The sequence below is a fragment of the Zhengella mangrovi genome (assembly GCF_002727065.1).
Classification (GTDB): domain Bacteria; phylum Pseudomonadota; class Alphaproteobacteria; order Rhizobiales; family Rhizobiaceae; genus Zhengella; species Zhengella mangrovi.
Map to the genome: position 1 here is coordinate 344,053 of NZ_PDVP01000003.1, position 115,343 is coordinate 459,395.

Annotated in this window: 97 protein-coding genes (1 of these 97 running past the window's edge); 41 read left to right on the forward strand and 56 right to left on the reverse strand. The window is 65.0% G+C overall.

Annotated features, from left to right (window positions below; translation table 11 throughout):
• Nucleotide 1 precedes the first annotated feature (1 nt).
• On the reverse strand, nucleotides 2-1,417 hold the full coding sequence (locus CSC94_RS08405; protein ID WP_099305826.1) for an MFS transporter: 1,416 nt from the start codon (nucleotides 1,415-1,417) through the stop codon (nucleotides 2-4).
• 256 nt (nucleotides 1,418-1,673) lie between these two features.
• Between CSC94_RS08405 and CSC94_RS08410 the strand changes: the two genes are divergently transcribed.
• The 8 genes from CSC94_RS08410 (at nucleotide 1,674) to CSC94_RS08445 (ending at nucleotide 11,386) form a co-directional block, all read left to right on the forward strand.
• On the forward strand, nucleotides 1,674-2,372 hold the full coding sequence (locus CSC94_RS08410) for a helix-turn-helix domain-containing protein (RefSeq protein WP_099305828.1): 699 nt from the start codon (nucleotides 1,674-1,676) through the stop codon (nucleotides 2,370-2,372).
• Nucleotides 2,373-2,610: 238 nt separating this feature from the next.
• Nucleotides 2,611-4,902 carry a NosR/NirI family protein gene (locus CSC94_RS08415; protein ID WP_099305830.1) on the forward strand — a complete coding sequence of 764 codons (2,292 nt, stop codon included), beginning with the start codon at nucleotides 2,611-2,613 and terminating at the stop codon, nucleotides 4,900-4,902.
• Entirely contained in the window at nucleotides 4,899-6,797 is a 1,899-nt protein-coding gene (gene nosZ, locus CSC94_RS08420; protein WP_099305832.1) for a TAT-dependent nitrous-oxide reductase, read from the forward strand. The genes CSC94_RS08415 and nosZ overlap by 4 nt, the downstream gene beginning before the upstream one ends.
• A gap of 16 nt (nucleotides 6,798-6,813) precedes the next feature.
• The gene (locus CSC94_RS08425; protein ID WP_099305834.1) at nucleotides 6,814-8,097 is read left to right on the forward strand and encodes a nitrous oxide reductase family maturation protein NosD; all 1,284 of its coding nucleotides are present in this window, start codon (nucleotides 6,814-6,816) and stop codon (nucleotides 8,095-8,097) included.
• Nucleotides 8,094-9,020, forward strand: a complete 927-nt coding sequence (locus CSC94_RS08430; RefSeq protein ID WP_205853250.1) for an ABC transporter ATP-binding protein — start codon at nucleotides 8,094-8,096, stop codon at nucleotides 9,018-9,020. The genes CSC94_RS08425 and CSC94_RS08430 overlap by 4 nt, the downstream gene beginning before the upstream one ends.
• A complete protein-coding gene (locus CSC94_RS08435) occupies nucleotides 9,017-9,850 on the forward strand; it encodes an ABC transporter permease (RefSeq protein WP_099305836.1) in 834 nt (277 codons plus the stop codon). Before CSC94_RS08430 ends, CSC94_RS08435 begins: the two co-directional genes overlap by 4 nt.
• Nucleotides 9,847-10,401, forward strand: a complete 555-nt coding sequence (locus CSC94_RS08440; RefSeq protein ID WP_099305838.1) for a nitrous oxide reductase accessory protein NosL — start codon at nucleotides 9,847-9,849, stop codon at nucleotides 10,399-10,401. The genes CSC94_RS08435 and CSC94_RS08440 overlap by 4 nt, the downstream gene beginning before the upstream one ends.
• A gap of 10 nt (nucleotides 10,402-10,411) precedes the next feature.
• Nucleotides 10,412-11,386 carry an FAD:protein FMN transferase gene (locus CSC94_RS08445; protein WP_165784368.1) on the forward strand — a complete coding sequence of 325 codons (975 nt, stop codon included), beginning with the start codon at nucleotides 10,412-10,414 and terminating at the stop codon, nucleotides 11,384-11,386.
• Nucleotides 11,387-11,459: 73 nt separating this feature from the next.
• Here the strand turns inward: CSC94_RS08445 and CSC94_RS08450 are convergent, their stop codons facing one another.
• Complete coding sequence (locus tag CSC94_RS08450) at nucleotides 11,460-11,912, reverse strand: pseudoazurin (RefSeq protein WP_099305842.1); 453 nt, start codon at nucleotides 11,910-11,912, stop codon at nucleotides 11,460-11,462.
• A gap of 233 nt (nucleotides 11,913-12,145) precedes the next feature.
• Here CSC94_RS08450 and CSC94_RS08455 point away from each other — a divergent pair, with 233 nt between their 5' ends.
• Nucleotides 12,146-12,370 (forward strand): DUF1858 domain-containing protein, encoded by a 225-nt coding sequence (locus CSC94_RS08455; protein WP_099305844.1) that lies wholly within the window; start codon nucleotides 12,146-12,148, stop codon nucleotides 12,368-12,370.
• A 98-nt stretch (nucleotides 12,371-12,468) separates the two neighbouring features.
• Here the strand turns inward: CSC94_RS08455 and CSC94_RS08460 are convergent, their stop codons facing one another.
• Nucleotides 12,469-13,170 (reverse strand): Crp/Fnr family transcriptional regulator, encoded by a 702-nt coding sequence (locus tag CSC94_RS08460; protein ID WP_099305988.1) that lies wholly within the window; start codon nucleotides 13,168-13,170, stop codon nucleotides 12,469-12,471.
• Between the two features lie 118 nt (nucleotides 13,171-13,288).
• Between CSC94_RS08460 and CSC94_RS08465 the strand changes: the two genes are divergently transcribed.
• Nucleotides 13,289-14,467, forward strand: coding sequence for an NnrS family protein (locus tag CSC94_RS08465; protein WP_099305846.1), 1,179 nt, complete (start codon nucleotides 13,289-13,291; stop codon nucleotides 14,465-14,467).
• A gap of 11 nt (nucleotides 14,468-14,478) precedes the next feature.
• Here the strand turns inward: CSC94_RS08465 and CSC94_RS08470 are convergent, their stop codons facing one another.
• Genes CSC94_RS08470 through CSC94_RS08485 form a run of 4 tightly spaced genes read right to left on the reverse strand, consistent with a single transcriptional unit; the run spans nucleotide 14,479 to nucleotide 18,351 of the window.
• Nucleotides 14,479-15,258, reverse strand: a complete 780-nt coding sequence (locus tag CSC94_RS08470) for an enoyl-CoA hydratase-related protein (protein WP_245408302.1) — start codon at nucleotides 15,256-15,258, stop codon at nucleotides 14,479-14,481.
• Nucleotides 15,258-16,523 carry a CaiB/BaiF CoA transferase family protein gene (locus CSC94_RS08475; RefSeq protein WP_099305848.1) on the reverse strand — a complete coding sequence of 422 codons (1,266 nt, stop codon included), beginning with the start codon at nucleotides 16,521-16,523 and terminating at the stop codon, nucleotides 15,258-15,260. Before CSC94_RS08475 ends, CSC94_RS08470 begins: the two co-directional genes overlap by 1 nt.
• Nucleotides 16,520-16,990: a MaoC family dehydratase gene (locus tag CSC94_RS08480; protein ID WP_099305990.1), complete on the reverse strand. Its 471-nt coding sequence runs from the start codon at nucleotides 16,988-16,990 to the stop codon at nucleotides 16,520-16,522. The genes CSC94_RS08475 and CSC94_RS08480 overlap by 4 nt, the downstream gene beginning before the upstream one ends.
• Nucleotides 16,991-17,010: 20 nt before the next feature.
• Nucleotides 17,011-18,351 carry a 2-dehydropantoate 2-reductase gene (locus CSC94_RS08485; protein WP_099305850.1) on the reverse strand — a complete coding sequence of 447 codons (1,341 nt, stop codon included), beginning with the start codon at nucleotides 18,349-18,351 and terminating at the stop codon, nucleotides 17,011-17,013.
• Between the two features lie 108 nt (nucleotides 18,352-18,459).
• On the opposite strand from CSC94_RS08485, the gene CSC94_RS08490 reads away from it, so the two are divergent.
• The 4 genes from CSC94_RS08490 to CSC94_RS08510 all read left to right on the forward strand — a co-directional run bounded on the left by CSC94_RS08490 (nucleotide 18,460) and on the right by CSC94_RS08510 (nucleotide 24,384).
• A complete protein-coding gene (locus CSC94_RS08490) occupies nucleotides 18,460-19,392 on the forward strand; it encodes a LysR family transcriptional regulator (RefSeq protein ID WP_099305852.1) in 933 nt (310 codons plus the stop codon).
• A gap of 227 nt (nucleotides 19,393-19,619) precedes the next feature.
• Entirely contained in the window at nucleotides 19,620-20,828 is a 1,209-nt protein-coding gene (locus CSC94_RS08500; protein ID WP_099305856.1) for an acetyl-CoA C-acetyltransferase, read from the forward strand.
• 12 nt (nucleotides 20,829-20,840) lie between these two features.
• On the forward strand, nucleotides 20,841-22,988 hold the full coding sequence (locus CSC94_RS08505; RefSeq protein ID WP_099305858.1) for a 3-hydroxyacyl-CoA dehydrogenase NAD-binding domain-containing protein: 2,148 nt from the start codon (nucleotides 20,841-20,843) through the stop codon (nucleotides 22,986-22,988).
• A 259-nt stretch (nucleotides 22,989-23,247) separates the two neighbouring features.
• Nucleotides 23,248-24,384: an alpha-hydroxy-acid oxidizing protein gene (locus tag CSC94_RS08510; RefSeq protein WP_099305860.1), complete on the forward strand. Its 1,137-nt coding sequence runs from the start codon at nucleotides 23,248-23,250 to the stop codon at nucleotides 24,382-24,384.
• A 268-nt stretch (nucleotides 24,385-24,652) separates the two neighbouring features.
• On the opposite strand, the gene CSC94_RS08520 is transcribed toward CSC94_RS08510, so the two are convergent.
• A complete protein-coding gene (locus CSC94_RS08520; protein WP_099305864.1) occupies nucleotides 24,653-25,927 on the reverse strand; it encodes an ABC transporter substrate-binding protein in 1,275 nt (424 codons plus the stop codon).
• 184 nt (nucleotides 25,928-26,111) lie between these two features.
• Between CSC94_RS08520 and CSC94_RS08525 the strand changes: the two genes are divergently transcribed.
• Together CSC94_RS08525 and CSC94_RS08530 are read left to right on the forward strand one after the other, a co-directional pair.
• A complete protein-coding gene (locus CSC94_RS08525; RefSeq protein ID WP_099305866.1) occupies nucleotides 26,112-26,519 on the forward strand; it encodes an IPT/TIG domain-containing protein in 408 nt (135 codons plus the stop codon).
• A gap of 45 nt (nucleotides 26,520-26,564) precedes the next feature.
• Complete coding sequence (locus tag CSC94_RS08530) at nucleotides 26,565-30,401, forward strand: BACON domain-containing protein (RefSeq protein WP_099305867.1); 3,837 nt, start codon at nucleotides 26,565-26,567, stop codon at nucleotides 30,399-30,401.
• Nucleotides 30,402-30,469: 68 nt separating this feature from the next.
• Here CSC94_RS08530 and CSC94_RS08535 read toward each other — a convergent pair whose 3' ends face one another.
• Together CSC94_RS08535 and CSC94_RS08540 are read right to left on the reverse strand one after the other, a co-directional pair.
• Nucleotides 30,470-32,350, reverse strand: a complete 1,881-nt coding sequence (locus CSC94_RS08535; RefSeq protein WP_099305868.1) for a monovalent cation:proton antiporter-2 (CPA2) family protein — start codon at nucleotides 32,348-32,350, stop codon at nucleotides 30,470-30,472.
• Between the two features lie 75 nt (nucleotides 32,351-32,425).
• On the reverse strand, nucleotides 32,426-33,340 hold the full coding sequence (locus CSC94_RS08540; RefSeq protein ID WP_099305991.1) for an aldo/keto reductase: 915 nt from the start codon (nucleotides 33,338-33,340) through the stop codon (nucleotides 32,426-32,428).
• Nucleotides 33,341-33,503: 163 nt separating this feature from the next.
• On the opposite strand from CSC94_RS08540, the gene CSC94_RS08545 reads away from it, so the two are divergent.
• Both CSC94_RS08545 and CSC94_RS08550 read left to right on the forward strand, forming a co-directional pair.
• Entirely contained in the window at nucleotides 33,504-34,385 is an 882-nt protein-coding gene (locus CSC94_RS08545) for an AraC family transcriptional regulator (RefSeq protein WP_099305869.1), read from the forward strand.
• A 197-nt stretch (nucleotides 34,386-34,582) separates the two neighbouring features.
• Entirely contained in the window at nucleotides 34,583-35,278 is a 696-nt protein-coding gene (locus CSC94_RS08550) for a hypothetical protein (protein ID WP_133122845.1), read from the forward strand.
• Nucleotides 35,279-35,416: 138 nt separating this feature from the next.
• Here CSC94_RS08550 and CSC94_RS08555 read toward each other — a convergent pair whose 3' ends face one another.
• Both CSC94_RS08555 and CSC94_RS08560 read right to left on the reverse strand, forming a co-directional pair.
• A complete protein-coding gene (locus CSC94_RS08555) occupies nucleotides 35,417-37,135 on the reverse strand; it encodes a CapA family protein (RefSeq protein ID WP_099305871.1) in 1,719 nt (572 codons plus the stop codon).
• Between the two features lie 124 nt (nucleotides 37,136-37,259).
• Nucleotides 37,260-38,168, reverse strand: coding sequence for an SGNH/GDSL hydrolase family protein (locus CSC94_RS08560; RefSeq protein ID WP_099305872.1), 909 nt, complete (start codon nucleotides 38,166-38,168; stop codon nucleotides 37,260-37,262).
• 411 nt (nucleotides 38,169-38,579) lie between these two features.
• On the opposite strand from CSC94_RS08560, the gene CSC94_RS08565 reads away from it, so the two are divergent.
• The 3 genes from CSC94_RS08565 to CSC94_RS08575 all read left to right on the forward strand — a co-directional run bounded on the left by CSC94_RS08565 (nucleotide 38,580) and on the right by CSC94_RS08575 (nucleotide 42,102).
• Complete coding sequence (locus CSC94_RS08565) at nucleotides 38,580-40,205, forward strand: GDSL-type esterase/lipase family protein (RefSeq protein ID WP_165784369.1); 1,626 nt, start codon at nucleotides 38,580-38,582, stop codon at nucleotides 40,203-40,205.
• 242 nt (nucleotides 40,206-40,447) lie between these two features.
• Entirely contained in the window at nucleotides 40,448-41,857 is a 1,410-nt protein-coding gene (locus tag CSC94_RS08570) for an MBOAT family O-acyltransferase (protein ID WP_099305992.1), read from the forward strand.
• Between the two features lie 11 nt (nucleotides 41,858-41,868).
• On the forward strand, nucleotides 41,869-42,102 hold the full coding sequence (locus tag CSC94_RS08575; RefSeq protein WP_099305874.1) for a hypothetical protein: 234 nt from the start codon (nucleotides 41,869-41,871) through the stop codon (nucleotides 42,100-42,102).
• 62 nt (nucleotides 42,103-42,164) lie between these two features.
• Here CSC94_RS08575 and CSC94_RS08580 read toward each other — a convergent pair whose 3' ends face one another.
• Nucleotides 42,165-44,021 (reverse strand): feruloyl-CoA synthase, encoded by a 1,857-nt coding sequence (locus CSC94_RS08580; protein WP_099305993.1) that lies wholly within the window; start codon nucleotides 44,019-44,021, stop codon nucleotides 42,165-42,167.
• 408 nt (nucleotides 44,022-44,429) lie between these two features.
• Between CSC94_RS08580 and CSC94_RS08585 the strand changes: the two genes are divergently transcribed.
• From CSC94_RS08585 to hypB, 6 genes are all read left to right on the forward strand, one after another.
• Nucleotides 44,430-46,301: an NAD(P)H-dependent oxidoreductase subunit E gene (locus CSC94_RS08585; protein ID WP_099305875.1), complete on the forward strand. Its 1,872-nt coding sequence runs from the start codon at nucleotides 44,430-44,432 to the stop codon at nucleotides 46,299-46,301.
• On the forward strand, nucleotides 46,298-47,011 hold the full coding sequence (locus tag CSC94_RS08590; RefSeq protein WP_099305876.1) for a 2Fe-2S iron-sulfur cluster-binding protein: 714 nt from the start codon (nucleotides 46,298-46,300) through the stop codon (nucleotides 47,009-47,011). The genes CSC94_RS08585 and CSC94_RS08590 overlap by 4 nt, the downstream gene beginning before the upstream one ends.
• Nucleotides 47,004-47,576: an NADH-quinone oxidoreductase subunit B family protein gene (locus CSC94_RS08595; RefSeq protein ID WP_099305877.1), complete on the forward strand. Its 573-nt coding sequence runs from the start codon at nucleotides 47,004-47,006 to the stop codon at nucleotides 47,574-47,576. Before CSC94_RS08590 ends, CSC94_RS08595 begins: the two co-directional genes overlap by 8 nt.
• A 16-nt stretch (nucleotides 47,577-47,592) precedes the next feature.
• A complete protein-coding gene (locus tag CSC94_RS08600) occupies nucleotides 47,593-49,035 on the forward strand; it encodes a Ni/Fe hydrogenase subunit alpha (RefSeq protein ID WP_099305878.1) in 1,443 nt (480 codons plus the stop codon).
• The gene (locus CSC94_RS08605; protein ID WP_099305879.1) at nucleotides 49,032-49,463 is read left to right on the forward strand and encodes a hydrogenase maturation protease; all 432 of its coding nucleotides are present in this window, start codon (nucleotides 49,032-49,034) and stop codon (nucleotides 49,461-49,463) included. The genes CSC94_RS08600 and CSC94_RS08605 overlap by 4 nt, the downstream gene beginning before the upstream one ends.
• Before the next feature lie 82 nt (nucleotides 49,464-49,545).
• A complete protein-coding gene (hypB, locus tag CSC94_RS08610; protein WP_099305881.1) occupies nucleotides 49,546-50,367 on the forward strand; it encodes a hydrogenase nickel incorporation protein HypB in 822 nt (273 codons plus the stop codon).
• A 101-nt stretch (nucleotides 50,368-50,468) separates the two neighbouring features.
• On the opposite strand, the gene hypE is transcribed toward hypB, so the two are convergent.
• From hypE to hypA, 5 genes are read right to left on the reverse strand one after another with little or no spacing between them, the layout of a single operon-like run.
• Entirely contained in the window at nucleotides 50,469-51,506 is a 1,038-nt protein-coding gene (hypE, locus tag CSC94_RS08615) for a hydrogenase expression/formation protein HypE (protein WP_099305883.1), read from the reverse strand.
• Entirely contained in the window at nucleotides 51,503-52,639 is a 1,137-nt protein-coding gene (gene hypD / locus CSC94_RS08620; protein WP_099305885.1) for a hydrogenase formation protein HypD, read from the reverse strand. The genes hypE and hypD overlap by 4 nt, the downstream gene beginning before the upstream one ends.
• Nucleotides 52,636-52,851: a HypC/HybG/HupF family hydrogenase formation chaperone gene (locus tag CSC94_RS08625; RefSeq protein WP_099305887.1), complete on the reverse strand. Its 216-nt coding sequence runs from the start codon at nucleotides 52,849-52,851 to the stop codon at nucleotides 52,636-52,638. The genes hypD and CSC94_RS08625 overlap by 4 nt, the downstream gene beginning before the upstream one ends.
• 5 nt (nucleotides 52,852-52,856) lie before the next feature.
• Nucleotides 52,857-53,987: a Kae1-like domain-containing protein gene (locus CSC94_RS08630; protein ID WP_205853252.1), complete on the reverse strand. Its 1,131-nt coding sequence runs from the start codon at nucleotides 53,985-53,987 to the stop codon at nucleotides 52,857-52,859.
• Nucleotides 53,987-54,328, reverse strand: coding sequence for a hydrogenase maturation nickel metallochaperone HypA (hypA, locus tag CSC94_RS08635; RefSeq protein WP_099305890.1), 342 nt, complete (start codon nucleotides 54,326-54,328; stop codon nucleotides 53,987-53,989). Before hypA ends, CSC94_RS08630 begins: the two co-directional genes overlap by 1 nt.
• A 118-nt stretch (nucleotides 54,329-54,446) precedes the next feature.
• Here hypA and CSC94_RS08640 point away from each other — a divergent pair, with 118 nt between their 5' ends.
• Nucleotides 54,447-54,701, forward strand: a complete 255-nt coding sequence (locus CSC94_RS08640; protein WP_133122846.1) for a hypothetical protein — start codon at nucleotides 54,447-54,449, stop codon at nucleotides 54,699-54,701.
• Here CSC94_RS08640 and CSC94_RS08645 read toward each other — a convergent pair.
• The 5 genes from CSC94_RS08645 to CSC94_RS08665 form a co-directional block, all read right to left on the reverse strand.
• The gene (locus CSC94_RS08645; RefSeq protein ID WP_099305901.1) at nucleotides 54,698-55,090 is read right to left on the reverse strand and encodes a hypothetical protein; all 393 of its coding nucleotides are present in this window, start codon (nucleotides 55,088-55,090) and stop codon (nucleotides 54,698-54,700) included. The two genes, CSC94_RS08640 and CSC94_RS08645, sit on opposite strands and share 4 nt — an antisense overlap.
• Complete coding sequence (locus tag CSC94_RS08650) at nucleotides 55,087-56,796, reverse strand: secretin and TonB N-terminal domain-containing protein (RefSeq protein ID WP_099305903.1); 1,710 nt, start codon at nucleotides 56,794-56,796, stop codon at nucleotides 55,087-55,089. Before CSC94_RS08650 ends, CSC94_RS08645 begins: the two co-directional genes overlap by 4 nt.
• 60 nt (nucleotides 56,797-56,856) lie before the next feature.
• On the reverse strand, nucleotides 56,857-57,576 hold the full coding sequence (locus CSC94_RS08655) for a hypothetical protein (RefSeq protein WP_099305905.1): 720 nt from the start codon (nucleotides 57,574-57,576) through the stop codon (nucleotides 56,857-56,859).
• A 116-nt stretch (nucleotides 57,577-57,692) separates the two neighbouring features.
• On the reverse strand, nucleotides 57,693-59,402 hold the full coding sequence (locus tag CSC94_RS08660; protein ID WP_133122847.1) for a hypothetical protein: 1,710 nt from the start codon (nucleotides 59,400-59,402) through the stop codon (nucleotides 57,693-57,695).
• A gap of 158 nt (nucleotides 59,403-59,560) precedes the next feature.
• Nucleotides 59,561-60,145: a hypothetical protein gene (locus CSC94_RS08665; RefSeq protein ID WP_099305909.1), complete on the reverse strand. Its 585-nt coding sequence runs from the start codon at nucleotides 60,143-60,145 to the stop codon at nucleotides 59,561-59,563.
• Nucleotides 60,146-60,474: 329 nt separating this feature from the next.
• Here CSC94_RS08665 and CSC94_RS08670 point away from each other — a divergent pair, with 329 nt between their 5' ends.
• On the forward strand, nucleotides 60,475-61,152 hold the full coding sequence (locus CSC94_RS08670; protein WP_099305995.1) for a LuxR C-terminal-related transcriptional regulator: 678 nt from the start codon (nucleotides 60,475-60,477) through the stop codon (nucleotides 61,150-61,152).
• A complete protein-coding gene (locus tag CSC94_RS08675; RefSeq protein ID WP_133122848.1) occupies nucleotides 61,149-62,975 on the forward strand; it encodes a sensor histidine kinase in 1,827 nt (608 codons plus the stop codon). The genes CSC94_RS08670 and CSC94_RS08675 overlap by 4 nt, the downstream gene beginning before the upstream one ends.
• Nucleotides 62,976-63,050: 75 nt before the next feature.
• Here the strand turns inward: CSC94_RS08675 and CSC94_RS25245 are convergent, their stop codons facing one another.
• The 7 genes from CSC94_RS25245 to CSC94_RS08710 form a co-directional block, all read right to left on the reverse strand.
• Nucleotides 63,051-64,079, reverse strand: a complete 1,029-nt coding sequence (locus CSC94_RS25245; protein WP_425356514.1) for a CHAT domain-containing protein — start codon at nucleotides 64,077-64,079, stop codon at nucleotides 63,051-63,053.
• A gap of 1,775 nt (nucleotides 64,080-65,854) precedes the next feature.
• Nucleotides 65,855-66,517 (reverse strand): hypothetical protein, encoded by a 663-nt coding sequence (locus tag CSC94_RS08685; protein WP_099305915.1) that lies wholly within the window; start codon nucleotides 66,515-66,517, stop codon nucleotides 65,855-65,857.
• Between the two features lie 4 nt (nucleotides 66,518-66,521).
• A complete protein-coding gene (locus CSC94_RS08690) occupies nucleotides 66,522-68,297 on the reverse strand; it encodes an alpha/beta hydrolase (RefSeq protein WP_099305917.1) in 1,776 nt (591 codons plus the stop codon).
• A gap of 91 nt (nucleotides 68,298-68,388) precedes the next feature.
• Complete coding sequence (locus CSC94_RS08695) at nucleotides 68,389-70,563, reverse strand: caspase family protein (protein ID WP_099305919.1); 2,175 nt, start codon at nucleotides 70,561-70,563, stop codon at nucleotides 68,389-68,391.
• 187 nt (nucleotides 70,564-70,750) lie between these two features.
• Nucleotides 70,751-71,482 carry a ribonuclease activity regulator RraA gene (locus CSC94_RS08700; RefSeq protein ID WP_099305996.1) on the reverse strand — a complete coding sequence of 244 codons (732 nt, stop codon included), beginning with the start codon at nucleotides 71,480-71,482 and terminating at the stop codon, nucleotides 70,751-70,753.
• A gap of 10 nt (nucleotides 71,483-71,492) precedes the next feature.
• Nucleotides 71,493-73,223, reverse strand: a complete 1,731-nt coding sequence (araD, locus tag CSC94_RS08705) for an L-arabinonate dehydratase (RefSeq protein ID WP_099305921.1) — start codon at nucleotides 73,221-73,223, stop codon at nucleotides 71,493-71,495.
• 260 nt (nucleotides 73,224-73,483) lie between these two features.
• Nucleotides 73,484-74,353: an SMP-30/gluconolactonase/LRE family protein gene (locus tag CSC94_RS08710; protein ID WP_099305922.1), complete on the reverse strand. Its 870-nt coding sequence runs from the start codon at nucleotides 74,351-74,353 to the stop codon at nucleotides 73,484-73,486.
• 146 nt (nucleotides 74,354-74,499) lie between these two features.
• Between CSC94_RS08710 and CSC94_RS08715 the strand changes: the two genes are divergently transcribed.
• The 6 genes from CSC94_RS08715 (at nucleotide 74,500) to CSC94_RS08740 (ending at nucleotide 80,056) form a co-directional block, all read left to right on the forward strand.
• Complete coding sequence (locus tag CSC94_RS08715) at nucleotides 74,500-75,480, forward strand: C4-dicarboxylate TRAP transporter substrate-binding protein (RefSeq protein ID WP_099305923.1); 981 nt, start codon at nucleotides 74,500-74,502, stop codon at nucleotides 75,478-75,480.
• Between the two features lie 45 nt (nucleotides 75,481-75,525).
• On the forward strand, nucleotides 75,526-75,978 hold the full coding sequence (locus tag CSC94_RS08720) for a TRAP transporter small permease (RefSeq protein WP_099305924.1): 453 nt from the start codon (nucleotides 75,526-75,528) through the stop codon (nucleotides 75,976-75,978).
• Entirely contained in the window at nucleotides 75,978-77,261 is a 1,284-nt protein-coding gene (locus CSC94_RS08725) for a TRAP transporter large permease (protein ID WP_099305925.1), read from the forward strand. The genes CSC94_RS08720 and CSC94_RS08725 overlap by 1 nt, the downstream gene beginning before the upstream one ends.
• A 32-nt stretch (nucleotides 77,262-77,293) precedes the next feature.
• The gene (locus CSC94_RS08730; RefSeq protein WP_205853253.1) at nucleotides 77,294-78,022 is read left to right on the forward strand and encodes a GntR family transcriptional regulator; all 729 of its coding nucleotides are present in this window, start codon (nucleotides 77,294-77,296) and stop codon (nucleotides 78,020-78,022) included.
• A gap of 336 nt (nucleotides 78,023-78,358) precedes the next feature.
• Entirely contained in the window at nucleotides 78,359-79,072 is a 714-nt protein-coding gene (locus CSC94_RS08735; protein ID WP_133122849.1) for a hypothetical protein, read from the forward strand.
• 42 nt (nucleotides 79,073-79,114) lie between these two features.
• Entirely contained in the window at nucleotides 79,115-80,056 is a 942-nt protein-coding gene (locus tag CSC94_RS08740) for an aldo/keto reductase family protein (RefSeq protein WP_099305928.1), read from the forward strand.
• A gap of 3 nt (nucleotides 80,057-80,059) precedes the next feature.
• Here CSC94_RS08740 and CSC94_RS08745 read toward each other — a convergent pair whose 3' ends face one another.
• The 5 genes from CSC94_RS08745 to dmdD all read right to left on the reverse strand — a co-directional run bounded on the left by CSC94_RS08745 (nucleotide 80,060) and on the right by dmdD (nucleotide 86,635).
• Nucleotides 80,060-81,247 (reverse strand): GNAT family N-acetyltransferase, encoded by a 1,188-nt coding sequence (locus tag CSC94_RS08745; RefSeq protein ID WP_099305929.1) that lies wholly within the window; start codon nucleotides 81,245-81,247, stop codon nucleotides 80,060-80,062.
• A gap of 361 nt (nucleotides 81,248-81,608) precedes the next feature.
• Complete coding sequence (locus CSC94_RS08750) at nucleotides 81,609-82,823, reverse strand: MFS transporter (protein WP_099305930.1); 1,215 nt, start codon at nucleotides 82,821-82,823, stop codon at nucleotides 81,609-81,611.
• 768 nt (nucleotides 82,824-83,591) lie between these two features.
• On the reverse strand, nucleotides 83,592-83,921 hold the full coding sequence (locus tag CSC94_RS08755; protein ID WP_099305931.1) for a hypothetical protein: 330 nt from the start codon (nucleotides 83,919-83,921) through the stop codon (nucleotides 83,592-83,594).
• Between the two features lie 578 nt (nucleotides 83,922-84,499).
• Nucleotides 84,500-85,603 (reverse strand): dimethylsulfoniopropionate demethylase, encoded by a 1,104-nt coding sequence (locus CSC94_RS08760; RefSeq protein ID WP_099305932.1) that lies wholly within the window; start codon nucleotides 85,601-85,603, stop codon nucleotides 84,500-84,502.
• Between the two features lie 222 nt (nucleotides 85,604-85,825).
• The gene (dmdD, locus tag CSC94_RS08765; RefSeq protein ID WP_099305997.1) at nucleotides 85,826-86,635 is read right to left on the reverse strand and encodes a methylthioacryloyl-CoA hydratase; all 810 of its coding nucleotides are present in this window, start codon (nucleotides 86,633-86,635) and stop codon (nucleotides 85,826-85,828) included.
• A gap of 482 nt (nucleotides 86,636-87,117) precedes the next feature.
• On the opposite strand from dmdD, the gene CSC94_RS08770 reads away from it, so the two are divergent.
• The gene (locus tag CSC94_RS08770; RefSeq protein ID WP_099305998.1) at nucleotides 87,118-88,131 is read left to right on the forward strand and encodes an AraC family transcriptional regulator; all 1,014 of its coding nucleotides are present in this window, start codon (nucleotides 87,118-87,120) and stop codon (nucleotides 88,129-88,131) included.
• 199 nt (nucleotides 88,132-88,330) lie between these two features.
• On the opposite strand, the gene bktB is transcribed toward CSC94_RS08770, so the two are convergent.
• From bktB to CSC94_RS08835, 13 genes are all read right to left on the reverse strand, one after another.
• The gene (gene bktB, locus CSC94_RS08775; protein ID WP_099305999.1) at nucleotides 88,331-89,509 is read right to left on the reverse strand and encodes a beta-ketothiolase BktB; all 1,179 of its coding nucleotides are present in this window, start codon (nucleotides 89,507-89,509) and stop codon (nucleotides 88,331-88,333) included.
• A 99-nt stretch (nucleotides 89,510-89,608) separates the two neighbouring features.
• The gene (locus CSC94_RS08780; RefSeq protein ID WP_099305933.1) at nucleotides 89,609-90,469 is read right to left on the reverse strand and encodes a MaoC/PaaZ C-terminal domain-containing protein; all 861 of its coding nucleotides are present in this window, start codon (nucleotides 90,467-90,469) and stop codon (nucleotides 89,609-89,611) included.
• Complete coding sequence (locus tag CSC94_RS08785) at nucleotides 90,469-91,269, reverse strand: SDR family NAD(P)-dependent oxidoreductase (RefSeq protein WP_099305934.1); 801 nt, start codon at nucleotides 91,267-91,269, stop codon at nucleotides 90,469-90,471. The genes CSC94_RS08780 and CSC94_RS08785 overlap by 1 nt, the downstream gene beginning before the upstream one ends.
• A gap of 2 nt (nucleotides 91,270-91,271) precedes the next feature.
• Entirely contained in the window at nucleotides 91,272-91,988 is a 717-nt protein-coding gene (locus CSC94_RS08790; RefSeq protein WP_099305935.1) for an ABC transporter ATP-binding protein, read from the reverse strand.
• Nucleotides 91,985-92,710, reverse strand: a complete 726-nt coding sequence (locus CSC94_RS08795) for an ABC transporter ATP-binding protein (protein ID WP_099305936.1) — start codon at nucleotides 92,708-92,710, stop codon at nucleotides 91,985-91,987. Before CSC94_RS08795 ends, CSC94_RS08790 begins: the two co-directional genes overlap by 4 nt.
• On the reverse strand, nucleotides 92,707-93,759 hold the full coding sequence (locus CSC94_RS08800; RefSeq protein ID WP_133122850.1) for a branched-chain amino acid ABC transporter permease: 1,053 nt from the start codon (nucleotides 93,757-93,759) through the stop codon (nucleotides 92,707-92,709). The genes CSC94_RS08795 and CSC94_RS08800 overlap by 4 nt, the downstream gene beginning before the upstream one ends.
• Nucleotides 93,746-94,636, reverse strand: a complete 891-nt coding sequence (locus CSC94_RS08805) for a branched-chain amino acid ABC transporter permease (RefSeq protein ID WP_099305938.1) — start codon at nucleotides 94,634-94,636, stop codon at nucleotides 93,746-93,748. Before CSC94_RS08805 ends, CSC94_RS08800 begins: the two co-directional genes overlap by 14 nt.
• A 68-nt stretch (nucleotides 94,637-94,704) precedes the next feature.
• A complete protein-coding gene (locus CSC94_RS08810; RefSeq protein WP_099305939.1) occupies nucleotides 94,705-95,928 on the reverse strand; it encodes an ABC transporter substrate-binding protein in 1,224 nt (407 codons plus the stop codon).
• Between the two features lie 38 nt (nucleotides 95,929-95,966).
• Nucleotides 95,967-96,395: a Zn-ribbon domain-containing OB-fold protein gene (locus CSC94_RS08815; RefSeq protein ID WP_099305940.1), complete on the reverse strand. Its 429-nt coding sequence runs from the start codon at nucleotides 96,393-96,395 to the stop codon at nucleotides 95,967-95,969.
• Entirely contained in the window at nucleotides 96,392-97,516 is a 1,125-nt protein-coding gene (locus tag CSC94_RS08820; protein ID WP_099305941.1) for a thiolase family protein, read from the reverse strand. Before CSC94_RS08820 ends, CSC94_RS08815 begins: the two co-directional genes overlap by 4 nt.
• Nucleotides 97,516-98,715 (reverse strand): CaiB/BaiF CoA transferase family protein, encoded by a 1,200-nt coding sequence (locus CSC94_RS08825; RefSeq protein WP_099305942.1) that lies wholly within the window; start codon nucleotides 98,713-98,715, stop codon nucleotides 97,516-97,518. Before CSC94_RS08825 ends, CSC94_RS08820 begins: the two co-directional genes overlap by 1 nt.
• A gap of 1 nt (nucleotide 98,716) precedes the next feature.
• Complete coding sequence (locus CSC94_RS08830; RefSeq protein ID WP_099305943.1) at nucleotides 98,717-99,490, reverse strand: enoyl-CoA hydratase/isomerase family protein; 774 nt, start codon at nucleotides 99,488-99,490, stop codon at nucleotides 98,717-98,719.
• A 3-nt stretch (nucleotides 99,491-99,493) separates the two neighbouring features.
• Nucleotides 99,494-100,711 (reverse strand): acyl-CoA dehydrogenase family protein, encoded by a 1,218-nt coding sequence (locus CSC94_RS08835; protein ID WP_205853254.1) that lies wholly within the window; start codon nucleotides 100,709-100,711, stop codon nucleotides 99,494-99,496.
• A gap of 259 nt (nucleotides 100,712-100,970) precedes the next feature.
• Here CSC94_RS08835 and CSC94_RS08840 point away from each other — a divergent pair, with 259 nt between their 5' ends.
• Together CSC94_RS08840 and CSC94_RS08845 are read left to right on the forward strand one after the other, a co-directional pair.
• Nucleotides 100,971-102,992, forward strand: coding sequence for a hydantoinase/oxoprolinase family protein (locus CSC94_RS08840; protein ID WP_133122851.1), 2,022 nt, complete (start codon nucleotides 100,971-100,973; stop codon nucleotides 102,990-102,992).
• Nucleotides 102,992-104,743 (forward strand): hydantoinase B/oxoprolinase family protein, encoded by a 1,752-nt coding sequence (locus tag CSC94_RS08845; protein ID WP_099305945.1) that lies wholly within the window; start codon nucleotides 102,992-102,994, stop codon nucleotides 104,741-104,743. The genes CSC94_RS08840 and CSC94_RS08845 overlap by 1 nt, the downstream gene beginning before the upstream one ends.
• A gap of 114 nt (nucleotides 104,744-104,857) precedes the next feature.
• Here CSC94_RS08845 and CSC94_RS08850 read toward each other — a convergent pair whose 3' ends face one another.
• On the reverse strand, nucleotides 104,858-105,274 hold the full coding sequence (locus tag CSC94_RS08850; RefSeq protein WP_245408303.1) for a PaaI family thioesterase: 417 nt from the start codon (nucleotides 105,272-105,274) through the stop codon (nucleotides 104,858-104,860).
• Nucleotides 105,271-106,527, reverse strand: coding sequence for a CaiB/BaiF CoA transferase family protein (locus tag CSC94_RS08855; protein WP_165784370.1), 1,257 nt, complete (start codon nucleotides 106,525-106,527; stop codon nucleotides 105,271-105,273). Before CSC94_RS08855 ends, CSC94_RS08850 begins: the two co-directional genes overlap by 4 nt.
• A 246-nt stretch (nucleotides 106,528-106,773) precedes the next feature.
• Between CSC94_RS08855 and CSC94_RS08860 the strand changes: the two genes are divergently transcribed.
• Entirely contained in the window at nucleotides 106,774-107,526 is a 753-nt protein-coding gene (locus CSC94_RS08860) for a FadR/GntR family transcriptional regulator (RefSeq protein ID WP_205853255.1), read from the forward strand.
• A 64-nt stretch (nucleotides 107,527-107,590) separates the two neighbouring features.
• On the opposite strand, the gene CSC94_RS08865 is transcribed toward CSC94_RS08860, so the two are convergent.
• The 6 genes from CSC94_RS08865 to CSC94_RS08890 form a co-directional block, all read right to left on the reverse strand.
• Nucleotides 107,591-108,610, reverse strand: coding sequence for an NADPH:quinone oxidoreductase family protein (locus CSC94_RS08865; protein ID WP_245408304.1), 1,020 nt, complete (start codon nucleotides 108,608-108,610; stop codon nucleotides 107,591-107,593).
• A gap of 291 nt (nucleotides 108,611-108,901) precedes the next feature.
• Nucleotides 108,902-109,633: a FadR/GntR family transcriptional regulator gene (locus tag CSC94_RS08870; protein ID WP_099305947.1), complete on the reverse strand. Its 732-nt coding sequence runs from the start codon at nucleotides 109,631-109,633 to the stop codon at nucleotides 108,902-108,904.
• A gap of 232 nt (nucleotides 109,634-109,865) precedes the next feature.
• On the reverse strand, nucleotides 109,866-111,449 hold the full coding sequence (locus tag CSC94_RS08875; RefSeq protein ID WP_099305948.1) for a class I adenylate-forming enzyme family protein: 1,584 nt from the start codon (nucleotides 111,447-111,449) through the stop codon (nucleotides 109,866-109,868).
• 87 nt (nucleotides 111,450-111,536) lie between these two features.
• Complete coding sequence (locus CSC94_RS08880) at nucleotides 111,537-112,769, reverse strand: acyl-CoA dehydrogenase family protein (protein WP_099305949.1); 1,233 nt, start codon at nucleotides 112,767-112,769, stop codon at nucleotides 111,537-111,539.
• Nucleotides 112,770-112,797: 28 nt separating this feature from the next.
• Complete coding sequence (locus CSC94_RS08885) at nucleotides 112,798-113,820, reverse strand: phosphotransferase family protein (protein ID WP_205853256.1); 1,023 nt, start codon at nucleotides 113,818-113,820, stop codon at nucleotides 112,798-112,800.
• 145 nt (nucleotides 113,821-113,965) lie between these two features.
• Nucleotides 113,966-114,745 (reverse strand): enoyl-CoA hydratase/isomerase family protein, encoded by a 780-nt coding sequence (locus CSC94_RS08890; RefSeq protein WP_165784371.1) that lies wholly within the window; start codon nucleotides 114,743-114,745, stop codon nucleotides 113,966-113,968.
• A gap of 186 nt (nucleotides 114,746-114,931) precedes the next feature.
• On the opposite strand from CSC94_RS08890, the gene CSC94_RS08895 reads away from it, so the two are divergent.
• Nucleotides 114,932-115,343 carry the start of an enoyl-CoA hydratase-related protein gene (locus CSC94_RS08895; RefSeq protein WP_099305951.1) on the forward strand. The gene runs 425 nt beyond the window's last position, so the window shows 412 of its 837 coding nt (coding positions 1-412); the start codon lies at nucleotides 114,932-114,934; its stop codon lies beyond the right edge, outside the window.

The window sequence follows — 115,343 nt, forward strand, 5'->3', positions numbered from 1 at the left end:
TTCATTCGGCCGCGGGGGCCTTGTTCGTTTTCTGGTGCTCGATGATCGCCAGTCCGGTCTCGAAATCCTTCATGGCCTTGTCGGCGCGGGCACGCAGTGTCTCGATGTTGGCGACCATGAAGTTCGCCTTTTCCTCGGCTTCCTGTTCCGGGCTGAAGCGGACGAAGAAGGCGAGGAAGGAAGCGGCGGTCACCACCATGCCCATGATCAGGAAGGCATCGGGCCAGGTGATCGCGCCCTTGAAGAGGAAGCCTGCCGCGACGGCACCGGCATTGCCACCCGCGCCGACCACGCCGGCCACGGCGCCAAGCGCCTTCTTGTTGATGAACGGGACGACGGAATAGGTCGCGCCTTCGGCCATCTGCGTGAAGAGCGAGAAGACGATCAGCGAGGGCAGCGCCAGGTAGAGGACGTTCATCCGCGAGAACAGCATCAGCGCCAGGCCTTCGCAGAACAGGCAGATGAAGAGCCAAAAGGCGCGACCGCGCAGGCCCCACAGGGCCCCGTAATTGTCGCCGAAGATGCCGCCGAGCGTGCGGGCGAAGATGTTCATGAGGCCGAAGGACGCGGCCACGAGGCCGGCCTCGACGAGACCCAGCTTGAAATAGTCGGCGAAATACAGCGCCGCCGTGTTGTTGACTGTCAGCTCGATGCCGAAGCAGGCGCCGTAGATGATGAAGAGCATCCACACGCGGCTGTCGCCCAGCGCCTTGAGGTAATTGGCATTCACCGTCTTCTTTTCGGGCATCATTCCGCGCGCCCTCAAATCCGCATAATTTCCGTCGGGCGCGTCCTGCGTCCAGAAGTAATAGGCGATACCGGTGCAGAAGATCGCCGCCCCCACGACGACCATCGACAGGCGCCAGCCGATCGCCTCCGAGAATCCGAAGCCGACGACGAAGACGGAGAAGATCAGGGGCATGACGAACTGGGTCACGCCGCCGCCGAGGTTGCCCCAGCCCGCCGAGGTGGCATTGGCCTGGCCGACCACGTTGGGAGCGAACATGACCGAGGTGTGATACTGCGTGATGACGAAGGAAGCGCCGATGGCGCCGATCATCAGGCGGAAGATCAGGAACGTCTGGAAGTCATGCGCCAGGCCGATGCCCATCACCGGCAAAGCCCCCAGTGTCAGCAGGCCGGTATAGGTCAGCCGCGGACCGATCCGGTCGCACAGCCATCCGATGAGCAGCCGGGCGAACACCGTGGCCGCGACCGATGCGATGATCGTCCAGCCGACCTGCTCCTTCGTCAGTGCCAGTTCGTCGCGAACGACTTTCATCAGCGGCGCGATGCCGAACCAAGCAAAGAAGCAAAGAAAGAAAGCGAACCACGTCATGTGGAACGTGCGGATCTGCACCATCGTCACCTTGAAGAAGTTTCCCCAAAGGCTGGTGGCCTTGTTCTGGAGTTCCATCGAAAGTCCCCGACTTCAGTTGATTGCGGCCACGCCGGCGCGGCGGTGCCTCTTGTCGCTTCAATGGAATGATCGATCAGAAGGGGCGTTGGGCTTGACCTAGGTCAACCACAGATGCTCTCGATAGCGAAACAAGGACTGTGCCGGAAGGCGTCGTGCCTCACGCGGAAAACGATCAAGGATCGAGGTCGCCTTGCCCAGCCGGCAAACCTCAGCTAATCAAGTCAAGGCTTGATAATTATCAAGGAGCAAGCCGTTGCGGACATCGGACATCCCCGAAATCAGGTCTCTCCGCCTGTTCGAGAGCATGTCGGAGTCCGCGTTCGATTCGCTGATGCAGGCGGCCTACCTGCAGACCTTCCCGGCGCAACTGGAACTGATCCGCGAAGGGGACCCGGCGGATTTCCTCTATGTTCTCACCGATGGCTGCGTCGAGATGTTCGCGCGCACGAACCAGCGCGAAACGACCATGGGAATGGTGCACCCGGTCGGCACCTTCATTCTTGCCGCCGTCCTGAAGGATGCCGTCAACCTGATGTCGGCCCGCACCGTGCAGAAATCGAAACTCCTGCTGATCCCCTCGGCCAACGTGCGCGCGGCCTTCGAAAGGGACGAAGCCTTCGCCCGCGCCATCGTCGAGGAACTGGCGGGCTGTTATCGCGGCGTCGTCAAGGACCAGAAGAACCTCAAGCTGCGCTCTTCGGTCGAACGCCTCGCCAACCGGCTGCTGCGGTTTCACCAGGACCAGGGCGCAAGCGGCAGCCTGGATCTGCCCTATGACAAGCGGACCCTGGCATCGCTCCTCGGCATGACGCCGGAGAACCTGTCCCGGGCGTTCAACACGCTGAAGCCCTACGGCGTCGAGGTGGACGGCGCCACCGTTCACCTGTCCGACGTGGACAGCCTGGCCAGGCTGGCAAAGCCGGACGCGCTGATCGACGAACTGGCCACCTGATCGTCAGGGCAATCTGAAAAGACGCGGCAACCGGCTTCGCGCCGGGCATCGGACGGCCTGTCCGGCGCGCCGGCAACGCATCGTATTGCGGTCCGGTCCGTCCATCTGGCAACGCCCGGCATTGCCTTCGGATATCCGAAATTTCTTCATCAGCATTTTGTTTGCGAAACTGCAAAGTCCGCCGCAGGGGGATCACTAGGGTCTGGTTCGACCTCGAAACACCGAACCGGAGCCGGGTATGTCCCGTCCAAGCCTTTCGCACCTCTTTCCCTGCCGGACAGTCCTGGCCGCCCTCCTCGCCGTGATCGGCGCCGGGCTGGTCAGCCTCTTCCTGTCGGCCCAGCACGTTCAGGCCGCGCCCCTGCTCGGCAAGTTCCTCGACCACGCGCAACCGGGCGAACTCGTCCCCGGTGCCGATGCCTACGGGCCGGTGCGCAGCGACATTCCGGTCGCCCCCGCCCTCAAGGCCGGCAAGACGATCGGCTGGGTGTTCCTGACGTCAGACTTCGTGCCGACGGCCGGCTATTCCGGCAAGCCGATCCACATCCTGGGCGGTCTATCGACGGATGCCGTCATCACCGGCGTCCGGCTGGTCAAGCACTCCGAGCCGATCGTGCTGGTCGGGATTCCCGAAAAGCGCATCAAGGCCGTCACCGAAAACTATGCCGGGCTGGACCTGAAGAAGGCAGCAGCGGGCGAAACCGACCATGACCTCGACATCGTGTCGGGCGCAACCGTCACCATCATGATCATCGACGATTCGATCCTGCGCGCCAGTCTCAAGGTGGCCAAGGCCCTGTCGCTCGGCGGTCTCAAGCCCGACGACGACGGCGCCAGGGCAACCCGTGAGCTCGACCGGTCCATCGACGCGGTGGAAGACTGGCAGACGCTGACCGGCGACGGATCGGTGCGCCATTTCACCCTGGACGTCGCCGGGATCAATGCCGATTTCGCAGCACTGGGCGACAAGCGTTCCGACAGCCACGCGGAAAAGGGGACGGAAGCCGATCCCTATATCAACGTCTGGACGGCACTGGTCAGCCAGCCCTCGATCGGGCGCAGCCTGCTGGGCGACAGCGAGTATGCAAACCTGGAGAAGCTCCTGAAGGATGGCGAGGAAGCCATCCTGGTCGCCGGCAACGGGCGCTGGTCCTTCAAGGGATCCGGCTACGTGCGTGGCGGCATCTTCGACCGCATCCAGGTCATCCAGGGCGAGAATTCCGTGCGCTTCCGTGATCGCCAGCACAAGCGTCTGGGCCGGATCGCCGCCGGCGGCGCGCCCGAGATGACCGAAACCGACATCTTCGTGATCCCTGCCGGCGCCGGGTTCAACCCGGCCGAGCCGTGGCGGCTTCAGATGCTCGTGCAGCGCCCGGTCGGCGCTATCGAGAAACTGTTCCTGAACTACGAGCTTGGCTATTCGCTGCCCGCGCGCTTCGTGAAGACCGTTCCCGCGCCGGGCACCGCCGCGACGCAGGCCGAGACCGGGCACGAGGCCGCTGCGATCCGCGACGCGCTCTGGGCCAAGATCTGGCAGGCGAAACGGTCGCAGCTGGTCATTCTGGCGCTCGGACTGGCGGTCCTGACGGGTATCTTCTTCTTCCAGAATTTCGCCACCCGCAACGATCGCGTGTTCGCCATCGTCCGCAATTCCTTCCTGGTGTTCACGCTGGTCTTTATCGGCTGGTATGCCAATGCCCAGCTCTCGGTGGTCAATGTGCTCGCCGTCTTCTCGGCGCTCGTCAGCGACTTCCGCTGGGAAACCTTCCTGATGGACCCGCTGATCTTCGTGCTGTGGTTCGCCGTGGCCGCCGCCCTGATCTTCTGGGCCCGCGGCGCCTATTGCGGCTGGCTGTGCCCCTTCGGCGCGCTGCAGGAGCTGTCCAACAAGATCGCCCGCCTGCTGCGCTTCCCCCAGGTCACGCTGCCGTGGGGCCTGCACGAGCGGCTGTGGCCCCTGAAGTACATCCTTTTCCTCGGCCTCTTCGGCATGTCGCTCTACTCGCTGGACATGGCCGAACACTATGCCGAGGTGGAACCCTTCAAGACGGCCATCATCCTGAAGTTCGACCGGCCGTGGCCCTACGTCCTCTTCGCCCTGGCCATGCTGGCTCCGGGACTCTTCATCGAGCGCTTCTACTGCCGCTATGTCTGCCCGCTCGGTGGCGGTCTCGCCATCCCCGCGCGCATGCACATGTTCCGCTGGCTCAAGCGCTACAAGGAATGCGGCAACCCCTGCCAGTTGTGCGCCAAGGACTGCCCGGTGCAGGCCATCCACCCGACCGGCGAGATCAACCCGAACGAGTGCATTTCCTGCCTGAACTGCCAGGTCCTCTACCAGCACAAGACCAGGTGCCCGGTCGTCGTGGCCCGCGTGAAGAAGCGCGAGCGCCTCGAACGCTCCATCGGCATCACCCCTGCCGCCGACAAGGCCGGGAGCAAGGGCAATGGCCAGCCGGGCCTCACCTATACGCCGAAGACACAAACCGGAACTTCCGAACCCACACAACAGAAGGAGACCCTGTCATGAGTTCGAACCTGACCCGCAGAAGCCTGCTCGGCAACACCGCCAGCGGCGCCGCCCTCGCCGGCACGATGATGGCCACCGGAAGCGGCGCACTCTTCGCCGCCTCGCGCCAGGCCGCTGCCGCCGAAGGCGCCTATCGCGAAGTCCACCCCGGCGAACTGGACAGCTATTACGGCTTCTGGTCATCCGGCCAGTCCGGCGAAGTGCGCATTATCGGCATGCCCTCGATGCGCGAGCTGATGCGCATTCCCGTCTTCAACCGCTGCAGCGCGACGGGCTGGGGCATCACCAACGAGAGCCTGAAGATCCTCACCGACGGCCTGCGTCCGGAATCGAAGGAGTTTCTCGCCAAGCGCGGCATGCAGACCTATCACAATGGCGACCTGCACCATCCGCACATGTCCTTCACCGAAGGCACCTATGACGGGCGCTACCTCTTCGCCAACGACAAGGCCAACACCCGCGTTGCCCGCATCCGCTGCGACGTGATGAAGACCGACAAGATCATCGAGATCCCCAACACGTCGGACATTCACGGTCTGCGGCCGCAGAAATATCCGCGCACCGGCTATGTCTTCGCCAATGGCGAGCACCGCATCCCGCTGCCGAACGACGGCATCATTCTCGACGATCCGGAGAAGTACGTCTCGCTGTTCACGGCCATCGACGGCGACACGATGGAAATCAAGTGGCAGGTGATCGTTGACGGCAACCTCGACAATTGCGACGCCGACTACAAGGGCAAGTACGCCTTCTCCACCTGCTACAATTCCGAGAACGGCGTGACCCTGGCCGAGATGACGGCCAACGAGCAGGATTGGGTGGTCATCTTCAACATCGCCCGCATCGAGGAAGCGGTGAAGACCGGCGACTTCAAGGAATACAACGGTGTGCCGGTCATCGACGGGCGCCACGGCTCCCGTTACACGGCCTACGTGCCGGTATCCAACAGCCCGCACGGCTGCAACATGGCGCCGGACAAGAAGCACCTGTGCATCAACGGCAAGCTGTCGCCGACCGTCACGGTCATCGATGTGGACCTGCTCGACAAGGTCTTCAACGGCGCCGAACCGCGTTCGGCCGTCGTTGCCGAGCCGCAGCTGGGCCTCGGACCGTTGCACACCGCCTTCGATGGCAAGGGCAATGCCTTCACCACGCTCTTCCTCGACAGCCAGGTGGCAATGTGGAACATCGACAAGGCCATCCGCGCCTTTGCCGGTGAAGAGGTGGACCCGATCCTCCAGAAGATCGACGTTCACTACCAGCCCGGGCACAACCACACGTCGATGGGCGAGACGCTGGAGGCCGACGGCCAGTTCCTGATCTCGCTCAACAAGTTCTCCAAGGACCGCTTCCTCAACGTCGGCCCGCTGAAGCCGGAGAACGACCAGCTCATCGACATCTCGGGCGGCGACATGAAGCTCGTGCACGATGGCCCGACCTTCGCCGAGCCGCATGACTGCATCATCGTCCGGGCCGACGTGGTCAACCCGGTCTCTGTCTGGGATCGCGCCGACAACACCTGGGAAGATGCCCGCGCCATGGCGGAGAAGGATGGCGTCGATCTCGACTATGCCGCCGACGTCATCCGCGACGGCAACAAGGTGCGCGTCTACATGCACTCCGTTGCCCCGGCTTTCTCGCTCGACAAGTTCGAGGTCAACGAGGGCGACGAGGTGACCATCACGATCACCAACATGGACGAGGTGGATGACCTGACCCACGGCTTCACCCTGGGCAATCACGGCATTGCCATGGAAATCGCCCCGCAGGCCACCGCGTCGGTCACCTTCACGGCCGACCGGCCCGGCGTCCACTGGTACTACTGCCAGTGGTTCTGCCACGCGCTGCACATGGAAATGCGCGGCCGCATGCTCGTCCATCCGAAGTCGGCCTGAGGCGGGGGAACACGCCATGCGAAGCGCTGTCCGCCTCCTCCTGGCCGCGGGTCTTGCCGCCACCGCCCTTCCGGCGGCGGCAGCCGAGATCGACGTGCCCGCCGGACCGGGGGCGCTTCGCCAGGCCATCGCCAGCGCCGCGCCGGGGGATGTCCTCCGGCTCGGCCCCGGCCCCTACGCGGGGCCGGTCACCATCGACAGGCCGCTGACCCTGAGGGGTACCGGCCTGACCATGGTCAGGGGCACCGGAGAGGGTTCGGTCATCACGATCGAGGCCCCCGGCGTCACCCTGTCGGGCCTCACGGTCCAGGGATCCGGCATCAGGCTCGATGCGCTCGATGCCGGCATCACCATCGACAAGACCGCCGGCCACGCCGTCATCGAGGACAACACGGTGATCGGCAACCTGATCGGCGTGAACATCCACGGCGGACAGGACGTGGTGGTACGATCGAACCGGATCATCGGCCGCGAGGACCTGCGCAAGAACGAGCGCGGACCCGGCATCTATGTCTGGAACGCGCCCGGCCTGCTGGTCGAGGACAACGACATCGCCCGTGGACGCGATGGCGTGTTCATCACCACGTCGCACCACGCCGTCTACCGCAACAATCGCATATCCGACCTCCGCTTCGCCTTCCACTCGATGTACGCCAACGACATCGAGGTCACCGGCAACGTCTCCCGCGGCAACGACATGGGCTATGCCTTCATGTTCTCGCGCGGGCTGACCGTGACGGACAACCTGTCGGATGGCGACCGGACGCACGGCATCTTCATGAACTTCGCCAACAAGGCGACGATCCGCCACAACGACGTGCGCAACGGCGGCGACAAGTGCCTGTTCATCTACAATTCCAATGGCAACCGCTTCGAGGCCAACCGTTTCGAGGGCTGTGGCATCGGCGTGCATTTCACCGCCGGATCGGAAGGCAACGCCATGACAGGCAATGCCTTCGTCAACAATCGCATCCAGGTGAAATACGTCGGGACCCGCTGGCTGGAATGGAGCGTGGACGGGCACGGCAACTACTGGTCCGACCACGGCGGCTTCGACGTCAACGGCGACGGGCTGGCCGACAGTCACTACCGCCCGAACGACCTTGTCGACCGCATCACCTGGAGCCAGCCGATGGCGAGGCTGCTGCTCGGCTCGCCCGCGGTCCAGCTCATCCGCTGGTCGCAGTCGCGTTTTCCAGGCCTGCTGCCCGGCGGCGTGATCGACAGCCACCCCCTCATGTCTCCCGATGGCGCGGGCCTGACGCCCGCCGCCGAACCCCGTGAAGGCGGACCGTCATGACCACCCTTTCCAGCGTCCCGCCCCTGCTCTCCATCGAGGGCCTGACCATCGACTTCAGTGCCCTGCGCGCGCTCGACCGTGTATCGCTCACCGTTTCCCCCGGCGAGCGCGTCGCCCTGCTCGGTCACAATGGCGCGGGCAAGTCCACGCTTTTCAAGACCGTGCTCGGCTTCCTTTCCCCGGCCGAGGGATCCGTTTCGGTGGATGGCGCGGCGCCCGGTTCAGACGCGGCGCGGCGCAGCGTCAGTTACCTGCCCGAACAGGTCGCCTTCCCCAAGGCCCTGACCGGCCGGGAGGTGATGGACTATTTCTCGCGGCTCAAGGGCGCCGGTCGCGCCGATATCGCCCGCCTGCTCGATCTGGTCGGGCTCGGCGAAGCGGCTTCGCGCGCCGTCGGCAGCTATTCCAAGGGCATGCGCCAGCGTCTCGGCCTTGCCCAGGCGCTGATCGGCAAGCCCCGCCTGCTGCTGCTCGATGAACCGACGAGCGGCCTCGATCCGGTGTCGCGGCTGGAATTCTACGACATCATCGCCCGCATCGCCGGCGAGGGCGCCGGTGTCCTCCTGTCCTCCCATGCGCTGACCGAGGTGGAAGCGCGCACCGACCGGGTGGCGATCCTGTCGAAGGGCAGGCTGGTGGCCGACGGCACGCTCGCCAGGCTCGCCAGCCAGGCGCAGCTGTCCATGTCGGTACGCATCGAGGCGCGGGCCGGCCGGGCCGACGCGGTCCAGGCGCATCTTGGCGGACGCCGGGTGAACGGCAAGTCCGTGATCATCGAGTGCGACCCCTCCGGCAAGATCGCGCTCTTCGGCCGGATCGGCGGCCTGTCGGAGGACATCGCCGATATCGATGTCTCCATGCCGACACTCGACGACATCTACACCCACTACAGCAGCCTTGCCCGCACGGAGGGCGCATCATGATCCGCATTTCACGCGTCCTGGCCGTCGCTGCCACGGAATTCCGCATGGCGGCCCGCAACCGCTGGGTCTTCCTGTCCACCCTCGTCTTCCTGCTGTTTTCGCTGGCGCTGTCATTTCCGGGCGTCGGCGCGGCGGCGATGAAGGCCGACGTCCTGACCCTGGCCAGCGCCGCGCTGGCGACGCTCGCGGTCTACCTGGTTCCGCTGATCGCCCTGCTGCTCGCCTATGACAGCTTCGCCGGCGAGGTCGAGCGGGGCACGCTGGCGCTGATCCTCGCCACCCCGGTGCGGCGCGGCGAACTGGTCGCCGGCAAGTTCCTCGGCCTGTTCGGCGTCCTCGCGATTGCCCTCGTCACCGGCCTGGCCGTGTCCACGCTGGCAGCCGGCGCCGTTTACGGCTTCGCCCCGGCAGGGCTCGCCGCCATGGCGCGGCTCACGCTGACAGCCCTGATGCTGGGGGCGGTCTTCCTGGCGGCAGGCATCGCCGTTTCGGTCGCGGCGCGGCGTACCGGCACCGCGGCGGCAACCGTCTTTGGCCTGTGGCTCCTCGCGGTCGTGCTCTGGGATCTCGCGCTGCTGGCCGGCGTCGTGGCGGATGCCGACGGGTTCTTCGCCCGCTCGGTCTTCCCCTGGCTGGTCATCGCCAATCCGGGCGACGCCTTCCGCATCTACAATCTCGCCGCTCTCGGCGATGGCGTCCAGATGGCCGGCATCGACAGCGTGGCGCACACCCTTCCCTTCGATCCGGCAGCCGCCCTGGCGGTCCTCGCCGCCTGGTTCGCCATCCTCATCGGCTGCGGACAGATCCTTCTTCGGAGACTGACACCATGACCAAGCGTCTTCTTGCCGCCGTGGCGGGCCTCGCCATGGCCGCTGCCCTCGCCGGATGCACCGGCAACGAGGCCACCACCCGCCCCCTGCCCGTCACGATGAACGAGGAGGCCGTCGGCCACTTCTGCCAGATGTACGTGCTCGACCACGAAGGTCCGAAGGCACAGATCCACCTGGCCGGCTTCGACAAGCCGCTGTGGTTCGCCCAGGTCTCCGACGCGGTGGCCTACCTGAAGGACCAGGAGCGCGACGGCAGCGTGTCCGCCGTTTACGTCAGCGACATGGGCAAGGCCGTGTCCTGGGCCGAACCCGGTGCCGACAACTGGATCGACGGGGAAAACGCCCTCTACGTCATCAACAGCGCGCGGACCGGCGGCATGGGCCAGCCCGAAGCCGTTCCCTTTTCCTCCAAGGAAGCCGCCGATGGCTACATCGCCGCGAAAGGCGGGATCGCCGTTCGGCTGGATGCCATTCCCGATGGATACGTTCACCCCGCGGCGGACCTGACGGCCAGCGTCGGCAATGCCGGCCAATCCGGCTCCGCCGAGTAGGGAGAAGGTCATGAACACGAACGCAGGAAAGACCGTCAACCGCCGCAGGGTGCTGTTCATCGGTGCCGCGCTGGCCGGTGCGGCGCTCGTGCCCCCTGCCATGGCAGGATCCGCCCTTCCCGTTGCCCGCTGGCGCGGCGTGGCGCTGGGCGCGGATGCTCAATTGCACCTCGCCGGCGTGTCAGACGCCGAAGCCCGACCGGTTTTCGCGGCGGTCGAACAGGAAATCGCGCGGCTGGAATCGGTCTTCAGCCTCTACCGGTCCGGCAGCGCCGTCTCGCGGCTGAACGCAACGGGTATGCTGGACAACCCGCCGCCGGAACTGCTCGAACTGCTCGCCACGGCGCGGAGCGTCTGGCACGCGACCGGCGGATTGTTCGATCCGACCGTCCAGCCGCTGTTCCGGGCGCTGGCCGAACATGCCGCCGGTGGCGCGACGCCCGGCCTTCGCATCGAGGACCGCCTGCCCGATGCACTGGCCCTCGTCGGCTTCGACAAGGTGTCCTTCGACACCCGCGCGGTGCGCCTCGCACGCCCCGGCATGGCGCTCACCTTCAACGGCATCGCCCAAGGCTACCTCACCGACCGGGTGAGCGAGCTTCTGCGGGGGCGCGGTTATTCCAACATCCTGGTCGATCTGGGAGAGATCCGGGCGCTCGGGCCCGGGCGGCATGGCGGAGGCTGGCTGGTAGGGCTCGCCGGCCACGGGGCAACCGCCATGCCGCAGCCGATCGCTGTCACGGACCGTGCGGTGGCCACCTCGGCCATGCACGGAACCACCGTGGACGCCAAGGGCACGGCCGGCCACATCCTGCATCCTCTCAAGGGCACGGCGCCGGCCTACCGCGAACAGGTCACGGTCATGGACGCGAGCGCAACGCGGGCCGATGCCCTGTCGACGGCCGCGGTCCTGATGGATGACGCCGCGATCGAGACCCTGCGCCGCCAGGGTTGCGACGTCATCGCGTCTCCCTTCACGGCCTGACCGGGAAACTGCAAGCAGGCATGAAAAAAGCCGGGCAGCAGCCCGGCTTTTTGGGCTTGATCCGTTGGCCGGATCACTGGCCGTCGATCTCGGCGAAGATGGCATCGAACCGTGCCTTGGCCTTCTTTGGCAGCTTCGCCGCCTTGGCGGCATCTTCATTGACGGGTTTGCCGACTTCCACCAGCATGACCATGCCGAGCCCGAAATGCGGCTTGCAGCGGACGCCGTAAACGCCCTCCTTGTCGAGCGTGACGGAAATCTCCTTGCCGATCTTGCCCTTGAAGGCGTCAGCACCATCCGGGATCATGCCCTTGATGGATTCGGCATTGTGGCCCTTGTCGGTCGGAACGAAGCGGATCGTGTCGCCCGGCTCGGCCCGCACCAGCGCCGGCTCGAACACCATGGCGCCGTCCGCGCCCTTGTTGAGCATGTGCACTTCGTGTTCGCCGGCTTGCGCCCCGGTGGCCAGGAAGCCGGCCACGGCGACAGCCCCGAGGGCAACGGCAATGCGGTTGGTCGTTTTCATGGTTTTCATCCTTCTTGTCGTTTCTTGATGCAGCCTTGGCCGCGCCCCCGTCCTAGGCGCGACGGGCCGCCCGGACTTTGCGTTTCGGCAAACTGACGGCCATCGGCCGGGAACGGCGAAATACCGCGGCTTTGTTTGCGCAGGCGCAACGAAACGCCCCTACGGCCGTCCTATCCATGGGTGGAAAATGAAGCATTGCGCCCGGACGCGGGCGGAACCGGACAGAAGACCGCATGGCCAAGACCAGCACCATTTCCATCGACATGACGATCGAGGACGTCATGACCACGTGGCCGGTTACCGTGCAGGTGGTGATGGCTCACGGCATGTTTTGCGTCGGCTGTCCGATCTCCGGGTTCCATACCGTCGCCGACGCCGCCTTCGAGCATGCCGTCGACCTGGAGACCTTCACCAGCGATCTGGCGCGCGCCATTGCCGCCAGCGAGGAGCCTGGCTAGGCCAGGTCGAGGGACAGCTGAAACCGGCCCGGCCTGCGGAACTGGATGAAAACAACCGGACAAGGCATTGCGGCGATTCAGCGAAACGCGAACATGCCCTAGGCGTCTTTCGCCCCCTGGCTGACTAGCATCAGGCGATGCGGATCTGTGACGCTGATCCGCTTGCGCCCGCTGCGCACCATGCCCTGGCTTTCCCAGGCACTGAGAAGGCGGCTGACCGTGTGCAGCGTCGTGCCTGTCATGTCGGCGATATCCTGCCGGGACACGGGGAAGTCGATCTCGATGCCGTCTTCCGTCTTGCGCCCGGTCTGGCGCACCAGCCGGAGCACCGCATTGGCAACGCGCTGCTCCACCTGCGCCAGGGACAGTTCGATCACCCTGTCCTGGGTTTCCTGCAGGCGCTGGCCTACGGTGCGGTAGGCGTTGGCGGCGAAGACCGGGAAGCGCGCCGTCAGATCCGGCCAGGCGCTCATCGGCCAGGACAGCAGGACGCAATCGACGGCGGCGACGGCCGAGGCCGGGTAGGTGTCGCGCCCGATTGCCGGCGCGATGCCGACCAGCGAGCCGGCAGCGATGTAGCGGGCGATGACCTGCTGTCCCTCCCGCGTCGTCTGGACCACACGCAGGGCGCCGTCGAGCAGGAGAAAGAACCGTTCCGCCGCGCCCCCCTGCTCGAAGACGGCCGCATCCTTCGCCACGCGCAGCGCGCTTGCCGGTTCGAGAACCGTGTCGAGATCCTCGTCCTGAAGTCCGTTGAAAATCTCGACATCCGCGATCAGCGAGCGGTTCAGCTTTGCCATGTCGGTTCCGAAATTGCGTTTGCGCAACGTTGCGATCGGGAATGGCCTTACAAGGATTGCCAGCAGTTGCGGCGGATCATCGCCGCGACCGCCCACCGTAGATGGCAGGAGGCGAACCATGTCCATTCCCAGGCTCAGGCAATACAACGGACCGGCGCTGCTGTCATACGGTTTCCGGCCGTTTTTCCTGTTCGGTTCGATTTTCGGCGGATCGGCGGTCCTGTACTGGGTGATCGTCCTTGAGGGGTGGGCAGACCTCGGAACGGCCTTCAGCCCGGTCGACTGGCACATCCACGAAATGCTCTACGGCTTCCTGCCCGCCGTCGTGACCGGCTTCCTCCTGACCGCGGTGCCGAACTGGACCGGCCGCCTGCCCGTCCAGGGAACGGGACTGGGCCTCCTTGCCGCTCTCTGGCTGGCCGGGCGCGGCGCCATCGCCATGTCGGGCTGGACGGGTCCGCTGCTGGCCGGCGCCGTCGATCTCTCGTTTCTCGCCGCGGTGATGGGCGTGATCGCCATCGAGATCGTCTCCGGGCGGAACTGGCGCAACCTGAAAGTCCTGCTGCCGCTGGCGCTGCTTTTTGCCGGCAATGCCGCCTTTCACGCCGAGGTCTACCTGACGGGCACGAGTGACATGTCGCGCCGCATCGGCATGGCGGCCGCCATCCTGCTGATCATGATCATCGGCGGCCGGATCATTCCGAGCTTCACCCGAAACTGGCTGGTGCGCGAGAACCCGGGGCGCCTGCCGGCCGCCTTCGGAACGGCCGACAAGCTGGTCCTGGCCGTCAGCGTGGCGGCGCTGGGCGGATGGATCGCCCTGCCAGACAGCACCGCGTCCGGTGTCCTGCTGGTCGCAGCCGGCATGGCCAATTTCGTCCGGCAGGCGCGCTGGACAGGCGAACGGACGGCGCGCGAACCGCTCGTCCTCGTGCTGCACCTCGCCTATCTCTTCATCCCGCTCGGTTTCGTACTGTGCGGCGCTGCGGCGCTCGCGCCCGGTCTCGTCGGGCCTGCCGCCGGCATGCACGCGTTCGGCGCCGGGGCGGTGGGCGCCATGGTCCTGGCGGTCATGATGCGCGCCACGCTCGGGCACACCGGGCAGGCCCTGGCAATGAGCCCGGCCTCACGCCTGGTCTTCGCCTTGCTGGTGGCCGGCGTCGGGCTCCGCATCCTTGCCGCGCTGGGCCTCGCCGGGTTTGGCTGGGCCATCGCCGCATCGGGCCTGTTCTGGAGCCTGGCATTCCTGGGCTTCGCCGCGATTTACGGAAAGGCGCTCCTGTCGCGCCGCGCCTGACCGGCCCGCCCTCAGCGGCCGGTCCAGTTCGGCCGCCGTTTCTCCAGGAAGGCCCGCGACCCCTCGACCGCATCGTTGCTTTGCAGCATCTCCCGATAGGCCGGATAATCACCGGCAAACGCAGCCGCCAGCGAAGGCGCCTCCAGTCCGCGCGCGATCATCTGCTTCGTCGCCTTTGTGGCGAGCGGCGCACATTCGACGATCTGTGCGGCCAGCTTGCGTGCGTCCTGCAGAACATCGGCTCCCGCCGGCACGACCGCGTTCACCAGGCCGTGGCCTTGCGCCTTCGCGGCATCGAAAAGCTGGCCGGTCAAGGCAATCTCCATTGCCAGTTTGGCCGGCAGGCTGCGCGCCAGTCGATGAAGCCCGCCGGCCGCGACGAGGCCGACCCGGGGTTCGGGAAGACCGAAACGGGCATGCGGCACCGTCAGCGCGAGATCGCAGGCCAGGACGATCTCCAGCCCGCCGCCGATACAATCGCCGTTGATCGCCGCGATGACCGGCTTTTCCAGGTCGAACCGTTCGCACAGGCCGGCAAAGCCGGTCGCCGGCATCCGGTCGCCGCCCGAGGCCAGCCGCGCCTTCAGGTCCGACCCCACGCAGAAGGCGCGATCGCCGGAGCCCGTGATGATCGCCACCCGCAGCCGGTCGTCAGCCGCGAAGGCGTCGAAAATCCCGGCCAGCCTGCGATGGGCCGATGGATCGAGCGCGTTGCGCACCGCCGGGCGATTGATCGTCACTTCCATGATCCCGTCGCCGGTATCGAACGTGATCTCGCCGTCCGTCTCCATCACACCGGCGCCTTTCGCGCATCGTCACCCGCATCCGGCCCGGTCTCCGAGAACAGCACGCCGTCGGCCGTCATTTGCTCGATCTCCCGGTCCGAAAAGCCCAGTTCGCCCGCGATGGCCGCGTTGTGCTGGCCGAGCAGCGGCGCCGCCATGCGCGGCGTGGTGTCGCTATCGGAAAACCGGAATGGCAGATTGGGAAGTTTCACGCGGCCGAGGATCGGGTGGTCCTGCTCGATGATCATGTTGCGCGCGATGATCTGCGGATCGTGGACGACCTCGCCGATATTCTGGACCAGCGCGCCCGGGACGCCGGCATCGTCGAGCGCAGCGAGGCAGTCCCCCGACGAGCGTGACGCCGTCCAGGCCTTCACCAGCGCCAGCGCGGCCTCCCGGTTGTCGTTCCGGTTCTGCTGGCCATGGAAACGGGTATCGGCGGCAAGCGCCTCGCCGCCGATAAGGCGCGCCAGCCTTGTCCAGGCATCGTCGACCTGTGCGGCAATGACGAGGTGCCGGCCGTCCTTCGCCGTGAAGACGCCGTAGACGGTCGATTCCGGCTGGTCGCTGCCGGTCTGCCGCGGCAGCACCGCGCCGTCCGAGAACAGGTATTGCTGGACGGCGTAGTCGTGCATCGAGACCACGCAATCGTAGAGCGCCAGATCGATATGCTGGCCCTTGCCCGTGTTCGCCCGCCCCAGCAGGGCCGCGCAGATCGCGGCAACACCGTGCATACCGGTATACATGTCGGCCAGCGGCATGCGCAGAAGCGGCGGCGCTTCGCCGGGAAAGCCGAGTTGGGCCATGGCGCCGGACTTGGCCTCCGCGATCAGGCCGAAACCCGGCCGCGCGCTGTCCGGCCCGGTGTGGCCATAGGCCGAGACCGAGCAGTAGACCAGCCTGCCGTTTTCCTGCGCCAGGTCGTCATAGCCGAGACCCAGCTTGGTCAGCGCCCCTGGCCGGTAGTTCTCCACGAACACGTCGGCCGAGCGCACGAGCCGCTTCATCAGGTCCAGCCCCCGCGGATCCTTGATGTTGATGCAGAGCCCGCGCTTGCCCATGTTCTGCTGCAGGAAATAGGCGGATTGCCCGTCCTTGAAATAGGGGTGCTGCCGCCCGGCATCGCCGGTTTCCGGGCGTTCCACCTTGATGACGTCGGCCCCCATCGCCGCCAGGCAGCGCGACATGTGCGGACCGGCCAGGAAATGCGAATAGTCGATCACGCGGATGCCGGACAGCGGCAGCGGCTGGCCGTTCGGGGTGGATGTCACAGCACGTCTCCCGTCTGGAATTCCGGGCGCCGCAGGATCATCAGCTTGTGCTCGCCCTTCTGAACGACCTCGCCGTCCTGGTTGATGAGTTCCGATGGCAGGACGACGATGCCCCAACCGGGTTTGCGCACCCGGCGCATCGACCCGACCCGGTACCGGACGTGCAGGCGATCGCCCGCCCGGATGGGCTTGACGAAATCCCAGGTCCAGCCGAGCGAGGCGCCGGGCGGAAACCGCAGCGTCCCCTGTGTCTTCAGGCCGTCCGCAATCGACAGGCCGAACAGGCCGTGCGCGACGATCCCGCCGAAATGCGAGCGTCTGGCGAAATCCTCGTCGACATGCACCGGCGTATGGTCGCCGGCCAGGTCGGCATAGGCGCGGATCATCTCCTTGGTGACGGTCACTTCGGGCGTCGTGCCCTCCACACCGATCGTGACGTCATCGAAGTAGAGCTCTTGGGTGGTCATCGGCAAATCCTCCTGCGGCGTCATTTTCGCGGGTCGAGACGCAGCGCGCTTTCCACGCGCCTGGCGTCGGCGGGGAGCAGTTCCAGCACGATGCCGTCCGGCAGGACGAGCCAGTGCTCCCCCCGCGGATCGCTGTCCACGCCGAAGGCACGCGCGGCCCGGATCGCCGCCCCCGGATCGATCACCGCCATGCCCAGGTGGTTGAGCGTGCCCGCCGGCGCGGCGTGACCGGGCCTGGAGACCAGCTGGACGCCGCCGAGCGTCCATGCCTGGTCCGGCGAGGCTTCATCGCCATGGACCATCGTGACGGTCATCCCCAGCACCTCGCGGAAGAAGCGCAGGTGCCAGGAAACATCCGACACGTTCAGCGCGGCATGCTCCAAGTAGGCCCGCGAAGCCCCGCCCTGCGCCGGGTCCTGCGCGTCTTGCGGCCGCTTCGGATCGAGGCCACGTTCGATGCCCTTGACCATCGCCACCAGCGTTTCGTTCACCGGTGTGGGCACACCAGCCCTCGCCCCGGCCCGGACGACCGAGCCGTTGATGAAGTCCACTTCGGTGACCGACCCTTTCTCGAGGCTTTGCAGCATGGACGCCTTGAACCCGAACGGCAGCCCTGCGGAGGCCTTTTCCCAGGCGCGCCGGGGATCGTCCGACGACAGCGTGATGCCGAGTGCGCGGGCAACCTCGATGGCCTCGCGGACGGCGGCCAGGGCGGTCGCCTCGACTTCCGGCACGTCGTAGAGATTGCCGTAGTCGAGGCCGGTGATCGCGGATGCCGCCCCTGTCGCAACGTTGACGAGAAGCTTGTCCCAGACGGTGGCCATGATGTCGTCGCTGGCGATGGCCTGGAGACCCGCGGCCTCGAAACAGCGCACGATGGCGTGAATGCGCTCCGTTGCCGGGCCGCTGACTTCGCCGATGACCGTTTCCTTGCCGGCGGCTCCGGCGATCACCCGCCCCTTGCCTGCCATCTGGCCGCCGACATAGGTCTTGCCGATGATGACCCGGTCCGGCCCGGCGACCGACGAAAGGATGTCTTCCTGGCCAAGCCCGTTCTGAAGCGTCAGGACGGCAGTCCGGGGGCCAAGCAGGTTCCGGGCCGAACGGATGGCCGCCTCGGTATCCTTCGATTTGACCAGCACGATCACCAGGTCGACCGGTTCGATCCCCCTCGGGGTCGGGGCAGCGGCAACCGGTACGCGCACCTCGACGCCATCGCGCACAAGCAGCAGGCCTTCCGTGTTGATCACGTCGCAGAACCCGGCATTGCGGTTGATCAGCACGACGTCATTGCCGGCCTGGGCGAGATATCCTCCGATCGCCGACCCCAGCGAGCCGGCGCCGAGCACACAAATCCGCACGTCCTCATCCTCCCGAAGCCAACGGCCTGTCTTCGGATGAGACGCTATTGACGGCACCGAAATATGTCTATCCAATGCTATCAATAATTACTATTGGCTTTCTCAATAATGTCCGACCTGTCCCGCATGCTCGACGTGCGCTCCCTGCTGCTGTTCGAGGCCATATTCGCTGAAGGATCGGTTTCCCGGGCGGCCGGAAAGCTTGGCCTCAGCCAGCCGACGGTTTCCATCGGCCTTGCAAGGCTGCGGGAGCATTTCGGCGACGAGCTCTTCGTGCGCGCAGCGGGAGGCGTGGTCGCGACGCCCCTGGCCGAACAGGTGATCTGGCCGGTCCGGGATGCCCTGCGCGCCATCGAGGACGTGTCCGGGCTGCGGTCCACCTTTGATCCGGCAACGGCGCAGCGGACCTTCAGGATCGCCATGACGGATGCGAGCCATATCGCCCTCATGCCGAAAATCTATGGCCAGGTTCACCAGGTCGCGCCCGGCATTCGCCTGGAGGCGACCGGCATTGACCAGACCCTCGCCGGCCGCTTGCAGTCGGGCGAGGCGGACCTGGCGATCGGCCTGGTCCAGGGCCTCGAGACAGGCTTCTACCAGCAGGCGCTCTATGCGCAGGACTGGATCTGCCTGACCGGGGATACGCATCACCTCGGGTCCCAGCCGATGACGCTCGACGATTACCAGGCCGGCGAGCATGTCGCGATCAAGGGAGGCACGGGTCAGGGCCTCCTCGACAGGACCATCGCTTCGGGCGGGATTCGCCGGGCGGTGAAACTCCGGCTGCCCGGTTTCCTCGGGCTTTCGGCGATCCTCAACAGCACCGGGCTGATTGCCACGCTGCCGCGCCATATCGGCGAAACGCTGGCGGAGGCCTCCGGACTGCGGGTGCACGAATGCCCGTTTGAAATCGAGGGCTTCATGGTCCGCCAGCACTGGCATGCCCGCTTTCACGACGACCCGGCCAACCGATGGATCAGAAATGTCTGCACCACCCTCTTTTCCGGCCGTGGCGGCCGGCCGCCCGGACCGCGGGACTGACCGCGAAAGCGATCCCCCCATCGGCATCGTCATCAACTGCGCCCGCAGTTCATGCTTGAGCACCTTGCCGGCCTGCGACAGCGGCAGGGCATCGACGAGGCTGAACGACCGGAACGAAGCCATTGACATCGCGACCGCCGGGATAGATGCCCTGCCCCGCATGGCGGTTTTCGATGTGGCATGACACTATCGATGCGCCGCAAGGCGTTCCAGGGAGGAAGGAATAGATGACCGAGACTGCCTATATCTACGATGCCATCCGCACGCCGCGCTCGAAGGGCAAGGCGGACGGAAGCCTGCACGAAGTCAAGCCGATCCGGCTTGTCACCACCCTGCTGAACGAGATGCAGGCCCGCCACGACCTCGATACCAGCCGCGTCGACGACGTCATGCTCGGCTGCGTGGCGCCCGTGATGGAGCAGGGCTCGGTCCTGCCGAAGATCGCGCTGCAGATGGCTGGCTGGGATGTCTCGGTGCCCGGCGCCCAGGTCAACCGGTTCTGCGCCTCTGGGCTCGACACGTTCAACACCGCCGCCGCCAAGGTGGCCTCCGGCTGGGAGGACGTCGTCTGTGCCGGCGGCTACGAGAGCATGTCGCGCATTCCCATGGGCGCCGATGGCGGCCCGATGGCGGAAGACCCGGAAACCGCGCTCAAGACGGGTTTCGTGCCCCAGGGCATTGGCGCCGACCTGATCGCCACCATGGAAGGCTGGAGCCGCGACGACGTCGATGCCTTCGCGGTGTCGAGCCAGAAGAAAGCGGCGCACGCACGCGATTCCGGCTGGTTCGACCGCTCGGTCGTCCCCGTGCGCGACGACAACGGCCTGGCGATCCTCGAGCGGGACGACTTCATCAAGCCCGACACCGACATGCAGAAGCTGGGCGCCCTCAAGGCTTCCTTCGCTGCGCACGGCGCCATGGGTTTCGACGCGGTGGCACTGGCCCGTTACCCGGAAGTGGAACGCATCGACCATGTTCACACGCCGGGCAATTCGTCCGGAATTGTCGATGGCGCATCGCTGATCCTGCTCGGCAACGAACAGGCCGGCAAGGACCTCGGGCTGGAACCGCGCGGCCGCGTCGTCTCCATCGCCCTCACAGCGACCGACCCGACGATCATGCTGCTCGGTCCCGGACCCGCGTCGAGGAAGGCGCTGGCCAAGGCCGGCCTGACGATCGACGACATCGACCTCGTGGAGATCAACGAGGCCTTTGCCAGCGTGGCCTTGCGCCTCCAGCGCGATCTCGACGTGCCGGACGAGAAGCTCAACGTGGTCGGCGGCGCCATCGCCATGGGCCATCCGCTGGGCGCGACCGGGGGCTGCCTGGTGTCGACCATGCTGGATGAACTGGAACGGCGCAGGCTGAAGCGGGCGCTGATCTGCATGTGCGTCGGTGGCGGCATGGGCATCGCCTCCATCATCGAGCGCGTGTGAGGAGGACGCACCATGACCGATTTCATCTACGAGATGGACGCCGGCGGCATCGTCACCGTGACGATGGACATGCAGGGCCAGTCCGCAAACACCATGAACAAGCGTTTTGAACCCGGCATGCGGGAAATCCTGTCCCGGCTGGAAGCCGAGGAAAAGCTGACGGGGGTCGTCTTCGCCTCGGCCAAGAAGACCTTCTTCGCCGGCGGCGACCTCAACGACATCCTGGCCACCGAAACGGCCGGCCAGGAGACATTCGACTTCATCGAGGACAACAAGGCTGTCTACAGGCGCCTGGAAAAGCTGGCTGTGCCGGTCGTCGCCGCCATCAACGGCGCCGCGCTCGGCGGCGGCTACGAGCTTTGCCTTGCCTGCAATCACCGCGTTGCGGTCGATGACCCGAAGGCCGTTGTCGGCCTGCCGGAAGTCACCCTCGGCCTGCTGCCCGGCGCCGGCGGCGTCGTTCGCCTGACCGCCCTGCTCGGACTGGAAAAGGCCCTGCCCCACTTGCTGGAAGGCAAGCCCGTCAAGCCGCAGGCGGCCCTTGCCGCCGGCATGGTCGATGCCGTCGTGGCCAGGCGGGAAGACCTGTTGCCGGCCGCCCGGGCGTGGATCCTGGAGAACCCGTCGGCAAGCGTCCAGCCATGGGACCGCAAGGGCTTCCGCCATCCCGGCGGCCACGTGACGGATCCGCGCGTCCGCCAGGTCATCGTGGCCTCCTCCGCCATGCTTTTCTCGAAGACGCGCGGCCTGCTGCCCGCCCCGGAAAAGATCCTCGACATCGCCGTCAACTCCATGCGCACCAGCTTCGATGCCGCACTTCGCCAGGAAAGCCGCGGCATCGTCTCCCTGATGGTGACGCCGCAGTGCAAGGCGGCCATCAGTACCTTCTTCTTCGGAATGCAGGCCATCAAGGCCGGCAAGGTCCGGCCGCAGGGCGAGCACTGGAAGGCTGGAAAGGCGGCCGTGCTGGGCGCCGGTATGATGGGCAGCGGCATCGCCTGGGCGCATGCCAGGGCCGGCCTGCCGACCGCGCTGAAGGACACCGACCAGGCAAGGGCCGACAAGGGCAAGGCATATTCCGATACGCTCGCTGACAAGGCCATCCGCCGTGGCCGGATGGACCAGGACGGCAAGGAACGGCTGCTCTCCCTGATCGACCCCGTGGCGGAGAACGCGGCCATCGCCGGCGCCGACATCATCATCGAGGCCGTCTTCGAGGACATCGACCTGAAGGAAAAGGTGATCCCCGAAACCTTCGCGATGCTGTCGGAAACCGGCATCTACGGCTCCAACACCTCGACGCTGCCGATCTCCATCCTTGCCGAGGCCTGCCCCGACCCGTCCCGATTCATCGGCCTCCACTTCTTCAGCCCGGTCGACAAGATGAAGGTCGTCGAGATCATCATGGGCGAGAAGACGAGCCGGGAGACCCTTCGCAAGGCCTACGACTACGTCCAGCAGATCGGCTACATGCCCATCGTCGTCAACGACAGCCGCGGCTTCTTCACCTCGCGCGTCTTCGGCACCTTCATGGACGAGGGCATGGCGCTCCTGCTCGACGGCATGAAGCCGGCCGCCATCGAGCGGGCGGCGTGGCTTGCCGGCATGCCGGTCGGTCCGCTGGCGGTCCATGACGAGGTCTCGCTCGTCCTGTCGCAGAAGGTCCGCAAGACACACGCGGCGCTGGATGCCCGCCTCGGCGTCGACAGCGGCTTCGGCGCCCACAACACCGCCTCGGTCGCGGTCACGGAAGCGATGATCGAACAGGGCCGTGGCGGCCGTCACTATGGCGGCGGCTTTTACGACTACGCCTCGGACGGCAGCAAGACGCTCTGGCCCGGCCTGGCGCAGTTCGCCAGGGGCAACGGCGTCGTTCCGGTGAAGGATGCCATCGACCGGATCCTCTACCGCCAGGCGATCGAGACCCTGCGCTGCCTGCACGAGGGCGTCCTGAACACCGAGGTCGAGGCCAATCTGGGCGGCATATTCGCGATCGGCTTTCCCGCCCACACGGGCGGCGCGATCGAGTTCATCCGCAGGACCGGCATCGATCGCTTCGCCGCCCGCGCGAGGGAACTCGCGGATCTCTACGGGGATCGTTTCGCCGTCGATCCCGCGGCCTTGAAAAGCCTGCGGATCGAGGTGACGCAAGCCGCCTGATCCCGGCCCTGCCGCTTCAGGGAACGAGAACCGCTGGCGCCCCCGGCAATCCGGGGGCGTCAGGTCTCCAGAAAACGAGACGGTCGTCGAATGCGCGTGCGGGCAGGTCCGCCAAGTGCACCGGACCGCCAGACAATGGCTGGCTCCGTGCCGGAAATTGTCCGACAATTGCCGCGGTCGCTCTTGATCGCATGCCAGGCAGGCACGGCTTTCGTTCGGCGCGACGGACCGGAAACCACGCCATCAGACGGGAGGCCGCATGGCCCGTTGTGTAACACTTGACGATTTCCGCCGCCGCGCCCGGGCCAGGCTCCCTCGCATGGTTTTCGACTACCTGGAAGGCGGCGCGGCCGGCGAACGGGGCCTCGCCCGCAATCGCGAAGCCTTCGGCCGCCACCTCTTCGAAGCCCGCCGCCTGACCGATGTCAGCCAGCGGGATCCGTCGGTGACCCTGCTCTGCCGAGACTATCCGCTGCCGCTCGCCATCGCGCCGACCGGGTTGAACGGCGTGATCCATGCAGGCGGAGACCTGATCCTGGCGCGGGCGGCGGCCCGCCATGGCCTGCCCTTCTGCCTGTCGACCGCCTCGACCTCGACAATCGAGGACGTTGCCCGCGCGACCGACGGCGAGAAGTGGTTCCAGCTTTACGTCCTGCACCGGGCGCAGGCGAAACTGTTCGTCCAGCGAGCGCTGAACGCCGGTTTCTCCACGCTGATCCTGACGGTGGACGTCGCGGTGAACGGCCGCCGCGAGCGCGACCTGCGCTCCGGTTTCAAGGTTCCGTTCAAGCTCACGCCGCGGGTCGTGCTGGATGCCGCGGCGCACCCCGCCTGGACCCTGTCGCAGCTTCGCAACGGCCTGCCCAGGCTGGCGAATTTCGAGACCGACCTTGCTGCGGACGTGTCAGCCCAGGCGGCGTTGATGAACCGCCAGATGGACGCCGGTTTCGATTGGGAGGCATTCGCGGAATTGCGCGATTCCTGGCCCCATGCGCTAATCCTGAAGGGGCTGAACTCGGCTGCCGAGGTCGCGCGGGCCAAGAAGGCCGGGGCGGATGCCGTCATCCTTTCAAACCACGGCGCCCGGCAGCTCGAGGATGTCGCGGCGCCACTGGATACCCTGCGCGCCGTGGCGCCCGCCGCGGACATCCCGCTTCTGCTCGATAGCGGCATCCGGTCGGGCGCCGATGTGGTCAAGGGCCTGGCGGCCGGCGCCAGCATGTGCCTCCTCGGCCGTGCCACGCTCTATGGCCTCGCCGCGGCGGGCGAAGCAGGCGTCAACGACGTCATCGACATGATCGCGTCCGAAATCGATACGACGCTGGCCCTGACGGGCTATCCGAGGGCACGCGAAATCGGCCAGCACGCGCTCGTCCCGCTGGCCGGGGCATCGTGAAGGAGCGCAGGGAATCCATGGTGCTCCCGCGCGATGCGGCCAGGGCACTTGGCGGCAGAATGAAGGACATGGGCGGCCATGCCATGAACCATGGCGCCACCCTCGATCCGGCCATGCTGGCCGCCATGCCCGCCGACGGCGTCTTCATGATGATCGGGAAGACCTGCTCGCCCTGCCACGAAAGGGTCCGCCAGAAGATGGACTGGAGGGCCTCCCGCCCCCCGCCCCCGGATGCAGGCCCTGACCGGATGGCGCGATCGCGGGTCGGTCAGGGCTGTTTCACGCTGTCACAGAAGGAGACGTCCTTGTTCAGCGGCCCCAGCTTCAGGTAGGCGTCCCGGTCCGCATTGAGGGCCTGGTCGACGCCGGAGACCGTCTTGAAGTACTTCCGGTACGGCTTCCGGCTGTCCCCCTTGTAGAGCTCCGATATGAGCACGTTGCCGATCGCCTGGCGGTTGCCGTCGAGGCGCACGGTGCCGGTGGGTGTTTCGAGGACCAGCGTGTCGAGCGCGGCCCGGATCGCATTGTGTCCGTCGGACAGGTCCCCGCCCGTCTTGTCCAGCGCGGTGAGAAGCGCGGCCGTGTTGACGTAGTAGTCATAGGCAAACAGGGTCGGTGAAAGATAACCGTTTGGAAACACGTCCAGGTACTGTTTTTCGAAGGCAACCCATTCCGGCTTGTCGAATTCCATTGCCACCGGCCCCGAACTCGGCGTGCCGACCAGGTATTTCTCGCGGTCGCCCCGGGTCTTGTACAGCAGCGGCTGCATGGTAATCGTGCCTGCCACCATCGGGGCCGGGCTGCCGGCCGTCTCGTATTCCGTCAGGAAAACCCGCGCCGCCCAGCCTCCCATCGGCACGAAGACGGCATCGACATCCTTCGGGATCTGGCGGGCGATCTCGGCGAACCCCGCGTTTTCCGTCCCCGGTGGCGCCCAGTAGCTGGCGACGAGCTTTCCGCCGGCACGGCAGTAGTCGAACAGGAAACCGCGAACCTGCGCCCAGCCGAACTGATAGTCCTCGGCGACCGTGGCGATGGTCTTGTATCCCTTTTCCTCGAACGCGTATTTGCCCAGTCCGCCCATCCACTGCGCGGAATCCATGTTGAACCGGTAGTAGTTGACGGCGGGATCGCGCAGGGTCTGGTCCGGATGTGCCGAGGACCCGTTGAGAAACGTGATGTTCGGCACGGTCCGGGCGTAGTCCCGCAGGGCAAGGCCCGCCATCGCCGTCATCGGTCCGACGATGAAATCGACCTTGTCTTCTTCGACGAGCTTGCGCGCGGCAGCGACAGCCGTTTCGGGGCTCTCCCCCGAGGATGCCTTGATCCACTCGATGTCATGTCCGCCGGCCTTCCACGTCCATTTGCGGAACGCGAGTTCCACGCCGCGCATGGATTCAAGCCCGAAACTGGCGAATTCGCCATCGAGCGGCGCAAGTGTGCCGATGCGGATTGCATCGGCCGCCGTCGCATCGCTGGCAGTCGTGAAAGAACCGGCGGCCAGTCCAAGCAGGACTCCGGCAAACCCGTTGACGATACGCATCGCGGCTACTCCAGGACAGGCATCTTGCGTCGGCAGCGGCTTGCGTTGGGTGAGCCCGTTGACCTCTACGCTGGAGGCTTGCGCATGCTGACTTCCGCATTGTGCTTCATTGGGACATAGTTTATGGTTAAGTTATAAAGAGTATTGGAAATTGCCAAATTGAGCAAATCTTAAAGGCGAGCCAATGCCGGTCATAGAAAATATTGTTTCCTTGCTTTCAGCACTGGGCATGGCGACGGCCTGTATGCTTGGCAGCGCCCCGGTGACGTCGGCAGGTCAACAGGTTGCGGGAGGCGCAGCCCCGGTCATCCGGTCGATCAATCCGTCGTCCGGCCCCGCCGGCGTTGCCTATCCGACGAAAGTGACGCTGACCGGAACCGGCTTTACCGCCAGCGGCAATACGGTGCTGTTCGGCGGCATCGAGTTACCTGACCTGCCGTCGGAGGCAGGAAAGATCGTCTTCGTGGCACCAAAGGAACGCTCTTCGGGCGGCGAGGTCCCGCCGATGGTGATGCCGCGGGGCGTGTACCCGGTATCCGTCGTCAACAGGAACGGGCGAAGCAATAGCGTCGACTTCATGTTGACGGACTGAAAGCATTGAACTTCTGGGGCGGGTATATAAGGCAGGGAGTGCAGCATGGAACAGCATTTGCGGGCACGGATTGCGGAAGCAATCCGCCATTTTCTAGTCGTTGCGGTTCTGACGCTGGCCGGAGCCCTTGGTCTTCACCTGACGGCGATCGCCCAGGAAGCCGGGCACGAAGTTGACGAGCTGACACAAGAACCGGAAGGCACGCCGGCAGAACGGCTCCTGTGGTTCTACCTGCCCCGCGCCTTCCCGTTCGACCGGGTTCCGCCGGGAAGCTTCCAGGCGGCAAGGAGGGAATACGAACAGCGGTTCGGCCCCGATTCCGGCTATGAGCAGCCGGCTTCCCCCACCGGCACCGTTCCATCCATCAATGTCGGCAACTGGTCTGCGATCGGCCCCACGCCCATCCAGAGCGGGTCGAACCAGTTTTCAGGCCGGATCAGTTCGGTCGCCGTGCACCCCACCAACGGCAACATCGTCTATATCGGCGGCGCCCAGGGCGGCATCTGGAAATCCTCCGATGGCGGCAGCACGTGGATAGCGACGTCCGACCAGGCATGTTCGCTGGCCATGGGCGATATCGAGATCGACCCGGTCAATCCGAACATCGTCTACGCCGGCACGGGTGAACTGCACAATTCGGCCGACAGCTACTACGGCTGCGGTGTCCTGCGCTCGACCAACGGCGGCACATCCTGGCAGCAGATGGGAGCCAGTGTTTTCGATACCACCAGCGGCGGTGCGCGCATTGCGCGGATCAAGGTGCGCCCGAGCACGGCCGGTTCGACGACGGCCACGACCGTCTTCGCTGCATCCGACTTCGGCCTCTACCGCTCGACCGACAGCGGCCAGAACTGGACACGCGTCCTCACTGGCGTCGTTTCCGACGTCGCGATCAGCGACAACAACCAGAATATCGTGATTGCGGCCATCGGCAGCGCATTCGGCGGTTCGACGAACGGAATCTACCGCTCGACCGACGGGGGAGCCACCTGGGCTCAGGTCACCAGCGGCCTGCCGACATCCAGCATCGGCCGCATCAACATCGACATGCGCGGCCAGTACGCCTACGCTGTCATGCAGAACTCGTCCACGTTCCAGATGCTCGGAATCTGGCGGACGACGGACGACGGCGCCAACTGGACCCAGCGCACCGCGACAGGCGCATCGTGCGGCAGCCAGTGCTGGTACGACATGCACATCAAGATCGCGCCGAACAGCCTTGAAACCGTCTACATGGGCGGCGTTTCCCTCTACAAATCCACTGACGGCGCCAGTTCATTCTCCAATATCACCAACGGGATCCACGTCGACCAGCACGACCTTGCCTTCCACCCGGTGGTCGCCGATACGGTCTACGCGGCGAACGACGGCGGACTGTTCCGGTCGCTGGATGGCGGAGCAACCTGGACGCAGCGCAACAGCGGCCTGAACATCTCGCAGTTCTACGGCGGCCTTTCGGTGGCCCCGACGGGCAGCCAGCCGATATCGGGCGGCACCCAGGACAACCACACGGTGCTGTATACCGGATCGACCGTGTGGACGGACGTGAACTTCAGCGGCGTTGGCGGCTGCGATGGCGCCTTCACGCTGATCAATCCGTCCAACACCAACATCCGCTACGGCATGTGCCAATGGCAGCAGAATGCCTCCTACTCTGGGCCGAGGCGCAACGACACAGGGAACGGCGGCACCTACTTCCTCAAGAAGACCGGCATCAACGCCGGTGATCGCGGCCAGTTCATCCCGCCGCTGCGGATGAGCCCGACGACCCCCACCCGGGTCTATTTCGGCACCTACCGGCTCTACCGGTCGACCAACCAGGGCGACGCGTGGACAGCCGTTTCCAACGACCTGACCAGTGGCGGCAGCCGCAGCGCAATCTCGATGATGGCGGAGGCGAAGACCAATTCCAACGCCATGTATGTCGTGACCAATGACGGCAAGGCCTGGTATTCGAGCAATGCCCAGAGCGGCTCGCCCACATGGACGGACCGCAGTTCCGGCCTGCCGACACGCGCCATGTCCTATGTCGCGGTCGATCCGACCAACGCCGACAACGCGATCGTCACGGCCCAGGGCTTCGGCACCGGTCACGTCTATCGCACGACCAACGCCGGCGCGACCTGGACCAACATCTCGGGCAACCTAATCGACGTTCCGGTCAACACGGTTGTCATCGACCCTGGCGAACCGACCACCCACTTCTGGATCGGCACCGACCTGGGCGTCTACCGCACCACCGACGGCGGCACCACCTGGACGCCGTTCAACACCAACCTGCCCCTGCTGGCGGTGTTCGACCTGGTGTTCCAGGAAAGCACCGGCGATCTCTATGCGGCCACCCATGGCCGCGGGGCCTGGAAGGCTGCCTCATCGTCCGGCAGCCCGAGCATGACAGTCACCCCGACCACGGCGTTCAATTCCACGGGCGCCCAGGGAGGACCGTTCCTGCCCAACTCCCAGACCTATACCGTCACCAACAACGGCACGGGGTCGGTCAACTGGACCGCTAGCGACTCGGCGGCCTGGACGACCATATCGCCCGCATCGGGAACAATCGTGCAGGGCGCGTCTACCGCTGTCATCGTGTCCATCAACACCACGGCCAACACGCTGGCACCGAACACCTACAATTCAACGGTGAATTTCACCAACACCACCAACGGCACCGGCAACACGTCGCGGGCCGTGGCGCTGACCGTGACCGGCGGCAGTACCGGTCCGGCCAACGACAATTTCGCCAATGCAACGAACATCGGCACCCTGCCCTACGCGGTGACCGGCCAGACCAATGTCGGCGCGACCAGCGAGACCGGCGAGCCGGCACTCAGCGCACCGAACAACTCGGTGTGGTACAAGGTCACGATCCCGAGCTCGACCACCCTGCATGTCGATACCAACGGCTCGGCTCTCGACACCTACATCGGCCTGTTCTCGGGATCGTCGGTCAGTTCCCTGACCACGCTTGCGACCAACGATGACGGCGGCACCAACCTGGCGTCCCTGATCGAGATGGCCGTGAATGCCGGGACCTACTACATCGCCGTGGACGGCTTCAGCGGCAACACCGGCACGTTCAGCCTGAACGTCTCGACGTCCGGCGGCACGACCCTTGGCGCCGTTGTCGCGTCCGTCCTGCCGACGGCCCGGGCGACGCAGACCGGAACGGCGGTGACGGCCTTTGCCACCATCATCAACCCGAACGCCGCCACGGCGACCGGCTGCAGCATCGCCCTGCCGTCCGCCATCGCCGGAACCACCTTCCTCTACCAGACGACCAACGCGTCCAACGTGCCCATCGGCACCGCGAACACGCCGGTCAACATCGCCGCCGGCGGATCGCAGGGCTTCTACTTCGCCCTGTCGCCGACCGCGGCCGCGTCGAGCAACATCCCGCTCGTCTTCGACTGCACCAACACCTCGCCCGCCGGCACGATCTTCGGGGTGAACACCTTCCAGTACACCGCCTCGACCACGCCGATCGCGGACCTGGTGGCCATCGCCGCGACGATCGGCAACACCGGCTACATCTCGATCCCCGGCACGACCGGCCAGTCGGCCGCTTCCGTCGCCGCGATCAACATCGGCGCCACGCAGACCGTCACGGCCAGCGTGACCGAGCAGGCCATCGGCGGAACCGACCCGAACATGCCGGCCACGCTGACAATCTGCCGGGCCAATTCGAGCGGCGTCTGCCTGACCACGTTTGCGGCCAGCACGTCGTTCACGGCGACGGCCGGGCAGACCTACTTCTTCGTGGTCCTCGCCCAGGGGTCGGGCACGGTGGCCGACAACCCGGCCACCAACCGAGCGCATATCTACTTCCGCAATGCGAGCTCGCAGGTGGTCGGAGCGACCAGCGTGGCCGTCCGCACCCAGTGAGGAGAGCGGTCCTCTTCGGGGCGCTGGTGACATCATGGTCATGCAGCGCCCCGCCTGCCTGAACGGTATCAGGCGTCGCGTTCCGAGAGCGCGCCTTTCATGCTGGCCTTCAACTCGGCTTCCCAGCTTTCCAGGTGGTCGCGGATCAGGCGGGAATACGTGCTGTCATCGGCATGCGGGTCGTCGCTCTCGATGAAGGCCTGGGCTGTCTCCAGCATCGTCCTGCGGTCGAACGCCTCGAATACGCCAACCAGTCGCTCCGCCTTGGCGCGCGAGTGACCGAGGGCCTCGAAGGCGGAACGGGCGGCCCGGATCGAGCTGTCATAGGTCTCCCGGATGATATCGCGGCACCCCACGGACCAGAGGTCGTAGACGTGCCACCGGTCGATGGCGCGGGCAATGACATGAACGTGCGGGTGGGCTTCGTGCATGTAGCGCGCCAGTTCGGTCGCCGCGTCCTTGTTGTCGATGGCGATGACGAGAACCCTGGCGGTCTCGATGCCCGCGGCATGCAGCAGGTCCGGCCGGGTCGCGTCGCCGTAATAGGCCGACAGGCCGAACCGGCGCAGCATCTTGAGCTGGTCGTTGCTGTAGTCGACCACCGTCGTTTCATAGTCGGCCGCCTGCAGGGCACGGTTGACGATGCCGCCAAACCGGCCGTGACCCGCGATGATGATACCCGAGCCATGGTCGATGGCATCGGCTTCGCGCTCCTGCTGGCGCGAGTACCGCGGCGCGATCAGCCGGTCGTAGAGAATGAACAGGCCCGGTGTCAGCAGCATCGACATCGCGATCACCAGGAGGAGAAGGTCGGCGACGGGCGCAGGAACGACGGCATTGGCGACGGTGAAGGAGACGAGAACGAAACCGAACTCGCCAGCCTGGGCCAGCCCGAGAGCAAACAGCCACTTGTCGCCCCCGGCAAGCCTGAAAACCCGGCCAACGACCAGCATGACAAGGCATTTCAGCACGATCAGCCCGAGGGTCAGGCCGACGATCAATGCCAGGTTATCGCCGAGGAGGGCGAAATCGATGCTGGCGCCGACGGTGATGAAGAACACGCCTAGGAATATGCCCTTGAAGGGCGCGATGTCGCTTTCCAGTTCATGCCGGTATTCGCTGTTGGCCATCACGACCCCGGCCAGGAACGTACCGAGCGCCGGCGACAGCCCCACCATCGTCATCAGCAGTGCGATTCCGACGACCATCATCAGCGCCGTGCTGACGAACAGCTCGCGAAGCCGGGCGCGGGCGATATAGCGGAAGACCGGTCCGGTCAGGTAGCGGCCGGCCAGGACGACGAGGCCGATGGCCGCCAGCGTGATCAGCGCCGTCTGCCAGCCGGGCAATCCCTCGACCAGGTTGAGGTTCAGTGCCGAGCCGCCATGCCCGCTGCCGTGATCCTCCCCGTGGCCGAGCGCGCTGGTCAGTTCCGGCAGCGCCAGCAACGGGATCAGGGCAAGCATGGGAATGACCGCAATGTCCTGGAACAGCAGCACCGCGAAGCTCGCCTGTCCGCCGTCGCTGCGCATCAGCCCCTTTTCATTGAGCGTCTGCGTGACGATCGCCGTCGAGGACAGGGCGAAGACCAGGCCGATGGCGAGCGCCACCGTCCATGACAGCCCGAACAGCATGGCAGCAGCCATGACCCCCAGGGCGGTCAGGCCGAGCTGCAGGCCGCCCATCACGAAGATCTGCGCCCGCATCGCCCACAGCACCCTCGGCTGCATTTCCAGGCCGATCAGGAAAAGCATCATCACCACGCCGAACTCGGTGAAATGCTGCAGGGCGGCCACATCGACGCCCGCCCGGTGCAGCACCGGCCCGATCGCGATTCCGGCGATCAGGTAGCCCAGCACCGAGCCAAGCCCGAACCGCGAGGCAAGCGGAACGGCGATCATCCCGGCCAGGAAGAGCGTGAATGTGATGAACATGAACTCGGCGGTCATGGCGTCCTCTTGCTGTCGTTGTCAGCGGCGCCGCCTGTCCCGGATCCGGGCGGAAAGCGCCGCATCGGCTGTTGATCACGCTGCGGCGCTTGGATCGCCGGTCGCCCAGGCCACGCCCTCGCCCCGGTCCATCGTCCGTATGGCCGCCATGTCGGCTTCCCCGATCTCGAAGCCGTCGAGGTCGATGTTCTGCTTCATGCGGTCAGGATTCAAGCTCCTCGGCAGGACGGCATAGCCGTTCTGGAGTCCCCAGCGCAGCAGGAACTGCGCTTCGGTGACGCCGTATTGTTTCGCCATGTCCGCGAACGCACCGCTGTCGGCCTTCATCTGATCGGTCTTGGCGCTGGCCTGACCCTCTTCCCTGCGCCACGTGGAAAGCGGCACGAGGCTGCTGTAGGCGATCGGAGCGATCCCGTTCGCCGCCATGTAGGCAAGCAGGTCCGGTTTCTGCGACCAGGGATGCAGTTCGATCTGGTTGGCATCCGGCGTCTGCAGTCCGGCCTGCCGGATTTCCTCCAGGTGGGACCGGTTGTAGTTGCTCACGCCGATGGAGCGGGCCTTGCCCGCTGTCTGCAGGTCGACCAGCGCCCGCCACTGCGACAGTCGCTCCGGCCCGCCGTAGGGTGCATGGATCAGGTAAAGGTCCACGTGGTCGAGACCCAGCCGGTCGAGGCTGGCCTCGCACTCCGCGATTGTCTGGTCGTGGGTCTTCGGCGCGTCGCCCCATGCCGGATTGCCGGGCCAAAGCTTGGTGGTGACGAAAATGTCGTCCCGCGACAGGCCGGTCGATGCCAGCCCCGCCCGGATTCCCTCGCCGACCGCCGCCTCGTTCCGGTAGCCGGAGGCCGTGTCGATGTGGCGGTAGCCGCATTCGATGGCGGTCTGCACGGCCGTCGGAGCATCATCGGTTGAAACGAGGTAGGTACCGAACCCGACGGCGGGGATGGTGACGCCGGCATTGAGCGGGAATCTGCGTGTCGTGAGGGCCATGATCTTCTCCGGTTGCTGGAAATCGGTCATGTGAGGCTAGCGGACAGGCCCCCGCCGCGCCTGCCACATCCTTCGAAAGATCTGCCAATTCCTCCAATCCCGGAGAGATGTGGATGCAACATCCACTGGCTGGTGCTACAAAAACTCCAGAAGGGACGATGCCATGCCATTCACCAGCCTTGTTGCATCAGCACGCGCCTATGCGGACCGCCAGGAGCAGCCAGACAGCATGGCCTTGCCGGACCTGACCGTTCTTCGGACCACGCAGGTCAGCGCGTTCGAGTCGGTCGTCTACAGGCCGGTCGTCTGCCTGGTCCTCCAGGGCGCCAAGGAGACGACCATCGGCGATCAGTCGGTCACCCTGCACGCCGGCGATGCGCTCATAGTCAGCCATGATCTCCCGGTCCGGTCGCGGATCATTTCCGCTTCCGGGGAAGAACCGTATCTCGCGCTGATCGTCGCCCTGGAACTGGCGCTGGTGCGCAGCCTCTATGAGCAGATCGGACCTGTATCAGGCGGCAAGACGTCGGCCCGTTCGCTCTCCGCAGGCCCTGCGGAACCCGCTGTCATGGAGCCGATGGCCCGGTATCTGGCACTGGCAAACAATGCCGTCGAAGCGGACGTGCTTGGCCCGTCCGTCCTGCGGGAAATTCATTTTCGGCTGCTGATGTCACCGCTCGGAGGAATGCTCCGAAGCCTGTTGTCGATCGACAGTCACGCCAGCCGGGTGGCCAGGGCCATCGTGCAGATCAGGAGGGATTACCGCCAGACCCTGTCGGTCCCGCAACTGGCCCAGGCTGCGGGTATGAGCCAGTCGTCGTTTCACGGTCACTTCAAACAGGTGACCGGCACCACGCCCCTGCAGTACCAGAAGGATCTGCGCATGATTGCCGCGCGCGACCTGCTTCGTGGCGGCCGCCACAGCGTGGCCGCTGCGGGCTTCGAGGTGGGCTATGAAAGCCCGACGCATTTCAGCCGCGACTACCAGCGCAAGTTCGGGACGGCGCCGAGCAGGGAGAGCACTCACGTCCTCGAACCGGCGTGAACGCGGCGACAATGGCGCGACCTTCAATTTCTTCGACACCGCGCGGGGCGAGACGACGGTCTTGCTGACCGACCCGTCGCGCGGCGTCCACATCGAGCTCAACCTCGCCGCAGTCATGATCCGCTATGCCGGCCCGGAGGACATCCGGTCGGCGGTTTCCGGTCCGCAGCCATGCCCGATCCCGGCGGCAGGCTCCCTTGCAAAACCGCCCGTCCTTGCCCGGCGGTGTTTGTCATCTGCAGCCTGGACATGCGTCCCAGCCGGCGTGCCGCTTGCCATGGCCGGCAAAACCGGTCTCAAGTGGCATCATGATCGATCATGGCCACACCGTTCGCAACAGCATCATCGACAGGTCGCGCATGTTCAGGCTTGGCCCGGACGCCCTTGTCTGGGAGGAAAACGCCAGGCAGGGCCGAATTCCCTATGCCGACGTTCGCAGGGTGCAGCTGATCAGCTATGGCAACACCGGCGGAGAGCAATATCAATGTGCGCTTTCGACCGGCATGCATGGCAGGATCAGGATTCGTTCCCACAGCTACGTGAGCCTTGGCAATTTCGAGGATCGGACGGACACCTATGCGCCGTTCCTGCGCGAGCTGGTCCGGCGGGTTGCCGCCGCAGCTCCGCAGGCCGAATTCGTGACCGGAAACGTCGGCCTCCTTGTCGCCTGGCTGGTTGTTCTTCTGCTGTTCGGCCTCGGCCTGGTCTCGCTGGCGTTCGCCTTCGTTGACGGATTGGCTGCAACCTGGAAGTTTGCGATGACGGTCGCGGTGCTCCTCGTCTCCGGACCCGTCATATGGCATCGGCTGCGAAAGAGCGAAATCAAGACCTTCGATCCGGCGAACCCGCCGCTTCCTGCGACCCGCTCCGAAACGGGCCCGGCGGATCGGTAGTCCTTGGCCTGCTTGCCGGCCTGTGCAACGCCCCGATCGCGGCCGTTCATCCGCCAGCCGCTTTAACGATCACACACGCCGCCATCGCTTGCAGAGACCGGTATCAGGCATGGCTCGCGGGATGGACAAGATGGCCGATCAATTCAGGCGTCGGATGGCGCCGGGTTTCAGGAAGCCGCGCTTGATCAGCAGGGCTTCGACCTCGGCCACCGAATAATGCTTCTGACGCCACCGGGCATGACGCTCCCTGGGCGTCTCGTCGGCCGGGACATCCCAGGCGAGCGGCATTCCGGCAGGCCAGTACGCGGGGTTCTGCTCCAGTTCGCGTGCTTGCCTCGCCACCGCCGGACCCGCGGGATCGGGATCCGTCGTCACGATTGCCAGGACCGCCGGCTTGACGGCCAGGGGAGCGGGGTCCGGCAAGTCCGGCATCGGGTCCGGCTTCGCTACAGCAACCTCCGTCTCCTGCGTGTCGTTGCGCGCGATCATCATCGGAACCTGCCTGCCGCAGCTCGCCGCGGCGACGGCATAGAACCGTTCGGCTTCCAGGTGGTCGGGACGGTAGGTCCGGCACAGGGTTTTCGTGGCCGGATGCAGGGCGGCCGCCTTCGTGCAGAAAATGCCCGTGCCGTCATCCTGGGCAACGAAACGAACGCCTTTCGCCCCGCTTGCCGGATCGTCGAACTGGCCGGCGAACCCGTTCAGGACCGCGATGCGCCTGGCAGCCTGTTTCCCGTTCAGCGCCACGGTTTGAAAATGCGTATCCTGGACCGGCACCACTTCCACGGCCGCCAGTTCGGGCCGCGCCGCCTTCCGCCCGACGAAATGCGCGCGCACGACGAGGCTGAAATCCTGGCATCCGCCCTTTCCGTTCATGTTCGCCGTGCCGTGATGCAGGAAATTCCCAAGCCCGTAGACGACGAGACGCCCGTTCCTCACCTCGAGGCCGCGCGCGACATGGGCATGATGGCCGATCATGATGTCGGCATCGCTCTGGTCCACCAGCCTGCGCACCGCGTCGACCTCGTGCCCGCTCGGCCGGCTGTAGCGCTCGGGACCGCGGTGGATGGACAGCAGGCGAAGGTCGGCCGCCGCATGCCTGAGATTACCGGCAAGCAGGGCAAGGTCATCCCGGTTGGTCAGGCTGAGTTGGCCCGGCCGGTTCTCCGTTGCGCGCTGGATGCCGTTGCCGCTGGCGCCGATGCCGATCGAACCGAAGGCAACCCGGAAGCCCTTGCGCTCGAAAACAGGCACCCGCGCGGCTTGCGTGCGGTCGAGGCCGATCCCGGCATGGGCCAGCAGGCCATGGCCCAGCAACGCGTCGGCATGGCGCAATGACTGGCGAATGCCCTCCGCGCCGTAGTCGAAGGCGTGGTTGTTCGCCATCGAGAACAGGTTGAACCCGACCTTGACGAGATTGCGGATGCAATTGGGATGGCTGGCGAAATTGAACGCCTTGGGCATCGGCCGCAGCGCGTCGGAATCCGAAATGACCGTTTCGATATTGGCGAAGTTGACGTCACCATCGATCAGTGTGCGGATCCGGTTTGTTGTCTCGCCGAAGGACTGCCATGCGCCATGCTTGAACACGCCGTCGGGCTTCGGCGCGGTGCGGTTCGGCGCGCAGCCGGTATCGCCGGCCATCAGGACCGTGAGGTGGCGCACCGGCTCGCTCTCGGCTTCGGGGGCGGAAAGCAGCGGCCTGGCCGGAACCCGGAATGCCAACAATTCGCCGGTTCGGGCGACCACGGGATCGGCACTCGCGGCACTTGGAACAGCGGACGCCGCCCCGGCCAGGGCGACCGCACAGAGGAAGCGCAAGCCGCGCTTCCATCGCATCACAACACGATGATCCATAACGCCAACACCTACTCACTCTTACCCGTCGCGACGCGGAGCGCTCACCGATGCGGACACGCCGGAGTTCAGTTGGATGACGGCTCCCAGCCGGTTTCACCTTCCGGCGGCAACGTCGCTCCGGTCACTGCGACTGCGTCGCCTTTGCCGTGGCCTGTTTCACGTCCGAGACAATGACGTTGTAGACGTAGCGTGCCATGATCTCGTAGCCCGCCGGCGTGAAATGAATGCCGTCATCGAGGCGGATTTTTTCCAGGTTGCCGTCGCTCGTCTCGAAATAGGGGGAATAGGTCCCGTCCTCGCTCGCCAGCGGGGCCCAGAGGTTGACGAACTTGACCCCGTCTTCCTTCATCAGCCGTTCGTATATGTCGTTCAGAAAGCGGTATTGCTCCTGGTAACGTTGCGGTGCGGTGATCGGGATCCCGGCCCAGTAGATGGCGATGTTCCGGTCCCTGAGCGCGGCGAGGATTTCCTTCACGCGCTCCTCGTAGGCCACCTGCCATTCCTTGGTCGGGAAATGGCGCGCGCGCCCGGACCCGCGGATCGACTGAAGGTCGTTCAGGCCGAGCAGGACGACCGCGATGTCGAAATCGCCCGTGGAGTACCCCTTGACGCCGTCCATCCAGTTGTAGCGGTCGGTGCGCACGATGCCCGTGTTGACCCGCGCCTTGTTCTGGATGTCGAACAGGTTCGCCGACCGGTCATTCATGTAGAGGCCCTGGTAGAGACCGGCCGCGAGCGAGTCCCCGATCACGACCATGCGAAACGGGCCGCTCGTGCTGCCTGGATGCAGGTAGGTCTGCACGGCCGGCTGCCCCTCCGCCGCCTGGTCCGGGGCCGTTCCCGCCGGCGCGCCGGGGTCGGCATCGAGCGCCGCATGGGTTTCGCTCCCCGCTGCGCCCGCCGGTTCCGTTGCCTGCACGCTGTCTTCGGCGCCGCGCGCCTCGGCATGGCCGTCAGGGCTCCAGGCCGTTCCCGCAACCAGCGCGGCCAATGACAGGACTGCGGCAAACAAACGCCCGCGAACACTCATCTCGCTACCCCTCTCGAACGATGAACCGTCTTTACTTTCTTACGCCCTCCCGAGCTTTGCTCCAATCAAGACGACCACCGGCGCAACGACTTGCATCTACCATGGAACGGCCAGATATTCTGGCGCGGAAAACTGCATGACCAAGACACCGCGCATCTGAGTTTCACGCTATCTTGCCTTTTGTTACAGGATTTTTCCATTCCACAAATCAAAACCGGATCGGAGCAGCGCCAATCTTGTCTCGATTTGGCCATCTTGAACAGGGAGACTTGGGCAAGGCCGAGGATAAATATTCATTAACCTTAATCCACATACACTGTAGTGTGCCGCCAAAGCGCCGATGTTGCATGGCAGAGAAAGGCACTCCCTGCGTAAGCGTTCGACCGGAAGAGTGCGAGAATGAAAAGCGGGTTGAAAACTGTTTCCGTCCTGTTGGCAGCGGTCGCGTTGACCGTCGTGATCGCGCCGCGCGGGAACATGTCTTCCACGCTCACCGCACGGATGGCGACGGTCCAGGACGACTGCACGGCAGCGCGATCCGGCAAACCCTGCCGGCACGACGTGCTCGCCGAGGCGATGAAAACGCGCCTGCCAGATTTGCGCGCCACGGCCCTCGCCAGGCGACAGGCCGAGACGCTCAGTGCGGCCTGGACGACACGGGTCCGCGAGGCCGGCAGGGACATGGCAGGCCCTGAGGCGCGGCGCATCCGCGTCTCGCAGGCCGAAAGCCTGCGCGCCAGGATCATCGCCAGCCAGGACCGCCGCGAAGCCGCGCTTCGGCGCGAACGAGAACTGCGCGAGGCGCGGGCCGGCGCCCGCCTCGCGAGGCTGATCTCTCCGGACGCGATCCTTCCGCATGGTAGCCTGAAGCGCGATCGGATCGAACCGAAGCCGGAGCGCCCGCTGCCGGAGGTTGAGCCGCACCTTCCCGCCATCGAGCGCATTCGCGCGCGCTTCCGGACGCTGGCATCCGCTGACAGGAAGCGCCCGCTGACGGTCCTCCACATCGGCGACAGCCACGTTGCGTCCGATTCCTTCACCAGCGGCATTCGCGACATCCTGCAGGCCAGGTACGGCGATGCCGGCCGCGGCCAGATGATCCCGCCGGATGCCTTCAAATACGCCTATGTCGACCAGATCAGCCAGAAGGCGGCCGGGCGCTGGCGCTCCAAGACAGCACTGAAATACAAGCACGGCCCCTTCGGCCTGTCCGGTGTCAACCTGGCAAGCAGCGCCCGCAACGCGCGCCTGACCATGGACACGAAATCCGGTGATTTCGACTGGGTCGCCGTCACCGTCGCGACCGGTCCTGACCAGGGCCGCTTCGCCCTCACCGTCGGCGACAGGACCGAGCAGTTCTCTGCCAGGGGCGAGGCAGGCAGCGCGCAGACATTCCGCATGGCGGCGCGGGGCGACAGCGCAACGCTGACCGTGCTCGGCGGCGGAAACGTCCAGGTGCTTGACTGGGCCAGCGGCAAGGAAGAGCCCGGCGTGCGTTACGTGAACTTCGGGCTGATCGGCGCGACGGCGGCCATCACCAAACGGATGGACCGGAAGCTGATCGCGGAGAACCTCAAGGCCATCAACCCGGACGTGATCGTCTTCGGATATGCGACCAACGACGGCTTCGACGACAATTTCGACACCGGTTCCTACCTCGCCATGGTCAGGGACCTGTATCAGCGCATGAAGGCGCAGGCCCCGAAAGCCGACTGGGTTTTCCTTGGGGCTGCCGATGGCCTTCGCCAGCGCGGCAAGGGGTCGAGCGCCTGTGGCGGCGGCTGGCGCACCCCGCCCAAGCTCGCGGCACACCGCAAGGCGATGGCGCAGTTTGCCCGGGACAACGACGCGGCCTACTGGGACTGGGCGGAATTCATGGGTGGGGCCTGCAGTGCCAACCGGTGGGCAAAACGGGATCTGATGGCCCGTGACCGCGTTCACTTCACCCGCTCCGGCTACCGGCGCAGCGCGGAAGCATTTGCCGAATGGCTCAGCCTCGACACGCCGGAACAGGCTGTCGTGGCCCTCAGCCAATAGAGCCGGCGATCCGGCCCCGGGATCGCGCCCTGCCCTGCACTATTAAGCCTAACAGCAACTATTGAAACACGGCAACTTTACGCTCAACCAAACAGAGCTTAGTCAAGTAACCGAAGCACACATGGCCTCACCGGCACCGGTTTGCTTCCGGCAGGACAGACCCGGTCGGCCGGATCGAGAGGCAGATCTGTTCCGGCCGGGTGCCGGTGTGCCAGGGGACCAACCGGTATCGCGAGCGCGTCGTGCTTTTTCCCACAGCCACATTCGCCATCTTTTTCCTGGTCGTGCTGACCCTCGCGGTGGCTCTCTCGGGGTCCAACGGCGCCCGCAAGGGCATGCTGCTCGCCGCCAGTTATGTTTTCTATGGCTGGTGGGACTGGCGCTTCTGCGCCCTGCTGTTCACATCGTCTTTCCTCGCCTGGCTGGGCGGGCACCTGCTGCACGCCGACCGCGGCGAGACCTATCGCAAGTGGGTCGTTGCAGTTCTGGCCGGCGCTCTTCTGGCGCTCCTCGGCTTCTTCAAGTACTTCGAGTTCTTTCTCGAAAGCCTGCGTACGCTGTTTTTCAGGCTCGGAATCGAGCGGGACCTCCCGCTGGTCGAGATCATCCTGCCGGTGGGCATTTCCTTTTTCATCTTCCAGTCGATTTCCTACCTGGTCGATTGCTACCGCCGTGAATTCGATGAGAAGACATCGCTTTCCGACGTGCTGCTCTACGTCTCCTTCTTCCCGCAGCTGGTGGCGGGACCAATCGTGCGTGCAAGCGATTTCATCCCGCAGCTATCCCGCACGCCACGCATCTCGAAAGCCGATTTCTGCTTCGGCGGGGTCCTGATCGTCATCGGCCTCGCCAAGAAGATGATCGTGGCCCACTACCTGGCAACCCTTCTGGTCGACGATGTCTTTCTCGACCCGGCCAGCCATTCGAGCGGCATGCTGCTGCTGGCGGTCTATGGCTACGCCGTACAGATCTACTGCGATTTCTCCGGCTACAGCGACATGGCGATCGGTTTCGCCGCCCTGCTCGGCTACCGGTTTCCCCGAAACTTCGACAACCCCTATCGCGCGCTGTCCCTCTCGGAATTCTGGCGCCGCTGGCATATTTCCCTGTCGACCTGGCTGCGCGACTACCTCTACATCCCGCTGGGCGGCAGCCGCGTCGGACCATGGAAAACCTATCGCAACCTCTTCCTGACCATGTTCCTCGGTGGCATCTGGCACGGGGCGGCCTGGACCTTCCTGATCTGGGGAACGCTGCACGGCACGGCCCTGATTGCCGAACGGCTCGCTGTCCGCGCCGCGTCCGGTTCAGGTTTCCGGCTGCCGCCGGTCATCGCCTGGCTGGCCACGTTTCATTTTGTCTGCGCGACATGGGTCTTCTTCCGTGCCTCGGATCTCCCGGCCGCGCTCGCCTGGTTCCAGGGCTTTGCCGCGATGGACTGGTCGTTTGCGGGAGCAAGCTGGCTCAGCGTCGCGCTGATCGCGATCGTCCTGGTGAGCCAGGTCCGCCCCCATGCGGATCCGCGGCCGTTGTCATCCCGGGTCGAACAGCTTCCTGCCTGGCTGCTCACGCTTGTCTTCGGCCTGGCGGTCCAGGCGATTGTCTGGGCCGGTCCGTCCGGCACCGCGCCTTTCATCTACTTCCAGTTCTAGGCGAGGAAACGATGACCCGACATCCCACCTCCTTCGACTTCAGGGCGCTCTTGATCGTCGCCGCCATCGAAGTCGGTCTCGCCATGCTGAATTCGTCCGCCCTTGTCTCATGGAGCTATGATCTTCCGGAAAGCCGGTTCACCGAACCGGTCATCGCGGCGGCGGAAGGCTGGCACCAGGCCATGCAGGCAATCGGCCTCGCGGAGCCCTCCCGGCTGGTGGAGGACTGGCGCGGCGGCATGTGAACCGGGCAGGCGGACGGCACGCCTGCCCCGGGCGTCTTCGCTTGATGGCCTTCGGCCGGCCGTCAGTCGATCGCCACATAGGCCGAGGGATCGTCGCCCTGGAGCAAGACGACCTCGCCGGCCCGCCGTTGCAGGACCGCCCGCTGGTTCACGTAGCCCTTGTCGGTGATCTCCCCGGCATCGACGGCGGGCATGGTCTCCAGCAGCCGGGCGCGGGTCGCGTAGCGGGAAGAACCGCCGCCCCTCGCTTTCAGCCGCTGAAGGCCGCCGCGCACGTGGTCGCGCACCGCCGGGTGGTCGAGAACATCGCGCACCGGGGCGTCGTCACCGAGGCCGGCAAGCCGTTTGCAGGCGGGCAGGTTCGGAAAGACCAGGAACCCGACTTCCTCGGTGTCGTGACCCGTCACGACAATGTCCTGCGCGACGGGATCAAGGGCCGCGATGCCCTGGACCCGCAGATCGCCGACGCTCACCCAGGTTCCGGACATCAGCTTGAAATCTTCCGCGACGCGGCCGTCGAAGAAGAGGCCGGCCTCCGGATGGTCGGGATCGGCGAACCGCACGGCATCGCCGATGCAGTAGAACCCCTCGTCATCGAAGGCCTTGGCTGTCATCTCCGGGTTCTTCAGGTATCCGGGCGTCACGTTCGGACCACGCACCCGGATTTCCAGCTTGTCGCTGCTCGGGACCAGTTTCAGTTCCGTGCCGGGAACGGGCACCCCGATGTTGCCGCTTCGGTCCGCCTGGAAATGGCAGTCCGTCGCCAGGGGGGCCGTTTCGGTCGACCCCCAGGCGCTGACCATCGGGACCACGTGGCCGACCGTTTCCCGGCTCATGGTCTCGAGCGCACCCCAGAGATTCTGCGGCAGGGCAGCACCGGCATAGAAGATGAGCTTCGTTTTGGAAAAGAAGCTGCGGCGGAGGTCCTCGTCCTCGCGCAACGCCTCGACCAGCATGTCATAGCCCCGCGGCACGTTGAAACAGATGTCCGGCCCGACATCCTTCAGGTTCGCGATCGTGTGATGGAAGAGATGGGGGGCCGGTTTTCCGCAGTCGATGTAAAGCGTGCCGCCGTTCCGCAGCACCATGTTGAAGTTGTGGTTGGCACCGAACGTGTGGCTCCAGGGCAGCCAGTCCAGGACGACGGGCGGCTGTTCCTCCAGGAAAGGCCAGACCAGCGCCTTGGCCTCCTGGTTCGATGTCAGCATCCGGTGCGTGTTGATGACCGCCTTCGGAAGACCTGTCGAGCCCGAGGTGAACAGGTAGCGGGCCACCGTATCGGGCGTGATCCCCGCGAACGCAGCATCTGCCGAGGCGGAAACGGGCGATGCCGCCAGGTCCGGAAATGGCATGGCCATGCCGGTGCCCGACGGCCGGCTGGCGACAACGGTGAAATCGCCGAGATCGACGATCGCCGCCAGGGCCGGGGCAAACGCCGTTTCATCCGCGACATAGACGAGACCCGGAGCGAGAAGCTCGATCATGCTGCGCAGCTTCTCGTGATCCTTGGACATGAGGGAATAGGCCGGCGAGATGGTTGCGACCGGAACCCCGGCATGCATGGCGGCCAGCGCCAGCAGGGCATGATCGATCCCGTTGTCGGAAAGAATGGCGACCGGACGATCGGCCGACAGCCCCCTGGCCAGAAGTGCGCTGGCGATCGAGCGCACGCTGGCCAGTGCATCGGCATAGGAGACCCGCCTCCATGCATCCGCGGATGATGCCCGCTCCGCCAGGAAAACATGCCCGGGCGTCTTCTTTGCCCATTGGACGAGCCAGTCACCGATACATCGTGCAGGCTCCGGAAGTGGCACGGGATTGGACACGATCAGCGAACCGTCGCCTCTGCGCTCGACATGCGTTTGCGGCGCGGCAAACAGGGTCTGCGGATTGCTGGATGCGGGAGACGTGGAATTCATGGTGCCGACCTCACTCCATTTGCTTGCGGGCGTCATTTCTTACCCGTGATGCGGCCTTGTCCGGTTGGGCCTGCTGAAGTGTTATTGCATGACCGGCATTTGCGCCACAGGGCAAGGGATCTGGGCCCGGACATTGAACGGTGGCGGACGCATCCCGGCGAAGCCTGGCGGACAGCGGCCGGCCCCGGCAATCCTTTCCGGCGGCTTCGGCGCAAGTCCTGTATGGATGCCGGATTTCCAGGTCGTCACCCTCCGGGTTCCTTCGATCCGGAAACTGTGCTTTCCTGCCGGGTGAAGGCGATCCTGCGTACCGCCGACGCTGAACGGGAACGGCAACGGCTTCCGCTTGCCCGGCCCCGGTGGGGCGCGCGCAGGCAGCCCGGTGATTTTAGAAGAGTGCGCGGTCGGATGCCACAAAGGCCAGGTGAGTCAGTCTCCGAAGAAAACCGCAACCCGGACGCTGATGCTGACGCGATCCGGCAGATCTGCGACCGATATGCCAACGACCGGCACCGCATGATGGACATCCTCCGGGACGTCCAGGACCGTTTCCGCTGGATTTCGCCCGAAGCCATGGTCGAGATCGCCACCCGCACCGGCCTGACTCGGATTGCCGTTGAAGGCGTGGCCAGTTTCTACGCGTTCTTCACGCAGCAACCCGCCGGACGTGTGACGATCCGGCTTTGCGACGATATCGTCGACCGCTTTGCCGGCCTTCCCGAGGTGACCGCGGCTTTCGAGAAGGCACTCGGCATCGGCATCGGCCAGACGACACCCGATGGCGCCTTTTCCCTCGAATACACGCCGTGTATCGGGCTCTGCGACCAGGCACCGGCGGCAATGGTGAACGACATCGTCGTGACCGCTCTGACGCCGGAACGCGTGCATGAGATCGTCCGGCAGATGAAGGACGGCCAGCGGCCGGAAGATCTGGTCTCGCACCGTTTCGACGAGATCCGGCCCTACGAGCGTGCCGCCAGGATGGTGCAGAACAATGTCCGCCACGCCGGCGCGGTATTGCTGGGGCCGGTGCCACAAGACGCCGGCCTGGCAAAGGCGCTCGGCCTGTCTCCGTCGCAGATCATCGATGCCGTCGAGGCAAGCGGGCTGCGCGGGTGCGGCGGCGCCGGGTTTCCGACCGCCCGCAAGTGGCGCGCCGCGGCGGCGACCGGGGCCGAACGGCGGGTCGTGATCGGCAATGCCGACGAGGGCGAACCGGGAACGTTCAAGGACCGGGTCCTGCTGACCGAACGTCCGCACCTGGTGTTCGAGGGCATGACCATCGCGGCCCGGGCGATCGGGGCGTCCGAGGGCATTCTCTACCTGCGCGGAGAATACGTCTACCTGCGCGACCTGATCGAGGAAACGCTGGCCGAGCGCCGCGAAAAGGGCTTGCTGGGCAAGCGGATCATGGGCGTCGAGGGCTTCGATTTCGACATCCGCCTGCAGATGGGCGCCGGCGCCTACATCTGCGGCGAGGAAGGCGCGTTGATCTCGTCCTGCGAGGGCCTGCCCGGCGAGCCGAAGACCCGACCGCCCTACCCGGTCAACCGCGGGTATCTCGGCTTTCCGACCGTGGTGAACAATGTCGAGACCTTCAGCCACGTGGCACGCATCCTCGACCGTGGCGCCGGCTGGTTCTACGCCATGGGCACCGAGGGCAGCCATGGCACCAAGCTCTTCAGCGTGTCGGGCGACTGCATCAACCCCGGCATCTACGAACTGCCCTACGGCGCGACCGTCCAGGAACTGCTCGCGATGGCCGGTGGCGACGACGCCGAAGCCGTCCTCGTCGGCGGCCCGAGCGGAACGATGATCGCCCGCGACACCTTCGACCGGCGCCTGACCTTCGACGACCTCGCCACCGGCGGCGCCGTCGTGATCTTCAACGGAAAACGCAACATCCTCGAGATCGTCGAGTACTACATGTCGTTCTTCGTCCACGAGAGCTGCGGCTACTGCACGCCCTGCCGGGTCGGCAACGTCTTCCTCCAGAAGGCCATCGCCAAGTTCCGCGCCGGTCTCGCCAACCCCGGTGACATCGACTACCTCAAGGATCTCTCCGCGACGATCATCGAGACCAGCCGCTGCGGTCTGGGCATGACCTCCCCGCACCCGATCCTGACCACGCTGGAGAATTTCCCGCTGGTCTATTCGGCGATGGTCAAGCCGACCCGCGACCGGATCCGCGATACCTTCGACATCCAGTCCGCCATCGACGGCGCCCGCAAGCTCGCCAAGCGCCGGTCCTACATCTTCGACAAGGATTACGGCCAGTGAGCGGGTTCACCTTCACCATCGACGGGGTCGACGTCCCCGCCCAGGACGGCCAGACGATCATGGAGGCCGCCGACGCCGCCGGCGTCTACATCCCGCGCCTTTGCGACCACCAGGGCCTGCGTCACCAGGGCGGCTGCCGGGTCTGCACGGTCAAGGCTGCCGGGCGAAGCTTTTCGGCTTGCACCCAGCCCGCCACGCCCGGGCTGCAGGTCGAAAACGAAACCCCGCACATCAACAAGCTGCGCCGCGACCTCGTCGAGATGCTGTTCCACGAAGGCAACCACCTGTGCCCGATCTGCGAGGCAAGCGGCAACTGCGAGCTCCAGGCCATGGCCTACCGGCTCGACATGACCGCGCCCACCAAGTTCCCCTACCTCGAGCCGTCGCGCGCGCTTGACGCCTCCCACCCCGACATCGCGCTCGACACCAACCGGTGCATTTCCTGCGGGCGCTGCATCCGCGCCAGCCAGGACATCGACCGCAAGGGCATCTTCGGCTACGTCGGCCGCGGCATCCGGCGCCGCGTTGCCGTCGACGGTGCGGACCTGGCGCATACAGACGCGCAGGTGACCGACCACGCGATCTCGGACGATGTCTGCCCGGTGGGCTGCATCATCCGCAAGCGGGTCGGCTTTGCCACCCCCATCGGCGAGCGCAAGTTCGACCAGGGCCTGATCGGCCACGAGATCGAAGAGAGGGGCGATGACTGAGGAACCGCGCAAGGTCCGTATCGCCACCGCTTCGCTGGCCGGCTGCTTCGGCTGCCACATGGCGATCCTCGACATCGACGAGCGCCTGATCGAACTGATGAAGCTGGTCGAGATCGACCGCTCGCCGCTGACCGATATCAAGCGGTTTCACGGCCGCTGCGACATCGGCATCATCGAGGGCGGCTGCTGCAACGAGGAAAACGTCGAGGTCCTGCGCGACTTCCGCCGCCATTGCGACGTGCTGGTCGCGATCGGCCAATGCGCGATCATGGGCGGCCTGCCGGCCATGCGCAATGCGATCATGCATTCCGACGAGCCGTTGCGCGAATGCCTGGAGGAGGCATACATCTCCGGCCGCTACATCCGGAACACGACCCACGACATCCCGAACGACCCGGCCCTGCCCCTGCTGCTCGACAAGGTCTACCCGGTCTCGGAAGTGGTCGAGGTCGACTACCAGATTCCCGGCTGCGCCCCCACGGGCGACGTGATCTTCGAGACCCTCACCCGGCTTCTGGCCGGCCGGCTCCCGGGGTTCGAGCGGGAACACATCAAGTTCGACTGAGCCGGAAAGGCGCGCCATGAGCGAACCGAGACTGATCGAAATCTCGCCGCTGACCCGGGTCGAAGGTCACGGCAAGGTCACCATCCACCTGAACCGCGACAATGAGGTCGACGAGGCGCGGCTGCACATCGTCGAGTTCCGCGGCTTCGAGCGCTTCATCCGCGGGCGGCTGCTCTGGGAGGTCCCGGTCATCGTCCAGCGGCTCTGCGGCATCTGCCCGGTCAGCCACCACCTGGCGGCGGCCAAGGCGATGGACCAGATCGTCGGTGTCGACGAACTGCCGCCAACGGCGGAGAAGATGCGCCGGTTGATGCACTACGGCCAGGTGATGCAGAGCCACGTCCTGCACTTCTTCCACCTCGCGGCCCCGGATATCCTGTTCGGTTTCGACGCGCCGGCCGAGAAACGCAACATTTTCGAGGTCCTCCGGCAACGGCCCGAACTCGGCCGCCGCGCGATCTTCCTGCGCAAGTTCGGCCAGGACATCATCGAGGCGACCGCGGGCAAGAAGATCCATGGCACCGGCGCGATTCCCGGCGGGATCAACCGCAACCTCCCCGTCGAGACCCGCGACGCCTTCCTGGCGCGGATCGACGAGATGCAGGACTGGGCGATGGATGCGCTCGCGCTGGCCCGCGACTACACGCTGGAGCATGCGCTCCTCGTCCGCGGCTTCGCTTCATTCCCGTCGAACTACATGTCCCTGGTCCGCGAGGCGGACGGCGCGCTCGACCTCTACCACGGGTCGCTGCGGGCCGTAGGCGCCGACGGAGAGCCGATCTTCGACCGGCTTGCCTATTCCGGCTACCACGAGAAGCTGGTCGAGGACGTGCGCTCCTGGTCCTACATGAAGTTCCCCTTCATCAAGGAACTCGGCCCCGAGGCCGGCTGGTACCGTGTCGGCCCCCTCGCCCGGATGAACACGGTCGATTTCATCGACACGCCCGAGGCCGATGCCGCGCGCGATGAACTGATGGCGGTGACCCAGGGCTCACCCAACAACTCCATCCTCGTCAACCACTGGGCACGGATGATCGAGGTGCTGCACTGCCTCGAGAAGATCCGCGAGCTGCTGCACGACCCCGACCTGCAGGGCTCGGACCTGCAGGCCAGCGGCGAACGCCGCGAAGAGGGCGTTGGCGTGATCGAGGCGCCACGCGGCAACCTGATCCACCACTACCGCGTCGACGAGCACGACCAGGTCACCTACTGCAACCTCATCGTTTCGACCACGCACAACAACGAGGGGATGAACAAGGCCGTCAAGGATGTCGCGGTCAAGCACCTCTCGGGCCATGAGCAGATAACGGAGGGAATGCTGAACCACGTCGAGGTCGCGATCCGCGCCTATGATCCGTGCCTGAGCTGCGCGACGCATGCGCTCGGACAGATGCCGTTGCAGGTCGAGCTCTTCGACGCCGACGGCGCGCTTGTCGACAGCCGCACACGGGAGGCATGATGCTGGTCATCGGATACGGCAACCCCGGGCGGATGGACGACGGCCTCGGCCCCGCCTTCGCCGAACGGATCGCGGCCGCCGGACTACCCGGTGTCGAGGTGCAGCAGGACTACCAGCTCACGGTCGAACATGCGCTGGCGCTCGTCGCCACCGATCGGGTGGTCTTTGCCGACGCATTGATCGGGTCGGGCGGACCGTTCGATTTCAAGGTTGTCAAACCGGCCGAACAGGGCGATTTTTCCAGCCACAGCCTGTCGCCGGAAACGCTGATGGGGCTGGTGGCGACGCTTTATGGCGCGGCGCCGGAGGCGCACGTGATGGGGATCGCCGGCGTGGAATTCGGCGAGGTGAAAGAGGGGCTGAGCCCGCGGGCGGCGGACAACCTCGACCGCGCCGTCGCCTTTTTCACCGACTGGGCCTCGCGGTAGCGCGACGGCTCCGGCCTGCCGGTGACGGCTTGAAACGGGATGGCACGACGCGCTCGCGGAGCGGGTGGAAGGAGGCGTTGCAATGTGCACGACATGCGGCTGCGGCCATGACGAGGCGAAAGTGTCCGGCGAGGACCGGCACGCTCACGCCCATGCCCACGATCACCAACACGACCACGACCACGACCACCATCACGGGCCACTCCACGCTGCCCATGCACCCGGGTTCTCCGCGTCGCGGATCATCGAGATCGAGGAAAACATCCTCGCCCGCAATGACCACCTGGCGGCGCACAATCGCGAGGATTTCCTGCGCGATGGCATCCTGGCGCTGAACCTTGTTTCCTCCCCGGGGTCGGGCAAGACGACGCTGCTGGTGCGCACGGCGCAGGACCTTGCCGGGCGGATGCCGCTCTCGGTGATCGAGGGCGACCAGCAGACCGATCTCGACGCCGAGCGGATCCGCGAGACGGGCCTCGACGCCGTGCAGGTGAACACCGGGCGGGGCTGTCATCTCGACGCCGACATGGTGCGCCGGGCCGTGCGGAGCCTGAAGCCCGCGCGCGACGGTGTGCTCTTCATCGAGAATGTCGGCAACCTCGTCTGCCCCGCGGGCTTCGACCTCGGCGAGGCGGCAAAGGTGGTGATCCTCTCGGTGACCGAGGGCGAGGACAAGCCCTTGAAATATCCTGACATGTTCCGCGCGGCGCGGCTGATGGTGCTGAACAAGGCCGACCTTCTGCCCTACGTGCCCTTCGATACCGCGCGCTGCATCGACTACGCCCGGCGGGTGAACCCCCGGATCGAGGTGCTGACGGTGTCGGCCATGACCGGCGCGGGTTTGGAAGACTGGTACGGCTGGATCGAGGCGCGGCGTGCCGAGGCCACGGCGCTGGCGGTATAGAGCAATCCCGGCGGAAGTGGACACCGGTTTCGCGTCCGGAATTGCCTAAAAACAAAATGGAGCATTGAAGCGATCGGGCGAAGTGCGGAAATGCTCCGGCTTCAGCAGATCCGCGGCAACTGTTCGCCCGCGATCCAGTCGACCATCCGCGTCCCGCCGAACCCGGTGACCATCCGCACGAAACGCCGCTCGTCCTCAACGATCCGCCCGATGATGGCGCTTTGGCGCCCGCGGGGGTGCGCCTTCATGGCCGCAAGAAGCCGTTCGGCATCGTCCGGCGGGCAGACGGCGATCAGCTTGCCCTCGTTGGCGACGTAGAGCGGATCGAGACCCAGGAGTTCGCAGGCGCTCTGCACCTCGCGCCGCACCGGGATCGCCGCCTCGTCGAGTTCGATGCCGATGCCGGATTGCTGGGCGATCTCGTTCAGCGTGCTGCCGAGCCCGCCCCGCGTGGGATCGCGCAGGACACGGGTCGAAGGCACCGCGGCGAGCATCGCCCCGACGAGGTCGCCGAGCGGCTGGCAGTCGCTCTCGATATCCGACCCGAACGAGAGGTTCTCCCGCTTCGACATGATGGCGATGCCGTGGTCCCCGATCGGCCCGTTGATCAGCACCACGTCACCCGGGCGCGCCCGGTCGCCGCCGATATCGATGCCCTCCGGCACGACGCCGACGCCGGCAGTCGTGATGTAGATCCCGTCGCCATGGCCCCGCTCGACCACCTTGGTGTCGCCGGAGACGATGTCCACGCCGGCCTCCCGCGCCGCCCTTGCCATGCTGGTCGCGATCCGCTTCAGATCGGCAAGCGGGAAGCCTTCCTCGAGGATGAAGGCCGCCGTCAGGTACAGCGGCACGCCACCGCCCATGGCGAGATCGTTGACCGTTCCGTTCACCGCCAGCGCGCCGATATCGCCGCCGGGAAAGAAGACCGGCGACACCACGAAGCTGTCGGTACACATCACCAGCCGTCCGCCCGGCGGCGCCAGCAGCGCGGCATCATGCCCGCGCTTCAGCGCGGGGCTGTCGAAATGGGCCTGGAACAGCTGCTCGATCAGTTGTGCCATCGCCCGCCCGCCGGCCCCGTGGCCCAGGTCCACCTGGCCGCGCGCGATGTCCAGCGGCTGCCCGGTCCGCGTCATGCGCGCACCGCCGGCTTTTCACCCTGCCGGAAGCGGCCATAGGTCCAGTGCGCCGCGCAGGCCCCTTCGCTGGAGACCATGCAGGCGCCCAGTGGGTTGTCGGGCGTACACGGATTGCCGAAGATGCCGCATTCGCTGGGCGTCTTCTCGCCGCGCAGAACCTCGCCGCAGGCGCAGGCCTTGTTCTCGCGCGCCTCCGGCAGGTCCAGCCCGAAATGCCGCTCGGCATCGAACGCGGCGTATCCGTCCCTGATCTTCAGCGCCGAGTGCGGCACTTCGCCCAGGCCGCGCCATTCGAAGCTGTCGCGCAGGTCGAACACCTCGGCCATCATCGCCTGGGCAACCCGGTTGCCGTCGCGGCTGACGCAGCGGGAATACTCGTTCTCGACCGCCACGCGGCCGTCATTCACCTGCCGGACGAGTTGCAGGACCCCCTGCATCACGTCGAGCGGTTCGAACCCGGTGATGACCACCGGCTTGGCGTAATCGCGAACGAACTCCTCGTAGGGGTCCGTGCCGATGATCGTGCTGACATGCGAGGGGCCGACGAAACCGTCGAGGAGGACGCTCCCCTCACCGCGCCCGTCCAGGATTGCGCGCATCGCGGCAGGGGTCAGGACGTGGTTGCAGTGGACGAAGAAGTTCGTCAGGCCAAGGTCGCGCGCCCGCTTCACGGCGACAGCCGTGGGGGGCGTGGTGGTCTCGAAACCGATCGCGAAGAACACGACCGCGCGGTCCGGGTTTTCCGTGGCGATCCGCAGCGCGTCGGTCACGGCATAGATCATCCGGATGTCCGCTCCCCGTGCCTTGGCCTTCATCAGCGAATCGAACTTCGAGCCCGGCACCCGCATCAGGTCGGCATAGGTGCAAAGGATCACGTCGTGCTGGGTCGAAAGCGCGATGGCGGCATCGACGAGGCCCGCGGGCAGGACGCAGACCGGACAGCCGGGGCCGTGGATCATCCGGATGTTGGCCGGCAACAGGTCTTCGATCCCGTAGCGGGCGATGGCATGGGTGTGGCCGCCGCAGAACTCCATGAAGCGATAGCTGCGTCCGGACCCGGCCTCGGCCGCGATGGCCGCCGAGAGCGTTCGCGCCAGCTTCGGATCGCGGAATTCCTCGACATATTTCATGACGCCGCCTCGGCGAAAAGCGCAAGCGTGCGCTCGGCCTCCTCGGGGTCCAGCAGTGACAGCGCGTAGCCGACATGGACGATCACGTAGTCCCCCGGCTTCGCCTCCGGCACGAGGTCGAGGCAGATCTCCTTGGTGACGCCTTCCAGTTCTGCGTCGGCAAGCCCGTCCTCGCGGATGCGGAGGATCCGTGCGGGAATGGCGAGGCACATGAGCACTATCTCCCTGTTGCTCGCTCGGCATGAAGTGCCCCGGCGACGGCCTGGCCAAAACTCAGGCCCGCGTCACCGGGCGAAAGGTGCATCGGGCTGAGAACCGTCAGACCGGCGGCTTCGAGCCGGGCAGACAGATCCCGCTTCAGCACCTGGTTGAGGAAGCATCCTCCGCCGAGGGCCACCGTGGCAAGCCCTGTTTCCGTGCGCGCGGCAAGGATCTGGTCTGCAAACCCCGCCGCAAGCGTTCCATGAAAGAGGTTGGCCCCTGGAATGGTTTCCATGTCGGCGAGACGTGCGAGAAGCGCCGAGAAATCGAGCACGCCGCCGGCCAGGGTCCAGCCATCGGTCATGACCTCCGGCGCGGTCGCGAGCGCCTCGAGCTCCATCGGCGCCTGGCCTTCGAAATCCGCGGCCAGGCGCAGGTTCAACAAGCCGCAGGCGGCATCGAAGAGCCGGCCGCACGAACTGGTCATCGGGGCGTTGACACCCTTGTCGAGTATCCGGGCGAGCAAGGCAGCATGGGGCTGATCGGCATAGCGCTGCGCGATCTCGGACCCGCGCCCGAGCGTCCACAGCGCAGCCGCGCCCATTCGCCACGGTTCCCGCGCCGCCCTGTCACCGCCCGGCTGCGGCAGGAGCGAAAGGTGTCCGATGCGCCGGAAGTCCGGACCGTCGGCAAGCAGCAGTTCGCCCCCCCAGTTTTCGCCGCCGGGACCGAGGCCGAAGCCGTCGAGCACCAGGCCGAGCACCGGCCCTTCGTGCCCGTGTTCCCATTGGGTGGCAAGAACATGGGCGTGATGATGCTGCACGCCGAGCAGGGGCACACCGAGTGCCGTGGCCGCGCGCGTGGAATGGAAATCCGGGTGCAGGTCATGCGCGGCGATAACCGGTTGCGGCCGGCCCCGAAGCAGGTCCGCGCAAAAGGCCTCGTAGCGGTCGACGGCTTCCAGCGTTCCGAGATCGCCGGCGGCCGGGCTGATCCGGGCAACGGTTCCCTCTATGTGGCAGAGGCTTGCCTTCAGGTAGGCTCCCATGCCGATCGCACACGGCAGTTCGCGCGGCAGGTCCAGGATTGTTTCGCTGCCCCGCGTCTCCGGCTCCGGGATCGCGGAACCATGCCCGGTGGTGTCCACTAGCAGACCTCGATTTCCCTGACCCGTATCTCCTGGCCTGCCGTCACCCGAAGCGGGAACCCGCCGCAAAGCGGGCAGGCATCCAGCAGCGACGTTGCCCGGACGTCCTTTTCGCAATCGTCGCACCAGGCTTGGCCCGGCACGCGCACGATCTCGAGCGGGGCTCCGCTCAACGGCGTGTTGACGACGACGGCGGCAAAACAGAAGGCGAGCGCCTCCGGTTCGACATGGCTGAGGTCGCCAATCTCCACCGTGACCCGGATGACCTTTTGCGCACCCGCACGGCGCGCATGGTCTTCGCAGATCTGAAGAACGCTCTCGGCCAGGCTCATTTCATGCATTCGGTCTCGTTCCAATCTCCCGACGAGGCTCGGCGCCCGGGCTCACAGTCCCGGATTCTGCATCGCCAGTAAAGTTGCAACCGGAAAATGCGATCCGGGGCCGGGAAGAAACGCATCCGTGGACCCGTTGGTTTTCGACAACGCATCGTGCGAACGTCGCGGTATCCGGATGCTCGAATTCGACGGGCGACAGGATTCCATCTTCCGTCCGTTCGATCGCCAGGGCGGGCACCACATGGACTACGTCGAGTTCATCGGCGAGTGCGCGGACCTGCCCTATGCCGAGTTCGCCGCCGAGATGCGCAGGGCCTGCCCCGGATGCTGGAATTCCTGGAGCAGGAGCGCATGGCGAGCCGGTGACCGGGCTCCCTAACCCGAACTGCCGGGCGCTCTCAGCGGGACAACAAAGGTCCCGCGCTCCAGGCTGGTGACGATGAGCTGGCCGGACTGAATAGCCATGAGCGCGCTGACCGCCTTGCCCTGTCGCACCTGGGCAGCGCCCGAGGTTGCCAGGGCTTCGGCCACGCCAGGCCCGTGCTCGAGGATCTCCTCCGAGGTGAACCCGGCCCGCAGCATCACGTGGGCCAGAAGCCCCGGCTCCACGAAGGTGGCTTCCCCGTTGACCACGGGCATCACGGTCTGCTTGCTCCGCGCGACATTGGGAGCCAGCGTCGCTGTGGTCGTGCAGCCGGTGACCGCCAGGACCGGAACAAGCGTGACAATGCAGGAAGCCAGCTTCGTCCTGGCGGCAGGCCGCATCATTCGATGCCCTCGACGGTCTTGAGGCGATCGAGCGCGGTCGCAAGCTGGTCGCGGTAGCTCGCCTTGTCGATGCCGGCCGGCGGCGCCAGGCGGCCATGGCCGGCTTTCGCGATGCTGCTCTGCGGATCGACGATCGTTGCGGTCACGAAGATCGCGACCTGGCGCGCCTGGTGATCCAGCTTGTCGGTGCGGAAGGCCCGGCCAAGCAAGGGCAGTTCTCCCATCGCGGGCACACCGGATTTGCCCAGTTGCATGCGCGTATCGACAAGCCCGGCGATGGCGGCCGTGCCTCCGTCCTTGATCCGCACCGTGCTGTGCGCCCTGCGCCGGCTGACCACCGGGTAATTCTTGTCGCCGCGCGCAATCACGTCGCTGACCTCGATGTTCATGTCGAGGGTCAGAAAGCCGTTCCGGCCGATCCTCGGCGTGATGCCAAGGATCGTCCCGGTCTCGATTTCCTTGAGATCCGACTGGACGTAGATCCCCTGCGGCGTCGTGATCGGGAAATACTCGGAGGTCGTGACGCGGATCTCGGCCTCCTTGCCATCCTGGGCCATGACCTGCGGGCTGGAGATGATGGTCGCCTCGTTGTTCTGCGTCAGCAGGTTCAGCGTCAGCGACAGCGCGTCGGTGAACGTGCTGTCCGGCGTATAGCCGATGCTGACCTGCCAGGGCCACTTGACGGCACTGCCGATCACCGTCCCCGCCGTCACCTTGGGAAAGGTCCAGGCGCCACCGAGATTGAGCAGGTTGGCGCGGTCGAGGGCAACGACGCGGGCGGTCAGCGTGACTTCCCGTTGCGCCACGTCGACCGCGGAAACGGAAGCGAGCACATCGCCGACGACGGTTCCGGGCGCACTGACCGAAAGGGTGTTGGTCGCTTCATCCGCCTGGATGTAGGCCTGCACGGATTTCGGAAGAAGGGCCATCGCGGACTTTGCCGTGATGTTGTTCAGCTTCACCAGTCGTGTCGGGTAGATGGCCGGAACATCGAAGGCACCGGGGCTGCGTGGCCGGTCAAGCGCGGCGATCTGCTCCAGGATCCGGCTGACCGTATCTTGTGGCGCCGTGATCGCAAGCGTGTTCCGGTCCGTATCGGGCCGCACGAAGCGCTGCAGACCCTCGGGGAGAAGGCTCCGCGCCGTGGCCGCACGCACATTGTCGAGCGTCACGAAGACCGTCCTCTTGCCGGAAGGCACGTCGAGTTTCGCGACATCGGCGACGATCCGGTCCATCAGCACGATTGGCGCCGTGACGGCCAGGGCATCGTTTTTTTCGTCGACGCGGACGAAGCGCTGCAATGTCGGCGGGAGGAGGCTCATGACCGTCTCCGCTTCCAGGTGCTTGAGCCGGACGAGACGTGTCTGCGCAACCGAGTAGAAATCGCCGGAGGATTCGTCAGCGCTGAAGACGAGGTAATATCCCTGTTTCCGGACAAAGTGATAGCCGGTGCCGGCAAGCAGAAGCCGAAGCGCCGACTCCACGCTGGCATTTGTCAGCTGGACCGAGACGACGCCCTGAACGCCGGGCTCGGCGATGATGTTCACCTCCGCTTGCGCGGCGACATCCTGAAGCGCCTGGCGCAGGTCCGTTTCCAGGAAGACGTTGTTGACGACCTTTTCCCGGTCCCTCGCGACCGCCGCCTGTGCTGCCATCGCGACCAGGACAATGCAGACAACCGCTCTTGCCAGATTCCGCCAACTCATGACCCCTACCCTCGCGCATTATCCCTGGCCGCTGCAGCCGCAGGGCCCTGTTTGTCCCCGTCAGCGATTCTCAGCCGTCAAGGTGATCCGGACAGTGCCCCTGTAGTCCCCGGGCTCGGCCGGACGGCCACTCGGCGTCCATGTCCGTTCGGCCACAAGGTAGATGACACCCGTCGTCTGCCCCCGGCGGCGAACCATGTCGGCTGTCAGTTCCCGCGTTCCGGCACCGTCGCGTCCGGGCAGCGTCGCGGTTCGGGAACGCCATGACCACGGCCCGTCCACATGTCGTCCATGACGCGATTCGCGGTCGTCCCGGCCTGCCTGCCAGTGCCGGTCACTGCCGGTCGCCGGAAACTCGACGATGATGTTGTACCCAAGCTTGCGCCCGCGCCCGTCAATGGCTCGCCCGAGGTAGCGGCCGCTGCGCAGCCGCTGGAACCGGTCCGGGCTCACGGACACCGTGGCGAGCGCATTGCCCTTGACGGTAAACGGCAGCCGGACCGGCGGGATCGCCGGCCACCACCATGCCTCTTTTCCGCGACGGCACTTGTCGTCCTCTTCCCGCGACAGACGCTGTCCGGACTGGCGCCGCTCGTTTCGCCGGCCGCAACGGACCCGATCCGGGACGTGAAGGACAAAACCGGGCCCTTCGGGAAAATCAATCTGGGCAATCGGATCGACAACCACTTCAACGTCCACGGACGTGCTGTCCGGCCCGGCGGTTGCTTCCCCGGAAAATGCCAGGAGGAAAAAGGCAAGCATGGCCATGGCAACGGACATGGGAAAGCCGGCCGCCGTGTGCCGGGCGCGCCATACGCTTGCCGGGCACTCCCTTGAGGCTTTCACTTTCCGGCGATGCGCATCGTCCCGTCTTTCCATCTCGACCAACCCCTCCGTCATTCGGCGCTGGCCGGTCCGGCAAGGCTGGTCGCGGCTTCGCTCCTGTCGCCAGCATTGTCGCGGATGTCGTTCGTATCGTTTTCGCGCAGCGTTGCGCTGGAAATGGTGTGGGTTCTGCCATCGGCACCGGTGACGTCCTCCGAGGTCACCGAAAGCACGAAGGTCCGGGTCACGGATTTCCCCGTGCCAACGCGAACATTGGCTGCCAGTCCGTAGGTTCCGGCTTCCAGACGGGAAATATCCAGTTTGCCACTCAAATTCCGCTCGCCGAGCGGCAGAAGCGGTTCGGGTTCGCCGGACAGATCGGCGTTTGCAAGGACTTGCCCATCCGCCGACACCACGGACGCACTTGCAGCGGGCAAGAAATCGGTATCCCCCGTGTTGATGATCTTCATCCGCAGAAACGTGTCTGCATGGTCGCCCTCGACAATCGATACCCCGTCTATGACCGCGTCCGGGTCGGGCTTCATCGTCGCATTGCGCAGGCGAATGGTGGAAATGGTCTCGCCGGCGCTCTGTCCGTCGGGATAGGTTCCCTGGAGCACGAGGTCGGCATAGTAGTTTGCATGCTCGACACCGGATTTCGGCACGCTGGTGACGACGCGAACATTCTGCCGGCCTCCCCCGGAAAGCGTGAAAGCGTGAGGCTGGATCCGCGTCCAGGGCTCCGCTGACAGTGCATCCCCGCTCAACTCGTCCCGTTTCACGCCGGCCAGGCTCCCGGGTGTCCGCGCAGCCATGGAGATCCGAACCGGGTCCGGGTTCGTGTTCTCGATGCTGAGGATCGTCGTCCGCGTGGCACGCGGAACGATGTCGACGTCGATGGTGCCGGGCTTCAACCGGAGCGTCGCGTCATAGGCGACCTGCGCCCCGGGATCACCCTGAAAATCGATCTCCTTGCTCAACGGCGGAACGCGGCGACCGTCAACGAACAGCTTTCCCTGAAGGCGGTAGGGGCCGGACGGCAGGCGTCGCTTGAGATCGCTGCCCAGCGTCAGGGTTACGCCCGGAATGATGCTCCGCTCGGCGACCGGAACGCGCGTCACGGTTCGCCACTGGTTCGCGGTCTGGCGTTCGATGGTCAGTTCACCCCGCACGCGTGAAATGGCCTGTCCGCTGTTGGTGATCTCCATTTCGGCGGTGGTCGTCGCTGAATCGGGATCACCGTCCCGATAGGTCATCGTCACGTCGCTGAGGCCGGTGCGGCTGATGATCGGCCGGCCGCGAACGCGCACGACAACCGGCACGAGGTATCGGATCTGGACAGCGACGCCACCGGGATTGTCCGGCGTGATGGACTCCGCGACGATGCCGGCGAAATAGTATCCCCGCGCCGAGGCAGGCGGCCTGATCGTGACGGAAACATCGGCTGCCTGCTGCGGACCGACGTCCACGCTGGTCGCTGAAAGCGTGGTCCAGGGCAGGCTTGAGGGTGTATCCGTCCTGCCGACTGCAATGGTCCAGCTTCCCTGCGGGCTCTCCGTCAGGGGAACGAGTTGCAGCGAGACCTGCTGGGCCTGGTCGATGGCCGTATTCAGGACCTGCAGCGGAAGAACAAGGCTTTCGTTCGGGGCAGGATTGGCGCGCAGCGTCATGGGGCGCACCGAAAAATCCGCGGCGAAAGCGGTCGATGCCATCGCGGCAAGGATGGCAAAGGCAGCGAGGCGTACGCAATGCCGCCAGGAATGGATGAAACGACGCGCCATCGTCATATGCCCCGCCAATTCCGACCCGACCCAGGAGGCGCCGGGTATCGGGATATCCGGCGCCTGCGGCCGTCCGTCAGCGGTCCTGGACCCGCGAACCAGCCGCAAGACTCCATGAAGCGGCGCCCGGAGGGCGGCCGCTCCATCCGGTGTCGCAATCACATTGCCGGAACCTGCGGGGCAATGGTCCAGGTCACTCTTGCGGTCGAGGTGCCCGGAAGGGCCAGGTTGCTGGGCGTGGCAACGCCGTAGACGACCGGCAGGAACGTCTTGGTGACCTGGGGCGTGGTGAACTGGGCGAATGTCGCCGAAGCACTGCCTCCGTTTATGTCACTGGCCGTGAAACGGAAGGCCGCCGGGTCACTGTCATTGTCGCTGGTCATGGCGCTGTCGACGATTGACGCATTCGCAGGATCCCGGAACAGCCAGAAGACAACGCCGTCCGGCAGGTTGCCGCCCGCAGCCGTCACAGAGACACTCAGATCGGCCGCGACGTTCTCCGAATGAAACAGGGACGCGGACCGCGTCGCCGTGTCGACGTTGTCGAATGGTTCGCCGTCGAGCGTCAATGTGAATCGGTTGGTGATCGTCGACACCTTGACGATGGGCTGAACGTCGATGGTGACGTCCACCTCGTAGCTCGATTGATTGACCTGGCCGGCCGCCAGGGCCGGCGCTGCCAATGCAACAAAAGATAGAGCCGCGGCACTGCGGATGAATGTCGATGCGGTCAGTTTTGCCATGAGAGTTCTCCTGTCTGGACTGGCGCCGAAACGGGCCGGCGGAAGACTTCCTTCGATGCGATACCGCATTCGGTCATCACGGCGCTCCTCAACGCCGTGATGACCCCCGTTCGCCTGGGCAGGCGCAACGTCCACGTTTCACGAACTCACCCGGTCGCCGCCCCCGGAACATCAAAGCGGGATCGTGAAAGCACTTTAGTTCTTCATGATATTATCTTGTCGCGCCATACCATGAACATGGTATGTCCATTTCCGGGATGACGCGGAGATAATGGACAATGCGATCCATGCTGGAGAAGGTCAGCCGGCAAGATGACGGATATTGCTCGATGCCTGGACCCTCACGCGAAACGGCCGACATAATACTTCTGGAAGACAGTCTTCCTCTGTTGCGGCGATTTGCCCGGATTATCGAGACCTGGCCGCACGGACGGGTTATCGGTGCGTTCTCCTCGGTCGAGCAGGCGATTGCAGCGATCGGGACGACGAAGGTGGACATTCTCGTTGCCGATCTGAACCTGCCGGATGGAAGCGGGATCGATGCCATCCATGCGCTGAGGTCCTGCCATCCGGAGGCCCATGCGGTCGTCGTGTCCGTGCTCAGTGAAGGGCCGACAGTTCTGGAGGCCATCAAGGCCGGCGCTTCGGGCTACATCCTGAAGGACGACACCTCGTTCGACTTCATCCATGCGCTGGAAATGACGCTGGATGGCAAGTCACCGATGTCCCCGACCATCGCGCGCCAGATCATCGAGAGCATACGCGGAGCCCCCGACCCGGCGGCACGGGAGTCGGCAGACCAGGTGAAGATCCACCTGACGCCGCGCGAACGGGACGTCCTGACAGCAATCGCGCGAGGATTTTCCTGCCGCGAGGTCAGCGAGATGCTCGGCTTGTCGGTTCAGACGGTGCCGGTCCACATTCGCAACATCTACCGCAAGCTGGATGCGACCAATCGCTCCGAGGCTGTCTTTGAGGCACAGCGCCAAGGACTGATCCAGCCGTGACCCTTGGCGGACTGAGCAGGACGGGCCGGGTGGCCCTGGCCATGGCCGGCATCGTCCTTGTTCTCGCGTTGTCCATGCTGCCGATACCCGTGCCGTCCCTGGACGGACCGGCAGACAGGAAGGTGAGCCAGGCATTCCTCGTGCAGGCCGACGGCACGGATGCCCTGGTGTCTCTGCCACAGCAGTGGGTATCGCCATACGGCAGCGTCACTGAACGCCATTTCCACGTCACGAAGCATCTTGAGACCAGGCCCGGCCAAGACCTTTTCCTCTATGTCCCCTATTTTGAACAGAAGCTTCAGGTCTTCATCGGCGGCCAGGTTGTCCACGACAGCACGAGGAACCGCCTCTGGGCCGGCCCGATGAGCTATCTCTCGGCTCTCGTCCGGCTTCCCGCCAAAGACCTGCGCGAGGGTTCGAACCGGATTGACATCAAGGTGTCGACCGGCCCCATGCCAAGCGGAACGCTCTCTCCGATTTACATCGGGCAGGCTGGCAGTTTCGAAGTGGGTTACCGCTTGCGCTCCCTGATGGAAGAACGCCTCAAGCCCATCTTTTTCGGCATACAGGCCTTCCTTGCCTTCATCAGTCTCGGTCTCTTCTATTATCGCCGCAAGGATCACGTCTTTGGCTGGCTGGGGGCGACCATGCTCTGCGCCTGTGTCCTGGCGAGCGGTATCCTGATGAGCTATGTGCCGGCAATCGCGAATGTCTTCGGCTACCTCTTCGTCACGTTCGCGCCATTGACCGGCTACTTTTTCCTGGGTTTTTCCCTCGCCTTGATCGGCCGGCGGATGCCTTTACTCCTTTCCCTGGTCACCGGAACCGTCATCCTGACCTCGCTTCTCGTCCTGATGATGCAACCAGCCTTCGTGCCCGGTCTTGGCTATGGCATGGCACTGCCGACGACGGTCCTTTTCATTGCCGCCTCGATGATCCTGGTGGTGGAGCACGCCCTGCGCGAACGGAACGCCGGCATTGGCCTGTTCGCCTTCGCCCAGGCGCTTCTTCTCTACGGGATGGGGCATAACATCGCGCAACGTCTGGGGCTGGTCGGTGACGGCTTCCTCATTTCGCAGACGACCCATTCGCTTGTCCTGATCGGAACCGTCGTCTTTCTCATGCGCCGTCAGGCCGTCACGGCCAACTCGCTCGACATGTCCGCACAGACCCTGCGCCTGCGCCTGGCGGAAAAGGAGGCCGAGCTCACCAGGTTCTACAACGAACAGCAGGCATCGATGCAGCAGCAAGCCATCGAGACCGAGCGGCGCCGTATCATGGCCGACCTCCACGATGGCGTCGCCGCGAACCTGGCGACGATCGTGGCCCTTTCCGAGAGTTCGGATGATGTGACGTCCGACATCCAGCGGAGCGCCAGGGATGCGCTGGTTGATCTGCGCCTCGTCCTCGATGCGCTGAGCCTGCCGGAGAGCGATCTGGGATATGCGCTCGGATCGTTCCGTGAGCGCTGCCTCCAGCCGCTCGACCGGCTGGGGATCGAGGTCAAGTGGTCGATGATGGATCTTGCCGCACAGCCGCCCTTGTCGCGCGAGGCGATCCTGAACGTCCTGCGCATTCTCCAGGAAGCCACCAACAACGCCGTAAGGCACGGAAATCCGGAAACCCTGCGTGTCGTCGCGCGGCGACATCCGGAGGGATGGACCGAGATCCGCGTCGAGAACCGCGGTGGCACTGCCTATGACCCGGAAACGGCAGGCTGCGGCATGGGGCTGGCCAACATGCGCCGAAGGGCTGCTTCCATCGGTGGATCGATCAACCTCGAACCGCTGCCGGGTGGCGCAATTCTCAGGCTTTGCTTCTGAAACGGGAACCGGCGCAGGCGGCCCCGGACAGGGCGATTTCCTCGCCCGGCAAAGTGAACGGGGCGCAAGTGGCCGTCATGGCGCTCCTATGAGTGCGAAGGGCGCCCAGTAGGACGGGTGGCGCTGCCACTCCGGCAGGCCGGGGTCGTCGATCACCGCCAGCACCGCCCGGCGCAGCGCCTGTGCATACCCGTCCCCGGGGTGCCGGGCACGGTCGGCGACCATGGCCGGGACCAGCCGGCTGGCCGCCTGCGAATAGACCGACCAGTGCGTGACCAGCAACGCGCGGCTGCCGGCATGGAAGAAGGCACGCGCGAGGCCGGACAGGCCCTCGCCGCCCGGCTCGGCTCCGGCGGCCGTGTTGCAGGCCGACAGCACCACGAGGTCGGCATTCAGCGACAGCGCCGCGATCTCGCTTGCGGTCAGCACGCCATCGTCCAGCCGGCTGCCGTTTGGCGGTGGCGTCAGGATCAGCCCGGGTTCGCGCGAGCCGATCTCGCCGGCCACGATGCCATGCGTCGCGAAGGAAAGCACGCGGTAGCGATTCAGCCGGCCGTCCGCATTCATCGCTTTGATCGCCGTTTCCGTGGCATCCCGGCCGGTGAGCAGCGCCCCCGGTTGTCCGCCCAGTTGCCGCGACAACGCCCGCAGTTCGCAGGCCGTGTCCGGCAGGCGAGGCAGGGCGCGCACAGCGGCCGTGTCCGCAACGGCATCGTCACCGCCTGCGGATGCAAGAAAGGGCACCGCGGACGAAGGCGCGGCGCGCAGGGCGGCATGTTCGCCTTCCCCGCAACGGGCCGGACCGCCATGGCCGATCCTCGGATCGCCGACACCGAGGAAGGGATCCGGTGCCGCGGTCGATGGTGCCGTGCGGCGTGCCAGCAGGAAGGATGCCAGCGACGGCACGACGGAAATGGCGTGGCGGCGGATGAGCCATGGCACGTCGGCGATGGTGCTGTCCCTGGCGACAGGCGCGGTGACGAGCGCCTCGAAGGGCAGCGGCAGCAGGTCGGCCGGCGGGACGATGATCAGCGTGTCGGCACCGTCGATGAGATCGGCCACCGGCGCGATGACATCGGCGTAAAGGGCGTGGCCGGCGGCCAGGTCGAAGCCGGGCTGGTCGTTTCCGGTCCTGCTGCCGCTGTCGCTCCCGCCAAGAACGCCACGGAGCCCCGGCGTTGCCTGTCCGGCGCATCCGGGGTCCGAGAGCGCCATCTGGCACCGGTAGACGCCGGCGCGCCGCACCAGCGCCGACCGGCTGACCTCGCGCATCGGCGCCCAGCCGGCCCTCTCGGGCGTGATCGCGATGACGAAATTGGCCGAGCCGTCCCGCTTCGCGATCCTGGCCGGGTCGATGGAGGCGAGAAAATGCGTCACGATGGCCTCGCCAGGCCGGAGCTGCGCCTGGATTGTCCGGACCGTGACCGGTGTCGCGGTGCCAAGGCCGAGGTCGCCACCGGTCCGGGCTGCCATCTGGTCATCGATGGCCGCCAGCCGGGCGCGGATGTCGTCCAGCCGCTGGCGCAGCACGCCAAGCCCGCTCCGTTCCGCTTCCGGGCGCGACAGCAGGCCGGTCAGCGCCGCACGCGACATGTCGGCCTCGTCGCGCAGGTCCTGGCGCTCGCGCAACAGCGCGGCCAGGGCCGGATCGGTCTCGGAAAGCCGTTGCGCAGCGCCCGACAGGGCCTTGGCCGAGGCATTGAGCTGCGTCCATCGGATGGCGTCGAGCGCCGCATCCAGCGCGCCCGGCTTGCCGAGCAGCAGCCGGTTCCAGGCGAAGACCTCGAAACTCCACGCCGACTCCGCCAGGTGCTCGCGGTTGACCGGGGAAACCCGGGCACGGACGATGGTTTCCAGCACCTGGTCGGCGTCCTCGTAGTCTCCGTCCTGGAGATCGGCGACGACGATCTTCATCCGCGCCTCGGCGAGGTCCGGGGCATCCCAGGGCAGCACCCGTTCGAAGATGGCCACCGCGTCTCCCGCCAGGTCCCGCGCCTGCGCGGTTTCCCCCAGCGCTCCGTGCAGGTCGGCCGCATTGCCGAGGCGCATCGCCAGGTCCGGACTGTCCTTCGGAAAGAACGCCCGCGCGATCGCGACGGCTTGCCGGCTTTCCGCCAGCGCCTCCCGCCGATGGTCCGTGTCGGCCAGGATGGTCGCCCGGATTTCGTGGAACTGTGCCAGCAGGGTCTCGTCATTCCACTTGAAGGCGCGCCGCGCCCGCTCGCCTCCATGCAGGGCCAGCGCCCGGTCGATCAGGTCGAGGGCCTCTGCCGGCTCGCCCATGTCGCGGTTCAACTGCGCCCTGTTGGACAGCAGGATGGCCCGGTCGCTCGGCCCGTCCGGCGTCACGCCCAGCGCCAGGGCGGTGGCATAGGCACTGTCCGCCCGCGCGTAGAGCGCCTTGGCAAGATCGAGCTCCCCTTTCTTCCACTGCGCCGATGCGAGGTCTTCCAGAACGAGGAAAAGCTGCTTCCGGCCCTCCTCCGTCGCGTCGAGTGCCGCGGCTGCGCGTTGCAGCAGATCGATGGCTTCGTCGCTTCGTCCCAGCGCCTGTTTGGCCGCGGCAAGGTTGCGATAGGCGAGCCCGGTGCGCGCGTCGCTGCCCGTGCCGGCCGCCTTCGCGAAGGTCAGACCGAGAAAGGCGTAATCGAGTTGCACGTCGGGACGCTCGCGATAGGCATTGAGCGGCACGGCATCGGCGAGCATCCCCGCCATGTTCTCGACATAGGCGCGCTGGGCGTCCGTCATCGCGTCCAGTTCGGAAATCCGCTCCAGCGCGGTCGCCGCCACGCGGTAGTGTCTGGCTCGCATGGCCTGCGTGTGTACCCGGAACCGGCTGGCGCTGATCGTCGCCCGGTCCGCAGGCAGGTAGGTCTCCGTCACGTGCGCCGCCGCCTGCGCCAGCGCCAGCGCCGCGTCCATGTCCCCGGCATCGAAGCGCGCGTCGGAGGTTTGGCCAGGGCCACGTAAAGCGCGCCGAAGACCGGTCGCAATTGGCCGGGATGGGCATCGAGCAGTTCGTCGAAGAGCCGGGCCGACGCCACGTAGTCGCCGGCCTGGAAATCGAAATCCGCTGCCAGGGACATGGCCTGCGCTTCGCCTGGCGTGCCGCGCGCGCCGGCCAGTGTCTCGCCGACCAGCCTTCGCGCCGCATCCATTTCGCCCCAGGTGCGCCGCGCCGCGACGAGATTGGCCACTGCCCGGAACCAGGCGTCACTGTGGCGCTGGCCCCCCTGTTCGAGAAACACCAGCGCTTCCTGCCACAGCGCGCGGGAGCGGTCGGGTTCGGTCCCGAGCCGGAACAGCACGTAGGCAAGGTTGTTCAGCGCATTGGCGAACTGTTGCGGATCGGGCGCGGCCAAGCCGCGGGCCAGGCTCTCGGCCTGCTCCGAAAACGTCCGGGCGCCGGCGAGGTCGTTGGCGGCCAGTCTCTCGACCGTCTGGTCCAGCAGCGAGCCCAGCGTCTCGTCAGGCGCGCTGTTGGCTTCCAGCCCGAGCCCCAGCACCAAGGCAAGGGCCAGCAGGAGCGTGCGCAGGCCCACGGGATCAGTTGGCGTAAAGCTTGGCCAGGGCAAGCTCCAGCCGCTTGGTGTCGATCGATTTCAGCGTTTCGGGATCGAGCCTGGATTCAATGAGATCGCGCGCCTCCGCCAGTGTTCGTGCCCCGGCATGGCGGACCAGCCTGAGCGCCATCAGCATGGCGTTTCCGTCGCACTTGGCCGGGTCGAATTGCCAGTAGCGGCCATGATCGCCCTTTTCCGCTTCCATGCCGCAGCGGTGTTCCGGCGGCGCATCGCGCCAGAACAGCGACAGGATATCGGTCAGCGCCGACGGATCGTTGGCGAAATAGGAGTGGGCGAGCATGTCGGCCCCGAGCGCCGACATTTCCACGCTGTCGACATCCGACATGGCGATGATTTCCTTGCCGCCCTGGCCGGCTCGCGGGGAATCGCCGTGCAACTGCCGAGAGATCGCGAGCGCCCAGTCGTTGTTGGAGGCATAGAGCGTGGTCCGCGCGGCAATGGGCCTGATGGTCTTCAGCATTTCCTGGAAGAGCCCGGCATCGAGATCGGGCGCGGTGAACAGGACCTGCTCGAACAGCGGCGGCTTGCCGCGATTTTCCACCGCGAGCAGTTCCAGCGCGTCGGTCATGGCCCGGTTTCCCATGGAATGGGCGATGAGGTGGATCCGCGTGGCACCCGATTCCGCGACGATCCGCTTCAGCACGGTAACGAGCTTGCGCCCGCTCTGGCGCACCGAGGCCGTGTCGGTGATGTAGGAATAGGCGTTGCCGCGCGAGGGCCAGGAGAACAGGAAGGGAATGCCGTCGAACTCCATGTCGTAGGCGATCTGGGCTGTCCGCTTGGCCGCATCGGCAAAGGTGACGTTGAACCCGTGCACGAAGACGAAGGCTTCCTTGCTGCCGGTCCGCTTGAGCTGGCCCCGCATGGCTTCGAACACCTTCGGCGACTCCGCCGGCGTCACCGATTGCAGGACGATGTGATGCTTCGGGTCTTCGCGGAAGGTGAAGCTGAAGATGGAGGCCTGCTCGATCTGCCCCGCCTTGTGGTTGAGCGGAATGGAAACCCGGGCGGTGCCGTATTCCAGGTCGCCGCGGCCGCCGCCATAGAAACTGCCCGGCAGGGACGTGTCGTCATGCGCCCGGTCGGTGGCGTAGTAGATATCGACCTGCGCATACCCCTTGTCCTGCAGCGTGGTGATGTCGCGGCCCTGGGTCTCGACCGCGATCTTGCTGCTCGCAACGGCGAACTCGTCGGCGAGAGCCTTCGCCCCCGCTCGGGTTTCGTCGTCGGGAGCATCGGCGGACAGAGCGGCAAGCGCGGTGAGGATCCTGTCGCGCACCTGTTCGAGCCCGGCTTCGACCGCGATCAGCAATCCCTGGCGGTACTGGTCGATGGCTTCGCCCGGCGCACCGGCGGAAACAAGCGCGGCACCTGCCCGGGCATAAAGCCAGGCCCGGTCGCCGGGCGGCGGCTGATGCTCGCCCAGCGCATCGGCAAGCGCGACCAGTGCGTCGGCGGCAAGGCGCCAGTCGCCGCTCTTTCGGGCCAGGTCCGCCAGCAGGTCCAGCAGCGCTTCCTGCAGGCGTGGATCATCTGTGGCGTCCAGCTGGTCGCGGACGAGATCCGCGGCGCCCGCCGCATCGCCGGCTTCCAGCCGGTCGCGAATGGCCAGTTCCACTTCGCCGATCGAAAGGGCTTCCGCGGCCGAGGCACCGCCGGGCAGCACGGCTGGCCCCAGCAGGACCGCCCCGGCCAGGACCAGGCAGCGCAGGAGGCGGGGCAGTGCCGACGCTTTCATGGGAAAGGCTCCGGTTGGCGACTGTTCAAAAGCTTATCAGAACACGATGCCAAGTCCATGACAGGCATTGCCCTTCGCAACCACAGGTCTGTCACGACGGCGGCAGGGCGGACCTTGCCACCACGCGCCAGGAATAGGTTTCAACCGAGACATTGCGCGCTGTCGCCGGCGCCAGGCCGCGCAGCGTCGGATCGGCCGTGTCCGCCGCTTCGAAGAAGGCAGCTTCGACCGGCAGGTCCGAGGCGGAGCGCAGCGGGCGGCGCACGTCGTCGGCCAGCGGCGAGAGGTCGAGCGGCGGGTGGCCTGTACGCGCCGGCGCCATGACCGCGATCAGCGTCTCCGGTCCGCTCGAACGCTCCGGGCAATCCGAGCAGACGGTCCACGACCGTTCCATCAGCGACGGCTGGCCCTGTTTGTCGCGGCCCTCCAGCCGGTCGTGAAAGACCGTGATCGAGAAATCGGAGGCAAGGCGGATGATGTTGATGTCATAGGCATCCGACGAGCCGTTGGTGACGCGAAGCGCCACCCGGTCGCATTGCTTGAGCCATGCGCCGTCGCCGATCGCCGTTTCGCCGTCGAGGTCGCGTTGCAGCGCCTGGCATTCGGCCGCGGGATCGTAGCCGGGCGCAGCCGGATCGGTATCCGGATCGGGCGCCCGCGCACGCTGCATGGTCAGCGTGAGATCGGGATCCTTGCGGAAGCTGAGGCGCCGTTTTGCCCCTGCGATGGTCATCCCGAGCCGGGCAACGGAAACCGCGCGTGCGGCACGCCTCAGGACCGCCGACAGGGCGCGCGCGCGTTCCGCGTCGTCGCCGGCCGGAATGGGCCAGTCCAGGGCAATGTCAGTTGCGTCCGCGCGCGCAAGGAGAAGCGTGCCGCTTTGCGCGGTGATCGCGACATCGGCGTCGCTGCCCGCCAGGCGCACCCGCGAGCCGGCCAGGACGGCCGCCGCGCGAACCAGCGCGGCCGTGTCTTCAGGTCCGTCGAAGGCAAACGACACGGCATTGTCCTGCCCCGGGCGTGCAAGGCGCGCGAACAGCGCTTGTGGATCGATCGCGCCAATGCCCTCGCAGGCCGCGGGGTCAGGCCCGGCGCCGCACGAAGGGTCGATGCCTTCGGCGAGACTGCTCAGCGGATCGGCCCGCGTCACCCGCGCATGGCCGACCGGATCGGCGTCGAGGCTGGCCTCGCGGTAGAGCGCCAGGATATCGCCCGCACGCAGCCCCTGCACCAGCCCGCCATCGATGCGGCCGGCCGAAATGGTGAAGGTCAGGCCTGCACCATCGGAGGACCCGGCCGTCGTTCCCGGCACCGGCTTCCTGCCCATCGTGCCTTCCTTCAGCGGCGTCTGGCGGCGGAACAGGCCGGGAATGCGCTCTCGGTTCATGTCCGAGAAGACCGACAGGAACAGCGTGTCGAAATCGTAGTCGCCGCCATCGGCGAGGCGGCTGGCGAGCTTCGCGGTCATCAGCCCGTACCAGCCGGTCTGGTCGGATGCGCCGCCCGACTTGGCCACGTAGTTCAGTTCCTGCGCCGTTTCGCCGGGCTGCGCCGCGTAGAAGGCTTCCACCGCGCCCCATCCCGGCGCCGGGTGCGACACCTCGAAGGGCTCGGTCCGTTGCGGCCAGGCGGTGGCTGCGGCGAGCCCGAAGGCGCTGGGCGGCACCCAGCGTGCCCGGACCGATCCGTCTGCCCCGCCCCGCAGCGCCGTGCCGGAACTGCAGCTGTCGACGATCAGCCATACGTCGGCGCCCGTCGCGCGGATCCGGTCCACCGCGGCGCCGATCTCGTCGTCGCTCAGCGCATTCGGGATGGTGCCGTCCTCGCCGAACCGCGCTTCCGCATCGGCGGGAAGGAACACCTCGTCGAGGCCGTCATACTCGTCGCCGCTGGCGTCCGGCTGCTGCGTCCCGTGGCCCGACATGAAGACGACGGCCAGGTCGCCCGGCTTCGATGCCGCCGCGAGGTCGTTGAACGCCGACAGGATCGCCGCATGGGTCGGCGGGCGGGACGAGGTCGAGGTCAGCGTGGTGATGTCCCCGATCCCGCGGGCTTCCAGCGCGGAGGCCATCAGCGCGACGTCGTTGCCGGGGCCTCTGAGGTCCGGTATGCCCTCGGACTGGTAGTCGGTGATGCCGATGAGCAGCGCGCGGGTGGCCGCCAGCACCGGCTTGGGTGCGGCTGCCAGCATGAACGCGGCAACCGCAAGACCGGCCAGGCGCCGGGTCGCGCCGGGCCGCCGGAACAATGCGCATTGAAGGACCATCGCGCCGTCCTGTCCGTTTCGTCGCGGCGATCATAGCGGCAAGTCGGGTGAACGGCACCCCGCCGCGGCGCGAAAACGGATTGTCAACGCGGCACTGCTGGCCGACGCGACGCGATCCTCCCCTTTTGGGCCGGTTCACTTGGCCATGCCGGTTCGCGCCGTTGTCGCCCCGTCGGCGACGTATCGGTCAGGCGGTGCCATCCCGGTCTTTCAACCACCTGGAAAACCGTTGCTGCGTCTCCTCGCGCGTCGGCGGGTAGAGGCCGATGATCGAGTGGCCGGACTGGACGCTTTCCAGGACGAAAGCCTCGAAGTCCTCCATGCCGGCGCATTCGTCGGCGATCTCGTCGGCCAGATGGGCCGGAAGCACCACCACGCCGTCGCCGTCGCCGACGATCACGTCCCCCGGAAACACCGGCGCATCACCGCAGCCGATCGGGATGTTGATATCCATAGCCTCGTGAAGGGTGAGGTTCGTCGGGGCGGAGGGGCGGGCATGATAGGCCGGCATGTCGAGCGCCCCGATCCCCTCGGCATCGCGAAAGCCGCCATCGGTCACCACGCCCGCGCAGCCGCGGACCTGCATGCGGGTGACCAGGATGGAGCCGGCGGATGCCGCGCGGGCATCCTTCCGGCTGTCCATGACCAGCACGTGGCCCGGCGGACACTGTTCGATCGCCTGGCGCTGGGGATGTGCCTCGTTGCGGAAGACCGAGATGTCGTTGCGGTCCTCCCTGGCGGGGATGTAGCGCAGGGTGAAGGCCTGTCCCACCATGTTGCCAGGCTTGCGCGCCACGGGGACCACGCCCTGGATCACCTGGTTGCGCAGGCCGCGCTTGAACAGCGCCGTGGCAAGGGATGCAGTCGAAATCCGCATGAGTTTCGACCTGGTGCTGTCGTTCAGGACATGATCGGTCATTGCATCCACCCTAGAAGATATCCGGTTCACGGACCGGGGCGCCGAAGCCCGTCTCGAGGAAATCGAAATCGCAGCCCTTGTCCGCCTGCTGGATGTGCCGGCTGAACATCCAGCCGTATCCGCGCTCGTAGCGTGGCTCGGGCGGCGACCAGCCTGCCCTGCGGGCGGCCAGTTCCTCGTCGTCGACGAGCATGTCGAGCCGCCGGTTCGGAACGTCGAGGCGAACGATGTCGCCATCGCGAAGCAGCGCAAGCGGTCCGCCGACATAGGCTTCCGGGCTGACATGAAGCACACAGGCGCCATAGGAGGTTCCGGACATGCGCGCATCCGACAGCCGGACCATGTCGCGGTAGCCCTTCTTCAGCAATGCCTTCGGCATCGGGATCATGCCCCACTCGGGCATGCCCGGGCCGCCCTGGGGCCCGGCATTGCGCAGGACAAGAACCGAGTCGGGCGCGATGTCCCATGTCTCGTCGTCGATCCTGGCCTTCAGTTCCGGATAGCTGTCGAAGACCACGGCCGGCCCTTCGCAGACGAAAAAGGCCTCGTCGCAGGCCGCCGGCTTGATGACCGCGCCATCGGGCGCAAGATTGCCTCTGAGCACTGCCAGCGATCCCTCGAAATAGACCGGGTTGTCGAGCGGGCGGATGACATCGTCGTTGAAGACCTCAGCGCCGGCGATGTTCTCGCCGACCGTCTTCCCGTTGACCGTGAGGCAATCCAGGTTGAGCCTGTCGCCGAGTTGTCCCATCAGCGCCGTCAGCCCCCCGGCGTAGAAGAAATCCTCCATCAGGTAGGCATTGCCGACCGGCCGCACGTTCGCGATCACCGGCGTCGTCCGGCTCTTGCGGTCGAGGTCGTCGAGGCCAAGCTCCACGCCGGCGCGCCGCGCCATCGCGATCAGGTGGATCACGGCGTTGGTCGAACAGCCTGTTGCCATGGCCACCGTGTTGGCGTTGTCGAAGGCGCCCGCGGTCAGGATACGGTCGGGCGTCAGCTCCTCCCCGATCATGGTGACGATCCGCCGTCCGCACTCGGCGGCCATGCGGATGTGGTTGGCGTCGGCGGCAGGAATCGACGAGGCGCCGGGAAGGCAAAGGCCGAGGGCTTCCGCGATCGCGGTCATCGTCGAGGCCGTTCCCATGGTCATGCAATGGCCATACGAGCGGGCAATGCCCTTTTCCATTTCCTGCCATTGCTGTTCGGTGACATTGCCGGCACGCCGCTCATCCCAGTATTTCCAGGCGTCGGACCCCGACCCCAGGGTCTGGCCGCGCCAGTTGCCCCGAAGCATCGGCCCGGCCGGCATGTAGATCATCGGCAGGCCGGCCGAGATCGCGCCCATCACCAGGCCCGGCGTGGTCTTGTCGCAGCCTCCCATCAGAACGACGCCATCGAGCGGATGCGAGCGGATCTGCTCTTCGGCCTCGATGGCGAGCAGGTTGCGGTAGAGCATGGTCGTCGGCTTGACGGCGCTTTCGCTGAGCGAAAGGCACGGCAGCTCGACGGGGAATCCCCCTGCCTGCAGGACACCGCGCTTGATGTCCTCGACACGCTGCTTGAAATGGCTGTGGCACTGGTTCAGGTCGGACCAGGTGTTGAGGATGCCGACGACGGGCTTGCCCCGGAAGTCCTCGTAGTCGTAGCCCATCTGAAGCACGCGGCTGCGGTGACCGAAGGAGCGAAGGTCATCGGGATCGAACCAGCGTGACGATCTCAGTTGGGCGGGTTTCTTCTTCATGTCTCTATCCAGTGAACTCGGTTGACGCCATTCCGCGTACGGTTTTCTCATGGTGACCGGCAACAGGCGAGGCCGCAATCCCGCGTCCGGCCGGTTGCCGGACATCCAATCTGCCATCTTTCCCTGGCATCCACGTGCCCTGCCCGCCCGATTGATGTACTAATATTTTACTTCTCGTGCAAGCGCGTTCCGGCCTGGCCCACCGCCCTGGATGTCCATGGCTCGAAGGGCTGCGGTACCGGGAGCCAGGGGCCGGAAGCCTATGCATGGGGCACCCAAAAAGGCTGGACGATGCCGGCCGGCATGTCGGCCGGCAGGTCGGCAAGAGCGAGGTACCCGCCTTCCTCTCCGATCGCCTTGGAGGTGATCGCGATGCTGCGGCCGTCCGCGCCGCCGAAAGCAGGTTTGGACGGCGACGCAAACGGCATCGGCAAAACGGTGGCGAGCCGCCCGTCCGGGTCGAAGACACCGAGCCGTGCGCCATCGGCGGCCGCGATCCAGTAGTTGCCGTGTGTGTCGAGGGCCGCGCCGTCCGGGCGCCCGCCAAGCTGGTCGCCGTCCACATACGCTGCGGCGTCGCCACCGGACGCCGGCTTGCCCGCGATCCGCCGGATCCAGACACGGCGAACGCCGGGATGGGAGTCGGAGTAGAAAAGCCGGTCTCGTTTCAAGTCTGCCGCCAACCCGTTGGGAATGCGCAGGTTTTTGACAATCATCTGCAGCATCAGGTCGGGCGTGACCAGATGGATGGCACCGGTATCGGCTTCGGCATCGAGTGCCATGGTCGATGCCCAGAGCCGCCCCGATCCGTCCACGGCGGCATCGTTGAAACGCTGTCCGGGCCGGTCGAAGGAAACAAGGCGCGCCAGGCCGCCTGTCTCCGGGTCGAATGCGAAGATGCCGCGTTCCAGGCCGAGGGCCGGCCGGCCTGACGCCAGAAGCACCACGAAGCCGGGATGTTCGGGCAGGTCCCAGCTGTCGATCCTGCCCGACGAGCGATCCAGGAAGAGAAGGCGCTTGCCCTCGATGTCGACCCACCAGACGTCATGGGTCACGGGGTCCCAGCACGGGCTTTCGCCGAGGAGGGTCCGCGCGCCGGCCTGGCGGATGATTTCAAGTGCAAGCCTCATTTCCCGCAATGATCGCACCTCCCCGGGAAGCGTGTTTCTGTGGTGGCTCCAAAACCGGTTGACACGGGATCATTGGCGTAATTATGATTTCAATGCAACTAAAATATCAGTTTGGGTTACCAAGCAGATTTCATCGGGAGGAAACCATGAAACGATTCATCAAGGCGCTTGGCCTCTGCGTCGCCGTGGCGGCCGGGTTCGGCATGAGCCTGCCTTCATATGCCGCCACGACGCTGAGGATCGGCACCGTCCTTGCGCCTGACGATCCGATGGGCCAGGGGATCGAGAAGTTTAAGACGGACGTCGAGGCCGCAACGGGTGGAGAGGTGGTGATCGAGGTCTTCCACAATTCCCAGCTCGGCGACACGACGGAGATGATCGACCAGGCTCGCGCGGGGGCCAATGTCGGCACGGTCACCGACGTGGCGCGGCTTTCGAGTTTCGTCCCCTCGCTTGCCATCATGTCGGCGCCGTTTCTGTTCGACACCTACGAGCAGGCTGACACGTTCGCCCTGTCCGACGAGTATCTCGCCTGGGGTGAAGAGCTGAAGGACAAGTCAGGCCTCGTCATGCTGGCGTCCAACTGGTACCAGGGTCCGCGCCACCTTCTGACTCAGAAGCCGATTGCCACGCCCGGAGATCTCTCTGGCATTCGCATGCGCACGATCGGGGCACCGGTCTGGATCGAGACGATCCGCGCCATGGGAGCCGAGCCGACACCACTTGCCTGGGGCGAAGTCTATTCGGCGCTGCAACTGGGCGCCATCGACGGTGCCGAAGCACAGCCGACGGCGATCAAGGGCGCCAAGCTCTACGAAGTCGTCAAGAACGTCACCAGGACCGGTCACATCCAGCTTGTCACCGCGCTGGTCGTGTCCGCCGAGGCCTGGGACCAGATATCACCGGAGAACCAGAAGATCGTCCGTGACCTCGCCGTCAAGGACGGGCGCTACGCCTCCAGATTGACCATCGAGCTGGGTGAAAAGGCCCTCGCGGACGTGGCGGCAAGCGGCGTTACCGTGTCCGACGTCGACCTCGCGCCGTTCAAGAAGGCGGTGTCCGGGGTTTATGGCATGCTGAACCTCGAAGCCGAAGCAGCCATCGTCAACCGTGTCCTCGGACGATGAATTCCTGATCCCCCAGGCGGCGCAGACAAGAAGAGGCGAAGCCCCATGTTGAGACGCGTTGAATTTGCCTGCGCCGCATTGCTCCTGGCCGCGGTCGTCATCCTTGTCGGGGTGGCTTCCGTGGCCCGGGCAATCGGCTCGCCGATCATCTGGTCGGTGGAAATCGCCCAGCTCCTGTTCCTGTGGCTGTGCGTCTTCTCCATCGACCTCGCCCTCCAGGACCAGCGGCACTTTGGCATCGGCCTGTTGCTCGACAATGTCCCGCCGGCAGCCCGCAACATCATCGAGATGGTCAACCTCGTGGTGCTGATCGCGCTCCTGCTCTATCTCATCCGCTATGCCTGGAAGAACATGATCCTGATGCATCCCCGCCTCGACGGCGCACTGCAGATACCGGGCTCCTACTTCCATGCCAGCATGGTCTTCGGTTTCGTGCTGATGATCCGGACGCTCTGCGCCAGACTGATCCGTGATTTCCGCAAGGGGCGCGCCGCCTGATGCTGCTACTCATCGCCTGCCTTTTCGCCCTCTTTCTCGTCAGCGGAATGCCCGTCGCCTTTGCGCTCGCCCTGGCGTCGATCCCGGTCTTCGTGCTCACCGGCACCATGCCGCCGACGGTCGCCATCCAGAAAATGGTGACCGCCACGCAGAGCTTTCCATTGCTGGCGGTTCCGTTCTTCATTTTCGCCGGCAACCTGATGAATTTCACCGGCATCACGGAGCGCCTGATCCGGTTTGCGCGGCTGCTGACCGGCTGGCTCGCTGGAGGTCTCGGCCAGGTGTCCATTGTCCTGAGCCTGATGATGGGCGGCATCTCCGGTTCGGCGGTTGCCGACGCCTCGATGGAAGCACGGCTGCTCGGGCCGAGCATGATCTCCAAGGGCGGCTATTCGAAAGCGGCCACCGCGGCCGTCCTGGCCTTCGGCTCCATCATCACCGCGACGATCCCGCCGAGCATCGGCCTGATCCTGTTCGGCTTCATCAACGAGGTGTCGATCGGCAGGCTGTTCCTGGCGGGCGTCGTGCCGGGCATCCTGCTGACCGTCACCCTCATGATCACCGCCTGGATCGTGGCCAGGCGCAACGGATACGCACCGGACCTCGCCGCTCCGCCAAGCCTTTCTGAACTCTGGAGCAGTTTCCGGGAAAGCCTCTGGGCGCTCGCCTTTCCGGTCATCCTGATCGTCGGCTTCCGCTTCGGCTTCTTCACGGCGACCGAGGCGGGCGCGTTCCTGGTCTTCTATGCACTCTTCGTCGGATTCTTCATCTATCGCGAACTGACCATCCAGAGCCTCTACGCCGCGATCAAGGGATCGGTCACCGATCTCGGCATGGTGATGCTGCTCATCATGATGGCCGCGGTGCTGGGCTATGCGGTGACGATCGAGCGCGGCCCGCAGCAGATCGCGGAACTGGTCACGTCGCTCACCGGGAATCCGACCATGATCCTGGTGCTCGTGCTCCTGCTGCTGCTCGTCAGCGGTATGTTCCTGGAAGGTGCCGCCAACATCCTGCTTGTCACGCCGATCGTGCTGCCGGTGCTGGTCAAGGTGGGCTATGATCCGATCCACATGGGCATTCTCATCGTAACGCTGATCAACATCGGCGGCCTCACGCCGCCTGTGGGGGTCATCATGTTCACCGTCTGCGGAATTCTCGATGTCAAGACCGGTCAGTTCGCGAAGGCTTCCATTCCATACTTCATCGCGCTGCTGGCTTTCCTGCTCCTGTTGATTGCCTTTCCGGCGCTTTCCCTGTTTATCCCGGGCCAACTGATGTAGGCCGTCATGTTCTGTTGCGAGGATTCCCCTTCATGAATGTCAGTTCCCTTTCGGAGGCACTGGTCAGAATGTCCGACGATCTGCTGGGTCCCGTTCAGCACGGCTCGGCGGCCGGGCGCGTCTATACGCGTCTGAGGAACCGGATCGTTTCGCTCGAACTCCTGCCGGGCGCGGTTCTGTCACGCGCCGAGATCGCCAGGGAAAACGAGGTCAGCCAGTCGCCGGTGCGCGAGGCGATCCAGATGCTGGAGCAGGAAGGCCTCGTCGTCTCCTTTCCGCAGTCGAAGACGCTCGTTACCAAGATCGATGTCGAGCACGCCCGGGAAACCCAGTTCCTGCGGCTGAGCGTCGAAATCGAGGTCGCCAAGACGCTGGCCCGAAAGAACGATCCGGAATTGCTGCTGCCGACTCGGCGCATCCTGCGGATGCAGAAAATGGCGGGCGAGGATCACGATATCTCGGAGTTCACCGGCCTTGACCGGCTGTTCCACCTTTCGCTTTTCAATGCCGCCGGCGTGGCGTCGCTCTGGCACATCATTGCCGGGCGCTCCGGACATATCGACCGCCTGCGCCGGCTCAACCTGCCGGACCCCGGGAAAATGGCAGCGGTCCTCGACCTGCACGAGCGCATCGTCAACGCGATAACCGAAGGCGATCTGGCAAAGGTGGAAGCGGCCATCCGCGAACATCTGTCCGGCACGCTGGCGTCATTGCCGTCGATCAGGAAATCCCACCCGGACTTCTTCCCGGAAGAAATTTGACCGTTGCAACGGGGGTGATCGGGTTCGCCTTGATTGGATTTTCTATCAAGTTTTAAACAAAGCATGGGTCGCCGCCAAAGTACTGATTTGATATTTACCCTAATTTGCAAATTTCATTGAATATTTTTGAATAATACGGGGAAATAGACGGAATACGACAAATTGGAAGCGGCTGTTCAGGAAGACAGGGCGTTTCAGGGACCATCCGTCTCCACCGGGAGACGTGCCCGTCGTCCGAGCGCATGCAACCCGGATCGTCGAGCACGGCGGACCAGAGACCTGCGAGCCGGAAGCGGAAGTTTTGAACATCTTCTCAAGATCATCAGGGAGCCGGATGTGAGACAGGACAACGCGATAGACACCAACGTCACAGTGCACGAGAACGCCCTTCCCGTCCCGTTGTTTCGCGATCTGCTCGACGCGGTGAAGATGATCGGGCGGGACGCGGCGGAGAAGAACATCAGCTACTCCACGACGTTCTGGTTCGAACGCGGGGCCGAGCCCACCAATCTGGCGGAGGTGGCGATCCAGAGCCTGCATTCCATGGTCGATCCCGGGGAAACCTGTGTCGGCGTGGAGTGGTGGCTGGGCCGCTTGAGGAACGGGAAAGGCCTGGGCTTTCACTTCGACCGGGATCTCGCGCTCCACAGGAAGACCGGCGAAACAATCTGCCCATTGCTCGGCAGCGTCTTCTACCTCAACGATTATCCATCCGCGCCAACGGTGATCATCGGCCAGATACCGGGACAGGACGGCAAGTCGAAATTTCCCGAGGAGCCGACCTGCAGCAAGGCAATCGATGCGGTTGCGAACCGCTACATGGTGTTTCCCGGAAACCTGCGCCATGGCGTCACATCGGACGAAGGCAAGCTGCATCTCGATCCCCGCGGACGGGACGATGAACCGGAGCGCCGCCTGACGCTTCTGGTCAACTACTGGCACCGCCGGCCGCTCGCGCCGATCTGCAATGATTACGACGGCAGCATTTATCCGTCTCTGCGGCGGGCCTTTGAAGAGAAGGCGATGCCGCCAATCGCGGTCCCCGCGTGATCCGGCGCGGGTTCCGCGCCATCCAGGGGAACGGACCGGCTCATGAATAGACGGCGGCTGGGAAACAGCGACCTCGAAGTCTCGGTTCTCAGTTTGGGATCCTGGCTCACCTACGGGGTGTCGGTCGATCGCGAGACGTGCCGCGCATGCATCGCGACGGCGTTTGACTGCGGGATCAATTTCTTCGACACCGCCAACATGTACGGCCGCGGTGCCGCAGAGACGGTCCTCGGCGACGTCCTCGCGGACTATCCGCGTCATTCCTTCCTGATTGGTACCAAGGTCTACTATCCGATGTCGAAAACGGATCGCGGCCTGTCGCGCCAGCAGATCCGGAAGCAGATCGATGCCTCGCTGAGCCGCCTGAAAATGGACTACGTCGATCTCTACCAGTGCCACCGCTACGACCATGACACGCCTCTGGAAGAGACGATGGAGGCGATGCGCGAAACGGTGCGCGAAGGCAAGGCCCGTCATATCGGCTTCAGTGAATGGTCGCCGCGCCGTATCCGCAATGCCGATGAATTCGAGGGGGATATCCGCTTCACCTCGAGCCAGCCGCAATATTCGATGCTCTATCGCAAGCCCGAGCGCGAGGTGTTCCCGCTCTGCGACCAACTCGGCATCGGCCAGATTGTCTGGTCGCCGCTGGCCCAGGGCGTTCTGACCGGGAAATACAAGGCCGGGAAGCCGCCGCCGGACGGCTCGCGGGGCGACATCCGGCAGTCCAGGTCAGGGCGGTTTTCCAGGCCCGAAGTGCTGGAGGCCGTCGAGCGTCTGCGTCCGATCGCGGCCGGCCTGTCGCTGACGCTTCCTCAGCTGGCGCTGGCCTGGGTCCTGCAGAACGAGAGCGTCAGCTCCGCCATCATTGGCGCCAGCAGCCCCCGACAGGTCAGCGAGAACGCGGTTGCTGCAAAGACCGAGCTTGGCGCCGAAACGATGAAAGCGATCGACACGGCCTTGGGTGAAGTCGTGCGGCGGTAGCGATCAGGCGATCAGCGGCAGGATTTGCAGGCAGGCCCGTTTCGCGGCCTCGGTCTGCCGGCCTTCGAGCATGGCGATCGTCTTTCGCATGGCTTCGCCCAGGTGGGCCGGGTCGAGCTGGCTGATTTCGCAGCCTGACCGGCGCGTGATCTCGACGTTCGACAATCTGTATTCCTGCGCACCGTAGCTGAACTTGTAGGCTTCGTTGCCGTGGCAGAAATCGTAGGTCGTCAGGCCGCGCGATATGGCCCGTTTGATGTTGTGGGTGTGCAGCAACAGGCCGACATTGATGTCCTGAACAGTCTCGTCGCGCCCGGCAACGATGAAGTAGACGTGGCCAAGCGTCCGGTCGACGATACTGCAAAGTGCGCCAAGAGGGGTCTTGCCGCGCCGCAATGTGCAGATCTCCACCGCTCCGATGGCATGGCTATGGGCCAGGACCTTGCGGTAGCTTGCGGTCGCGCGCTGGACCGAACCGCTTCCGCGAACCGGTTCCCAGCTTGCCTGCCAGAGGCCGAGGAGACTGTCCAGGTCGGCCTCGAAGGTCTCTGCGGTACTGTCGTTGATGACAAGGGCATCGTCGGCATCGAACTGGCGCCAGATGCGCCGGATTTTCTGCCGCGTGTTGGAACTGGTACAATTCTGCAGAAACGCGTCGAACCCGCCGGGCAGCTCGATCCGGGGGCAAACGAGATTGTCCACCGTGCCATCGTTGATCATCTGCGGACGGTCCGCGATGCGGTAATGGTCCGCCGGAAAGCGCTCGAGCAGCCGGTCGATGCGCCTTTTGCAGCCATCGTGCTTGAACTCGATCCGCGCCCAGGGCGTTTCCAGCAGATTTGCCGCAATGGCATCGATCGCCGCGTCCTCGTGCTTCGGATCGCAAATGAAGCCGGTATATTGCGCCCAGCCCAGCTTGCCGGCAGGCCCGAGTTCGGTCTTGAAGCTCTGGCTGCTTTCGCTCCATCTGGTGCGGCGTTCGAGCGGGAGAATGCCGATGATGCCGCCGTCAGCAGCCTGGGAATGGACCGTCAGGACCTTCCACCGGCCGGGCGGGTATGAGGCAAAAACCGCGTTGAGCCACGGCCAGGAAAGGAAATACCCGCTGTCAGCATCGAGCGCATGCAGTCGCTCCCACGATTCCCGGATCTCCAGAAGTCCGTCCCGGTCCTGAATCGTTCTGACTTCCATCCGCGCCTATCCATTCTGCGACCTTCGCCACAAAGTAATCGCGCGGGTTTAAAAAACCCTGAAATGGCAGGAATGCTGCTTTCAGTCACATCAGGAACGCAGCGCAGACGGTTTGTATTTCACATTGAAGTTCAATGACCGCGGCAATGAAGTCCCGTTTCCCCGACGACTGCCTTTGACCAGCCCGGCCGCCCCGTTTGAGCGATCCGGCGCGGCGGAAAGTCTTGCACTCTCGCCGGGCGTCATCGATCGACGGAAACCGGTTCCGGTTGATGCAGGCAGTCGATCCCGCGTCGGTCGCCCTCGAACACGGCACCCCCTGGTGCGGCCGGTCGCTCCTGGAATTGACCGTCTGTGTGCATCAGGCGCCGACGGCCTTCAGATCGGGGCCGCGCGTCTTCATGTGAAGCGTGCCGACAATGGCGAGGTTGATTGCAGCAGCGGTCGCGGCAATGGCGTAGGCGAGGGAATAGCCGCCTGTCTGATCGTAAAGGAAGCCCCCCAGGTAGCCGCCATTCGCGTGACCGAGCCATCCGAAGAGCGTGACGATCCCCATCGCCGAGGCGCGTCGCGACGGCGGCGTCAGGGCAGCCACGGACACCAGGACGCCCGTCATGACGCCGGCATAGCCGAAACCGTAGACGATGGCATAGAGATAGAAGTCCGACAGGTTGTCCAGAACGGTGAAGCCATAGACCATCAGACCCATCCAGGCTGTCGCGGTCATGTATGCCGGCAGCGCCCCGATGATATCGGCAAGCTTGCCGAAGGAAACGCGCCCGGCAATCGCCACCATCAGCATGACGAAGATGACGCTGCTGGCTTCATCGAGGCCGAACCCGCGATCCTGGATCAAGGGCACCAGGTGCATGAGCGGCACCGACATGCAGGTGCAGCAAAGCAGGATGGCGGCGCACATGGCTGGTATGACCAGCCTGGCGGGCGGATACCCCTCATCGGCGGCGCGTTGCGCTGCCGCACTTCCCTTGCCTGCCGATGGAGGCTGCCTGAACAGTGCGGCCAGCGGCAACAGGAACACCAGCATCACGATACCCGTCACGGCGAAGGCGCCGCTCAGGCCCAGGCCCTCGATGAGAAACGAGGAGGCGAAAGGCACACCGCCCTGCCCCAGGGCCTGGCCTCCGGAAGCGATCCCGATCGCCAGCCCCGCGCCGACGGGGAACCAGTTTCCGACAGCCGCCATGATCGGCGGAAATATCGCGGCAGCACCAAAGAAGCCGGCCAGGAACATCAGGGCATAGAACTGCCAGAGCGCCGTGGCGAAAGACGCGGCGATGTACACGCAACCCATCACGAGAATGCCGAACATGACCACCGGACGCGTACCGCGGCGGTCGGCCTGCCGGCCCATGAACAATCCTCCGGCCGCCAGCCCGATGATGCCCGCGACATTGATCAGTGCGATTTCCCCGCGATCCCAGCCGTATGCATTCTGCATCGGCACGACATAGGCCGACATGCCGTTCACGATGGATCCCATCGAAACCGCAAGGATCAGCGCAGAGATCGATATGATCGTCCAGCGATACGCTGGCAGTTCAACCTGCTTGTCCATGGTTCCCATCCCGTGATTTGTGTTTCTGTTTCTTCTTTCGAAGCACCCTGCGCCATGAAGACTTGACCGGAAGCAATTTCCCAGGGGCAATTGCAGCGAAAGTGAACACCGGCTTCGCGTCCGCAACTGCGCCAAGACAACACCATGAAGCATTGCAGGGCTTCATCGGACAGCGGAAACGACCCAGTAAAAAGCATACCAGATTTCCTGCTATACTGACATGGTACTTCACCTGCCGCTGCTGGCACCCCGGTTGCCCGGCCCGGAGACCGGATCCCGGCCTTGCAGTGATCGCTTTCCCGCTCCCCTTCCCTTTGCCCCCGGCAGCGGCCCGATGTGCCCTCGCTGTTGGCCATCTGACACGCCAAGGCTCGCATCGCGCATGCGCGGCAATCCAGTTCTGCAAATGAAGTGAATCCGCTACCATTTTTGAAGCGGGCGCCGGCCGGATCGAATTGCCGTCCCGCCATGCAGCGACATGCGGCGGAAATGTCAGCCGTATCGCGTTCCAGGCCGTGCGAAGCGATGGAGCCAGGCGCAACCGCCAACGGCCGTCATGCCGGCCGGCGCTTGCGCGCGATACCGGTGCGTCAGCACGCCATTCCCGCCTGCCGCGAGACAGGGGGAATTATGCCGCTGATCGCGGCCCCGTGTCGTCCTGTTCGAATCCGGCAGAGCCATCCCGGCGAAAGCGGAAACCGGTTTCGCCGGAATTTTGCAAAGACAACGGCATGGAGCATTGGCGTTTCAACGCAATGCGGAAGTGCTCTAGTCGCAGGCTTCCTTTGCATAGGCATCGCGCACCGCTCTGCCGTCGGTGCGATACTTGTAATAGTTCAGTTCCTCTTCCCAGCCGCTATCGTACGGGCCGTCGGCGGCACAGAACCAGCCGTTCCTGAAGTTCGGATAATCGTTCGTATCGACCACGAGCGGCGCCCCGATCCGGCGTCTCTGGCGTTCGGCGGAGTTCCAGTCCTTGTAGCAGCCGGCAATGATGTACGTGCCGCAGTCCTGCGCCAGCGCGCCAGTCGCCGATGAGAACAGGCCGGCTGGCGCCAGCATCGATACAATGAGAGCGGTCTTGAAAATCCCCTGCATTTTCGTTTCCTTCCCTCGCAACTCGAGTTGCAGCTAGAGGCAAACAGGTCGATATGGGTCGCACCTCCCGCCAGGTCCGATGGCGTTCGCATCGGAGTACCTCCGTGCCAATGCCGGCCGGGTGGCGTCCAGGCTCAATGCAGTTTTCAGGTGTCGTCGCCTGTCTGGACGACCGGTCTTCCTCCCCACAGTTGGTCCGCGACCGTGTTCAGGAAAAAAGGAAACCGACGCGGTCATGAACAAGTAGAACAAGCACAAGAAGAGTGGCACGGTTCACAGAAAGCGGCAAGTTGAGATTGGCGGGGAATGCTTCGGGCGAAGACATCGGGAATTTCCGCATGCCGCGAGATCATCGAGGTATCCTCATCGACGGCAAACTGCACCCATTCTGAAAAGCTCACTGGCGCGGCGCGCGGTTCACCGCAGGTCAGCCACTGCCCCCGAGGGGACCGTTGGAGACCACGCGAATCCGGTGTGCATTGGTCCGTTGTCGGTTTTGCCCGATGGACTGCGCGAGCGATCCCCGTGGCTCCGTCATGACCTCGTTTGCTGGCTCCCGCGCCGTCGCGAAAGTGCGGCTAGGCCCAGAAGTTTTCGTGCACGGTTGCCTGCCGCGGCCCGGCCGGCGTTTCCACTGTCAGTTCGGTGCCGTTGTCCCAATGGGTCATCCGCACCATGCCGATGGCGACATTGGTGCCGAAATCCGGTGACCAGGCTGCCGACGATACCCGCCCGACAATGCTTGTTCCGTGTTTGAGCGGCCACCAGCGGTCGCAACCGGGAACGGCCGGGCCGTCGATCGAGATGGCGCGGATCTGCTTGACCGGACCTTCCTTTGCGACACGCAGCAAGGCGTCGCGCCCGATGCAACCGATCGCCGTCTGCGTGTTGCAGAACCGGCCGAGCCCGCATTCATGCGGCGTATTGTCGTCGGTCATGTCGTTGCCGTATGAAAGCAGGCCGCTCTCGATCCGCTCGATCAGGTTGGGGCAGCCGGCATGTACGTCTATCTGCCTGCCAGCCTCCATCAGAGCGTTCCAGAGCGGCATGCCGAGCTCTTCGCCTTCGACATAGATCTCGAATCCGCCCTGCTTGGAGTAGCCGGAGCGCGCAACCACCATCTGGTGCCCCTGGAAATCGAGATGCGTGAACTTGAAAAAGCGGATCTTGCGCACGGCGTCGCCGAAGACCGCGGCCATCAGATCATCGGCACGCGGCCCCTGCACGGCGAGGGGCGACACGTCGGGTTCGTCCACCAGCACGTCGAGCCGGTAGCCATAGGCCAGCCCCTTGATCCAGTAGAGCAGGTCGCTGTCCGCGATGGATATCCACCAGCGGTCCTCCGCCAGCTTGACCGCAACGGGGTCATTCAGCATGCCGCCGGTCTCATCGACGATGGGCACGTAGTAGCACTGGCCGGGCAACATCCCCCGCAAGTCGCGGGGTGTCAGCAGTTGCGCAAGGCGTCCGGCATCGGGGCCACGCAGCTCGACCTGACGTTCGCAGGCGACGTCCCAGACCTGCACCGCCTTTTTCAGATGGTGATAATCTTCCTCCACCGACCGGAACACCGTTGGCAGGAGCATATGATTGTAGACCGTGTAGGCCTTGACGCCAGCGGCTTCCACACCGTCAGAAAAGGCGGTTCGGCGAAGCCTGCGCGAGGGTGAGAGCAGTGCCACAGCAGTTTACTCCAGTTCTTTGGCGCGATCGCGAAGCCGCAACTTCCGGATCTTGCCGGTGGATGTTTTGGGAAGGGTTTCGAGGATGGAAGTCTTGGGGGCTTTGAAGCTGCCCAGGCGGGCTTGGCAGAAGGCGATGCGTTCGCCTGCAGAGGCCACGATCGCTTGGCCCGGGTCTCTTGATGGGCCGCGAAGTGATGACGCATCCCGGTTCCGCCTGACCTAGCTGTTGGGCCGCACGCGGGCAGCGGTCTTGTTGGCGAAGGCTTCGAGGCGCGCGCGGGCGGCCGGCTGGGTGTTGACGATGCCGCCCACGAAGGCTTCGGCATAGGCGGCATCCATACCCGACATGTTGTTCATGTGGCTCACCGCGGAACAGATCGCGAAGTTCGTCAGCGGCAGGTTCTGCGCGACCTTTTCCGCCAGTTCCAGTGCCTTGGCGAAGCTGCCGCCGTCGCCGGTGATATATTGCGCCAGCCCCAGATCGACAGCCTCCTGGCCCTGGTAGACGCGCCCGGTGAGGATCATGTCGATCATGCGGTACTTGCCGATCATGTCCGATACCCGGATCGTCGCACCACCACCTGTGAATATCCCGCGTTGGCCTTCCGGCAAGGCGAAATAGGTGCCGGGGTCGATCACGCGCACATGGGCCGCGCTGGCCAGTTCCAGGCCTCCGCCGACAACCGCGCCTTTCAGCGCGGCAATGATCGGCACGCCGCCATATTCCATCTTGTTGAATGCCTCGTGCCAGCGCAGGCAGACATGCATGAAGTCTTCGGGGCTCCGGTCGGCTTTCCAGTGCTCAACCAGATCAAGACCCGCGCAGAAGTGATCGCCTTCCCCTGCCAGCAGCACGGCCTTGACGCCCGCCATCCGTGCGCCGCTGAAAAAGCGTATCAGTTCCTCGATCGTCGCCACGTCCAGAGCGTTGCGTTTGGAGGGGCGGTTCAGCGTGACGACATACAGGCCGTTCTCGCGCGCTGAAATCGAAAGTCTTTCATAGGTGTCGGGGTTCACGACGTCATTCATGGGTCGGGTCCTTTTGAAGGGTTGTTCGGGGAACGCCGCGTCCGGCATGCTTCCGGAGCCGTGCAGGATGCGTGTTTTCCCGGTGGCGCATCCGGGCAGGAGGTGCCACGAAAAAACTGTGCTTTGGCGATGCCCTCCCCCGCCGCCAAGGTCCCCCGCTATCAGGAAATCGACAGGGCTCAGGAATGCCGCGCCGGTTTCCCTGCGGCCGTTCTCCTGCATCCAGGCCGGCGCGTCCCCGGCCGGGGACCATGGCGCGATCTGCCTGCTGCAGGACGGGAGATCGCTCTCCGGCGCGGACAGGTTTTCCCCCGTGGGACAGGTGTTCCGCAAAGAACATGAAACCCTGTACGGACGCTTGAGAGGGCATACCTGGTGTCCCGGCAAGAACTATGGTTTCACGTCATTTAGCCGCTGCGAAACTTGCCAATAAGCTCATTTCTTGCCAATTTCCTATCTGATCACGCCAGACAATGTCTTCCATGACCAGTCACGACCCCACTTATCTGACGACCGTATCGGCGGGTTTCATCCAGGACTGGCTTGATGCGCTGAAGTCTCGATGCACGCCGGAAACGATGACGTCCCTGCTGGAGCGCTCAGGTCTGCAAACCGGCCCCATGGCGTCCAATCAACGCGTCACGCTGGAAGAGATCGCCCGGCTTTATCAGCTTGCCGCGCCAGAGACCGGCGATGAGATGATGGGACTGTGGAGCCGCCCGATCCGGCCCCGCGCCCTGCAACATCTCGTGACCGTGCAGCGCGAGGCCAGCAGCCTGATCTCTGCGCTGTATCGGTTCTCGACGTTCTGGAACCTGCTGTTGGATGATTTCCGTCTGGATCTGCGGAACGGGCCGGCGGAGACGGAACTGGCGTTGGTCCCCTGCTCAAGTGAAAACCACCCGCAGCGATTTGGTCACATGCTGATTCTGAAACTGGCGCATGGGCTCCTGTCCTGGCTTGGCGGGTCGGAAACGAGCGTGAAAGCGGTTCGCTTTGCCTTCGCTCGTCCGGATTTTGCCGCAGACTACGCGGTTGTCTTTCCCTGCCCTGTCGAGTTCGACGCACCGCGAACCAGCATCCATTTCGATCCGCGCCAGTTCAACCGTCCGATCACCCGCAGCCCCGCTGAGGCATCCGTGTTCCTTGAACGCGCGCCGCTCGACTGGATCTTCACCGGTTCGCGCGCACATACAAACAGCCTGCGCGTCCGCGCCTTTCTTTACGGGGCGGCATGGCGGACCAGCCAGCTTCCGGATGCTGCCAGCGCCCTGAAAATGACGCCCCGGACGCTGAACCGTCGCCTGAAAGAGGAAGGCACATCCTTTCAGGACATAAAGGACGCATTGCGCCGTGACATCGCCATCCGCGCGCTTCAGCAAGGCACGGAGAGCATCGAGCAAATCGCTTTCGACACCGGCTTTTCTGCCCCGGCGAACTTCCACCGCGCCTTTCGCAAATGGACCAACCGGACGCCCGGATCCTACCGGTTATGAGGTTGGGTTTCGAAACAACGGAGCCTTTCGGCGGGTGATCTGTGAGTTGCTCCCCGATGGTTGGACAGATTTCGGCGTAATTTGAGCTACTCTCTGCGCCTGCTGGCCGGGTTGGTTTTGATATATTGCCTGCCAATAATTCACGGCAGGCGGTTTGCGGCCGAGGACTTCGCCTTGTCACGCAACAGGTCGCGGCGGTTCAGTGCCTCTCCAAGGCGAGTGCGATTCCCTGTCCGCCACCAATGCACATGGTCACGAGGCCAAGGCGTCCGCCGGTTCGCGCCAGGAAATAGAGCGCCTTGACCGCCAGAATGGCGCCCGTGGCACCGACGGGATGGCCCAGTGCGATGGCGCCGCCGTCCGGGTTCACCTTTTCCGGATCCAGGCCGAGTTCCCGGTTGACCGCCAGGGCCTGGGACGCAAATGCCTCGTTGGACTCGATGACATCGAAATCCGCCAATGACAGTCCCGTCCGCGCGAGCAGCGTTCGCACGGCGGGGACAGGCCCGATCCCCATGATGCCCGGTTCGACGCCGGAATGGGCATAGCCGACGATCCTGCCGAGTGCCGTCTTTCCCGTACGCCGGACGTAGTCGCCGGATGCAAGGACGACCGCTGCGGCACCGTCGTTGATACCGGAGGAATTGCCGGCCGTGACAACGCCTTCTTTCCTGAAGACCGGCTTGAGGCCTGCGAGCATGTCGAGGGTCGTGTCCGCTTTCGGATGTTCGTCGGTCCTGAATTCCACCATGGTCCGGCCGGAGCGAACCTCGACCGGAACGATCTGCGAAACGAAATGACCGGCGGCCACCGCACGGGCGGCGCGCGTCTGGCTTTCCAGGGCAAACGCGTCCTGGTCGCCACGGGAGATGCCGTATTTCGTAGCGACGTTCTCGGCAGTGACGCCCATGATGCCGTTGCCGAACGGATCGGTGAGAATTCCGGTCAGGCCGTCGATCATGCGCACATCGCCCATTTTCTGACCGAACCGCCCCGCCTGCAGGTAATGCGGCGCGCGGCTCATCACCTCGGCACCGCCAGCCAGGGCGACATCGGTGTCGCCGAGCATGATGGTCTGCGCAGCCGAGACGATGGCCTGAGCACCGCTGCCGCAAAGACGGTTCAGCGTCATCGCCGGCGCTTCCTTCGGAATTCCCGCCTCGATGGCCGCGACCCGCCCGAGATACGCGTCATGCGGACCGGTCGGAATGACATTGCCAAAGACGACGTGACCGACCTCATCAGGCGCGATCGATGCACGGCGCATCGCCTCCCCTGCCACCACCGCGCCAAGCCGGGACGGCTCTTCCCCTGAAAGGTTTCCGCCGAACGTGCCGATCGCCGTTCGCGCGCCAGCCAGAATATGGACATCCTGCATCATCGTCTCTCGCTTCTTGTCCTGCCCGGGAAGATGGTCCCCGTTTCCTTCACGCGTATACACCTTGTCGCCCGGGATCCGTTCGACCGGCACCGGGCTTCATCCGGACATTTCCCGTTCGAACAGGCATAGGCCATTGTCAATGACCCTGCGATCGCCGACATCCGCCCGGAAATGCACTGTCGGGCCTTCCTGCCAGATCGAAAGCGAAAGCGTCTCGCCGGGAAAGACGGGGCCGGTGAACCGGCAATCCATCGTGACGATCCTGTTCTCATCCGGGTCGGCCAACCGCATGAGCGCGCGGCAGATGTGCCCATAGGTCGACAGTCCGTGCAGGATCGGCCGGTCGAAGCCGGCCGCGCGGGCAAAATCGGGATCGACGTGCAACGGATTGTAGTCGCCGGACAGGCGGTAGATCAGGGCAGCTTGCGGTGAAATCGGCAACCGTGTTGTGCTGTCGGGTCCCCGGTCGGGCACGGCCAGTGGTGCGGGCGCCGGCAGGATCGGCCCTCCCAGCCCGCCGTCTCCACGGCAAAAGGCCGTCTGGGTGACCGTGGCAAGCAGTTTGCCCGTTGCTTTGTCGGCGATGTCGCGCTCACTGACCACAAGGCTTCCACGGCCCGGCCCCTTGTCATGGATGGCAACGATGCGGGGTCTTGCCGTGACGGTTGCCGCGAGCGGCAGGGTGTCATGGATGACGAACCGCTCCGATCCATGCACCGTGCGCAGGAAATCGAGACCCGGATCGAGGTCGCGATACCAGAAACCGGGATAGGCCAGCGTCACCGCCATGGCCGGGATGGCAACCAGGTCCTTCTCGAAAGCAAGCCGAAGGTCGAGGGGATCGAGCGGATCGCACCCCGCTCCCACACCAAGCGCGTAGAGCATCGTGTCGCGCTGCGTGTAGGTCTGTTCGAATTCCGGGAACTCGAACGACATCAGGTCGTCGTAGGCCGTCATCAACGCGAGACCCTGACCGCCCGCCCGAGAAGGTAGCCGGCATCGACGGTCACGAATTGCCCGGTCATCTTGCGGCCGTCGAGAGCAAGGAAGACCGCAGCGTCGGCGATGTCATCGGGCGAACAGACGCTGCCGAGCGCCGATGCCGCGGCGAAGTTGTCACGGATCGCCTCGTATTTGTCGGCGTCCATTCCATTGAGAAACCAACCGCTCTCGATCAGGCCCGGCAGCACGGCGTTGACCCGGACTTTCGGCGCCAGCAACCGGGCCAGCGCCAGGGTCAAGGAATTGAGTGCACCCTTGGAGGCGACGTAGGCCAGCGAACTGCCGTTTCCGTTCACGCCGGCAATGGACGAGATCGTGACGATGGCGCCTGCCCCGGACCGTTCCAGGTGCGGGGCCGCGGCCCGCGCAAGCTGGTGCACGCCAATGACATTGGTCGCGTAGACCCGCTGGAAATCCTCCGCATTCTGGGCGTCCAGGTCTGTCATGGTCGTGAACTGGGTGGTGCCGGCACTGCAGACAAGGATGTCCAGGCCACCCCAGGTCTCGACCACCCTGGCGACCATCGACCGGCAGTCGGCGTCGCTGGCCACGTCGCCCTGCAAGGCCATGACCTCGCCACCCTCCGCACGGCAGGCCGCGACAACTTCTTCCGCCGCCTCGCCGCTGCGCCGGTAGTTGATCGCCACGCGGCATCCGCGGCGCGCGAGATGGCGCGCGGTCGCCGCGCCAACGCCGGTTCCTCCGCCCGAGACGAACGCCACCTTTTTGGTTTCGGTACCCGGATCGACCGTCATTGTCACAGCCCCATGTAAGCCGACTGGATCGCCGGATCGCCGGACAGTTCGGAAGACGGTGCGGATCGCACGATGGCGCCGTGGTCGAGAACATAGGCACGGTCGGAGACGCCGAGCGCCTCGGAGACGTTCTGTTCCACCAGGACGATGGTCAGGCCCTTCTTGCGCGCCAGTTCGCGGACCAGTTCGAACACCTGGTGCACCAGCTTGGGCGAGAGACCGACCGACGGCTCGTCAAGCATGATCAATTGCGGCTGGCCCATGACGGCCCGCGCAATGGCACACATCTGCCGCTCGCCGCCGGACAACGAGCCTGCCCATTGTTTCTGGCGCTGTCGCAGGATCGGGAACAGTTCCATCACCTCGTCGAGCATCTCGGAGAAGCGCGCAGAACCGCGCTGGCTGAAGCCGCCCATTTCCAGGTTCTCTCGAACCGTCATGAAGGGAAAGAGGCGGCCGCCCTCCGGCACGAGCGCGAGCCCCCTGGCCGGCAACTCGTGCGCCGCCATGCGTGTGATGTCCAGATCACCGAGCCGGATGGTGCCTTCGCGGGCCGGGTTCACGCCAGCGATCGTATTGAGGAGCGTCGTCTTGCCGGCCCCGTTGGCGCCGACCACGGCGACGATCTCCCCGGCTGCAGCATCGAAGTCGATCCCCTCGATCACCGATGCCTGGCCATAACCGGCGTGCAGGTTGCGCACTGTCAAGGAGATGCTCATGCGTGCTGCCTCCCGAGATAGGCTTCCACGACATGCGGGTCGGAAAGCACATGGTCGGGCGAACCGTCGGCGATCAAGCGTCCGAAATCGAGGACGATGACACGGCTCTGGAAGGCCCGGACGACCTTCAGATTGTGCTCGATCACCATGATGGTGAGCCCTTCGCCATTGAGTTTGCGCACCAGGTCGATGACGCTTTCCACTTCCTTCTGGTTCAACCCGGCCATGACCTCGTCGAGAAGCAGGACCGAGCAGTCCAGCGCCAGGGCACGCGCGATCTCAAGCCTCCGGCGCTCGCTGAGGGTCAGTGTGCCGGCCTTGATCCCGGCGCGCGCCCCGAGGCCGACCATGTCGAGCACGTGCATGGCATAGTCGGCTGCTTCGGACAGGTTGTTCCGCTTCAGGAAGGCGCCGACCATGGCGTTTTCCAGCGTCGTCAGCGTCGTCAGCGTCTTGGAAATCTGGAACGTCCGCCCGAGGCCGAGCTTGGCTCTTGCGTGCGGGCGCAATCCCGAGATGTCCGCTCCGTTGAAGATCACCCGGCCGGCGCTCGGCGGATACTGGCCTGTGACGAGGTTGAACATGGTCGTCTTGCCGGCTCCGTTCGGGCCGATGATCGATAGCAGATCGCCCTTGCGCAGGTTGAAGGACACGTCGTTGACGGCCACAAGGCCACCGAAACGGCGGGTAAGGTTCTCGACCGAGAGGACGAAACCGCTCATGATCGCGCCCCCCTGTAGCGTTCCCAGGCCCCCTGGAGCGCGCCGAAGATCCCCCGCCGCATGAAGAGCGCGAACAGGACGAGAAGTCCGCCGAGGATGAGAAGGTTGATGCCGGGAATGGTACCCCCGAGCGTTGCGCGCAGGTAGGACTCCAGCGGGATGATCAGCAGGGCTCCCAGCAGCGGACCGTACAGTGTTCCGACGCCGCCAATCAGCGCGATCAGCAGGAACTTGACGCCGATGTCCTGGATGTTGAGCACCGTCGGCGGATCCACGAACCGGAGATACATGGCGAAGAGCGCGCCACCGATGCCGGTGAGTGCGGCACTGATCGCCATCCCGGTGAGCTTGACTTTCAGCACGTCGATCCCCGCCGCCCGCGCGGCATCCTCGTCGAGGTGCACGGCCTGGAGATAATAGCCGAGGCGGCCTCGCAGGACATAGGCAGCCACGACAAGGCTGATGAGGAGGAAGCCGACCATGATGATGGCGTAGGGCAACCGGCTCGTGAAGACCATGTTCACGAGGCCGGCCTTGAACGGCAGCAGCATCCCGCGCGGCCCGCCGGTCACGCTGTCGAAGTAGGTCGCCAGCACGAAGGCAACCTCGTTGAGCGCGAGCGTCGCGATGGCGAAGAATGGCCCCTTGAGCCGGAAGGTCGGCCAGGACACCGCGACCGCGACGATCGATGCGAGGATCATGCCCGGAATCAGCGACAGCCAGGGCGAAACCTGCCAGTGAAAATAAAGGTTTGCCGTGGTGTAGGCGCCAATGGCGAAGAAGACGCCATGGCCGAGCGAGAACTGGCCACCGAAACCGCCGATGATGTTCCAGCTCGTCGAAAGGGCAGCAAACAGGAACGTGTAGGCCATCATGTTGAGGATGAACGGGTCGCTACGAAACAGGAAGAGGCACACCGCAAAGAACAGGCCGATGGCCGCGATGCGCCCGAGTTCTGTTGCGAAGGTGGTAACCTTCGGGCGGGCGGTCCCGCCGGCGCCGGCGCCGGCCAGGCCGGCGGGCATTGCCTGAATATCAGTCTTGTTCACGAAGCCCGACCTCCTCTGCACCTGCGATTCCGAACAGGCCGCCCGGGCGCACGATCAGTACCGCGATGAAAACCAGGAACCAGATGGCGTGCTTGAGTTCGGGGCTGAGGTAATAGCCCGCGAAGGCCTCGATGAGGCCGATGATGAAGCCGCCGAAGAAGGCGCCCCAGACGCTGCCCAGGCCGCCAAGCACTACAACAGCAAATGCGGCAAGGATGAAGTTGCCGCCGATCTGGGGCGAAAGCGTGTAGATCGGTGCCAGCAGGACGCCGGCGAGCCCGGCCAGGGCGGCGCCGACGCCGAAGGTCAGCATGAATGCCAGTTCGACATTGATGCCCATCAGGCGCGCCGACCGGCGGTCCTGTGTCACAGCGCGCACGGCCTTTCCATACATCGTGCTGTGCAAAAACCAGTTGGCTCCGATGGCAACGACAATGACGGTCGCGAGCACGATCAGGCGGGACAGGTTGACGTTGATGTCGCCGACCGAGATGACAATCCGGGACAGTTCGCTGTGGACCGAGTAGCCGGTTCCCCGCGTGATGGCGAGGACGGCGTTCTGGAACAGGATCAGCAGCCCGAAGGTCGCGAAAATTTGCATGAATGGTTCGTTCTGGAGCGGCTGAAGGACGAACCGCTGGATGATCACACCGAGCACGAACAGGCAGGGCACGACGACCAGCGCCGAAACATAGGGATCGAGGCCCAGCAGGAACCAGCTGAGATAGGCGCCGTACATGCCGAGCATGACCAGTTCGCCCTGGGCAAAATTGACGATCCGGACGACGCCGAAAATCAGGTTCAGGCCCATGCTGACGAGGCCGTAGATACCGCCCAGCAGCAGTCCGACGATGACGATGTTCAGGAATGCCGCCATGGCAAAGCCTCTCCTTGCAGGAAACGCGGCGGTCCTGTGAGGGACCGCCGCGACAGCCGGGACCCGGCTCAGTTGCCGATGTTCACCATCTTGTTGTCGCCGGCCGCATCATCCGGGAAAACGGTGATCTGCTTGCCGCCCTGCCACTGGATGACAGTCGGGAAAGCCCGCAGGTTCTGCTTGTTGTCGTCGAACTTCGCACCGAAACCGGTTTCGTAGGTGCGAAGCGGCTCGTCAAAGCTGCCAAGGACTCCGGCAACGGCTTCGGGCTCGGCGCTGCCGGCCTTGTTGATCGCCGACGCCATGATCTTGAAGCCGACGAAGGCTGCCATGCTTTGCGGAGCAATCGGGTCTTCCCCGTACTTGGCGCGGTAGGCTTCCAGGTAAGCCTTCGATCCCGGTCCATAGGCTTCGGAAATGTCCGGACGCGGATAGGACACCACCAGCAGGCCTTCGAGACCGTCGGCACCCATGGCTTCCAGCGTCTCCTTGGTGTCGCCGGTTCCGACGAAGACCGTTGCCTTGGGCTTGAAGCCCTGATCGCGCGCCGTGCGAAGCAGCAGGTTGCCATCCGGCACGTAGCCCGTCTGCACCCAGATGTCCGGGTTGGCGTCGCGGGCGCGCAGGACCGAGTCGGTCAGGTCGATCGACTTGTAGCTGTGGGCTCCGATGCCCAGCACCTTCACGCCGGCGGCTTCGAGCCTCTCCTTCTGGTGCTCCGCGATGGATGTGCCGTATACCGATTCCTCGTGCTCCAGCCACACGGTCAGTTCGCCTGGCTGCTTGCCGAGCTTGGCCGCCAGGGAATTGAGGATCAGGTCAATGGAAACATCGGCAAAGGAAACCGAATAGGGACCGGAGCGGATGTAGTTCGGCAGACCGCGCTCGGTCAGGTTGGTCGCCAGCGCATTGGTGTCCCAGTACAGCTTGTTGTAGTTCAGCGCCGTCTCGCTCGCCGCGCCGGCCACGGCGCTGAGATAGGTACCGATGAAGGCGTCCGCGTTGTCGCGCGTTGCCAGCCGTTCGACGGCTGCGATGCCTTCCTGCGGATTGGTCGCGTCTCCCTTCAGGATCTCGATCTGCCGACCAAGGATGCCGCCGGCCTTGTTGACCGCATCGGCAGCCAGTTCATAGCCGCGGTTGACCTCGCCGCCATAAAGCGCCAGCGGGCCGGAATAGGGGTTGATCGTTCCGACCTTGAAGGTTTCCTCGGCGGAAGCTCCGCCGGGGACGGCCAGGCAAAGCGCCATGGCGGCGCCGGCAAGTGCTGCACGTCTCGTCAGTTTCATCATCGCATTTCCTCCCTTTGTAAGCCCGCTTGGGGCAGGTGCTACGATTTCCCGCTGCCGGTCGCGTCACCGGTCAGTCGAAACCTTGGCAGTTGCCGGTCCATGTCCTCCTCGAAGACCAGCGCAACGCGTCTGCCGATGACATCCGTATCGTCAGGCATGTCGATAATGTTGGTGATCAGCCGCGGCCCCTCGTCGAGATCCACCAGCGCCACGTTGTACGGCACCCGATCGCGGTATCGCGGATCGAAGGCCACGTGGAACACCACCCAGCTGTGAACCGTCGCGTTCCCCGATGCTGCATGCCAGTCGAAGTCGTCCGACCAGCAACGGGGGCATTCCGCACGGGCCGGCAGCCAGTTGTTGCCGCAATGGCGGCAGTGCTGGAAAGTCAGCCGGTGGGCGTCAAGCGCCTGGCGGTATGTTTCCTGGGGCGTTTCGCCCGGCGCTGCGGCGCCGGCCTGGCTCATTGCCCCAGGATCAGCGTCGAGTGCGTATGCATGATCCCTCCCTGGTTGCTGACGATGCACCTGGCGGCATCCTTGACCTGGCTGGTCGATTGTCCGCGCATCTGGCGCACGCCTTCGAGAACGAGTTGCAGGCCAGGCATGCCGGTTTCGGACAACAGCCCTCCGGACGTGTTGAGCGGCAAGGCGCCATCGTTGCGGAAGCCGCCGTTTCGGGCCAGGTCCGTGAGAGCTTCGCGGCTGCCGAAGCCATAGGATTCCAGCGTCATCGCGACGGTCACGGTGAAACAGTCGTAGATCTGCGCACAATCCATGTCGCCCGGCCCAAGCCCGGCCATGCGGAACGCCGTCTGAGCGGAGACATCGGCCCGCGTTTGCGTGAGGTCGGACCTCAGCGTGACATCGGAAGAGCTGTTGCCCTGCCCGAAACCCAGCACCGGCACGGGGGCCTCGACACCCAGTTCGCGGGCTTTCCGTTCCGACATCACCACCACGGCCGCGGCACCGTCGGAGATCAGGCAGCAATCGTCGCGGCGAAGCGGTTCGACCACCCAGGGCGCGTTGGCATAGGTTCCCGCATCCAGCGGCATGCGAAGCTGTGCATTCGGATTGGCGGCACCGTGGGTGCGGCACGCGATCGCGATCTCGCGAAACAGGTCTTCGGCGCCGGCGAACTCGTGGAAATAGCGCTGCGCGATCATCGCATAGCCTGCCACGACACTCGACCAGCCGAAGTCGGCGGCATCGCCCCAGGGTTTCTCGTAGGCCTGGCGGGTCCCGGTCTTCGGGTTGTCGGCGAGCGTCACGAGGACCACCTCGCACTGCCCGGCCTCGATGGCCATGGCGGCGATGGCGATCATCGAGATGTTCGAGGCGCCCCCCTGGTCGAAAACGCCACCGAACCGCGGCTCGAGTCCCATCGCCTCGGCCAGCGTCTGGCCGTACATCATTTCCACGCGGGACGTGGGAACCTTGACCAGCAGCCCGTCGATGACATCCTTCTCGATCCCGGCGTCGGCGACCGCCTTCCGGCACGCCTCCATGTTCAGCGAGATGGTGGAGCGGCCGGGCAACTTGCCGAACGCGGTCTGTCCGATGCCTGCAATGACAGCCTTCGCACCCATCAGATCGCCCCCTTCTTCTCGAGGTCGGCGAGTTCTTCCGGTCCCAGGCCCAGCCAGTCGCCGTAGACCGTCCGGTTGTCGGCTCCGAGGTCCTTGCTCGGGTGGAGCGTATCGATCGCCTGTCCGTCGTATCGCATCGGGCTGGCAGGCAAGACGAGCTCCCCCAGCGCAGGATGGTCGACCTCGCGCAGCATGCCGCGCGCATGCAGGTGCGGGTCGTGAACCACTTCACCGAGATCGCGAACCTGCGCACAGGGCACCCGGAACCGCTTCAGCCGTTCATCGAGCTCGGCGCGGGTGAACTGCTGAGTCCAGGCGCCGATCGTCTCGTCGACGAATTCGATGTTATCCACGCGGGCCTTCAGGCTGCCAAGGCGCGGATCGTCGTCAAGGTCCTCCCGCTCCATCGCCTTGAGCAGCGATTTCCAGTGGGTTTCGCTTACGCAGATCAGGGCCAGGTAGCCGTCAGCCGCCCGGTAGACATTGTAGGGCGCCTCGGCCATGCCGCTGTGGCGATTGCCGGTCCGCTGCGTTGCTGCGCCGCCGCTGCCAAAATAGAGGCCAAGGGCCGAGGACAGCGAGGCATAGACCGAATCGAACATGGAAACCTCGACAAAGCGCCCCTTGCCGGTCCGCTCACGGTCGAAGAGCGCCGTGGCGACCGCGCCGTAGAGGTGCACGCCGCCGAAGAAATCGGCCACGGCGGGCCCGGCCTTGACGGGCGGGCGGTCGGGATAGCCCGTGATCGACATGATCCCCGACATGGCCTGGACCGTGAGGTCCATCGCCGGGTAGTCGCGGTACGGACCGGACCAGCCGAAACCGGAGCCGGCTGCATAGATCAGGCGCGGATTGAGTCTCAGGAGACGGTCGGGGCCCAGTCCCAGCCGGTCCATCACGCCCGGCGCGAAATTTTCAAGCACCACGTCGGCGCGCTTGATCATCGTTTCCGCAAGCCCGCGACCCGCCTCGCTCTTCAGGTTCAGCGTGACGAATTCCTTGTTCGAATTGAGCATGGCGAACGGCACCATGGCGCCACCGACGGCACCCCGCCGGCGCATGTTCTCGCCGCCCTTCGGCTCGATCTTGATCACCCGCGCGCCGGCCATGGCCATCAGGAACGTCGCGTAGGGTCCGTTGTAGATCTGGCCGAAGTCGATGACCGTGACGCCATTCATGGGCAGGTTCGATTGGCTCATGTCATCGGCCCCTGAACTGCGGCTGACGCTTTTCGGCGAAGGCCTTCGGGCCCTCGGCGGCATCCTCGGAGAACATCAGCAGGCGATTGACCACCTGTTCGAAGCGCAATCCCGTCGCCAGCGGCATGTCGCGCGCCCTCACCGCCAATTCCTTCGCGGCCTGGGTCGCCAGCGGCGCATTGGCAGCAATCCTGCGCGCCACCGCCATGGCCTCGTCGATCAGGCGGTCAGCCGGCACCACGCGGTTGATCAGGCCCCAGCGCGCTGCTGTGTCGGCATCCATGGAACTGCCTGTCAGCACCATTTCCATGCCGATGGCATAGGGCAGTTGCGACAGCACGCGCTGCGTCCCGCCATTGCCCGCAATGACCCCGCGCTTCACCTCGGCAAGCGAGAATGTCGCATGCGGTGCCGCGATGCGGATGTCGGTGCCAAGCAGGAGGGTCATCCCGCCGCCGACGCAATAGCCGTTGACGGCCGCGATCACCGGTTTCCAGACTTCCAGCCCCCTGTTGAGCAATTGGTCCTTCTGCGTCAGCCACATTTCCTCCAGGCCCGGCGGAGCGGCCACGAAGCTCTTGATGTCGGCACCCGTCGAGAAGGACTTCTCGCCGGCGCCGGTGACGATCGCGACCCGGATCTCGCTATCGTCGCGCACGCGCTGCCAGGCCTGTGACAGGCCCTTGTAGTGCTCGTCATCCATCGCGTTCAGCCGCTCGGGACGGTTGATCGTGATCAGCGCAATTCCGTCATTGAGCTCGAAGTCGATGGACATCGCTCACGCTCCCGCCGAGCGTTTCGCATTGCCGCTCAGGAGGTCGCGCGCCACGACCATGCGATGGACCTCCGACGGCCCTTCGCCGATCCGCTTGATCCGCATTTCCCGGTACCAGCGCTCCAGCGGCATCTCGCAGGCGACACCCAGGCCACCGAAGATCTGCATGCAGCGGTCGACGATACGCCCGGCCGTTTCCGTGGCGTAGACCTTGCAGGCCGACGCATCGATCTTGATGTCGTAGCCGAGATCTGCGCGCCAGGCCGCCTGGTAGACGAGCAGCTTCGCGGCACGCAGTTCGATTTCCGAATCCGCGATCATCCACTGGATGGCCTGCTTGTCGGCCAGCGGAGTCTTGAAGGTGTGTCGTTCCCTTGCCCAGTCGATGGCAAGGCGCAGTGCAGCATCAGCGATCCCGAGGGTTGCTGCGGCATAGGGAACGCGGCCATGGACAAGCCAGGTTTCGGCCAGTTGGAAACCCTGCCCCTCTTCGCCGATCCTGTTTTCGACCGGAACCCGGACATTCTCGAAGGAAAGTTCATACGGCGAATAGGACCGGATGACGGGTATGCGCGTCAGGGTCAGGCCAGGCGAATCCTTCTCGACGATGAACGCGGAAATGTTGCCGCGCTGCTTTTCCGAGCCGGTCCTGGCAAACACGACCCCCCAGTTCGCCTGGCTGGCACCGGAAATCCACACCTTGGTCCCGTTGAGGACGTAGTGATCGCCGTCACGGACCGCGCGTGTCTGGATGGCCCTGGCCGGATCGGAACCGCCGGACGGCTCGGAGATGGCAACGAAGGTCTTGTCGCCATTCGCGACGACCGGGTCGGCGTATTTCGAGATCTGTTCGGGCGTGCCCTTGTAGATGATGTTGGGGGGATCGAAGCCGAAGGCGCCGCAGGCGGGAATGTAGGCGCCCATCCGGCATTGCGCGGCCTCCTCGGCGATCACGCACTGGGCCAGCAGGTTCAGACCGGCGCCGCCATGCTCGGCTGGCGTCTGGACATACCAGAGACCGAGATCGCGCGCTTCCTTCTGCAACTTCCTGAGAACGGGCTCCGGCAGGGTGTAGGCATCGTGCTCGACCCGGTCCTCCTCAGGGATGACCCGCTCCTTCATGAAACGCCGCGCCGTGCTGCGCAGCATTTCGAGTTCCTCGGGCATTTCCCAGGCACCCAGACTTCCGGCCCCCATAGCCTCCATCCTCCGATCCATCATGACCTCGTCCTTGCTTGCCGCCGCATTGGGTGCGACGGTCCACTTGTCCAACAGACTTGCTGATCGACATCCGAGTGTCAAGATATTATCAGACCAAACGTATATTAAATTATCGGACCAAAATAATTGACCTCTTCACGCATCGCGATTATGGTTCGGCCCATGACGCCCAACCGCGCGGCCATCGAGGCCGGCAGTCAGGCTGGTCAAATTCAGGCAAACCAGCTGGCCGCTGGTTTTTCCAAAGGAGGAAGTGGCCGTGTCAGACGTTGTCGGGATCGATGTCGGAGGAACCTTCACCGACCTGTTCTATTCGCGCGACGGCATCCACGCCGACCGCATATGCAAGGTGCCTTCGACGCCCCATGACCCATCCATCGGCCTGCTCGATGCCTTGAAGACCGCCGATATACCCTGTGACGACCTGTCCCTGATCCTGCACGGCACGACAATCGCCACGAACGCGCTGATCGAGCGCGTCGGCGCCAGGTGCGCCCTGGTGACCACGGCCGGTTTTCGCGACGTACTGGAACTCGGGCGCCGGGACCGGCCGGATTTCTATGGTCTGACCGGCAAGCAGAACCCGCTGATCCCGCGCAACCTGCGCTTCGAACTGGACGAGCGCATGGACTTCCGGGGCGACGTGATCCGCCCGGTCGACAGCCGTGCCGTCGAGGAACTCGGCCAGCGCCTGAAAGGGGAAAATGTCGAGGCCATCGTTGTCTCGTTTCTCCATTCCTATGTGAATCCGGCCCACGAGGCGGAAGTGGCTTCAATCCTCGCCGGGATCAACCCCGACTGGGAGATCGTCACCTCGGCAGAGATCAACCGTGAATATTATGAGTTCGAACGGACCAGCACGGCCGCGATCCAGGCCTTCCTCCAGCCGCTGATCAAGAACTATTCGCGCAAGCTGCTGGAACGGCTGGGCGAGTGGGGCTTCCGGCGCCAGACCCTCGTCATGCAGTCCAATGGCGGCCTGGTGCCGGCGTCCCAGCTCGGCCACCACGCCGCCCATATCGTGCGTTCCGGGCCTGCCGCAGGCGTCACGGCGGCTGCGCGGATCGCATCGGAAGCCGGGTTCGACCGGGTGATCACGGGCGACATGGGAGGCACGAGCTACGATGTCGCCGTGGTGATCGACGGGGAACCGGAAATCGCGCCGAAGACCAATCTCGATTTCCGGCTGCCCTTGCGCGTGTCGATGATCAACGTTCACACGATCGGTGCGGGCGGCGGCTCGATTGCCTATGTCGACAGGGCCGGCATCCTCAAGGTTGGCCCCCGCAGTGCCCGCGCGCGTCCGGGCCCGGTCTGTTTCGGCCACGGCGGTACCGAGCCGACCGTGACAGATGCCAACGTCGTCCTGTCCCGGATCAACGCCGACGATCCGATCGGCCTCACCAACCTGACCCGTCTCGATGTCGAAGGCGCGAGGGCCGCCATCGGCAGGCTCGGCGAACAGATCGGCCTCGGGGTCGAGGAGACCGCCGAGGCCATTCTGGCCATCGTCAATCAGAACATGGCCGGGCGGACGCGCCTGCTGTCGATCGAACGCGGATACGATCCACGCGATTTCGCCCTCGTCATCTTCGGCGGGGCCGGTCCGCTTCACGGCGCCGCCATCATTCGCGAAGTCGGCATCAAGACCATGATCGTACCGCCTGCGCCCGGAGTGCTCTGTGCAATGGGGTGCGTTGTCGCCGACGTACGCTACGACGTGTCTCGGACGCTCGCCCGGGCAACCTCGAGCCTCGAGCCCGGCGAACTTGACGCCGCGATGCGCGAACAGGAAGCCGAGGGCCGCGCTAAACTCGAAACGAGCGGCGTCACTGTAAAGTCGGTCCTCGTCCGCCACTTCGCCGAGATGGCCTATTCGGGACAAATCCATACGCTTCGCGTCCCGGTCGAGGAGGGCTGGGACACGGCACGGATCAACGATGCCTTCGCGGAAGCCTATCGCACGGAATACGGCAACACGCTGGGCGACATCGCGACCACCATCGTCAGCCTCCGGACAGTTGTCGAAGGCCAGCGGGAGCATGAGAAGCGCCAGAGCGAGCCCCCTGCCCCCCTCCCGGCACCAGAGCCAGCGGCCCGCCGTCCGGTGCACTTCTCCCGGTGGTGGGACACGCCGGTCTACCAGCGCCAGACACTTCGGCCCGGCGCCGTCATCGAAGGCCCCTGCATCGTCGAGCAGTCCGATACCACGATCATCATCGAACCGGGCATGACCGGCCGCATCGACGCATTTGAAAACATCCTGGTGGAGGTCGCCTGATGGATCCCGTCACTCTTGCCGTCGTCCGTGGCGCACTCGAACAGATCGCCGACGAGATGGACCTGCATCTCATCCATGCGGCGATCTCGCCGATCATTTCCGAAACAAACGACTGTGCCCACGGCATCTTCCTCCCCGACACCGGCGAGACGGTTGCCCAGGGGCGCTTCGGACTGCCGGTCTTCCTCGCCAACATGCAGTTCACGGTGCAGAACCTGATCGGGCATGTCGCGACGGAGGGCGGCTTCCAGCCTGGCGACGTCTGGATCATGAACGATCCCTACCGCAGCGGCACCCACCTCCAGGACGTGGTGCTGGTGGCACCGCATTTCGTCGACGGCAAGCTCTTTGCCCTCCTGGCCAGCACAGGCCACTGGATGGACATCGGAGGCAGCGTTCCGGGGGGGTGGGCACCATCGGCGCAGGACATCCATACCGAGGGTCTCGTCATTCCGCCGGTCAAGCTCTACGAAAGCGGGACGCTGAACCGCGCACTGGTATCTATGTTCACCGGCAATGTCCGGCTTCCAACCGAGATTGAGGGCGACATGTTCGCCATGGCCAACGTCTTCCACGTCGGCCGCCGCGGACTGGATGCCCTCGTGGAGAGATACGGAAGCGAAACGCTCGCGGCGTGCATCACCGAGATGAACGACCGGTCCGAACAGCAGATGCGGTCCTATATCGAGGAAATCCCGGATGGGACCTATTTCCACGAAGACTTCATGGACAACGACGGCATCGTAGACGAGCCGATCCGCATCGCGCTGTCCCTCACCGTCAAGGGCAGCTCGCTGCATTTCGATTTCTCGCAATCCGATCCCGCCGCTCGCGGCCCCCTGAACCTGGCGCGCTCCACCACCCAGTCGACCTGTTTCATCGCCTTGAAGCACATCTTCTCGGAAGTGCCCGTCAACGGCGGCGCATTCCGCCCCACCAGTTTCGACATTCGCGAAGGCTCCGTCGTATCGGCGGCCTATCCGTCTCCAGTGAGCGGCTATCTGGAACCGATCGGCCGGGTATTCGACGTCGTTCTCGGCGCGTTGGCGCAGGCCATCCCGGAGCGGACGCCGGCGCCGGCCTTCGGCACGGTCGGAGTCGTGACGGCCGGTGGCAGACATCCCGATACCGGAAACTACTTCGTCGCTGTCTTCCCCTACCCCGGTGGCTATGGCGGGCATTCGCATGGCGATGGCCTCGTCAACGGAACGCCGCCGGTCTCCATGGCCAACTTCATGTCCATCGAGGCATCCGAGCATCGCTACCCGCTGCAATTCGATGAATATGCATTGCGGCCCGATTCCGGTGGCGCCGGCAAGTTCCGGGGCGGCTGCGGCACACAGTACAAGTTCCGCGCGATGTCGGAATTCGTCGTTTCGGTTCTCGGCGACCGCCAGGACCACCTGCCCTTCGGGATTGCCGGCGGCGAACCGGCTGCCCCGAGCATCGTGCGCTTCGGCATCGACGGCAAGGACATGCGGCCTCCCATGCGATCCAAGGCCGAGAAGCAGAAACTCAGGCCGGGCGACTGGCTGTTCGCGGCATCGCCTGGCGGGGGGGGATTTGGGAATCCCCTCGACCGCACCCTGGACCTGGTCCAGGAAGACCTGGACCTGGGCTATATCTCGCGGCAGACGGCCGAAGAGGTGTACCGCGCCGTGGTCCGTAGTGAAACATCACCGAATGGCGCGGAGCGGCTGATCGTTGACATCGCGGCGAGCGAGGAGCGTCGGCGCGGCAAGGTGGCCTGACCGGCGCTGAAACAGAATCCTCCCCTGGACGGGGCGGGAGCCCCCGGCCGCGAGACGCTCCGGTCCGCCAGCGCGGTCAGGAGCGTCACCGCTTACGCGGGCGGGGAGCCATGCTTACAGGATCATCTGCGTTTGCGTCACGATGGCGGCCAGTTTTCCGTCCTCGCGCAGGATCCGGGTTTGCCAGACCATGGTCTTGCGGCCCTTGTGCAAGGGTTCGCAGACGGCCTTGATCGTGCTCCCGACCTCGATCGCACGAAAGAAGTTGGTCTTGCTTTCGATCGTGGTGGTCGACTTGCCTTCGGCAAGATTGATGAAGGTGGCGGTTCCACCCATGTTGTCGGCAAAGCCGATGATCGCACCGCCGTGCATGACACCGTTGCGGTTGCCCAGTTCCGGGGCCACCGTCAGTTCGGCCTCCACCCGGTCAGGGTCGGCGGAAACGATCCTGATGCCGAGAAGACGCCCATAGGGCGGTTGTTCTTCGGCAATCTGGTGCCTTCCCTCGTGATCCGGCGGGTTTTGCATCATTTCTGTCCTCCATTCTGGCGCTTTGTCGATGTCCGCTGCGAAAAGGCGCCCTGGTCCCGCGCTTCCGAGATTCTCGCCGCGTCGTAGCCGAGCAGGTCCCGCAGGATGTGATCCCTGTCGGCATCGAGGCGCGGTGCGGCCACGGGGTCCGCGACCGGCGTTGCCGACAATCGCAGGGGAGAGGCGATGTTCGGTACCTCGCCTCCGTCGGCACGCACAACACGGGTCACGACGTTCGTTTCGACGGCAAGCGGCGAACGCAATGCTTCGCCGATCGTGCGAACGGCGCCAACCGGAACGCGCCCTGCCCGCGCCTTTTCGATCCAGTGGTCCCGCGGTCTGCCAAGGAAAATCCCGGTCATGACACCGAAAAGCCTGTCGCGATTGGCATTTCGGTCGCGATTGGTGGCGTAGTGAGGGTCTTGCAACAGGTCCGGCCGGTCGAGCACGTGGGTCGCAAGCGCCTCCCAGGATTTCTGCGAACCGCAACTGACATAGATCGGTCCGCCATCGGCCGTTTCGAACATGCCGATCGGCGTGGCGACCGGCGCAGTATTGCCCTGGCGCACCGGATCACGTCCGCCCGCCAGGTAGTTCATCGGAAAATAGGCCAGCATGTTCAATGCCGTATCGAACATAGAAACCTCGACATACTGGCCGGCGCCTGTTCGCTCGCGCGCAAAAAGAGCCGCAAGCACGGCCATGGTCCCGTTCATCGCGGCCCCGATATCGATGACCGGGCTTCCGGTTCGCATCGGCAGCCGGTCAGGGTCGCCCGTCAACGACGCAAATCCGCTTTCGGCCTGGAACACGGAATCGAATCCGGGCTGGTCGGAATGGCTGTTGCCCGAACCATACGCAGTGATCGCGCAATAGATGAGGCGCGGGTTGATCTGTTTCAGCGCGCCGTAGTCGATGCCCAGCCGGGACATGACACCGGGCGCGAAATTCTCCACGACGATATCTGCCCGGCGGACCAGGTCGTTCACGATGGCAGTTCCGCCTTCCGAAGCCAGGTTGAGGCAGATGCTTTTCTTTCCTCGATTGAGGCCGATGAAGTAGGGGCTTTCGCCATCGACGTCCGGCGGCTGGTAGCTACGCGTTTCGTCGCCGGTTCCGACGGCCTCGATCTTGATGACCTCGGCGCCGAGATCGGCCAGCACCTGGGTCGATGCGGGACCGGCAAGATAGCGCGTGAAATCGACGACACGTACCCCCTGAAGGGCTAATGGCGCTTCCGGCGGTCTTGCCATATACAGGGGAGATTGCCGAAATGGTTGATTGGACGACATTTTCTCTCTGACCCTCCCGATCGTACTTTACATGGAAGTTTGGTCTTATAATATTATATTCAATCGACATTGGCACGATTCCGCCAGTCAAGCCATCCGGCGTGCCGACCGGCCCGTAGAAAGCAGGCTGCGCGGTGATCGGGCCGCTGAACGGCAAGGCATTCCGGCCGGCGAACATCGGCGTGAAATCACGGCAAGGAGGCTCGTGTGACCGCAAACAGGAAACTCGGCATCGGCGACAGGGAAAACGGCCAGATCGCTCCCATCTCTGTGCCAAAAGCTTCTGACATTCTCGCCGACCGCCTGCGGCAGATCATCCTGTCGGGCGAAATCGAGCCGGGTGAATCCCTGCCGCCGGAGCGTGAACTGGTCAAGAGTTCGGGCCTGAGCCGCTCGTCTGTCCGCGATGCCTTGCGCGTTCTGGAAGTCGAAGGCCTGATCATCACCAAGCCCGGCCGCGCCGGAGGCTCCGTCGTCCAGCTTCCCGGCCGCGAGTCCATCGCGCGGTCCATGCAACTCTTCGTCATGAGCAACGCGATCCAGCTCAATTCCCTGCTCGATTGCCGCATCGCCATCGAGCCGTTCCTGGCGGCCAAGGCGGCGGAAAACCATACCGAAGAAGAACTCGAGGAAATCCGCCGCATCAACGACGAGTTCGTGGCGACGACTGACAACATCGCCACCTACAAGCGGCTCAATCTCGAGTGGCACCTCGCGGTCGCCCGGGCGAGCGGCAACGAGATCCTCACGGCACTGATGGAGGCCATCTCGCAGCCCATTCTGGACACCGATGGCTATCAGCAGGTGACCACGGACAAGGCCCGGCAGGAAGCCAAGCGGGCTCATACAGCGATCATCAAGGCCATCGCCGCCAGGGATCCGGAACTGGCGAGCCGCCGCATGGCTGCCCATGTCGGCGCCTACGCCAAGGTCGTCAGCAAGATCGGGACCGGTCACTAGGAATCCTGTCCGCCACCCGATCCTGCCGGAAGTAGTCACGTTTGCCTGGCTCATCCCTCTGCCCTCAAGGGGAACCGGCGATGGTTACAACCACCTTGCCTGAAACCGACCGTGTCGACAGCTGGTCAATGGCCTCCGGCGCTGCCTCGAGCGGGTAGCGGCCATGGATCCGAGGCCGGATCCGGCCCTGCCCGTACAGGTCCAGCAGTTCCGAAACGGCCCGCGCGTGGGCCACGGGCTCGTTCTCGATATGGGACCCCCAGAACACGCCGCGGATGTCGCATTCCTTCAGGAGTGGCAGGTTGAACGGGACTGCCGGGATCCCGGCGGGGAAGCCGACCACAAGATAGCGCCCGCCGCGTATGATGCTGCGCAGCGCCGGCTCGGCATAGGTCCCGCCAACGGGATCGTAGATGACATCCGGCCCGGCGCCATCGAAAGACGCCCGGATCTGCGCTGTGAAAACGCGTTGCGCTTCCCTGTCGAGAGGGCCGCCGGGATAGACGATGCCGGTGTCGGCCCCCTTTTCCAGTGCGGGTTCGAGCTTGTCCTGCGACGATGCGGCTGCCACGACCGTGGCGCCGAGAGCCTTGCCGAGTTCCACCGCGGCCAGTCCGACGCCGCCGCCGGCACCCAGCACGAGCAGCCTCTCGCCAGCGACCAGTTCCGCGCGGTCGCGCAGCGCATGCCACGACGTGCCGTAGACCATCAGGAAGGCGGCCGCCTCGTCCATTGGCATGGCATCGGGAATTGGAAAACACTTGCCTGCCGGCACGATCACGTATTCGGCCATTCCGCCCCATCCGGTCATGGCCATGATCCGCGCTCCCCGTTCAAGTGCCGTCACCCCGGGACCCGTGGCATCCACCAACCCGGCAATCTCTGCTCCTGGTGAAAACGGCCGGTCGGGCTTGAACTGGTACCGGTCCGAAATGATCAGGACATCCGGATAGTTGACACCGACGGCACAGACGCGGATCCGGACCTCCCCGGCCTTCGGTTCGGGAACCGGTACCTCTCGCAATTCCAGAAGCTCCGTGCCACCCGGCACCACGCTCTGGACCGCTTTCATCATGCCGGACATGTCTTTCTCCTGTCGAACGCACAGAGTGAAACGCTACCCGACCGGTGTCAGGGCACGCGAATACCGGCGCGCTTCCTGTCCTGCCGGGACGGGCCGCGAAGGCCCGTTCCCCAGCAGTCATTCTCCATCGAAAGATCGATCTGTCAATCCGATTGTCGGACAAATAAAAGGAAATGACCGTACAGGAACCTGCGGGCCATTACCGTCGCGACAGCGTTGCGCCACGGTCGCGAAAGACATCGCCGGCCAAGGCGGGAAAGACGCGAAAGAGGGGGTGGGGTCCGACCGCGACTACTGGTGCTGGCCGATGGAATCCTCGAAGGCGCGCCCGGCCATGAGCCATCCGCGGTGCAGGTCTTCGAGATGGCGCTCCATCCATGCAACCGCTTCGTCGCCATCACCGCCCCGAAGGGCTTTGACAATCGCCCGATGGGCTTCGAGGTTGCGCAGCGGCGCCTGCTTCAACTGCCGGCCGATCTCGACATAGGGCCGGAACAGCAATTGCCCGATCGGCTCCCGCGCCAGCACGAGGGCCCGGTTTCCGGTGAAGCTGGCCAGCATCGTGTGGAATTCGGTGTCCAGCTTGTCGGCCGGCTTCTTCGCCGCGACCGCCTTGGCCATGGCCTCGATGTTCGCGTCGAGCGCATCGAGCTGCTCGCCGGTGATCTTCCCGGCCAGCAGTGAAACGCTGAGCGGTTCGAGGACCCTCGCCACCTCCCAAAGATCACTGAAGCGGACATCGTTGAGAAGCAGAGCCCGTTCCAGCCGCGGGGAAATGTCCTGGCCGGTGGGAACCGTGATCAGCAGCCGCTTGCGGCCTTCACGGCGGAGCAGCCCTTCGGATTCGAGCTGCCTGATGCCTTCGCGCACCGTGGACCGGTTCACGCCGAACTGTGTCGCCAGTTCTGTTTCGCTCGGCAATTGCTCGCCGGGCTTGAGTTGTCCGCCGACGATGAGCTTCTGCAACTCCTCGGAAACGACCTGGTACGCCGGCGCAATCTTGAGTTTGGCAATCTCGACCATCTTGAATCAGAACCCCTCGCCTCGGATTCGGTCTTAACCGAACTGATGGAAGGTTGAAAGGCAGCTTGGAGACACCCCTGAGGCTCTCAACGGATGACAGCAACCCGGCCGCCTGCGTTCGCCCGGACGGCAGGCGACGGAACACCGCCTGCCAACCAGGCGAACGGGGAACCGCGGAAAGCGTCGCTGAAACGGCCTGAGTTCGCGGCCGCCAGGCCCGATGACGGGCACCTCATCGCTCCGCTTCCCAGCGTTTCATCAGCGGCTCGCGCAGGGCTTTCTTGTCCACCTTGCCGTTCGGGTTGCGGGGAAGCGGCTCGGTAGAAACATCGAGTGTTTCCGGGACCTTGTAGTCGGACAGCCGGTCCCGGCACCAGGCTTGCAGTTCGGCGGCGCCGACCTCTTCCCGAACCACGACGGTGGCATGGACACGTTCCCCCAGCACCGGGCAGGGCTTGGCAAGGGCGGCGGCCTCGATCACGGCCGGGTGGTCGGTGAGGACGTTTTCAAGTTCAGCCGAGTAGATCTTGTGTCCGCCGCGATTGATCATGTCCTTGGCACGGTCCAGAACGCGGATGAAACCGTCTTCATCAGCACGGCCGATGTCGCCGGACCGCCAGAAACCGCCGACGAACGCCTTTTCTGTGGCTTCGGGATTGTTCCAGTAGCCCCGGACCACATTCGGCCCCTTGAGCCAGATCTCGCCTTCCGTGCCCGCCGGCACCTCGACACCGTTATCATCCATGATGAGCGCCCGGGTTCCCGGCAGCGGGCAGCCGACATACTCCCGCTTTTCATAGGCGTATTCGGGCGGCGTGATCAGCTGGGCGACGATGCTTTCCGTGGAGCCATAGCAATTGGCGAAACCCAGACCCGGCACCGTTGCGGCCAGGCGGCGGATTGTCGGTTCCGGCATCGGAGCCCCGCCATAGGCGGCCAGGCGCCAGGCTTTCAGGTTCCTTTGGCCAAAGTCCGGTTGCAGGAGGCACAGGTTGTACATCGCTGGGACCATCAGCGTGTAGGTCATGCGCTCGGCCTCGGCAAGATCGAGGAAGGCGCTCGCCTTGAAGCCATTCATGATGATCAGCGTGGCACCGGCGCGCATGGGCGCGCAAATCAGTGCAGCAATGCCCGTGACGTGGTTCAGGGGCACACAGGCGACCACCCGGTCGGCGGGTGTCAGCCGCATGGCCGCTTCGTAGTACATCGCCGCATGGACCAGCGCGAGGTGGGTCAGCATCGCCCCCTTTGGCTTGCCCGTGGTGCCGGAGGTGTGCAGGACGAGGGCGACCTCGTCCTCCCCCGGCAGGTCGTCGGGAACCGGCAGGGCGCCGTCGCCCGACAGCGCATCGAACGCGACGGACGCACACCCCTGGCGGTCGTCTCCGTCCGGCACGAGTGCGGCGAGCGCGGCATCGTGGAGCAGCAGCCGCGCCGTGCAATTGGCGATCGCATAAGCCACTTCCGGCCGGCTGGACCGGATCGAGACAGGAACGGCGACAGCGCCGAGGCGGAAGAGAGCGAACAGGGCGATGACGAAGTCGGCGCTGTTCCCCATCACCATGGTGACGCGGTCGCCTCTCGCGATGCCCCTGGCCGAAAGCGCCCTCGCCGCGGCTTCGACATCCGCGGACAGCTCGCGCCATGTCAGGCGGCGGTCGCCATCGACGATCGCTTCCACCTCCGGATGCCGTTCAAGCGAGTCCGCGAGCAGCCGGTAGAGATTGTCCGGCCGGTCCGTGAAGCAATCGATGACACGGGTGCCGTAGTGAGCTTCCGCGCGCATCGCCGGAAACAGGCTTCTGTCCCAACTCATCCCTGCGCTCCTCCCTGTGAGCAGCAACCTGGTCAACCGCGAGGCCGGCGCCCTGTCATCGCGCGCCGACGGCTGGCAGCGGCACGGTCACCCCGCAACGCAGTCGAGACGGCCCCGCGCCCGCTTCAATTCGTTGCGGGCGATGCCACGCAGATGCACTTCGTCCGGCCCGTCGATGAACCGCAACGCCCGCCCCCATGTCCACAGGAACGAGAGCGGCGTGTCCGGCGTGAGGCCGCAGGCACCGTAGACCTGGATAGCCCGGTCGAGAACCCGCGTCTGCAGGCGCGCGGCAGCCACCTTGATCTCCGAAACGAGTACGTGGGCGGCCTTGTTGCCCTGCGTATCCATAAGCCAGCTTGTATAAAGGTTCAGCAGGCGCGCCTGGTCGATCTCGATTCGCGACTCGGCGATCCAGTCGCCGATGTTGGCGTATTCGGCCAGGTCCTTGCCGAAGGTCCGCCGGGTGAGCGCACGTTCGCACATCAGTTCGAGCGCCAGTTCGCACTGTCCGATGGTGCGCATGCAATGATGAATCCGGCCGGGTCCAAGGCGCGCCTGCGCAATGGCGAAGCCGGCCCCCTCCTCGCCCAGGAGGTTGCTCACCGGCACCCGGACATCCTTGAACTCGACCTCGCAATGACCCTCGGGCGCATGGTGATGCATGATCGGCACATCACGCACAACGCGGAAGCCGGGGGTTCCGACAGGAACGATCACGAAGCTGTGGCGCGCATGGCGCGGCGCATCCGGCGCCGCGTTGGAAACGCCCATCACCAGGGTGAACGCGAACTTGGGATGCGCTGCGCCCGTGGTGAACCACTTCCGCCCGTTGATCACATAGTGATCGCCATCGCGCTCGATCCGGGTTTCCAGGTTCGTCGGATCCGCCGAAGCGACGTCCGGTTCCGTGATCGACACGCCGGAGCGTATCGTCCCTTCAAGCAGTGGCATCAGCCAGCGTTCGCGCTGCTCCGGCGTGGCGAAAAGGTGCAGGATTTCCATGTTGCCCGTATCGGGCGCGTTGCAGTTGAAGACTTCCGACGCCCATGGCAGGCGGCCGATGATCTCGGCGAGCGGCGCGTATTCCATGTTGCTCAGCGCCGTTCCCGGCTCGTCGGGTTTCAGCCCCGGCAGGAAAAGGTTCCAGAGACCGGCCGCTTTCGCCTTCTTTTTCAGGCCGTCGATCAGGTTCTCCGGGTAGGCATGCGTGGCAACGATGCGTTGATACTCCGCGTCGGCCGGCCAGACATGGTCGTCCATGAAGGCCCGGACCTTTGCCTGCAGGTCTTTCATGCGGGGGGTGTAACCAAAGTCCATCGTGGCGTCCTTCCGTATCGTCCTCGATCTATTCGTTGATCAATGCCGCGCCGCGGGCGGCCAGCACAGGTGCAAGCCGGCCGACCTCGGCGGCATCCGTGGACACTGCATTGCCCTGGCGGGCCCGGCTCGCGATCCCCTCGAAGATGATCGCGTTGCGGAACAGCGCCAGCGCCAGGTAGAAGCGAGTCAGCCTGCCATCTCCCCCGGCCGCACCGAAATACAGGCTCGTGAATTCGTCCATGTCCGGCAGGGCTTCGGCTTCCAGGTCCACGTCAAGAAGGCCACGACCATACTCCGCGCGGCTCATGAACCACGTGTAGATGCATGTGTGGGCGAGATCGACGAGCGGATGACCCAGCGTCGAAAGCTCCCAGTCCAGGACGGCGACGATGCGTGGTTCGGTGGGATGGAACATGACATTCCCGAGGCGGAAATCGCCATGCACAAGCGTTGTGCGATCCGCCTCCGGCAGATTGCGCGGCAACCAGCGGACCAGCGCTTCGATATCGGCATTGGCGGACGTTCGCGACAACTCCCACTGGCGTGTCCAGCGGGCGATCTGGCGTGCAGCGAACCCGCCCGCCTTGCCGAAATCCGAAAGCCCTACGGCATCCGGATCCACCTTGTGGATCCTGGCGAGCATACCCGCGAGCGCCCTGAAATAGGCGCGCCGTTCCGGCTTCGCGATGCCCGGCAGGCAGTTGTCGTGCAGCACGCGCCCCTCGACCCGTTCCATCACGTAGAACTGGGTCCCGATGACCGCCGGATCGTCGCAGAAATGGACCATGGACGGCACGGATACGTCGGTATTCCTGAGAGCCGACTGAACCCGGAACTCCCGGTCGACCATGTGCGCCGAAGGCAGCAGGTCGCCTCCCGGCCGCTTGCGCAACACCAGACTTCGCGACCCGCTGTCGAGGAAATACGTCGGATTGGACTGTCCGCCTGCGATGCGTCGCAATTCCAGGTCGTCGCCCATTCCTTCGACGGCATGGGCCAGGTGGTCCAGCAAGGCCTGCCTGTCTATGTCGGTCCGGGCGGTGTCCATGGTCATCTCATTTGTCGCATTGTCGGACAAACCAACATTTCATGATGGAGACGCCGGTTGTCAAGCGCTGACTTGCATGAAGCACGCGGTCGTTGGCCCGCCTCTGTGTCGGGCGCGTGCACTCATGCGCGCCCGCTGGCGCCGCTTACGTTTCGAAGACCGGGGTCCTGCGCTCGAGGAAGGCACTGACGCCTTCGGCGAAATCGGGATGCGCGGCGCATTCCATGAATGCGGCCTTTTCCGCATCCAGTTGTTGGTCGAGGGGTGTCTCGAAGGCATTGCGCATCAGCTTCTTTGTGCGCCCTTGCGATTGCCGCGAACCGGCCGCGATCCGGCTGGCCATTGTCCTGGCTTCCCCGTCCAGCTCGTCCGGAGGAACGACCTTGTTGACGAGGCCCATCCGCAAGGCATCGTCAGCGCCCAGCGGCTCGTTGAGCAAGGCCATTGCGAGTGCCTGCTTGAGCCCGATGGCACGTGGAAGCGCCCAACTCCCGCCGCAGTCGGGAACACCCGCGATCCGGCAGTAGGCAAGGGTGAAACTTGCATCAGCTGCGCAAATCGACAGGTCGGCGCCAGAAACCAGGGATACGCCGGCACCGGCCACGCGGCCATGAGCAGCCACGATCGTGATGATATCGGAGGCTGCCAGCGCTTTCAGCGCGCTGTGCAGCGGATCGATGGTCGCCTGGATGAAGGCCGGCTTGTCCGCTTCGCCATGAAAGCCGCGGACATCGCCCCCGGCCATCAGGCTGCGCCCGGCGCCGGACAGCAGCAGCACGCGGACTGACGGGTTCGCGAGAAGAGTTCTGGTCGCGGCAAGAAACGCCTCCGCCATCTCGATGTCGAGAACATTCAGCCGGTCGGGACAATCGAAGCGCAGGTGCGCAACGCCGTCAGCAATTGCCAGATCGATGGGTCCTGTCATGATGATGCCTGCCCTTTTCGTGAACCTGGCGCTCCGGTCCGACTGGGGCATCCCGGCACGCGTCCGCCGGTCGTGCGCTGGCCGCGCGCCATGGACACACTCTAGGGTCCGTATTATAAATCTGTCAATCCGATTGTCGGACAATAAGGCGACGGAACACAAGCACCGGGAGGAGACGGGAAACCGATGGATTTCACCGACATCAGGTATACGAAGGCCGACGGGATCGCGACGATCACGTTCAACAGGCCGGAGGTCATGAACGCGGCCCGCGTGCAGACGAATGATGAATTCATCGCCGCCCTTGATGCCGCCGACGGGGACGACGAGGTCCGATGCGTCATCGTGACCGGGGAAGGCCGGGCCTTCTGCGCCGGCACGGATATTTCATCGGGCTTCCAGCTGCCCGTGGGCGGCAATCCGGAAACCGGTGAAGGCATCCCCGAGGATGTCGGCGGCACCAGCGTGCTCCGCATGTTCGACATGCGAAAGCCGGTGATCGGGGCCATCAACGGCGCCGCGGCGGGGTTCGGCGCAACCGTCACCCTCGCCATGGATATCCGGCTTGTTTCCGAGAATGCCAAGTTCGCCTTTCCGT

Excerpts from the sequence above, each read along its gene's own strand:
- CSC94_RS08405 (WP_099305826.1), bottom strand. The coding sequence starts at position 1,417 with ATGGAACTCCAGAACAAGGCCACCAGCCTTTGGGGAAACTTCTTCAAG.
- CSC94_RS08415 (WP_099305830.1), top strand. The coding sequence starts at position 2,611 with ATGTCCCGTCCAAGCCTTTCGCACCTCTTTCCCTGCCGGACAGTCCTG.
- nosZ (WP_099305832.1), top strand. The coding sequence starts at position 4,899 with ATGAGTTCGAACCTGACCCGCAGAAGCCTGCTCGGCAACACCGCCAGC.
- CSC94_RS08425 (WP_099305834.1), top strand. The coding sequence starts at position 6,814 with ATGCGAAGCGCTGTCCGCCTCCTCCTGGCCGCGGGTCTTGCCGCCACC.
- CSC94_RS08430 (WP_205853250.1), top strand. The coding sequence starts at position 8,094 with ATGACCACCCTTTCCAGCGTCCCGCCCCTGCTCTCCATCGAGGGCCTG.
- CSC94_RS08435 (WP_099305836.1), top strand. The coding sequence starts at position 9,017 with ATGATCCGCATTTCACGCGTCCTGGCCGTCGCTGCCACGGAATTCCGC.
- CSC94_RS08440 (WP_099305838.1), top strand. The coding sequence starts at position 9,847 with ATGACCAAGCGTCTTCTTGCCGCCGTGGCGGGCCTCGCCATGGCCGCT.
- CSC94_RS08445 (WP_165784368.1), top strand. The coding sequence starts at position 10,412 with ATGAACACGAACGCAGGAAAGACCGTCAACCGCCGCAGGGTGCTGTTC.
- CSC94_RS08450 (WP_099305842.1), bottom strand. The coding sequence starts at position 11,912 with ATGAAAACGACCAACCGCATTGCCGTTGCCCTCGGGGCTGTCGCCGTG.
- CSC94_RS08455 (WP_099305844.1), top strand. The coding sequence starts at position 12,146 with ATGGCCAAGACCAGCACCATTTCCATCGACATGACGATCGAGGACGTC.
- CSC94_RS08460 (WP_099305988.1), bottom strand. The coding sequence starts at position 13,170 with ATGGCAAAGCTGAACCGCTCGCTGATCGCGGATGTCGAGATTTTCAAC.
- CSC94_RS08465 (WP_099305846.1), top strand. The coding sequence starts at position 13,289 with ATGTCCATTCCCAGGCTCAGGCAATACAACGGACCGGCGCTGCTGTCA.
- CSC94_RS08470 (WP_245408302.1), bottom strand. The coding sequence starts at position 15,258 with ATGGAGACGGACGGCGAGATCACGTTCGATACCGGCGACGGGATCATG.
- CSC94_RS08480 (WP_099305990.1), bottom strand. The coding sequence starts at position 16,990 with ATGACCACCCAAGAGCTCTACTTCGATGACGTCACGATCGGTGTGGAG.
- CSC94_RS08490 (WP_099305852.1), top strand. The coding sequence starts at position 18,460 with ATGTCCGACCTGTCCCGCATGCTCGACGTGCGCTCCCTGCTGCTGTTC.
- CSC94_RS08500 (WP_099305856.1), top strand. The coding sequence starts at position 19,620 with ATGACCGAGACTGCCTATATCTACGATGCCATCCGCACGCCGCGCTCG.
- CSC94_RS08505 (WP_099305858.1), top strand. The coding sequence starts at position 20,841 with ATGACCGATTTCATCTACGAGATGGACGCCGGCGGCATCGTCACCGTG.
- CSC94_RS08510 (WP_099305860.1), top strand. The coding sequence starts at position 23,248 with ATGGCCCGTTGTGTAACACTTGACGATTTCCGCCGCCGCGCCCGGGCC.
- CSC94_RS08520 (WP_099305864.1), bottom strand. The coding sequence starts at position 25,927 with ATGCGTATCGTCAACGGGTTTGCCGGAGTCCTGCTTGGACTGGCCGCC.
- CSC94_RS08525 (WP_099305866.1), top strand. The coding sequence starts at position 26,112 with ATGCCGGTCATAGAAAATATTGTTTCCTTGCTTTCAGCACTGGGCATG.
- CSC94_RS08530 (WP_099305867.1), top strand. The coding sequence starts at position 26,565 with ATGGAACAGCATTTGCGGGCACGGATTGCGGAAGCAATCCGCCATTTT.
- CSC94_RS08535 (WP_099305868.1), bottom strand. The coding sequence starts at position 32,350 with ATGACCGCCGAGTTCATGTTCATCACATTCACGCTCTTCCTGGCCGGG.
- CSC94_RS08540 (WP_099305991.1), bottom strand. The coding sequence starts at position 33,340 with ATGGCCCTCACGACACGCAGATTCCCGCTCAATGCCGGCGTCACCATC.
- CSC94_RS08545 (WP_099305869.1), top strand. The coding sequence starts at position 33,504 with ATGCCATTCACCAGCCTTGTTGCATCAGCACGCGCCTATGCGGACCGC.
- CSC94_RS08555 (WP_099305871.1), bottom strand. The coding sequence starts at position 37,135 with ATGGATCATCGTGTTGTGATGCGATGGAAGCGCGGCTTGCGCTTCCTC.
- CSC94_RS08560 (WP_099305872.1), bottom strand. The coding sequence starts at position 38,168 with ATGAGTGTTCGCGGGCGTTTGTTTGCCGCAGTCCTGTCATTGGCCGCG.
- CSC94_RS08575 (WP_099305874.1), top strand. The coding sequence starts at position 41,869 with ATGACCCGACATCCCACCTCCTTCGACTTCAGGGCGCTCTTGATCGTC.
- CSC94_RS08580 (WP_099305993.1), bottom strand. The coding sequence starts at position 44,021 with ATGAATTCCACGTCTCCCGCATCCAGCAATCCGCAGACCCTGTTTGCC.
- CSC94_RS08585 (WP_099305875.1), top strand. The coding sequence starts at position 44,430 with ATGCCACAAAGGCCAGGTGAGTCAGTCTCCGAAGAAAACCGCAACCCG.
- CSC94_RS08595 (WP_099305877.1), top strand. The coding sequence starts at position 47,004 with ATGACTGAGGAACCGCGCAAGGTCCGTATCGCCACCGCTTCGCTGGCC.
- CSC94_RS08600 (WP_099305878.1), top strand. The coding sequence starts at position 47,593 with ATGAGCGAACCGAGACTGATCGAAATCTCGCCGCTGACCCGGGTCGAA.
- CSC94_RS08605 (WP_099305879.1), top strand. The coding sequence starts at position 49,032 with ATGATGCTGGTCATCGGATACGGCAACCCCGGGCGGATGGACGACGGC.
- hypB (WP_099305881.1), top strand. The coding sequence starts at position 49,546 with ATGTGCACGACATGCGGCTGCGGCCATGACGAGGCGAAAGTGTCCGGC.
- hypE (WP_099305883.1), bottom strand. The coding sequence starts at position 51,506 with ATGACGCGGACCGGGCAGCCGCTGGACATCGCGCGCGGCCAGGTGGAC.
- hypD (WP_099305885.1), bottom strand. The coding sequence starts at position 52,639 with ATGAAATATGTCGAGGAATTCCGCGATCCGAAGCTGGCGCGAACGCTC.
- CSC94_RS08625 (WP_099305887.1), bottom strand. The coding sequence starts at position 52,851 with ATGTGCCTCGCCATTCCCGCACGGATCCTCCGCATCCGCGAGGACGGG.
- hypA (WP_099305890.1), bottom strand. The coding sequence starts at position 54,328 with ATGCATGAAATGAGCCTGGCCGAGAGCGTTCTTCAGATCTGCGAAGAC.
- CSC94_RS08645 (WP_099305901.1), bottom strand. The coding sequence starts at position 55,090 with ATGATGCGGCCTGCCGCCAGGACGAAGCTGGCTTCCTGCATTGTCACG.
- CSC94_RS08650 (WP_099305903.1), bottom strand. The coding sequence starts at position 56,796 with ATGAGTTGGCGGAATCTGGCAAGAGCGGTTGTCTGCATTGTCCTGGTC.
- CSC94_RS08655 (WP_099305905.1), bottom strand. The coding sequence starts at position 57,576 with ATGTCCGTTGCCATGGCCATGCTTGCCTTTTTCCTCCTGGCATTTTCC.
- CSC94_RS08660 (WP_133122847.1), bottom strand. The coding sequence starts at position 59,402 with ATGGCGCGTCGTTTCATCCATTCCTGGCGGCATTGCGTACGCCTCGCT.
- CSC94_RS08665 (WP_099305909.1), bottom strand. The coding sequence starts at position 60,145 with ATGGCAAAACTGACCGCATCGACATTCATCCGCAGTGCCGCGGCTCTA.
- CSC94_RS08670 (WP_099305995.1), top strand. The coding sequence starts at position 60,475 with ATGCCTGGACCCTCACGCGAAACGGCCGACATAATACTTCTGGAAGAC.
- CSC94_RS08690 (WP_099305917.1), bottom strand. The coding sequence starts at position 68,297 with ATGAAAGCGTCGGCACTGCCCCGCCTCCTGCGCTGCCTGGTCCTGGCC.
- CSC94_RS08695 (WP_099305919.1), bottom strand. The coding sequence starts at position 70,563 with ATGGTCCTTCAATGCGCATTGTTCCGGCGGCCCGGCGCGACCCGGCGC.
- CSC94_RS08700 (WP_099305996.1), bottom strand. The coding sequence starts at position 71,482 with ATGACCGATCATGTCCTGAACGACAGCACCAGGTCGAAACTCATGCGG.
- araD (WP_099305921.1), bottom strand. The coding sequence starts at position 73,223 with ATGAAGAAGAAACCCGCCCAACTGAGATCGTCACGCTGGTTCGATCCC.
- CSC94_RS08710 (WP_099305922.1), bottom strand. The coding sequence starts at position 74,353 with ATGAGGCTTGCACTTGAAATCATCCGCCAGGCCGGCGCGCGGACCCTC.
- CSC94_RS08715 (WP_099305923.1), top strand. The coding sequence starts at position 74,500 with ATGAAACGATTCATCAAGGCGCTTGGCCTCTGCGTCGCCGTGGCGGCC.
- CSC94_RS08720 (WP_099305924.1), top strand. The coding sequence starts at position 75,526 with ATGTTGAGACGCGTTGAATTTGCCTGCGCCGCATTGCTCCTGGCCGCG.
- CSC94_RS08725 (WP_099305925.1), top strand. The coding sequence starts at position 75,978 with ATGCTGCTACTCATCGCCTGCCTTTTCGCCCTCTTTCTCGTCAGCGGA.
- CSC94_RS08730 (WP_205853253.1), top strand. The coding sequence starts at position 77,294 with ATGAATGTCAGTTCCCTTTCGGAGGCACTGGTCAGAATGTCCGACGAT.
- CSC94_RS08740 (WP_099305928.1), top strand. The coding sequence starts at position 79,115 with ATGAATAGACGGCGGCTGGGAAACAGCGACCTCGAAGTCTCGGTTCTC.
- CSC94_RS08745 (WP_099305929.1), bottom strand. The coding sequence starts at position 81,247 with ATGGAAGTCAGAACGATTCAGGACCGGGACGGACTTCTGGAGATCCGG.
- CSC94_RS08750 (WP_099305930.1), bottom strand. The coding sequence starts at position 82,823 with ATGGACAAGCAGGTTGAACTGCCAGCGTATCGCTGGACGATCATATCG.
- CSC94_RS08755 (WP_099305931.1), bottom strand. The coding sequence starts at position 83,921 with ATGCAGGGGATTTTCAAGACCGCTCTCATTGTATCGATGCTGGCGCCA.
- dmdD (WP_099305997.1), bottom strand. The coding sequence starts at position 86,635 with ATGAATGACGTCGTGAACCCCGACACCTATGAAAGACTTTCGATTTCA.
- CSC94_RS08770 (WP_099305998.1), top strand. The coding sequence starts at position 87,118 with ATGACCAGTCACGACCCCACTTATCTGACGACCGTATCGGCGGGTTTC.
- bktB (WP_099305999.1), bottom strand. The coding sequence starts at position 89,509 with ATGCAGGATGTCCATATTCTGGCTGGCGCGCGAACGGCGATCGGCACG.
- CSC94_RS08780 (WP_099305933.1), bottom strand. The coding sequence starts at position 90,469 with ATGACGGCCTACGACGACCTGATGTCGTTCGAGTTCCCGGAATTCGAA.
- CSC94_RS08785 (WP_099305934.1), bottom strand. The coding sequence starts at position 91,269 with ATGACGGTCGATCCGGGTACCGAAACCAAAAAGGTGGCGTTCGTCTCG.
- CSC94_RS08790 (WP_099305935.1), bottom strand. The coding sequence starts at position 91,988 with ATGAGCATCTCCTTGACAGTGCGCAACCTGCACGCCGGTTATGGCCAG.
- CSC94_RS08795 (WP_099305936.1), bottom strand. The coding sequence starts at position 92,710 with ATGAGCGGTTTCGTCCTCTCGGTCGAGAACCTTACCCGCCGTTTCGGT.
- CSC94_RS08805 (WP_099305938.1), bottom strand. The coding sequence starts at position 94,636 with ATGGCGGCATTCCTGAACATCGTCATCGTCGGACTGCTGCTGGGCGGT.
- CSC94_RS08810 (WP_099305939.1), bottom strand. The coding sequence starts at position 95,928 with ATGATGAAACTGACGAGACGTGCAGCACTTGCCGGCGCCGCCATGGCG.
- CSC94_RS08815 (WP_099305940.1), bottom strand. The coding sequence starts at position 96,395 with ATGAGCCAGGCCGGCGCCGCAGCGCCGGGCGAAACGCCCCAGGAAACA.
- CSC94_RS08820 (WP_099305941.1), bottom strand. The coding sequence starts at position 97,516 with ATGGGTGCGAAGGCTGTCATTGCAGGCATCGGACAGACCGCGTTCGGC.
- CSC94_RS08825 (WP_099305942.1), bottom strand. The coding sequence starts at position 98,715 with ATGAGCCAATCGAACCTGCCCATGAATGGCGTCACGGTCATCGACTTC.
- CSC94_RS08830 (WP_099305943.1), bottom strand. The coding sequence starts at position 99,490 with ATGTCCATCGACTTCGAGCTCAATGACGGAATTGCGCTGATCACGATC.
- CSC94_RS08835 (WP_205853254.1), bottom strand. The coding sequence starts at position 100,711 with ATGATGGATCGGAGGATGGAGGCTATGGGGGCCGGAAGTCTGGGTGCC.
- CSC94_RS08845 (WP_099305945.1), top strand. The coding sequence starts at position 102,992 with ATGGATCCCGTCACTCTTGCCGTCGTCCGTGGCGCACTCGAACAGATC.
- CSC94_RS08850 (WP_245408303.1), bottom strand. The coding sequence starts at position 105,274 with ATGATGCAAAACCCGCCGGATCACGAGGGAAGGCACCAGATTGCCGAA.
- CSC94_RS08855 (WP_165784370.1), bottom strand. The coding sequence starts at position 106,527 with ATGGCAAGACCGCCGGAAGCGCCATTAGCCCTTCAGGGGGTACGTGTC.
- CSC94_RS08865 (WP_245408304.1), bottom strand. The coding sequence starts at position 108,610 with ATGTCCGGCATGATGAAAGCGGTCCAGAGCGTGGTGCCGGGTGGCACG.
- CSC94_RS08870 (WP_099305947.1), bottom strand. The coding sequence starts at position 109,633 with ATGGTCGAGATTGCCAAACTCAAGATTGCGCCGGCGTACCAGGTCGTT.
- CSC94_RS08875 (WP_099305948.1), bottom strand. The coding sequence starts at position 111,449 with ATGAGTTGGGACAGAAGCCTGTTTCCGGCGATGCGCGCGGAAGCTCAC.
- CSC94_RS08880 (WP_099305949.1), bottom strand. The coding sequence starts at position 112,769 with ATGGACTTTGGTTACACCCCCCGCATGAAAGACCTGCAGGCAAAGGTC.
- CSC94_RS08885 (WP_205853256.1), bottom strand. The coding sequence starts at position 113,820 with ATGGACACCGCCCGGACCGACATAGACAGGCAGGCCTTGCTGGACCAC.
- CSC94_RS08890 (WP_165784371.1), bottom strand. The coding sequence starts at position 114,745 with ATGACAGGACCCATCGATCTGGCAATTGCTGACGGCGTTGCGCACCTG.